Origin of the sequence: Bacillus cereus group sp. N12, assembly GCF_016483575.1 — a bacterium.
In the GTDB taxonomy this organism is placed as follows: domain Bacteria; phylum Bacillota; class Bacilli; order Bacillales; family Bacillaceae_G; genus Bacillus_A; species Bacillus_A toyonensis.
Map to the genome: position 1 here is coordinate 115,343 of NZ_JAEHBO010000003.1, position 82,329 is coordinate 197,671.

Here is an 82,329-nt window from a genome sequence, read left to right on the forward strand (position 1 = left end):
GCAAAGGAAAAAGACAAATATTTTTCTTAACGACCACGGATATGAAGCTATTGTCTGCATATGAGTCTCCTTTTCTATTATAGTACTTGCTTTAGCATCGGCCTTGCTATTCTATATTCGTCACCATAAGGTTCCTTTATGATTAAAGGCGATTGATCATCTTTTTTTTCTTCAATCATTGTGAATACTTCTGTTTCTTCTTGTAATGTATTAGATTCACTATTTTTAGTAGGTGCTTTACTTGCTTCAATTTTCTTTGTCACTTCTCCGAGCCTTTGCCCGACTTCTTCTACTTGAGCAGGTTCATCCGTAACGTAGTATTCTTGGTCCTCCCATACTAATATAGGTGGTACTTGTTCTCGTTTGTTACATATTATATAAGTAATACTAGCTATAAGTAGTAGACTTGTTAATAAAAAGAAGATAGCTTTTTTATTCATATACTATTCTCCTTTTCTATTATTTTATTGGATTATACAATATAGCTTCCATGTAGTAAATGGTTTTTGTGGTAATTTTTAGGTTTTTATACAAAAAGAAAAACCTTACAAAAAGTAAGGTTTCATTTTTAAAATTTATAATGATTGAGTAATTAATACAATCATTACGATGATCGCTATAAACATAACAACTAAACAGCCAATCATTTTATAAAATCCTCGTTTCGTTAACGTCCCGCCTTGAACGTCTTTACGAATGAATAGGAACACCGCTAAAAATAAAACGATCCCCATACCAAAAGCATACATCATTTGCATATGTTAATCTTCCTTTCTCTCTTCCATCTTAATATCTTTTTGCCAAAACAACAAATGAGATAAAGACGGTACTCATTGTAAGTGCCATAAGTATATTTAATAGTTCAACCGCAGATAGTGTCATTACTTTTAAATTTAAGCCGATAGAGAAAAGGAGATAATACGCTGTTAATGCAAAAAAACTGAAGAACATCCCTTTATAACGAATGAGTTTCATTCGCTCATCTTTTTCTTTAAATTGCGGGTGTAAGTAACTTAAGCAGAAACACATAATCATCATTGCTAGTAACGTATAAGTAGGACTTGGTGGTGCTGAATGTGTCATTATACCTGCTAGTATCATAAATCCACTCATAATTAAAAAGATAATTCCCATAATAACAAAGTACTTTTGTGAATCATTCATCCTTTCTCCCCCTCTTCTTTTCCTTCATAAATAAATACATGTTCTATCGTTGTTTGAAATGTTTTCGCTATTTCAAATGCTAATGGAAGTGATGGATCATATTTCCCTTTTTCAATTGAAATGATGGTTTGTCTGGAAACTCCAAGTTTCTCAGCCAATTTTTCTTGAGATAGTCCAAATTTTTTTCGATATTCGACCATTTTATTTTCCAAGGAAATTTCTCCCTCCTCCCTTATATCGAGTATATATGTAAAGGAAACTTTACGTCAAGTTTCCTTTACATATATTTCAGTTTGTTTCACGCTATTTATCCCGTATTAGCAGGCAGTAAGACTCCCACCTCAAAATTCAGTGAATGCGAGGAATTTAGGTGGGAAATAACTGCCCGATTGGTGAAGACTAATAATCAGTGGTGGATGGACAAACCCCACACTGATTAAAGTTTCACTTTATTATAGAAGAAACTTTTTCAATTTCAGCACGTCTATTTTGTAATGCAACATGGAACAATGTATATATCCGTTACTATATCCCTTCTCCATTTTTATAAAAATTTAATATCTCCATATTTGTTTTATCCTTTTAAAATATTTCATTTGCCGCTTTATTGGATGAAATGCGTTATTTGTTTTACGGTATTTTTCGGCATATTAATAGAAACTAACGGTTTATGAAGCATTTTTTATGTTTAGCCACTTTTTTTGTAGAAATCCTTCGTTTTCCTTTCAATATTTAACACTACCGAAATAAAGTTTACTCTAAATTCATAATTTTTTATTTTTTATACTATATTCCGTTATATTGTTGTATAATATCAATGAAAGCGCTTATTATTTCAATATACATAATTCGAACTTTATTTTATCGAAACATTCTAACTATTATACCTATATGTAAATGCAACAATTATAGTTGTTAGTGTAGGTATACCAAATATATCCACTCCATTTTTCTGTAAAATTACTTTATAACATGAAAGATTAACTTGGGTGATAAGTTATTGTGAATGTTTTTTTACAAAACAGATAAGTAATAGTGTTTGGTATTATGTAAATTATTGTAATAACATAAGAGTAAAGACAACATTTACATTAATTATTAGTTCATCAATTATTGAAAAAGAGCAAAATGCACCTTTTGTATAGGAAAAGGATTATATGCATTGGGAGGTTTAAACAAATGACGAGGAAGAATACAACGACAAACCCTTGGGCCAAGTTCCATGGTCCGAACCTTGGTTATGTTATTGAACAGTATGATCTTTACGTAACTGGAGCAGGTTCTGTTGATCCGGAATTACAAGAGCTTTTTGAAATTTTTGGAGCTCCTTCGTTTCAAGATGATGTCGTAACAGGGGACAACACAGCAACACATTTTTCTCCTCAAAACACAGGTAACATTGAAAAAATTCTTAAAGTCGTTCAACTTGTTGAACAGATTCGTTCTTTCGGGCATACGTTGGCTCACATCAACCCGATGGAAGATGCTGCAAACGGACAATCTCTTCTTGAGAAAGCAATGAACGAATTGAGCGATGCTGACTTGAAAGCGATTCCAGCTAAAACAGTATGGCAAGATGCACCAGAGGGTATTCACACTGCACTTGATGTAATTCATAGATTAAAAGACGTTTATACAAAATCTTTAGCTTATGAATTCTCACATATACAAGATAGTGAAGAACGCGCGTGGTTGCATCAAATGGTGGAATCAAATTCATTGCGTCAACCATTATCAAATAAAAAACGAACTGCTCTTTTAAAACGTTTAACAGCTGTTGAAGGTTTCGAGCAATTCTTGCATAAAACATTCGTTGGGCAAAAGCGTTTCTCTATCGAGGGCGTTGATATGCTTGTACCAGTTCTAGATGAAATTGTGCTAGAAGGTGCTAAGGGCGGCGTTGAAGATGTCATGATTGGTATGGCTCACCGCGGTCGTCTAAGCGTACTTGCTCACGTATTAGAAAAACCATATACTCACATGTTTGCTGAATTCAAACATGCAAAAATAGAAGGCGCAGTGGCAAATGCTGGCTGGACTGGCGACGTGAAATACCATTTAGGTAGAGAACAAGTCGTTGGGAATGAAGAAGTTAGCACTCGCGTTACATTAGCAAATAACCCGAGTCACCTTGAGTTCGTTAATCCTGTTGTGGAAGGTTTCGCACGTGCGGCTCAAGAAAATCGTAAAAAGTCTGGTCTTCCAGAACAAGATACTTCTAAATCATTCGTAGTTTTAGTTCATGGTGACGCTGCATTCCCTGGTCAAGGTATTGTATCTGAGACACTAAACTTAAGCAGATTGAACGCGTATCAAACGGGCGGAACAATTCATGTTATCGCAAACAATGCAGTTGGTTTTACGACTGATAGCTATGATTCTCGTTCTACGAAATATTCAAGCGACCTTGCAAAAGGTTTTGATATTCCGATTGTTCACGTGAACGCTGATGATCCAGAAGCTTGTCTTGCTGCTGCTAACCTGGCGATTCAATATCGTACGTTGTTCAAAAAAGACTTCTTAATCGATTTAATTGGTTACCGTCGCTACGGTCATAACGAAATGGATGACCCAGCAGTTACGCAACCACAAGTGTACAAAAAAATTAAAAATCACCCAACTGTAAGAGCAATTTATGCAGATCAATTACAAGCTGCTGGTGTTCTAAATGCAGATGAGGTTGAAACAATTACTCAATTTATACAAGAACAATTAAAATCTGATTATGCACAAGTACCACCAGCTGATACGAGCGATGCAACAATTCACGTTAAAGTACCAGATGTTGTTGCAAAAGGCATTCAGCCAATTGATACTGGTGTTGAACTTGACTCACTTCGTGCAATGAATGAAGGTCTATTATCTTGGCCAGAAGGCTTTAACGTATATCCGAAGGTGAAGAAAATTCTTGAACGCCGTAAAGATGCTCTTGAAGAGAACGGTAAAATTGAATGGGCACTTGCTGAGTCATTAGCATTCGCTTCTATTTTACAAGAAGGTACGCCAATTCGTTTAACTGGTCAAGATTCACAGCGTGGTACATTCGCGCATCGTCACATCGTATTACACGATACTGATACAAATGAAACATATTCACCATTACATCGCTTACCAAACATTAACGCTTCATTCTCTGTTCATAACAGTCCGTTATCAGAAGCTGCTGTTGTTGGTTACGAGTATGGTTATAACGTATTTGCTCCAGAAACTCTTGTTATGTGGGAAGCGCAATATGGTGACTTCTCAAATACTGCGCAAGCATTATTTGATCAATACGTTTCAGCTGGAAGAGCAAAATGGGGTCAAAAATCTGGTTTAGTTCTTCTATTACCACACGGTTATGAAGGTCAAGGACCAGAGCATTCTAGTGCACGTCCAGAGCGTTTCTTACAGTTAGCTGCTGAAAACAACTGGACAGTTGCAAACTTAACGAGCGCAGCACAGTACTTCCATATCTTGCGTCGTCAAGCATCTATTTTAGGAACAGAAGCTGTTCGACCTTTAGTACTTATGACGCCGAAGAGTTTATTACGTCACCCACTTACGCTTTCAACTGCTAGTCAGTTAAGCGAAGGACGTTTCCAACCTGCTTTAGAACAAGAAAACCTTGGCATGAAACCAAATAAAGTTAAACGTCTTGTTTTAAGTACAGGTAAAATGGCGATTGACTTAGCAGCGGAAATCGAGTCTGGTAAACATGAATACAACTTAGATGAAGTTCATGTCGTTCGCATTGAACAGTTGTATCCATTCCCTGCTGAAAAAGTTCAATCTATTATGAAACGCTTTAAAAACTTAGAAGAAATTATTTGGGTTCAAGAAGAACCTCGTAATATGGGTGCATGGCATTACATGGCTCCAATTCTGTTCGAACTAGCTGGAGATACAGTGAAAACAGGTTACATTGGACGCCCAGATCGTTCTAGCCCATCTGGTGGCGATCCGTTCGCTCACAAAGCTGAGCAAGAACTAATTGTGGCGCACGCTTTAGATGTGAAGTATAACTTCCGTCAAGATAAACAAGAAATTGAAGTTTATAGCAACTAAAAGTAACAATGAATTTTTCCCGGCTCGACTTGGGCAGATATTCTGCCCAAGTCGAGCTAACAAATGGAGAGTACCGAAGATTAAAGAAGACAAAACACACCGTTAGGCAAATAAGGGGAGGACATTTAAAATGATCGAAATTAAAGTACCTGAGCTTGCAGAATCTATTACAGAAGGAACTATTTCACAATGGCTTATCAACGTAGGTGACAAAGTTGAGAAAGGTGGCAGCGTTGTTGAGCTTGAAACTGATAAAGTCAATGTAGAAATCATTGCAGAAGATTCAGGTATTGTATCAAAGTTACTAGGCGAGCCTGGGGATACAGTTGAAGTTGGCGCAACTATCGCAATTTTAGATGCAAATGGCGCACAAGTGGCAGTAAGTACACCTGCACCAGTGGCTGAGCAACCAAAACAAGAAACAGCTGAAGCACCGAAAGCTGCTACTCCAACTGCTGAACAAGCTACGGCTCTACAAGGTTTACCAAATACGAACCGTCCTATCGCATCACCAGCTGCTAGAAAAATGGCTCGTGAATTAGGAATCGACTTAAACGACGTACGTAGCACAGATCCACTTGGACGTGTGAGACCACATGATGTACAAGCTCATGCTGCAGCACCAAAAGAAGCACCAGCTGCTCCAAAAAGTCCAGCTCCTGCTCCAGTTGCAAAAACGGAATTTGAAAAACCAGTTGAGCGCGTGAAAATGTCCCGCCGCCGTCAAACAATTGCAAAACGTCTTGTAGAAGTACAACAAACATCTGCAATGTTAACAACATTTAACGAAGTTGATATGAGTGCAATCATGGAATTACGTAAAGAGCGTAAAGATGCTTTCGAGAAAAAACATGATGTACGTCTTGGCTTTATGTCATTCTTCACAAAAGCAGTTGTTGCAGCATTAAAACAATTCCCATTATTAAATGCTGAAATTCAAGGCGACGAGCTTATCATTAAAAAATTCTATGATATCGGTATTGCAGTAGCAGCTCCAGATGGATTAGTTGTTCCAGTTGTACGCGATGCTAACCAATTAAACTTCGCTGAAATCGAAAGCGAAATTCGTAATTTAGGTATGAAAGCACGTGATAATAAACTTTCATTAAAAGAGCTACAAGGTGGTACATTTACAATTACAAACGGTGGTGTATTCGGTTCTCTAATGTCAACACCAATCCTAAACAGCCCACAAGTAGGTATTTTAGGAATGCACAAAATCCAAGTAAGACCAGTTGCAATTGATGCAGAACGTATGGAAAACCGTCCAATGATGTACCTTGCACTATCTTACGATCACCGTATTGTTGATGGTAAAGAAGCAGTTAGCTTCCTTGTTGCTGTTAAAGATATGCTTGAAGATCCAAAATCATTATTATTAGAAGGTTGATAGACTAATAGTCTATTAGAGGCTGTAGAATAAATCATTCTACAGCCTTTTTTTATTGCGTTCATACGGGACAAATTTCATGACATAAGCTAATAATGTATGCCTAAAACGTAAGGAGGATTAAAATGAATAACCTTCCAGCTCATGCAAAGCTTAAAGCAAATAAGGATACTTTCTTCCTCCCCGACTCAAACGGGGGTGTCTATTTTCGAAATAACGCCAGTTCATTCCGCATGGACGGTGATGGAATTTATAACTGGATTGAAAAATTAATGCCTATGTTTAATGGTGATCATTCTTTAGCAGAAATAACCGATGGTCTCCCTCTCCCCTATCAACATCGTGTATTTGAAATTGGAGAGATTTTATATGAAAATGGTTTTGTTCGTGATGTAAGTCAAGATGCACCTCATGAATTAAACAGTGCATTACTCGATAGGTATGCTTCGCAAATTGAATTTCTAGAAGCTGATTCTCATTCAGGTGCTTTAAAATTCCAGACGTACCGCGCAGCAAATGTCCTTATACTTGGTTCTGGGGATATGCTTACTTCCTTAGTTTCTTCTTTACTAGAATCCGGATTACCTACATTTCATTACCTTGTCACAGATTATATGGAAACAAATTACGACCGAATTCATGAACTAGTAGAACGTGCATATGAAGTTGATGACAATGTACTTGTTCAAGAAATAGATACTACAATTGACCGCCCCCTGCATGAAGTGTTCGAACCCTTTGACTGGATTTTATACGTTTCTCAAAATGGAGACATTGAAGGCTTAAGAACAGTTCACACGATTTGCAAGGAAGTAGGAAAGAACTTCATACCCGCCATTTGTTTATCAACATTCGGTTTGGCTGGTCCTGTCGTAACAGCTGATCGTGAAGAATGCTGGGAATCAGCTTGGCATCGGCTACATGAAACTACTTTGCAAAATGAAAATGCATCAGCTCCTTTTTCACCAATTACTGGCGCAATGTTAGCAAATATAATTGTTTTTGAATTATTTAAACACGTCGCTGATGATTCATATCGAGAAAAAGAGCCACAATTCTTTTTATTAAACTGTGAAACACTCGAAGGGACATGGCATCCTTTTATAAAACATCCTCTCGCAACTGATGAAAGTTTTACAATTGATACAATAGAAAATCTTACCGAAAAACTTGCGCAGCGGTCCAACCAACGTACTTCAACTGAATTGTTCCGTTTTTTCGACTCATTAACTTCTAAAGAAGCTGGTATATTCCATGTGTGGGATGAACAAAATTCATATCAACTACCGTTATCACAATGCAATATTCAAGTAGCTACACCACTATCCGATGGTCCCGCTTCCCTCCTGCCTCTTATGACTTGCGCTAGTTTGACTCATAATGAAGCTCGCCGTGAAGCTGGTTTAACAGGAATTGAAACATATGTAGCTGAAATCATTCATCGCCTTATTCCTGAACATAACGATATCGGTATTGGTGCTGGGGAAACGATGACAGAAGGTGTATACCGGGCACTACAACAACATTTAAACAATAAACTATATGAGCGGCAATCACATATGCTAGAAGAAATTACAACGATCGACCTAGCTGAAATTCATGATACACATTGTAAGTTTTATTACGATGCTCTCTCTACAATTCATGAAGCACCTAAAATAGCAATGAGTGAAGAGATTCTTAGTTTTCCAGTCGTTTGGGTCGGTGTAAATGATAGATGGTATGGCGCATCCAGTATTAATATGACGTTAGCGTTACGTAACGCACTACAACTATCTCTTCTTCACATTCAAAATGAAGAAACTCCATACAGAGCTACTGTTTTGCCTGAATCATCTATTATTTTATATGACACTGATTCTTTTCGAATAGAAATACAAGCGGACGAAGAGATTCCAGATGTGCAATCTTTACAGCTTGCCTTGCAGCATTTAGGAGAACATAATTTTTATCCATTCGTGTTTGATTTAGCGATTGAATCATTTTTGAAAGAAAATTTAGATGGTGTGTACGGGGTATTAATTGCAAAGGAGGACGGTCTATGACTCAACATATATTGCTTATAGGAGATGGCCTACTTGCAGACTATGTACATGATCAATTACGCAAACAATATTCCATCATTCGCCAACATACAATTACAGACGAACTCCCTGAAAATATCAACCTCGCTCTCGTATTACATGACGGCTCTCCTTCTACTATTCATCATGATGCTGAGCTTGTTTTTCGTTCCAATCATATTCCGTGGCTACGTGCGTTTACTTCATTTGGTGAAGGTGTTATTGGACCTTATATTCATCCTCTTGCAACGGGATGCACCCATTGTGCCGATGGACGACGCTTTATCGCCGGATTTGATCAACAAGAAATGTGGGAATTACAGCGGAAATATGCGTTGAAATCAGAGCACGTAACGAGGCGTGATGTACGCGCCACCCAAAATGGCATTCTGCAAATGTGCCAGCTCATTCATGCTGAAACGGAGAAAATATTAGCTCACGGACATTCTTCTTTAGAAAATGAACTCATTTTACTAAACTTACAAACACTGCAATGTACGCGGCATTCTTTTCTTCCAGATCCTCTCTGTCCTATATGTAGTAATTTACCTGCTGATACTGCGGATGCGGCACAGATTTCTTTACAACCGAGCTTAAAAACAAGTGCTGAAACGTATCGCTGTCGTTCTATTCATGAACTAAATACATTTTTAACGAGAGACTATTTAGATTACCGGGTTGGTATGTTGAATGGAAAAATGCAGCATTCTTTATTACCATTCGCTGACGTCATTATAAACATGCCGTTAATGTTTGGGAATGAAGGTGTTGCAGGTCGAACCCATTCATTTGCACTGAGTGAAGCAACTGCTATTTTAGAAGGTTTAGAACGATATTGTGGTATGTCACCTCGAGGAAAAAAGACAAATGTGCATGGTAGTTTTCATGATTTAGAGGATCATGCACTGAATCCCCTCACACTCGGTGTACATGCAAATGAACATTATAATCGTGATAGTTTTCCGTTTAAGTCGTTTGATCCTGACTATGAACAAAACTGGGTATGGGGCTATTCTTTATCACAAAACAAGCCACTTTTAGTTCCAGAATCAATCGCTTATTATAGCCTCGGTCATCGGGATGCTTTCGTATATGAAACATCCAATGGTTGTGCAATTGGTGGTAGTTTAGAAGAAGCAATTTTTCACGGCATTTTAGAAATTGTAGAGCGTGATGCCTTCTTGCTCACTTGGTATGCTGAATTACCTCTGCCCCGCCTTGATCTTAGCTCAGCAAACGATACGGAATTACAATTAATGATTCAGCGGTTACGCACGATTACCGGGTATGAATTACACGTTTTTAACGCGACGATGGAACACGGCATCCCGAGTTTATGGGTAATTGCGAAAAATACGCGTGCAAATGGAATGAACGTTGTTTGTGCAGGGGGCTCTCATTTAGATCCTATTCGAGCTATAAAAAGTGCAATTCACGAAATAGCAGGCATGTTACTAATAGCAGATGATGAGCTCGAGCAAAAAAGAGAGTACTACGAAAAATGCTTACAAGATCCTTATCTCGTTAATAAAATGGAAGACCATAGTATGCTGTACGGATTAAAAGAAACGGAAGAACGTCTTCATTTCCTTTTACGTGACGATGCTCCGGTGCAATCGTTCCAAGAAATGAATGCATTACAATCGTTTGATATGGATTTGACATCTGATCTTCATCAACTTTTAAATCGTTTGCATCAATCTGGGCTCGAAGTAATCGTTGTAGATCAAACCGTCCCCCTTATAGAGCAGAACGGATTACATTGTGTAAAAGTCATGATCCCAGGCATGCTACCGATGACGTTCGGTCACCATCTCACTCGTGTTACCGGACTGGATAGAGTGTACACTGTACCGATGACACTTGGATATAGGGCTGAGCCTTTAACAAACGAACAATTAAATCCACATCCTCATCCATTTCCATAGTAAAGGGGGGATTTCATGCAGCTAGATACTTTTTTACATCATCTCCATTTCACTATTGATGAAATTATGCCGAATCATGAGGTGAACTGGGAAGACGCACCGCTTCCTTATAAGTTATATCGAAATGTACCTGTCATCCCTCTCTCTTCAGAAATCCCAATATCTTTGCCGAACTCTTCTACTACACCTACTTTGGATGAGATTGGTGCTTACCTTTTGTATTCATTTGGTATAACCCAATTATGTCAGCTCAATAGCGAAAGAAATTTATTCCGGAGGTCTATCCCTTCAGGTGGTGCTTTATACCCAAATGAATTGTATATATATTTAAAATTGGATCATTATCCAGACGGCATTTACCATTATGACGCTGCGCATCACCGACTTATCTTACTTCGCGAAGGAAATTTCGATTCTTATCTTACAGACACACTCGGCAATCGCTGTAACATACATTCTTGCTTTGGTGCTGCATTTGTATCCACTATGTTTTGGAAAAACTTTTTTAAATACAATAACTTTTCGTATCGTCTGCAAGGATTAGATAGCGGCGTTCTCATCGGTCAATTACTCGAATGTGCGAAACAGTTCGGTTACAAAAATGGCATATACTTTCAATTTCTAGACCGTGCAATCAATCATTTACTCGGACTGACCGAAGGAGAAGAAAGTGTGTATGCTGTTATTCCTTTAAGTACAGAACCGAATATAGATTGGTTCCACGATGATTATCGTAAAAATAAAACCGTTACTTCTCATGACTTATTGCAGCAAATTCCACCTTTAGCACATGAGCATTTCATTCGTTCCAAACATGTGGAAGGATATCCAATGATAACAAAAATAAATGAAGCATCTATGATTGAATCGACAGAACACTTCCAAACACTAGCTCATGAAGAGTACTATCAACATCATGCGCACACTGTACAGCTACCGAAAGTAGAGCGTTTATCGTATAATTTCTTACAACTTTGTAAAGAACGGTACTCCCCTAACGATGACTTTACTTTAACGAAATGGGATGCAGCTGAGCTCGCTACTTTACTACAAGAAGCGAGTCTCTCCTTCCCCTATTACAACGACCTTGATGGCAAGTATATAAATGAAAATGCACGCGTCTCCTTATATGGATGTTTTTATAACGTAAAAACTATTGAAAACGGGGCTTATGCTTATAACAGTAAAACACATTCCATACACCCAATTCGGTATGGAGACCTTCGTTACCCCCTTCAGTCTAGTATGACGATGGATAACGTAAACCTTTTTCAAGTACCACTTTGCTTACATGTAGTTGGAAAGAAGGATTACTACACACGTGCATTAGGCTATAGAGGATATCGCATTCACCAAATGGAAGCTGGTATACTCGTTCATAAACTCGTTTTCGCTGCGACCGCTATGGGGATGGGTGGTCATCCGTTACTAAGTTTTGATACAAATTCTTGTGATCAATTGTACGGGATTGATGGTGGAAATGAAACATCACTTATTCAAATTCCTGTTGGGGCGTATCGAGCGCGGAATTGGTTAAAAGGGTCTTTGCATAATTAAAAGCACGCCGTCCACCGGCGTGCTTTTTACTAGATTACTTTAAAGATACTCTTAATTTGTCTTGCAAATAACCAATTTTTCGTACCATAGTTATCATTTAAACTATCTAAATTGATAGTTTGTCCGTTAGCAAACTTTAATTCTAACGTTGTATTTTTGTCATTTGTTTTTAAATTACTATTTGTAATGGCATCATACTTTAATTTTTCAATCTCAACATATTCGTCTTTTTCTTGTCCGATAACGACATGGTCTTGGAAGAAAAACAATACTTCTACTTTCTTACCGAAGCAAAATACATTTTTCGTATAAATTAATGTCGCATTATCAAGTCCGACACATACTTCTTTCATCTCTTCAACAACGTGTCCAAAATCTTCTTCCTGTCTTGCGTTTGATTCCGCAATCCATTCCTCGATTGTTTTCATGTTAATTGCCATACTGCGCCCCCTGGTTCGTTCATTGCTTTGTTAAAAAACAAATACTATATGACAATATAAGCGATACGTACTTTGTTTTCAAGGGTGAACCTTATATTCAAAATAAAGTGAAACTTTAATCGGTAGGAGGGCTGTTCATCCCCCACTGATTATCAGCCCTCACCAATCGGGCGTTTACGAGCAACCCGACTCCCACAAATAGCGGGATAAAGCTAAATTTCAAAGTAATATACTAGGAACACTTATTTCATTATATTTTAAACGTTTGAACGAGGCATTCATCATCAACAATCATTTGTTTTCGTTCATCAAATTCAATGTTTAACTCTCTATATACTTTCTTCCAAAACGAAACTGCCGGTACATTTTTTAGAAGTTCGATAACGAAATACTGTCCTCGTTTCTCTTCTAGTAAATTTTCAATAACTTGTTTACCGATTCCTTTTCCCCTATATTGATTCAATATGAAAATGTCATTCATACAAAAATCGTTTTCTTTCTTCAAAAATGGACGTTCTAATAGTAATAAAAATCCTACAATACTATGATCAACCTTTATAAAATACGGAGTGATTCCGTCATTTTTCCAAAACATGTGCAAATCTTCGTATTCAAAAAAACCATCCGCTCCGATAGTTATATTCATAGTGAACTTAGAAAGGTCATGAAGGTATAATACGTACAAATTACGTAATATTTCTTTTTCTGATTCTTGAATTCTTTGAAGTGCTACAACCATTTTTAAAAATCCCCTTTTCTATATGTAACTATTTCCCCCTCTTTATTATTCAATAAAAAAAATTACTTCCCTTTACAAAAAAAGTAGCACTTTAAAAGTGCTACTCCGCTCTCCTTGCTGCTTGCTGAATTGGATCCCAAACGCTGTTATATGGTGGTGCATAACTTAAGTCGACGTCTTCTAAATCGTGAATGCTCATTTTATTGAAAAGCGCCATTGCAATCACATCAATACGCTTATCTACACCTTCTTCCCCAATTACTTGTCCACCCAACAATTGCTTCGTATCGGAGCGATATAGCAATTTTAAGTGAAGTGGTTTCGCACTTGGATAATAGCCCGCCATATTTGTTGAATCTACTTTAACTGTTTTATACGGGATATTGAGCCCTTTCGCTTCTTTTTCATTTAAGCCTGTTCTCGCGAGTGTCAAATCCATAAATTTAATAATGCCTGTACCTAACGTACCTTTAAATGATCTTCGTTTATCAACCATATTGAGTCCAGCAAGTCGTCCTTGTTTATTGGCAGTCGTTCCAATTGGAATATGATCATGAATTTCTTTTATAACGTGATAATGTGTCGCGCAATCACCAGCAGCATATACGTCTTGCACATTCGTTTGCATATATGCATTTACTTCAATTGCCCCTTTATAATTTGTACGTATATTGGTTCCTTCAAGAAAATCAGTATTTGGCTTTACTCCGACAGATACTAAAACAAGATCTGCTTTATACGTACCTTTATCCGTTTCAATCTCCTCTACTCGCTCTTTTCCTCTAAACGCTTTTACATTTTCATTCGTTACAATTTCAATATGATGTTTATCCGCTTCTTTATGTATATATTCCGCCATATCTGCATCATAAATCGTACCGATATGATCATTTCGCTCAATCATCCTCACTTTTTTACCGAGTTCAACGAATGTTTCTGCCATCTCCAGTCCAATCGCACCACCGCCAATAATTGTTACGTCTTCAACTTTGTTCGTTTCTAACGTTTTTAATATACGCTCAGCATCTGGAATTGTTTTTAAAAGATGAATGCCTTGTAACTCTCGTCCTTCCCATTCTGGCATAACAGGACGCACTCCCGTCGCAATTAATAAACGGTCATACGTAAATTCAAAAACATCTTTCGTCTCCGTATGCTTTGCGTACACAATTTTCTTTTCCGTATCTACTTTCGTTACTTCATGTCGCACTTTCGCATCAATTCCGTACTTATCACGAAACGTCTTCACGTTACGTGCAATTAATTTTTCCGTCGAAGCAATAGCACCACTAATAACATACGGTAATCCGCACTGAGCGTATGAATAGATTTCACCTTTTTCTAACGTCACAACGTTTGCAGTTTCATCGTTTCTTACAATTTGCATGGCTGCACTCATCCCAGCTGCATCTCCGCCAATAATGACATAGTTCACTTTACCACTCCTTCTTTTTTACCTACTCTTTACATTTTCCATATTTTACAGAAATAACACCTATTCCCATTGTAAAGAAATAATATTTCATCTACAAATTTAGTGCACAAACCTATGCCTGAATAGGTAACCGTCGTGTCTTATAAACAACATGTTTAATATGCTATAACAGTTACTATTGAAAGTAGGTGAAACATACATGTGCGCAGGCCTTCTCGCCCAGCTTCCAGAGGAACCGCAAGAACCGAAAGCCGCCTTGTCGCTTGACCAAGAATTTTCTATTAACGCAACACTTTATAGTGCTCGCGCTTGGTTATCTAATGATGAGACTTTCGCTCAAACTATTTGGAAAGGCTCTCGCTTCGCTTCAGCATCACACGCTGGCAAGTCCATCTTACCAATCGGTACTGTTAAAATTTTGAACTTATCTGATGATACAATAACAGTTACTGCATCATCAGAATCAGATGATGCCCTCAAAATAGTCGTACCGCCTCGTTCTGAAGGTGTTTTAACATCTAGTGCATTATCTGATGTGCAAGCTAGTACATCAGGAGGAGCAAGTAAAGTCACATTCCTCTTTCACATCTTTTTCTCAAGAGATCCTGGTCCAGCTAAACAACCATAGAGAAGGTACAGTAATATACACTGTACCTTTTTTATGCACTCTATTCTCTTGATTTGATCAATTCAACATTATAAGCTTCAATATCCGTTAAATTCCCTGTAAAATACGGATTTTCTCTGTACCAAGACTGTTTTGAAAAATACGCTTGCATATCTTTCGTTTGAAATATGTTTCCATGTCTTGCATATATTTCGTTTCTAGCAATTTTCAACTGTTCTTTCGTTACATACGTTAAATCTGCATTCGTTAATTTTCGAATATCACTATCAGGGAAGATAAAACCATTATATACATACCCAGTCGTAGGTGGCGGAGTAACATTGTAAACGACTGTTTTTTCTACGCTTTTCTTTTCGAATGGAAGGTTATAAGCCGAAAGTGCTGTTACCGTTTCTACTTTTGTCGTTTCCCTTCCGCTGTCTCCATTGCGTTCTAAATAAATCGTCGCACTTCCATCAGTTGCTACGGGACCCCACGTAATTTCTTCTCCGGTCAATGCGGTAACTGGCTTTTGATTCACATATAATGTCGCACCAGGCGCGTTCGTTTGAACTGTAATATATTGCCCTTGCAACGTTAAATCTATCGTTACATTATTTTGACTTTGTTTCATAAGTACAACTTTTTCCTCGCGTGATAGTTTTACATAGTCATTTTTATATTCCACTTGAAACACTTGAGCTCCTGGAAGAAACGGTCCATATTGCTTCTGAAAATTTTTGTCTTCTGTCTTATCGATTTCTTTTCCGTTCATTTTTAAAGATGCACCTTTTTCATTTGAAAGCAAAGTCGTATAATACGTCCTTGCCTTCAATTTATACCGATCAAATATAAAGTAATGTTTCCCGTCTTTCGTTAAAGAAAAATCCGCTCTTTCAATTCCGTCCCCTTGCTTTTCACCTTGCTTTAAATATTGTTTCAATTCATTCACGTAAGACGGATTTTCTTTTATATATGAAAATAGAGGCTTGAAACTCTCTCTCGTTACAATAACCGATGGGTCATCTGTCGTAACAATCTCAGCTAATTTTTCTCCGTCTCTCTCTTGTAAAATCGTAATCATCCGGTCTACTTGTGCCACCTGCGCATAATACGATGATCCATACAAATACAATCCAACAATCGCTATAACAAGTAGTGCTAAAAGTGTAATGCCAATTTTTGTACCGCTCCCCATTTTCTTCTTCACTACTGGAATTTCTCTCTTTGTACCGCAGTTTTGACAAAATTGCACACCATCTACAAACTGCGTTCCACACTTTGTACATACATTCATCCATTCAACCACCTTTGCATTAGAAGCCAGTTAATCCCTGTGTAAAGGCTTGAATTACAGTGCTAATGTAAGACCAAAGTACAATAAATGTTACGATTCCAATGAAAACATTTGCGATAAGAAGTGTGTAAACAAGATCTAATCCGCCATTATCTAATTTTAATATGGCTACAATTATACTAATCCCTATATAAGTTGTAGCTAACGATAATAATATCGGTAAGAAAAAGATTAATAAGAAACTAAAAAGAAAAGTAAGAACTAATATAGCAATAACCGGCGTTGCTATCGTTCCCCATATGCCGAATACTTCAAGAAACGAAAAAGAGGATTTCATCATCTTACCACTTATAAAAATAATGAATCCAACAAACAAAGTTAAAATTAATAAAAAGAAAAATACCGTTACAGATTCTCCAAAAAATGTAGGAGTATATACTTCTGGCACTAGCGTTCTCGTAACAGCTGCACCAGCACTCATCATTCTATAAAAAATACATGCTCCTAAAAAACAAATAAGAACAAGACTGACAATTCCATTTCGCACTTCGACATTGCCACTTTGCATAATCGCTGTCGGTGCTTGAAATGCCTGTTTAAAAAACCGAAAATAGCCACTCGTAAACCGCTTTGCTTGCTCTACCGTTTCATTTGGACGAGTTTCCTTCGCTTGCTCTGCATGCGATGATTGCTGATTTTCTTCTTGGACACCACTTGCTACTACTTCTTCGGTTAACGAATGTCCACAATTCCCGCAAAACTTTGCTTCTACTGCATTTTCTGTATGACATGCTGGACATTTCACGCTCTCATCCCTCCTTAAGCATATATCTTATAGGATGTTACAAGTTCAATATATGACTTTGGACATAAAACATGACTACAAGAAACAGATTATGAAATCCTGCTTTTGAAAGAAAATATATAGACTAGTAATCTAGAAAAATAATGCTATTATGAAACAGAGCAACTAAAGTGAAACTTTAAACAGATTGGATGAAAGGCAATGGAATTTGTAAACTCAATTTTTCAAATACTCCTTACAAGCGTGATCCAGTTATTTTCTTTAATTGGAGTCATCATTGTAATCGGATTTCTATTAGGTTATTTAGAATCTCTCACACGAATGTATTGGTCGAGGGCTTTCGGAAGAAAAGGATTTCTTTTGACTGCGTGGATTGGTGTTCCTATTCATGAACTTGGACATGCCATTATGTGCGTACTATTTCGTCATAAAATTGTAGCAACGCAGTTCTTCCCAACAGATACGAGCCAAGGTGCGTTAGGTTACGTACAACATCAATACAATCAAAAAAGTGTATATCAACGAATTGGGAATTTCTTCATTGGAATTGGCCCTATTATTTCTGGTATTACTGCATTAATCCTTTTCATGCGCTATTTCGTACCAGATTCATATTTTTTATTTAATACAACTCTCGAAAAGACGATTGCATCTACTTCTATTACTTTAGAAATGGTTCAAAACATGCTCTTGTCGACGTTCGTATTATTGAAAAGCTTATTTACAATAAACAATTTATTGAACCCTTCCTTTTGGTTATTTTTATTTATCGCTATTTGTATTTCTGCACATATCGCTTTAAGTAAACCAGACATTAAAGGATCCATTGACGGTGTCATCGTCATGTTTATCGTATTGTTTTTATTTAATATAATAGCAGAACTTTTTCAGTACGACAGTAACCAACTCATTGGGAAAGTAATGAAATATAATATGTATCTCATTGCATTTTCTAGTGTGGCACTGCTGTTCTCTTGTATTTCTACACTTGTTAGTTTTGGGTTTTATAAAATAAGAGGAGGGCGTTCATTGTGAAATGCCCCCGTATTAAAAAAGCGCAACTAAGCAACCTGAGTTCTATATTTATATGGACTCAGGCTGCTTAATTTTTTTGAAATCTTTGATAGTTATACAAGTGCATATATTTGCGCACAGCAACTTTAACCTCATCAAACCTATTAATAATTTAAAACATATAAAATACCCCTTTTAGCTTTTTCTAAAAGGGGTGTTTTATTTACATATTTAATCCAGCTTTTAATACCCAATATTTATTTCCATTCATTGTGAGTGAGAATTCAATCCATCCGTTTGGATCTTCACGATAAATAAATACAGGTGTACCCGTTGCTAGTGTGCCTTGATCATTTTTCGTAACTGACTGACTTTTAATTGTACCATCAAATGGATATGGTACAACGTAATAGGAAGTAGCTAGTTTAACAGTTTTTGTCGTTCCTTGTGAGTATGTTTTATATGGAATATCACTTGATAGGGCGTCGACATTTAAAGAGTTTGGATTTTTAGGTAATTTTTTCGCATATACATAATCTTTTTTCTGGAAAGGTTTAATACGTTCCATTATTTTTACGATTTTAGCAGACCACTCTTGATCTGTTGAATACATGACATTCATGCCTTTTAATGTTGGTCCGTTAAAGTATGATCCGTTTTTTTCTAAGTACTTTTCTCTTACGTAGTTTGCGTTATAAGAAATACTATCACCGAAAGTTGGTAAATATTTCGCATACTTAAATGGATCAGCATCGTAAGCACGTAACCCGAATAGGTTATGTTTACGATATGCAATTTCAGATTTACCATATCCCGATTCTAAAATAGCGTGTGCAGCTAAATAAAGAGCATTGACACCATGTTTAGCTTGAGCTTCAACAAAGTCATTCCCATGTCCAATTAATGGGCTGTCTGGATGATATTTTTTAATATTAGCATCAATTTCTGCACCAGTCACATTTGAAGCGTACGTTAAATCAAGATCTAAATATGTGGTAGCAGTGATGTTATTTTCAGGAATCCAAGCACCGCTCTTGTCGAAATGGTACGTCGTTCCATTGATTGAAGCAGTTCCAGTTTGCATCATACCGTTGGATTGCAAATAATACCATGTATCGCCATCTTGTAGCCAGTCCGTCTTCATTGCACCATTATTTTGTAAATAGTACCAACTTCCATCTATAAATGACCAACCAGTTTTCATCGTACCGTTAGAATTCAAATAGTACCAAGCGCCGCCATTTGAAAGCCAACCCGTTTGCATTGCTCCACTAGCGTTTAAATAATACCACGTATTATTCACTTGCAGCCATCCGATTTTCATTGATCCATCATTTTGAAGGTAATAACGGTTGTTTCCATCTTGTAGCCAACCAATTTTCATTCCGCCACTTGAATTTAAGTAATACCACTTATTATTATCAAGAAGCCAGCCAGTTTTCATAGAACCATTAGAATTTAAATAATACCAAACTCCTTGATTTAATAGCCAACCCGTTTGCATTGTTCCGCTAGCGTTTAAATAATACCAAACTCCTTGATCTAATAACCAACCCGTTTTCATAGAACCATTAGAATTTAAATAATACCAAACTCCTTGATCTAATAGCCAGCCAGTTTGCATTGCTCCACTAGCGTTTAAATAATACCAAACCCCTTGATCAAACAGCCAGCCAGTTTGCATAATGCCGCTTGAATTTAAGTAATACCATTTATTATTATCAAGAAGCCAGCCTTTTTTTATAGTGCCATCTGGATTGAAGTAATACCATTTCCCATTTTGTTGGACCCATCCAGATTGTTTTACAGCATTTACATTTACAGTTGCTGTATTAGAAGTTGTTACAGTTTCAGCTAAACCTGTTATAGGAATAGAAATTATACTAGATGTTAAGACAATTGCTGCAGCTTTTTTAAACATTTCTTCCTAGTACTCCTTTTATTAATTTTTTAGTTTAATAGTTATCTAACTACTATTGTAACAAGGAAGCGGAAAAAAACAACTATAACATTGTAGATATTTAATAGTATAATATTCAAATGATTAATATTGAGTTTTTAGGGGGAATTTATAAAGGAACATGTTCATAGAAGGATTGGAAAAAGTTGATTTGTGAAGTCAGCTCGTTAGTTTTTATTGTACATCTTCTTCTTTTTTAATAAGAGGGTGCTGCAAAACCCTCTTATATTAATACATTTGATGCTTACTCTCCATTATAAATTTATATACTACACTCTAATTGCTCAAAGAAAATGTTAAATCACATTGTTTTTAATTCTAGTTTTGTTCCCGCTTTTTGCATTCCCTGTTTTAAGTGCTTTTTATTGGACGAAGGTGTGTTGGCAAGCTTGTAATTTTTTGCCCCTAAACGATACCCAGCTCCGAACGAAATAACTATACTAAAAAACAACTACATTTTAAGATTAATCACTTTACCATTAAGAGAAAATTGTTTTGCTTCAACTAACAAAATAGAATCCCAAATCTCTATTATAATATTTACTCCTGTGGAATATTTGCTACTCCATTCTTTCTCATTTTGTAAACTCAATTTAACTTCACTCAGATTTGGATCTTCATAATAAATCGTTGTTAATTCTAAATAATCTACTTTTTCTCTATCATAAAATGCAAATCTACGCTTTTCATCATCTTTAACATAATAAAACGATGACACTTCTATCAATACTAATTTATAATCTTTTATCACTCCATTATCAATTACCTGCAATGTAAATTTAATACTATCATTTAACAAATCTATATGTGTCTCTAAAATGGTAGCGCCCCATAAATTATCTAATATAGACTGTATATTAATACTATTCATGTAGCTTTTCATCCTTTTCTAACGTTTTTTATTTAATGTATGACGTATTTGCTTATAAGACTTCCTTAATTAATTAACACGTGATTTGCCTTTGTATCCTTTATAAGCACTATAGCCACTTATCGCTACAGGAATAAGCCAAGGTGCCTGTCCATCTGGATTTGTCAGCATCACTGGATTATTATCACCATACGTATACCCATTCTGCGTTACAGAGGCATCCTCTTCACCCAGATCATGCCCCATACAAAATCCCTTCTTTACTTTATTATATATTTTTCCCATTCCTGTTAGTTCTCATAAAAAATACAAACCTTTTTAATGAGGTTTGTATTTTTTATCTACTATTCAGTTATCTTGTCTTTGTCCATACACCGTTTGCATCTACCCAGTATTTGCTATCAACCCACGTATTTTTGCTCATTTTTCCAGTAGGTGGGAAGAAAGAATACCACTTACCATCTATCTCTTTCCAACCTGCTGCCCTTACTCCATTTTCATCAAAATAATACTTTTCACCCTCAAGAGAAATCCACCCTATTGCCATCGAAGCATCATTTTGCAAATAATAGCCCTTACCATTATTGAACATCGAACCTATTACCGCTTCACCTTTTGTATTAAAGTAGTACCATTTTCCACTATCTTGTAGCCACCCAGTTACTTTTACACCGTTCTGGTTTAAATAATACAGTTTACCGTTTTCTATTCTCCATCCTGTTTTTCCATTCTTCCAGTCAGACATCATTGCACCGTTTTCTTTAAAACCATACCATTTACCATCAATGAAATGTTTTCCTACTGCCATTGCACCATTAGAGTGTAAGTAATACCAATTTCGATCTTTTTGTAACCAACCGGTCACCATAGAACCACTAGCGTTTAGATAGTACCATGTATTATTTACTAATATCCAATCTGTCGCCATGGAGCCTTCTGCATTTAAGTAATACCAATGACCGTTTACTAACGCCCATCCTTTCATCATGGAGCCACTTTCTTTCAGGTAATACCACTTGCCATCTACTAGCGTCCAACCTGTTTTCATTGCTCCATCTGCACTTAAGTAATACCACTCACCATTTACTAACGTCCAGCCTGTCACCATAGATCCATTTTCTTTCAAGTAATACCACTTGCCATCTACTAGTACCCAACCTGTTACCATCATTCCGTTGTCATTCAAGTAGTATTGTTTTCCATTTTCCTTAAACCAACCTGTCACAAATTCCAATTTTTTCTCATCAAAATAATACCAGTGTCCTTGTGTTTCTCCATATCCCTTGAAATAATTCCAACCAACTACTGGCTCCAATAACGTAATGTTACCGCTGCTCAGTTCTTCCATGCTTTCTCTCTCTGAGCTATCTAGTGGCTCATGAACGTTAGAGTTATATGCTATTAAGCCCAAAACTCCTGAATGGATCATATCAATCTCCCAAGTTCCAACCTGCTCAAAATCAAAATAAGTATTTAATACACCTTCATACAAATCTGTTTCCGAATTATATTTTAAATTTACATACTCATAAACTTCTTCTTCCTCTTCATCTAAATAAGGAAGGATATACTTGATGCTTATATCAGAACCTATGCCATTTGGATTATTAACCTTGACGGTAACTTTCACTTTCATTTCATTACCAAAAGAAACCTCACTTGGCGTTACATGAACACTATCGATCCAATCACTCTTGTTTTCTGATTCTGCACCAACTTCTTTACTAAACACCACACTCATCATAACCATGACTACAAGCATCATCGCTTGCATCAAAATTTTCTGCCTCGTACCCATATATATGTAGCCTCCTGCATCCATAAAATTGTGACTTTCAGGGTGGAAAACAGACAAGTCTAGAATAATATAGTAAACTCCAAAACTATCTTACCATTCTTTTTTATTATCCATTAAAAACAGAACATCCGTTCAATCCCCTTACATAAATTAAAGGATAAGAATAAAAAAAACAAGATAGATTTTACATGTAGAAACACTTTCATTTGTAATTACGAAAGTATTCCTACAATTTCTCGTAAATCATTTACAGACTACCTTTATATCCCTTATATTAAAAGTAACTATATACAAATACTACACAATGTGTAAAAATCACTTAATAAATCATACATGTGACAAAGGATTAGAAAGGACTTATAAAGAGTAAAAAGTAGTGACCATGAATTCTGATCCTCTCAAAAACCTTTTATAAGTTATCATTTTCAATCATTATGAAAAATACCACTATTAATAATTCATGAACAGTTTCTATGCCTTCAATAGCGATCACCATACATAACAATTTCTTTATCATACATGTATCCCACGTATCCAAATGGATTCTCTGCTGCGATACCTTTTGCGTCACTCTTTAATACGTTCCACCATGCATCATATTCATAGTTTACGACAACTTGTCCATTTGGGTCTGTCATCGCTACTACGTCACCACTTGGGTTGTAGTGATAGAATAACGTTTGTCCTTGTGCTTTCATTGCTAGACGAACGCCGGCCATTGAGTATACATATTAACGAAGTACGTTTCCACTACCATCTGTCTCGTATAACGGATTAATACTGTCACCATCGTAGAAGTAACGTGTGATTTTTCCATCTACTTCTTTTTCGAAACGAAAAGAGCTCGTTCATGTCGAACGAGCTCTTTTCATCAATTATTTTTCTTATAATTACAATTCTCAACCGGAACACGAGCATGCCCTTCTTCATCCGTACACCATGACTGCGACTGGAATGCAAGAAAGATACCGATCCATTCTTCTTCCTTTTCAAAATGAATGAGTATTCCTCCGTCTTGCCATATACCATCATCACCTTGCCATTTTTCCACATTTCCTTGATTCATATGAATATCATGTATACCGTTTCCTGGTTCAAAATGAAAGTAAGAATCGGGTGTATTTTCTTCTGGCCCCCATCTTTCACCGAACGCGTAAATAATCGTACTTTCTTCTATCGCTCGCTTTATATACCGCTCAATTTTTTCATTTAAATCATTATCAGCTCCTGCTTTTTCAGGTGGTAAAGGGATCATTTGATTTGAGTCAAATAGATTTCCTCTTACATAATCTAAAGCTACTTTCGGTTCATTGTTTTTTATTTCTGTAAAACCGAATGGTAATGTCGGTAAAATATGAATCGCCTCTGACCTAATATTGTTACTCGCAAAATATAAAACTTCCGACGGATAACTTTGCGATTTCACGTTAATTGCAATACGATAATCTACTCCTGCTTCGCCTTGTAAATGAACTTGATAATGAGGTGTTTTCCCTTTTCCAATCTTTGATTGTATAACTGTACCTTTTAACACACCGTAGTTTTTTAGGGGCATACATTTCATCTCCTATTCATTTAGTAGAAGCTTTTCATACTTAAGGCATTATCCATATAAAAAGAAAATCCTCCTTTTTCAGGAGGATTTTCTTATTTTCTCAACATATACCAAAAAATAACCTCCACCACTACAAGTAACACCGCACCAAAGATCATTAACGTCGTCTTCTTTAATAGTTCATTTTCACGATACGGGATATTACATAAATAAGCACCTAGTGTAATGCGTGATGGACAAGCGATTGTCGCCACTGACGATGCGGTGTTTTGAAGTGTTGTGACGTATTGCCACGGGAGTGCTACGTTTTGTGCTGTTTGCATTTGTAGTTTTATAAACATCGCATTTGATCCTGCGTTACTACCTGTTAAAAAACCACCGATACTACCGATGAACGGAGCAACGAAAACGAAAAAGGTACCAAATGTTTCACCAGCTGTTTTTGCGAGTAATGAATGCATGCCAGATGCACCCATTAGTTCTGAAATGGCGATAAACATCGTCGTCGTAATCGCAAAAGGAATCCATTGTTTTATCGTTTGCAAGAGTGATTGTTTCATAATATGAGATGGAATGCGGAAGAAAATAATTGTAAATAAACAAGTCATGCCGAGCCAAAAACCTGGTGAATATAGCATTTCTAATTTGTAAGAATATGATTTTAAATCAAGGACTGCATATGATCTGAACAAATCATGTAATGGTGGAACGAGGCGAGAAAGTAAAATACAAACTGTTAAGAAGATATAAGGGCTAATAATTTTTATAATGGATACTTCTCTCTCCGTTGCCGCAGCATGTTCTGTTATAAAGGTTTGCTCATTTTTCCCTTTTAGTTTAATGATAAGAAAGCCAAATGTAATTGTAACGATAGAACTTAATATACCTGCTAGTTCAACACTTACGTATGCGTTAGAAAGATAGATTCCGAGAGAAAATAATAGAAAGAATCCTATCCCTTCCTTCCACTTTTCTATAACTGCCTGAAAGCCACCGACAACGTATAAAGAAAGGATGATAAAGTATGCGAAAATCGGGATGCTTAATAATGCTGTATTTGTACCAAGAGTTGTGAGCGGCATATTTATAAGCTGCGAACCGATAATCGTACCAGTTGCCATTGCGCCCCATGAACTAGCTAGTAAACCAATAAATGAAAGTAGTACAGCTTGAAACGGTTTATAGCCTAATGAAAGAAAGATAGGTGCTGCAACCATAAAACCAATACCGAATCCACTTACTGATTCAATTAGTGGACAAATACCAAAGCACATAAGAAGCATTTGTAATAAGCGATCATGAGTAACTTCTTCTAGAAAACGAGCTACTTGATCGATGTACCCCATTTTGTTCATGAGGTGAAATAAAAAAATACCAAAAAATAAAACGTACCCGACAATAAAACAAATTAACCAACCTTTAATCGTTGCATGCACAGTTTCACTTATCCTTAATTGAAACGTTGGAGAGAATAAAACGATTCCAACAGACACCGCATAAGAAATTAATGAGGACCTTAATGACGTTTGTTTAAATAAAAATAAACAAATGAAAATCATCATAATTGGGATAAGTGCCAACAATATGGCCATGTTATCATCTCATTTCGTTAAAAATACAATTTTTAACTATTATATAACAGATGTAATATTTTTCAATTGTTTTTACAACAGAATCAAAAAGAAGCCGTTTGGCTCCTTTTTGATTCACTCCCATTTTCTATTATCCTCAAAAACCGTCTGCTGTCCGATTATTTTTCCTAACACAACAAACACAATGTAAGCACATATCGCTTGCAGTACAATATTCCCAAGTTTCATTAATGAAAATGAATAAATCCATTGAAATAATTCATTTAATAATACAATCGAAACGATACTAAATAGTTCTATACTAATTGAAAATGTACATACTTCTAAAATAGATTGCTCTTGAATCCGATTTAAGTTGGAAAAGATGAATACATACCCTACAAATAGAGCCATCAACTCTATTTTCGTCATGCTAATAAGCCAAGCGTACAGTGGTACAGTTAAAAGAAGATATAGTAGTTTACGTCTTAGCATGCTTTCTCACCCTCTAAATTATATGTATTTTCTGTATATTTTAACATTTATTACGCAAAACAAAAAGAAGAGACTTACGCCTCTTCTTTTTGTTTTGTTGCCTGTATTAATTCACATATTTCTTCTCGTTTTTCATTTTCTAACAGCTCAATAACTTTACTTCCAACGACAACTCCGTCACATATTGTAATCATTTCTTCTACATGTTCCTTTGTTGAAATACCGAACCCTGCCACTACCGGTAAATGCGTATGTGATTTTACTTTTTCTAAGTAACTATGAATTTCCTCTTTAAAGTTTTGACGCACTCCCGTTACGCCCGCTACTGTAACTGCGTAAACGAATCCTTCTGATTCACTCGTAATTTTTTCAATTCTTTCAATAGGACTCGTTACGGTAACGAGTGGAATTAGCGCAATGTTTGCCTCTCGAAGTAACGGGGCAATAATATTTTGTTCTTCATACGGTAAGTCTGGAACGATAATACCGTCCACACCTGCCTCTAAGCATCTCTCAATGAATTGTTCTTTTCCGAATGCGAGTACTGGATTTACATATGTCATGAGTACAAATGGAATTTGCACTTCTTTCCTTACTTCTGCTAACGCTTGAAAAATGCCTTTTACTGTTACACCGCTATCTAGCGCTCGTTTCCCTGCTCTTTGGATCGTTGGACCATCTGCGACTGGATCTGAAAACGGAATACCAATTTCAACGATGCTTGCTCCTGCTTCGTCTAAAAAACGAATTCTTTCTTTTAATTTTTCAAGGCCACCATCTCCGCCCATTACGTACGGAATAAATGCTTTCTTACCATTTTCAAATACTGCTTTAATTTTTTCTACTCCCATTTTTTACACCTCTTCCATATAACGTTTTATACTCTCTACATCTTTATCGCCGCGGCCAGATAAACAAATGACAAGCCCTTCGTCCTTCTTCATTTGCGGCGCTAATTTTAATGCATATGCGACAGCATGCGAGCTTTCTAAAGCCGGAATAATCCCTTCTTTTTTCGTTAATAATTGAAATGCTTCTAACGCTTCATCATCAGTAATGGAATGATAAGAAACGCGGCCAATATCTTTTAGCAAGCTATGTTCTGGCCCAACACCTGGGTAATCAAGTCCTGCTGAAATAGAGTGTGCTTCTTGAATTTGTCCTTCTTCATTTTGCAGAAGGTACATCATCGATCCGTGTAAAACACCAACGCTTCCTTTCGTTAAAGTCGCTGCGTGCTGTTCTGTATGAACGCCTTTCCCTGCTGCTTCTACGCCGTAAAGAGCGACTTCTTCATCGTGTACGAACGGATAAAACATGCCCATCGCATTACTACCACCGCCAATACAAGCAACGACTGCTTCTGGTAACTTTCCTTCTAACGCCTCATATTGTTTTTTCGTTTCTTTCCCAATTACACTTTGGAAATCACGGACAATTTGTGGGAATGGATGTGGCCCGAGAACAGATCCCATAATGTAGTGCGTATCATGCACATGTGAAACCCAGTAACGAAGCGCCTCGTTTACCGCATCTTTTAATGTTCCGCTACCTGCCGCTACACTTTCTACTTTCGCTCCGAGTAACTCCATTCGAAACACATTTAATTTTTGACGTCTCACATCTTCTTCCCCCATAAAGATGACGCATTCTAATCCAAGTAGGGCACATACAGTAGCGGTTGCCACTCCGTGTTGTCCAGCCCCTGTTTCAGCGACAACTTTTTTCTTGCCCATTCGTACTGCAAGAAGTGCCTGACCAATTGTATTGTTAATTTTATGAGCTCCTGTATGATTCAAATCTTCACGTTTTAAATAAATCTTTGCACCGCCGCAATACTTCGTCATATTTTCAGCGAAATAAAGCGGTGTTTCTCTTCCGACGTACGTTGTTAAATAATGATTTAATTCCTTTTGAAACGCTTCATCTTGCATCGCTTCTTTATATGCTTCTTCTAGTTCTAATACAGATTGCATTAACGTTTCTGGAACGTATCGTCCTCCGTATATACCGTAGTGGCCTTTTTCATCTGGATATGCGTAGTTCATTTGGAACACTCCTTCGCTTTTTTAATAAATTGTTTTATTTTCTTTAAATCTTTCTTTCCTTCTGTCTCCACTCCGCTACTTACATCGACCATATACGGCTGAATAGTTCGAATCGCTTCTTCTATATTAAGAGCGTTTAATCCACCAGCTAATATCGTTTTCTCTCGCAACTCTTTTGGCATATGCTCAAGTAGTGCCCATGAAAATTTCTTTCCATTTCCTCCGTGAAACTTTTCTTTCGGGCTATCAAACAATATATAATCCGTTTCATATGTTTGAGCGTTTTTCATATCAGCCTCTGAAGTTACTCCTAGCGCTTTTGTAGACGGAATATTCAATCTTCTAATTTGATGATTATCTTCATCCCCATGTAGTTGCACATGCGTTAACCCGCATTCATCTGCAATTTTCTGGATCTCTTCTACTGATTCATTTACGAAAACACCGACTTTTAATACGTTTGCTGGAATCTCCTGAATGATTTCTTTCGCTAGCCTTGGAGTGATTTTCCGCTTACTTTCTGCAAAAACAAATCCGAGTGCATCAGCTCCGTATTCACAAGCACGTTTTGCCGTTTCAACATCAGTGATGCCGCAAATTTTCACTTTCATATGTTCACCTTACAATCTTCAAAAAAGGTACGAATAGAAGATGATGTCATGAGTGCTTCTCCAACTAATACACCTTTCGCTCCAGCTCGTTTGACACGAATAATATCTTCTTTTGAATGAATCCCGCTTTCACTAATCCAAAGTAATTTCTCCTCGTTTAATCGTTTTCCAAGTTTTTCTGTTTGGCTTAAATCGACTTCGAATGTTTTTAAATTACGGTTGTTAATACCGATAACGTGCGGATTTAATTGGATTGCAATTTCTAATTCCTGTTCATCATGAACTTCAACGATCGCTTCTAATCCTTTTTCTAGTACGTAGCTATAAAGCTCTTTTAACTTTTCTTTCGTTAACGCCGCTACGATTAATAAAATAAGATCTGCACCAGCTTCATACGCCCTATCAATTTGGATTTTATCGATTATAAAATCTTTGCATAAAAGCGGAATGTTACTTTCTGCTCTTGCAGTTTGTAAATCGTGAAACGATCCTTTAAAAAATTGACCGTCTGTTAAAACGGAAACTGCTCCTGCACCGCATTCTTCATATGTTTTCACTTGTTTTCGTACATCAACGTGTACATTAATATCTCCTTTTGATGGTGATGCTCGCTTTACTTCTGCAATGACAGTAAATTGCTCTAAAGCTTTTACGAGTGAGTATGTTTTTCTTTTTGCATTGCCTGGTATATATGTTTCATATAGCTCCGCAACTTCTTTTTTCTTCTGCTCTACAATTTTGTCTAAAATCGTCCCCACCTTAATTCACCCTTTCTAATTTTTCGTTGCTTGCTGTAATTAATAAGTTTAGTTTGGCTAATGCTTTTCCAGAGTCAATGCTATGTGTCGCTAGTTTAATTCCCTCTTCAATCGTTTCCGCTTTTCCGTTTGCGAAAAGTGCAAGCCCCGCATTTAATAAAACGGTATCGCGGTAAACACTCTTTTCTCCATTTAATACGCCGAGCGTAATCTTTGCATTTTCTTTTGAATTCCCGCCTCTAATTTCTTCGTTTTTCACTTTTGAGAAACCATACTTTTCCGGATCGATACTCATTTCTACTATTTCATTATCTTTTAAAAGGGCTACGTGATTTTCTCCCTGTAATGATGCTTCATCTAAAAAACCACTTCCATTTACGACAAGCGCTTGTGTCCGCCCTAACTTCTGTAATACTTGCGCAACTGGTAATAACATATCTCGTTTATAAATACCGACAAATTGTGTTTCTAAGTTAACAGGATTCGTTAAAGGGCCAATTAAGTTAAAGATTGTCGGCACATTTAATTCTTTTCTTATTTTCATAATGCGCCTTAATGCTGGGTGCATCGCTGGTGCGAATAAGAAAGCGATACCGACATGCTCTAGTAAATAATCAATTTCGCTTGGCGTACTGCTAATATTTACACCGAGTTCTTCTAATAAATCCGCACTTCCTGTTTTACTAGAAACAGCACGATTACCATGCTTTGCCACCTTTACACCTGTTCCTGCTAGTACGAATGCCGATGTTGTACTTACATTGAACGTTTGGGCACCGTCACCACCTGTTCCGCAATTGTCCATCGCGCCTTCTATATGGTTTGAAAACGGCAATGCTTTTTCACGAAGAGCACGAACGAGGCCATATATTTCTTCTGCTGTTTCACCTTTCGCTTTCAATAATACTAAGAAAGCTGCTACTTCACTTTCCAATATGTTGTCACTTAATAAAAGAAGTCCCGCTTCATACATTTCTTCTTCTGTTAAATGTTGTCCCTCCACTAATTTACGAAGATAGGTATTCATACTCTCTCCTCCTCTTTTACTTCTCCTAAAAAAGCACGTATTAACTTTCCGCCTTCTTCTGTTGCGATTGATTCTGGATGAAACTGTAACCCGAAAAGCGGATAATAATTATGACGAACCGCCATTATTTCTCCATCATCCATAGCAGTTGCTAACACATCAAAACATTGTGGTAAACTCGCTTGCTCTGCAACAAGCGAATGGTAGCGCATCGCTGTTAGTGGCTGCGTCGCGTACGAAAAGATTGACGTTCCGTTATGTTTCACACGCGATGTTTTTCCGTGTTTAATGTGCTCCGCTCTTACAATTTCCCCTCCAAATGCCGATATAATTGCCTGATGGCCGAGACAAATCCCTAATATGGGAACGTTCTTATAGAAATGACGAATAACTTCGATACAAATACCAGCATCTTCTGGTTTTCCTGGTCCTGGTGAAAGCACAATTCCTTTTGGATTCATCTCTTCTAACTGTTCTATCGTTATTTGATCATTTCTTACGACTACAATTTCTTCTTCGTATTCGCCTAACAGTTGGTACAAGTTATATGTGAACGAATCGTAATTATCGATGAGTACAATCATTTCATTACCTCCAAAAGTGCCCTCGCTTTATTTAACGTTTCTTCATATTCAGCTACCGGATCTGAATCGTAGACGATACCTGCTCCTGCCTGAACATATGCTTTTTCATCTTTTACAACCATCGTTCGAATGGCGAGCGCCATATCAAGATTTCCTGAGAATGAAATATATCCAACAGCTCCGGCATATACATTTCTTTTTTCATGCTCTAACGTATTGATAATTTCCATCGCTCTAATTTTCGGAGCTCCCGAAACCGTCCCCGCTGGTAAACAATACGCTAATGCGTCAAATCCGCTCATCAGTTTTCGCAATGTTCCGTAAACTTCAGATACAATGTGCATGACGTGAGAATATTTTTCAACTTTCATATATTTATCTATCGTCACAGATCCAATTTCACTCACTCTGCCAATATCGTTTCGTCCAAGATCCACAAGCATCATATGCTCTGCTCGTTCTTTCTCGTTTTCTAACAGTTCTTTTTCAATTTCCGCATCTTCCTGCTTTGTTTTCCCTCTCGGTCTCGTACCCGCAATTGGATTTGTCATCACTTTATCGTCTCTAACTGATAACAAGCTTTCTGGTGAAGAACCGAGTACAACATAATCTTGAAAATCGATATAAAACATATATGGTGATGGATTCGCAATGCGAAGCTTGCGGTATAAAGCGAAAGGATCACCTTTACACTCGCTTTGCAAACGCTGAGATAGTACGACTTGGAATATGTCCCCTGCTCGTATATGCTCTTTCGCCGTTTCTACCATCATGCAAAACTCTTTTTCCGTTATAGAAGAAGTGAATGATAATGTTGATTGTATGTCCTTTACTTCCGCTTCTTCTCCTTTTAGCACTTCTTCTTTGTATACTTGCAACCTTTCGTATACTTCTTCATAATCTGCTGAATCATCTTGCCCGCATACATATACAAACGACAACTTTTGGCGTAAATGATCGTAAACGATAAACTCACGATATAGTAAAAGGTGTACTTCTGGAATATTTAATGGATCGTGTAAATCTGCTCCAATGTTTTCATACTGCCGAATGACGTCATACCCTATATAACCAACTGCTCCTCCGCAAAATGGGAATGGGCTCTCTACTTGCGATGATGCAATTACCCCTTCTAACACTTGCAGTACGTTACCTTGCAACCTTTCTGTTTGCCCATATGTCGTTCGTTCGACTTCCATACCAATGCTTTTCACTTCTCCATACGGATTACAACCTAAGTAAGAATAGCGCCCTTTATCTTGATGAAGCTGTGAGCTCTCTAATAAAAACTTCTTCTTCCCTGTCATACGTCTATATAAAGAAATTGGCGTAATGCTATCTCCTTCTTCTTCAGCGATTACTAAAAATGTTTTTCCTTGTTCTTTTTGCTTCATAAATTCCTCTTTTGTCATCATGCCTTTCACCTCACTCTGAAAAATAAAAAAGTCCCCTACATATCGAAATATGTAGAGGACGATAAATTTACCGTGGTACCACCTCATGTTGGACGCAAAAGCATCCCGCTTTATTCAGGTACAAAATATATACCTTATCCTTGTAACGGCGGAACCCGGGTTGCCTACTGAATAAAATTGTTCAGCATACCTCTCGTAAGCCCATTCCGTATATGGCACCGTACCGGGCTCCCACCTGTCCCCAGCTCTCTGTAACGTCTCCAAATATACGTACTCTTCTTACTTAAACGATTTAACATATTTAATTTTTTGTACACAAAAAGGGAGTACTCATCCTATAGAAAGGACGGGTACTCCCGTGGTGCCACCTTAATTCGTTACGAATGTAACGCACTTTACCGTATCAAAAACAATACGTGTCTCTTGTATCGATGAGATCATGTCGCCAAAGCCTACTTCTTTCGTTTCGGTTTGGAAGCTCCGAAGCCCATTCCACATCAATCCCATACTGATTCGCACCAACCATCAGCTCTCTGACATGTTCATCATGTGTACTCTTCTTCATCAACGCTTGCATTTTTTTAAGTTGCACTCATTATAGACTTAACTTTTTTCACAAGTCAATACTTTTTTCGGAAAAATATTTTTCCCTTCTTTCAATATTATATTGACAAAACAACGTGTTTTTATGTAAATATAATAAATACTCTATTAAAATTAAGGTTTTTTCGGCTAAAATTTATATATTAAAAAAGTAAAACGATGTCAAAAAACGCTTACATTTCTGAAAATTCATATTTGTATATGGATTTTTCAGAATAATCATGATAGATTATAAATATGCAAAATGCATCAAAAGACATGACAAAAGAAAGGGGAACTACATGAGTACGCAGATGTTAACTTTAACTTCTATCTCTATTTACATGCTCGGGATGTTAGTAATCGGCTATTTCGCCTACAAACGAACATCCAACTTAACAGATTATATGCTTGGCGGTCGTACACTAGGCCCCGCAGTAACAGCATTAAGTGCTGGAGCATCCGATATGAGTGGCTGGCTTTTAATGGGATTACCCGGTGCAATGTTTAGCGTTGGATTAAGTAGTAGTTGGATTGCAATTGGCCTAACACTAGGCGCATACGCAAACTGGCTATATGTCGCTCCTCGCTTACGTACCTACTCTGAAATTGCAAACAACTCTATTACTATCCCAGAATTTTTGGAACACCGTTTCCACGACAAATCTCACATGCTACGCTTAGTATCCGGACTTGTTATTATGATTTTCTTTACTTTCTATGTAGCTTCAGGGTTAGTTTCAGGCGCTGTATTATTTGAAAATTCATTTGGTATGAACTATCATATTGGATTATTCATTGTAGCAAGCGTCGTTGTAGCTTACACATTATTTGGTGGTTTCTTAGCAGTAAGTTGGACAGACTTCGTGCAAGGAATCATTATGGTAGTTGCTCTTATTCTTGTTCCTATCGTAACAATTATGAATGCAAACGGACTTGGACCTGCATTTGATACAATTCGCTCTGTAGATCCAACACGTTTAGATATTTTTAAAGGTGCCTCCACTTTAGGAATGATTTCTTTATTCGCATGGGGCCTTGGTTATGTTGGACAACCTCATATTATCGTACGCTTTATGGCAATTTCTTCTGTAAAAGAACTGAAAAGCGCACGAAGAATTGGTATGAGCTGGATGATTTTCTCTGTTGTCGGAGCTATGTTTACTGGTCTTATCGGTATTGCCTACTATTCACAACAAGAGTTGACATTATCTAACCCAGAGACAATTTTCCTTGAGCTTGGAAAAATTTTATTCCATCCACTTATTACTGGATTTTTATTAGCTGCGATTTTAGCTGCAATTATGAGTACAATTTCATCTCAACTTCTCGTTACTTCAAGTGCTGTAACAGAAGACTTATATCGCACCTTCTTTAAACGCTCTGCTTCTGATAAAGAGCTTGTATTTGTCGGTCGTATGGCTGTTCTTGGTATCGCATTAGTTGGGTGCGCATTAGCGTTTAAACAAAATGATACGATTTTAGCTCTTGTTGGATACGCTTGGGCTGGATTTGGTTCTTCATTTGGACCAGCTATTTTATTAAGTCTATATTGGAAACGCATGACGAAATGGGGCGCACTTGCTGGTATGATTTCTGGTGCCGCTACTGTTATAATATGGACTCAATTTAAATTCTTAACAAACTTCTTATATGAAATGATTCCTGGTTTCACAATTAGTTTACTAGCAATCGTAATCGTTAGTTTACTAACACAACCTTCAAAAGAAGTTGAAGAGCAATTTGAGAATTTCGAAAAACAACATAGTGATAGTCTATAAAAAAGAAATCTCTGCTGTTATCGTAACAGCAGAGATTTTTTTACAGTTCGACAATCTTCTTCTCAAATTTAACAAATTCTTTATGTTTCGTTAAATTTAACATAACACTACTCCTTTATAGTATTAGTATTAGCACTTATACAGAAAGGGGACTCCAACATGTTAGCAGCTTTCCAGCAACAACATATAAGAAAATATTCACCTATTACAAATACTTCTGCTTCTCGTTTAAACATTCAACCTAATCCACCCAAAATTTCAATTGCTCCTTCTGTTATTTCCGTTATCGGTATTCATATGCAAAAAAATAAGTTGAAAATAAAAACTGGACAAAGTGCGGATTTATCAGCTTCCGTTTTGCCAATGCAAGCAGCAAATAAAGAACTTATTTGGACAAATATGAATTCTGACATCATTACCATATATCCAAAAGGAGATACGGTAACGATTACTGGAAAAAGTGCAGGAAGAGCAGTCGTAATTGTTACAACTGCTGAAGGAAAATTTCGTGACCTATGCGTCATTCATGTACAACCTTATATGACAAACCCAAAGTAAAAGAGTGGCTACGAGGCCACTCTTTTACTTTATTTCAATGTGGGGATTTTTACTTTTTACGAGATTGATGAATTGTTCTTTATCTTTAGGAGAAATAATCTCTGTTTTATGTACGCCGTAAACAATTTCAAGTCGATCGAATGATAATGCGTGAGCTGCTATTGGGTTTTTCGTATTTGAAATTTGTTTTATATCTCGTATAAATATACATTTTTTTACGAGACCTGATCTAATAGTAATTGTTTCTTCCCCGACAATATATTTTGTTGAAAACCAACTCCAAATAAATACTATTGCCAATGGAATTGTAAAAAACAAAAGAAAATATTCTCTCCCTGCAAATATTGGAGCAAAACAGGCGCCTAAAATAATAAAAAAGATTGAATATAACCATGCGTCTTTTTTGATGGAAATTCCACTACACTCCCCCCTTCTTCACCTAAATTTCTACAAAACAAAAAGAGAAGTATCTTAACTTCTCTTTTCTCCGCTAACATTATAATTCCTGTGTATACACTGGCTCGTTCACCACATTTTTTGCTGTTCTTTTTTGTTGCTGTAATAAGAAAACAGATACACCAAACAATACGAGCGTGCTGCCGATAATTTGCATTGCGTTTAATTTTTCTCCCAGTAAGAAAAATGCTAGTATAGACGCCCCAACTGGTTCTCCTAAAATACTCATCGAAATTGTTGTTGCATTTACGTAGTTTAATAACCAATTATTAATGACATGTGACACTGTCGGTACAATCGCAAGTAAAAGAAAAACGGTCCAGTCCCACTTCGTATAACCTGTAAAAGGCACTTGCAGCACGATATTATAAATCCCCATAAAAATACCTGCGAATGCAAAAACTGTAAAGCTATAAATCCAGTGTGAGACTTTCTTTACTGTCGTTTGCCCGATAAATAAATAACCGACAACCGCTATTACACTTAAAAAGGATAATATATCTCCATAAATTGCTTGTTTACTTAAACCTAAATCTCCCCAACCAATACACATTACACCTAATATAGCGATACCCATCGTTGCAATGGCTGAGTAGGTTGTTCTTTCTTTAAATAGAAAAAAACCTCCAACTAAAGACACGATCGGTTGAAGTGCTAAAATAATTGTCGAGCTAGCAACTGTTGTATGCTTTAAAGACTCAAACCATAAAAGAAAATGTAGCGCTAAAAAGAATCCAGATCCAATTAAAAATCCCCAATCTTTTATTTGAATCTTCTGGAACTCTTCCCGCTTCTTCCAAACGATAGGCAGCATAATAAGTACAATAATCCATAAACGATACATACTTAAGATGGAAGATGGTGCTGAGGACATCTTTACAAAAACTGCTGCGAATGAAATAGCTATAATGGAAATGGCTAACGGTAGTGCAATTGATCTTTCCTGTTTCAAATTCTGTCTCCCCTCTCACCTGTCAAAAATCCCACTTCATTATATCCGTTTTCTTTCCTAACTTAAATACTAATTTTTTAGATTCTTCGTACCATTATGGTAAAATAGAAATTAAGGCACCTATTAGTGAATCGTTCTTTCATTTTCACTATAAGCGTCGCCCTTACAATCATTACAGTAAATTTTTATTTAGGGGGATCTACATGAATCAAACAATAGGGAGAATTGAGGAAATTTCATTTTATAGCGCATCACTTCAAGAAGATGTTACGCTTTTAGTTTACTTACCAGTAAATTACACGCCACTGCACAAACATACAGTTGTAATTGCACAAGATGGTAGAGATTATTTTCAGCTCGGTAAAGCACACCGTGTAATTGAAAGCCTTCGTGAAACTGAAGAAATTGACCGCACAATTATTGTCGGTATTCCATATAAAAACGTACACGATCGTAAGGAAAAATATTTCCCAAGCGATGTAAAGAATGCTGCTTATATTCGTTTCCTTGCTCACGAGCTTGCTCCATATATCGATGAAAATTATCCAACGTATCAAATGGGTAAAGGTCGCGTTTTAATTGGAGATTCTCTTGGCGGTACAGTTTCCTTTATGACTGCACTTATGTATCCGCATACATTCGGTAAAGTTGTTATGCAATCACCATTTGTTGACGAAACAGTAATGAACTTAGCAAACGAATTCAAAGATCCACAGGCTTTAGAACTTTATCACGTCATTGGTACAGAAGAAACAGCTGTAAAGCGCACTGATGGACAAGTATCTGATTTCGTAGAACCGAACCGTGAGCTTAATACTCTTCTTACAGATAGAAATTTCATCACGCATTACGAAGAGTTTGAAGGTAATCATACTTGGAAGTATTGGCAGGCTGACTTACCGAAAGCCTTCTCTCATATTCTATCAATGAAATAATAGAGAGCAGTGTTCAGAATAATTTGATATAATAGATAAAGAGATTTATTTTTCTCAAAATCTAACTAGACTTACAAAGGGAGGAATTGGAACATGAAATTAGGCATTGTAATTTTTCCATCTAAAATGATTCAAGATAAAGCGAACGGATTGCGTAAGCGTTATGATCCGCACTACGCATTAGTTCCGCCACATATTACATTGAAAACACCCTTTGAGACGCAAGATGAACAATTAGAATCGATTGTAAACGAGCTACATACAATCGCAAATAAAACGAACCCTTTCACCCTTCATGTCGGAAAAGTTGGTTCATTCGCACCTGTTAATAATGTTCTTTATTTTAAAGTAGAAAAAACACCTGAACTTACTTTCTTAAATGAAGAAATGCATAGCGGATTATTCACGCAAGAACGCGAATACGCTTTCGTACCTCATTTAACAATCGGACAAGGTTTATCAGATGCAGAGCATGCTGATGTATTAGGTCGATTACGTATGAAAGATTTCTATTATGAACAACCAATTGATCGCTTCCATCTTCTATATCAATTAGAAAACGGAACATGGACTGTACACGAAACATTCCACCTTGGAAAGGGGAACAACTAATTTGCACGCACAGATCGTACAAACAGACGAACAACTAAGAGATGCATTCTCTGTACGTAAGCAAGTATTCGTGAATGAACAACGCGTTTCTGCTGAAGAAGAGTATGATGAGTTTGAAGAAACATCAACACACGTTGTTATATATGATAATGATGTTCCAGTTGGTGCTGGTCGTTTTCGCACCATTGATGGAATAGGAAAAATGGAACGCATTTGCGTACTAGCTTCCCATCGTAAAAAAGGCATTGGAAAAATTGTAATGGATGCACTTGAAGCATATGCAAAAAAAAACTCGCTACCAAAATTGAAACTTCATGCCCAAACACATGCTGAAGATTTCTATAAAAAACTTGGATACGTAACGAGTTCTGATGTATTTATGGAAGCAAATATTCCTCACATCGTTATGATAAAAGAATTGTAATTTGAAAACAGGAGGTAGCCCCTCCTGTTTTTTACATTGCTATTTTCTTTTTCTTCCGCTAAAGTTAAATGTTGATGCTATAGTTTTGAAGGTGAATATATGACACAAGAAAAATTTTCACAAAAATCGTTAACACACGCTGATATTCCGCGTGCCACATATCATATTCCGAAAACATCTACCCATTTAATTATGGAAGAAGATGCAGATGCGGCGTATTTCCGCGCTCTCGAACAGCAAAATGTTTTTCTAAACGAAAAGCAATTAGAAGCTGTGCGAACGACAGAAGGTCCTGTTCTTACATTGGCTGGTGCCGGAAGCGGAAAAACATCTGTTTTAACAACCCGCGTTGGTTATTTAGTAAATGTAAAACAAGTTCATCCACGGAATATTTTATTGCTTACATTTACACAAAAAGCGGCTGAAGAAATCCGAAGTCGTGTAGCAAATTTACCAGGTATGAATCGTGCCACAAGTAGCTATGTTGTTGCTGGTACATTCCACTCTGTCTTTTTAAAATTGCTTCGTAGCCAAGGATATAATCAGCAAATTTTAGCAAATGAAAAACATAAACAAATTATGATAAAGAAAATTTTAAAAGAATTACGTTTAAAAGACGGTTATGATGCGGAAACGATGCTCGCTATGATTTCTCTTGAAAAAAACAACTTAAATCGTCCGAAAGATGTAAAAGCGAAAACACCAGTTGAACAAGAATTTAAAGAAGTATACGAACGTTTTGAAGAGGTAAAACAACGATATAATTATATCGATTTCGACGACATCTTATTAGAAACATATTATATGTTAGAAAATAACGCTCCCTTACTTACTCAATTACAACAACGTTTTCACTATATTGAAGTAGATGAGTTCCAAGATACATCGTATGCACAATATGAAATTGTAAAATTGTTAGCCACGCCAAGAAATAATTTATTTATCGCAGGTGATGATGATCAAGCGATCTATGGCTGGCGAGGAGCAAGTCATCAAATTATTTTATCTTTCCCAAAGGAATTTGATAATACAACGATTATCGCGCTTAATACGAATTATCGATCCAATCCATTTATCGTTGGACTTGGAAATGAAGTTATCAAACTAAATCAAGAGCGTTTTGATAAAGAGCTATATTCTGTTCGTGAAGAAGGTGTACAACCATTTTACGCACGACCAGCTACAACTCTTGATGAAGCAAATCAAATTTTACAGCTCATTCAAGAGAAAGTAGATAGTGGCGAACGAAACTATAAAGATTTTTGTTTACTGTATCGCACACATTCTGTAAGCCGTTCGTTACTTGATCAGCTTACAATTCATAAAATCCCGTTTATTAAACACGGTGCGAGTCAATCCTTTTACGAGCACTCTTTAATTAGACCTGTATTAGATCATTTACGACTCGTGATTGAACCGTTTCGCCTAGAATCTCTTTCTAACATATTGCCAACTATGTATATCGGCCGAGATGAGTGCATTTCCTTTATTGAACGTGAGCAATGGAAATATGGTGAAGGTCGTTTCCCTTCTCTTCTTCATTTCTTATTATTAAATCCGAGCTTGAAACCTTTTCAAGTAAAAAAGGTAAATGAGCGCATTGATTTTATTAAATTTATAAAAGAACTAGAACCGAAAAAAGCATTAAAAGAAATTATTCATGGTAAAGGAAAATATTTAGAGTACTTACAAAATAACGATCGTTCTTCCTTTACGATGCATAAAGACATCCAAGAAGAAATGTTAGAAGAATTAATGGAGTCTGCAACTCGTTTCACCGATATTCCAGCTTACTTACAATTTATTGACGAGGCGATTCAAGGTCAAAAAGAAATGGAAGCATTAAAAACTATGCCGCAAAAAGATGCCGTTTCGCTTATGTCCATTCATAACGCAAAAGGCCTTGAGTTTCCATGCGTCTTTTTACTTGGAGCGAGCGATGGTATTTTGCCGCATACTTCTTCTTTAAAAGACGCAAATGACCGTGTAACGGAAACTTCTGAAGCATTAGAGGAAGAACGACGATTACTCTATGTCGCAATTACACGTGCGAAAGAAGAACTTTACATTTCTTCTCCGCAATTTTTCAGAGGAAAGAAATTAGACATATCTCGTTTTTTATATACTACAAGAAAAGACTTACCTGAAAAGACATCCACTAAATAAGGATGTCTTTTCTCGTACTCCCCCCTCCTATTCAAATTACCTGCTTTTATCATAAGAATTAACGTAATATCAACCATATCCCGTTCATATTGTAATAGTGTATGTCAGAACTCACGATAAGGAGTGAACATAATGAGCTGCAATTGCAACGAAGATAATCATCACCATGATTTTGATTTCAACTGTGTATCTAATGTCGTTCGTTTTATACATGAATTACAAGAATGCGCAACCACTACATGTGGATCTGGTTGCGAAGTTCCATTTTTAGGAGCACATAACACTGCATCAGTAGCGAATACACGTCCTTTTATTTTATACACAAAGGCTGGAGAACCTTTTGAAGCATTTGCACCATCAGGAAGCCTTGTTAGCTGTAGAACTCCAATTTTCCGCGTTGAAAGCATCGATGATGATGATTGTGCTGTGTTACGTGCATTAGCTGTAGTATTAGGTGATGGCTCCTCTGTACCACCTGGTGACGATCCAATTTGTACGTTTTTAAATGTACCAAATGCAAGGTTAATATCAACCCCTGCTTGTCTTACGGTTGATTTAAGTTGCTTCTGTGCTATTCAATGCTTACGTGATGTTACGATTTAAAACTAAATAACGATTTAAGCATGGATTGGGTGGCAGAAAATTCTGCCACCCAATCCATGCTTAAAAGGTATTATTATGTATTTTTTATAAAATTGGGAACTTGTCTAGAACATAGAACCTGTCCTTTTCATTAACTGAAAGTAGAAACAGATAAAGGAGTGAAAAACATGTTCTCTTCTGATTGCGAATTTACTAAGATTGATTGCGAAGCGAAACCAGCTAGTACACTACCTGCCTTCGGTTTTGCTTTCAACGCTTCTGCACCTCAGTTCGCTTCATTATTTACACCATTACTATTACCTAGCGTAAGTCCAAACCCAAATATTACTGTTCCTGTAATAAATGATACAGTAAGTGTCGGAGATGGTATTCGAATTCTACGAGCTGGTATTTATCAAATTAGTTATACATTAACAATTAGTCTTGATAACGTTCCTACGGCACCAGAAGCTGGTCGTTTCTTCTTATCATTAGGTACGCCGGCTAACATTATTCCTGGATCAGGTACAGCGGTTCGTTCTAACGTTATTGGTACTGGTGAAGTAGACGTATCCAGTGGTGTTATTCTTATTAACTTAAACCCTGGTGACTTAATTCAAATCGTACCAGTTGAATTGATTGGAACTGTAGACGTCCGTGCGGCAGCATTAACAGTTGCACAAATTAGCTAGTAAAAAGCGGTATTTCTAAAACAGGAATACCGCTTTTTTATATTTATAATAAAAAACACTCACAGTAACATGAGTGTTTCATTCTTCATATTGTTTTATTTTGTTCTTCTTTTTCCCGCAATTACATCCCTTTTTCTTCACAAATCCTTGTTGTTGCAATTGTTCTTGATATGCCTGTTGTTGTGCTTGGTGTTGTTGCTGTATGTGATACCACTGCTGCAGGTCATATAAATTTTGCCTTGGATTATTGCTCACAGCAAACATCTCCTCTACTGTCAATTCTGTCTATTCACTATATGAACAACTCCTTATTTCCGTTCCCTCATTCTTTTAAACTCCGCTTTTTCTTGATGTTATTAAAATATATTATTCTCCCATAAAATATCCTGTAATTGTTTCAATAATTGCTGCTGCACCTGCGATAGCTAATAATGCAAGTAATGGCTCCGCAACGATCGGGATCCAATTATATAAAACTAATAAAAAAGCACTAACCCATACACCTGTACACCAATAACAACTTAATAATTCTCCAATCCATTTTCTTAATCCTTTACCTTTTACTTTTGTAAAAGTCGATACGCTTCCATCCGGCTCCGTAATCTCTAATTCATCAATAAACTGTCTTCGCAAAAAGGCTGTAATTTTATCATAAACAATTAAACGAGTGAGCCTAAAAGCAGCTAACGCGAATATAAAAAATAAAAGCCAGCTTGTAAATAGCATGAATCCACCTTCCCTTATCTTCTTTCGCCTATTTAAAAAAAAAGGTCTTGAGATTGTGACCAAATCTCTCCGACTCCAATATCTTATTAATGTAAATACAAACAAGAAGATAAGGAGTGACATTAATGAGTTGTAACGAAAATAAACACCATAGCTCTTCTCATTGTGTAGTTGACGTTGTAAAATTCATCAATGAATTACAAGATTGCTCTACTACTACGTGTGGATCTGGTTGTGAAATCCCATTTTTAGGAGCACACAATACTGCATCAGTAGCAAATACACGCCCTTTTATTTTATACACAAAAACTGGTGAACCTTTTGAAGCATTTGCACCATCTTCAAGCCTTACTAGCTGCCGATCTCCAATTTTCCGTGTGGAAAGCGTAGATGATGATAGCTGTGCTGTCTTACGTGTGTTAACTGTAGTATTAGGTGACGGTTCTCCTGTACCGCCTGGTGACGATCCAATTTGTACGTTTTTAGCTGTACCAAATGCAAGATTAATCTCGACATCTACTTGTATTACTGTTGATTTAAGCTGCTTCTGTGCGATTCAATGCCTACGCGACGTTACTATCTAATAAGTTAAGTAAACTAAAAAACTATTGGGGTGGTAGAAGCTTTCTACCACCTTTACATATTTAAAAGCCGGCCATATCAATCGATTTGATGTCTTCTATAGATAACCGAACATCTCTCATACTATTTGGTGGCATAATGGATACAATGCCATTACGATACGATATAATCGATCCTATATATGAGACGGTAGTCGTTCTTATCCTACATCTTACTTTCGGAATGTAATGAGGACGATTTAATAAAAAATGAATTTTTTCTTCATTATCCATATCCTTAAATGATTTATTATATGGGACGGCTCTCACTTGCTGTTGTTCTTCTTGCTCTTCTTGTTTCTCTTCTTCTATTTTTTCTTCTATTTGCTGCTCTTCTTGTTCTATCACCTCTTCCACAGCACTACTTACAACATTTTCGTTTCTATTACTTTTCTCTTTTCGGTCCTCATCTTCAAAATTCGTTAATATAATTCGTTTTATTTTCGGTGCAGCAAGTTCTAAATTTACTTGCGCAATATATAACAACGGTTTTCCAACTGTTGAACTTTTATTTTTATTCTTCACACTCGTCCCTCCCACTTCCATACGTCGCTGAATAAATCGTGTACTATTATAGTTATATTCATAACGTGGCAAGAACTTTCGTTAAAAATCGTTCTTTCTGAGAACAATAAAAAAGGACAGCCTCAACGTTTAGAGACTGTCCTTTAAAAACTATAATTAATATTTATCCTAAAATATGATATCCTGAATCAACGTGAATATTTTCTCCTGTTACACCGCGTGCTAAATCACTGAATAGGAATACTGCTGTATCTCCAACCTCTTCTGGCGTTGTAGTACGACGAAGTGGTGCACGCTCCTCGATTTCTCTTAAGATTGAGTTGAAATCGCCTACACCTTTCGCAGATAACGTACGAATTGGTCCTGCAGAAATAGCGTTCACACGAATGCCATGTTGGCCTAAATCGTTCGCTAAATATTTTACGCTCGCTTCTAATGAAGCTTTCGCAACACCCATAACGTTATAATTTTTCACAACGCGCTCACCGCCAAGGTATGTTAACGTTAAAATATTTCCGCCTTCTGTCATTACTTTCTTCGCTTCTCTTGCTACAGCTGTTAAAGAGAATGCACTAATATTTTGTGCAAGTAAAAATCCATCGCGAGAAGTATCTACAAATTCACCTTTTAAATCATCACGATTTGCAAAAGCAATACAATGTGCTACACCGTGAATTGTACCAACTTCTTGCTTAATCGTTTCAAAGCAAGCTGTAAGTTCTTCATCATTCGTTACATCACAAGGTAATACAAGTGATTCTTGTCCTTCTAATGTGTCCGCTAATTCACGAACATTTCTTTCTAAACGTTCTCCTGCATATGTGAATATTAATTTTGCACCTGCATTATGCAAAGAGCGAGCAATTCCCCATGCAATACTTCTTTGGTTCGCAACGCCCATAACAACAAATGTTTTCCCTTGTAATAGTTCCATGATATATCCTCCCAGAAATACTTATACTTGTTATTAGTACCTGATACTATAATTATAGTACCATAAAACCGCTTAAAGGCAAACAAAAAAGTCATTAACATAAATTTGTTAATGACTTTTTGTTTCTATAAAAAAACGTTCTAATCCTTCTTCCCAAGAAGGCATTTGTAAAAAACCATTTAATCTTAGCATGTTATGTTGAAAGATAGAATATTTCGGCCTCGCAGCCTCCGATCCAAATTCTTCCGTTGAAACAGGTAATACATTCACATTCATATTTGCATAAGAAAATATTTTTTGTGCAAATTCAAACCAAGAACATGATCCTCTATTGGATACGTGATATGTACCGTATAAAGAAGTGTGAATGAGCTTATTAACCATCATATTTAAATCTGCCACGTACGTAGGAGAGCCAATTTGATCCGCTACAACGGTTATTTCATCTTTTTCTTTACCTAATCGCATCATCGTTTTTACAAAATTACTTCCGTATTTACCATACAGCCACGATGTACGAACGATAAAATATTTATTATGTAACTCTTTGACGAACTGTTCCCCCGCATACTTAGAGGCCCCGTATATATTTATCGGCGCTGGATTATGAAATTCACCGTACCCATCCGGTCTGGCGCCCTGAAATACATAATCGGTACTAATGTAAACTAACTTAGCCCCTACTAATTGTGAAGCAACCGCTACATTTCGAGCTCCTATTGCATTTATTAAATAAGCAAGATCTTGTTCTTTCTCAGCACGGTCCACCTTCGTATAAGCGGCACAATGAATGATTATATGTGGTCTTATCTCTTGTACCACTTGTTGAACTCGGGATATGTTTGTTACATCTAGTAACTTTTTATCAAAAGGATATATGTCATATTCTTCAGGACTTAACTCTTCTTGCAGTTGCTTTCCTAACTGACCATTTGCTCCTGTTATGATAACCCGCTCTTTCATTTTCATGCCCCTTACTTTTCTTTTAGTGGTTTCCACCATTCTATATGATTTTCATACCATTCCACTGTTTCTTTTAGCCCTTGTTCAAACGTATACTGCGGTTCCCAATCAAACTCATTCTTCATTTTGTGTGCATCAATTGCATAACGACGATCATGACCTAAACGATCTGTAACAAATTCAATATCTTTTTCTGTTTTACCTAAGAGAGTAATAATTTGTTCCACAACATCTACATTTGTTTTTTCATTATTTCCGCCTATATTATATACTTCTCCTAAACGCCCCTTATGCAAAACGATGTCAATTGCACTGCAATGATCCTTTACATGTAACCAATCTCTTACATTTAATCCATCACCATATAACGGTAGTTTTTTTCCTTCCAGCGCATTCGTAACCATTAATGGAATTAATTTTTCGGGATATTGATACGGCCCATAGTTATTGGAACAACGCGTCACTATAACTGGTAATTTATATGTTTTATAATAAGATAAAGCTATCATGTCCGCGCTCGCCTTACTTGAAGAATACGGACTATTTGGAGCTAATGGGGTTTCCTCAGTAAACTTTCCTGTTTTCCCTAAAGAACCATATACTTCATCTGTTGATACTTGTACGAGCTTAATATGCGGATACTTTTTCACTAATTCTAATAAAGTGACTGTCCCGATTACGTTTGTATCATAAAAAGGGATCGGATCTTCAATGCTACGATCTACATGTGATTCAGCTGCGAAATTTACAACTACTTGCACGTCACGTTCCTTAATAACATGTTCCAGCAGCTCTCCATTTTGAATTTCCCCTTTTACAAAAAAGTAATTCGGATGATCTTGAAGAGACTTTACGTTACTTAAATTTCCGCTATATGTTAATGCATCGAAATTTATTATTTTATATGTTTCATAGCTTTGTAACATGTAATGGACAAAGTTACTTCCAATAAATCCGGCCCCACCTGTTACTAATATGTTCATAAACAACTCTCCTACTCAAAAGCTATCTTCACATTCCTGAAGTAACGGTAATATTCGATCTTTATCAGACAAAATAGGACTTGTTACTGGCCATGGAATCGCTAATTCTTTATCGTTCCAAAGCACACCAGAGTCATGATTAGCACTATAATATTCATCTACTTTATACATAACAATAGTATGCGGGACAAGTGTACAAAAACCATGTGCAAATCCTTTTGGCACTAATAATTGCCTGTGGTTATCTGCGCTTAAAATATATCCTCTCCACTGTTTAAAGGTTGGTGAATCTCTTCGCAAATCAACGATAACATCATAGATTGCTCCTTGCATAACTTGAATAAGTTTCGTTTGTGCTTTCGGATTTTTTTGAAAGTGTAATCCGCGAATTGTTCCCGCTTCTGCTGAATAAGAAACATTATCCTGTACAAATGAATACGTAACCCCTAATGTTTCTAGCACCTTCTTATTATAACTTTCAGTAAAAAAGCCACGCTCATCTCCAAATAACCTCGGTTCTAACAATTTTGCATCGGTAAAGTTTGTTTCTATAACTTTCATATTCTCACCTATTCTCCGTTAAACTGTTTCCCAAAGTTCATATCCCGTGCTAACGTATTCGCCCTTTGAAGAGAAGCATGAGTTCCCGCATCCGTCCACCAACCGCTCATTTCATTATAAGTAAGTACCCCTCGTTTTAAATACCAATTATTGATATCTGTAATTTCAAGCTCTCCCCTTGCGGAAGGTTTTAATTCTTTTATATAAGAAAAGACTTTCGAATCATACAAATAAATTCCTGTAACTGCATAGGAACTTTTCGGCTCTTTCGGCTTTTCTTCAATTTCAATTATTTTGCGGTTTTGAATATGCGCTACACCAAACCTTTCAGGATCTTCTACAGATTGCAATAGCACTTTCGCACCTTCTTTTTGCTTTGTAAACTCTTCAACATACGGATGAATATCATCTGAAAAAATATTATCTCCTAATATAACTACCATACGATCATTTCCGACGAAATCTTCACAAAGACCTAAAGCTTGTGCAATCCCGCCCGCTTTATCTTGCACCCGATACGTAAAAGACACGCCAAATTCGTGGCCACTTCCTAAAAAGCTAACGACATCTCCCATATGCTCTTTACCTGTAATTATCATAATATCTGTAATCCCACATTGTTTTAGCTTATATACTGCATGATAAATCATTGGATACCGTCCAACAGGAAGCAAATGTTTATTCGTGACTTTCGTAATTGGATATAGTCTCGATCCAGTTCCGCCCGCTAAAATAATCCCTTTCATCCTACATCTCTCCCTTATGATGGAGATAGTATATCTTTATACTGTTCTACAAACACTTTCCGATACTTCTCGTATGTATCGGCATCAAACTCATCTCCGTTATAATGAATACACCATAAATTTGCTTGATTAGGGATACCAATTAGATAGCCAGCCTTTTGAAACTCTAAAGACTGTGAAACGTCATAAAAGTGGAATCCTTGAAATAAATCTTCTCGCCACGGAATATCATACTGTGTTGCCATGAGTAAACCATCGATTGCCTGCACTGACATAAAAGATTGATTTCCATAAAACCCTTGATCTAAATTTAATAATTGATAATTCCGTCTTCTATACTCAATCACTTTCCCCACTAAATTTTTCCCTTCCCACCATATCCCGTTACTCGGTAAAAACTGAGCACCAGCGACTCCAATTAAACCAAGTTTTTCATTTTCTTTAAAAAGAGAAATAAGATTATAAAACATATCACAATTAATAAGGTACGTGTCTTGATGTATATATACTTTATACTTTGCTGGAAATGAAAGAGCACGGTTATATGCACTTGCCATACTTTTTGCATCTCGTATCGGGAAAATTTGCACAGCATAGCCAGGGGGAACAAAAATGTTTCTTATTTGCCTCTCGCATTGCTCGAAAAGCTTTTCATTATTTACACAAACAACGACTAATATTGTGTGATCTTTCATTTTGTAGCCCCTCTATTCTTCCTTATTCACATCTGACATATAGTTTTCTACAAATACTTTTCTATATTTTTCATAGTTTGTCATATTCACATCGAAATGATAATGAATACACCAAGCATCGCGCTGTACAGGTACACCGACTGTATATCCTGCTTTTTTAAATTCAAATGATTGAGACACATCATAAAAGTCAAATCCGTCAAATAAGTCTTCTCGCCACGGGATATCATATTGTGTTGCCATTAACAAACCGTCAATACATTCAACAGGAATAAACGTCTTTGATTCATGAAATGGTTGCTCTAAACTTGCCATATAAAACAAATCGTTCATATAACCAATGACTTTCCCGACAATCCCACGCCCTTCGTTCCATATACCAGTTGGAGGAACATATTGCGATCCAACCATCCCAATCATTCCAAGATGTTCATGTTCCTCAAATAATTGAATTAATCCGTATAAAAAGGCTGCGTTTATAATAAATACATCTTGGTGTAAATACACTTTATACTTCGCTGGATGTGAAATGGCTTGATTGTATCCGCTCGTCATGCTTTTTGCATTTCGAATCGGCATGAATTGTATAGTATATCCAGGAGGTACTGCCAATTTCAATATATGTCGCGCACATTGTGCATACAATTTCCGATCATTTATACATGTAACAAATAATATTGTTTTGTCTGCCGCACTCATAATTGTGATTTTTCTGCTTCAATAATATATTGAAATACAACCGTCTCAGCCATGAAGCCACTTCCAAGACGATACTTTTTACAAATTCCATATAACTCTTCAATAAGTGGCTCATATATTTTATGATCAACATATACACGATCTACTTTACTAATTGAATATCCAGCTTTTAAAAACAGTCTTAACATTTCATTAAAAGTAAAGAAACGAATATGCGTTTTATCTAACAGACCATACTCTGTATACGTCCAGTTTCCAGCGAGTAAGGGGGCTAACACCGAGATGTGAGCAACGTTCGGTATACTAGCTAAAATCACACCATTTTGTTTGATATATGGTTTCACTTTTTCTACCACAGCCCATGGATCAAACAAATGCTCTAATACGTCACCAAATATGACGCAATCAAATTGGCCCTCCTCATACGGCATATCCATTGTCTCTATATCGCCTAAAACAACATGATCTAGCTTTTCTTTTGCTTTTTCCGCTGCTTCTGAAAATGCCTCAATTCCTGATACACGTGTACCATTTTCTTTTATAGCCGCTCCTAATGCACCGCTCGAGCAACCAATATCAAGAACTTCTTTCCATTCCTTTTTTATATGCTTCAATAAATTTGGATTCGCTGCATTATAATAAAAATCAGATTTTTCTTCATATAAAGAACTTTTTTCCCGATTCATTTCACACGCTCCTTATGTAAATTGAATTTGAAATATACATCTCATATGAACAAAATACACTTTATAACCAATACCATCCCTGCCGATACTCTAATATATAGCCAATCTATCATTATTAGAATCGTGACAAGTTATTTCCTAAAAATAGCATGCATTACACCTTATATTGTTTATCAAAAACACCTCGAAAATATTTACGGTTATACTCGATTGCAGCATTATTCGGAACATAAGAAGCTGCTAATTCATTGTAATAATAAGCTTTGTCTTGCTCCCCTAACTTGCTGTAGCAAATACACATTTGTAAATAAGGAAGCCATGTGTAGCTAGCTGGACTGTGAAACGGACTATCCTTTGCCAGCGGCACTTCCGTTGCTAATTTAAACCAAAATATCGCTTCATTATACTTTTGTTGATCCATATATATATATCCTATTCTTGTACAATTCTCTCCTCTAGGAACATCGTACCGAAACGATTTTGCACAAGCCTCAACTGCTTTCTCCCACAGTCCGAGCTTCGCATAACAATCCCCTAACTTACCACATGCATAGATTTTCTCTTCATACCATCCTTCATCTTGATTCAGAAATGTTTCATATAAAAGAACCGCATCATTGTATTTTTGATTATCCATAGATTCATTTGCATAATAAAACAAATCTCTCGGACTCAATTCTTCTCCAGCTGCTACAGCATTTTGAAAAATTTTCAAATTACGATCCGTTACTTCTTTTTCCTTTTTATGTGTAATAGCAATGTTGCTATTACAAATTTCACCGGAAACCGCTAAATACTCATGTACTTTACCAAACCATTGAAACTGTTTTTCGCGCTTTACAAGCCGATACCTTCTTGTGCAATATAAAGGCTTCCCGTTAGAGTCCATTACGAGGTGATAAGGCATCGAAACAGCATCCACATTAGAATCTAATTGGCCCTTTAATTGTTTCAATGCTTCTTGAGCATCTTCTAATAATACGTCATCTGCATCTAGCCATAATATATACTGTTGCGTCGCTTTTGAAAAAGCAAAATTTCTAGCCGCCGAAAAATCATCAATCCACTGAAAATCATATATATTAGGAGTATATTTCTCTACAATTTCTTTCGTTCGATCAACAGAACCTGTATCAACTACTACAATTTCATCAACAATTTCTTCAACCCCATCCAAACATCGAGCTATTGTCTTTTCCTCATCTCGGACTATCATACATAAACTAATTGTAATACCTTGCTTGTTCAATATAATCACCTTCTTCCAACTCAATCATATGTTATACAAACGCGAAACTTTCCACATTTTTATATTGTTCAAGTTATTTTAGATTTCTTTTCAATAATTCAAATGTCCGTGTCATTTTCTTGCGATTTTGCATCTACTATATAATGAAAGCTTTATGGAGGTGAATTTATGTCAAATAATAATTATTCAGATGGCTTAAATCCTGATGAATCATTATCAGCTAGTGCATTTGATCCTAATCTTGTAGGTCCAACTTTACCACCAATACCACCGTTTACACTTCCAACCGGGCCAACTGGACCGACTGGACCTACTGGGCCAACTGGACCGACTGGGCCGACTGGACCTACTGGGCCAACTGGACCTACTGGGCCGACTGGAGGCACTGGTACAACTGGCGCGACTGGACCTACTGGGCCGACTGGAGGTACTGGTGCAACTGGACCTACTGGGCCAACTGGATCCACTGGCGCAACTGGATCCACTGGCGCAACTGGATCCACCGGGCCGACTGGACCTACTGGGCCGACTGGACCTACTGGGCCGACTGGACCTACTGGGCCATCTGGATTAGGACTTCCAGCAGGATTGTATGCATTTAACTCTGCTACAGTTTCTTTAGCTCTTGGAATTAATGATCCTGTACCGTTTAACACGGTTGGATCTCAGTTTGGTACTGCAATTTCTCAATTGGACGCTGATACTTTCATCATAAGTGAAACTGGATTCTATAAAATTACTGTTATCGCATATACTGCAGCAGTAAGTTTATTAGGTAGCCTTGCAATTCAAGTTAATGGAGTTACTGTACCAGGTGCAGGCACAAGCTTAATCTCAGTTGGCGCACCTATCGTTATCCAAGCAATTACACAAATTACAATAACTCCATCAATGGTTGAAGCAGTTGTTACTGGAATTGGATTATCTCTAGCTCTTGGTACAAGTGCATCTATTATTATTGAGAAAATCGCTTAATCTTTTACTTAGCAGTAAAACTGATATTGGTTTTACTGCTTTTTCTATTTCGAATTCAATCATGAAATCTTTGCTATCTACATAATCATATTGTTGTATGACATTTTTCAGGAGGCATAAATATGGAAAATAAATCCGCTGTTCAGCTTTATCTCGAATTGCTAAAGAAGACAATTTTATTTGAAATATGGTTAGAATATGAGGAGTACTTACCTGCATCTCTACATATATCAAAAGAACTTCAATTCGAGCCAGTTACCGTACCACTCCCTTTATTCATTAAGCAATATGCCGAAAATCACAACTTAAAAATTGTAAAGCCAGATGTTTCAAAAAGTGAACGTCATGATGGACTGGATTGGCCAAGAGCAGCACATAGTATGATTGGCCGAGAACGTATGAATCAGTTACATGAGGCAATGGAAACCGTTGTTCGTGAAAATATAGAAGGAGATTTTATCGAAACAGGTGTATGGCGCGGAGGCTCTTGCATTTTTATGAATGGCTTTTTACAAGCCAATAACATTACGAATCGTAATATTTGGGTTGCAGATTCATTTGAAGGTTTGCCAGCACCAAATTTAGAACAATATCCGAAAGACTACGGTGATTATTTACACACATTCGATTATTTACGTGTTTCTTTAGAACAAGTACAAGAAAACTTTAGAAAATATGATTTATTAAATGATCAAGTAAAATTTTTAAAAGGCTGGTTTAAAGATACTTTACCAACAGCACCAATAGAAAAGATTGCAATTGCACGACTTGATGGGGATATGTATGAATCTACGATGGATGGTCTCGTGAACTTATACGATAAAGTTTCAACAGGTGGCTATATTATTATTGATGACTATGGACTACCAGCTTGTGCAGAAGCTGTGACGGACTTTAGAAATCAAAGAAACTTAAAAGCTCCTATTACTAAAATTGATATCTTTGGTGTATATTGGCGAAAAGAATAAGAGAAATTTTGATTATAAGGAGGTTCCATTCCTATTAATCTAATACTTGAATACATGAACCGTTTTAGGAATCTCCTTGTATGTAATAAGCGGTCACATCTTATCCTCTTTCGCTATCAAATAAAACTTTAATTTCCCCATACTCCTCGTTTTGAGGTGAGATTTGTCTGTAAATATCGAGATAATATGGATACTGTATTGGTTTGCCTTTTTACTACAAGGAAGGAGTGTATTTATGAGCGAACTTGAAAAAGAAATAAAATTACTCCCCCCTCCTGAACTCGTCCAATATGTAGGTGGCGATTTTGAAAAGGTCGGTAAAGAATTCCTAAAGCATTTCATTCAAATTGGGGCTTTAAAGTCAAACGAAAAAGTATTAGATGTAGGCTGTGGCGTCGGCCGAATGGCTGTTCCATTAATGAATTACTTAACTGATGATGGAGCGTATTATGGATTTGATTTATTTAAAGAAGGTATCACTTGGTGTAAAAATAATATTACAACTACCCGTAATAATTTTCATTTTGAACACGTTGACATATACAATCAATTTTACAATCCAGAAGGAAAAGAAGATGCCTCTCACTATAAGTTTCCATATGAAGACGCGACATTCGATTTCATCTTTTTAACTTCTGTATTTACGCACCTTCTCCCAACAGAATTAGAACATTACGTATCTGAGATTGCACGTGTATTAAAAAAAGACGGGAGATGTTTTATTACGTTCTTTTTAATAAACCCTGAGTCATCCTATTATTTAAATGCAGGACTAAGTACGTTAGGATTTTATCATCAAATTGAAAATTGTTATGTCGTAAATAAAGATATTCCTAATTTCGCAGTTGCTTATCCTGAAACAGATATTTGCGCTTTATTGAATAAATATGGCTTAGAGGTAATGAATAAACCACACTATGGTTTATGGTGCGGCCGACATGAATATACAAGTTATCAAGATATTGTTCTTACAAAAAAAAGCTTCTGAAAGGAAGTTACGTATGACAAATGAAAAAAATCTACCTCTTGTTTCCATCCTTATTCCCACCTATAATAGACCACATTATTTCAAAATCGCTTTAGAAAGTGCTTTGGCACAAACTTATCCAAACATTGAAGTTATTGTAGGAGACGATAGTACGAATGATGAAACTGAAAAATTAATGCATGAAAAATACTTACTAAACCATTCCCATATAACATATATCCGGAATAGTACTACTTTAGGACAATTCCATAATGACCTCATGCTCTTAGAACAGTCTAGTGGCGAATACATAAACTTCTTAATGGACGATGACTTATTCCATAGTAATAAAATTGAGAAAATGATGTTCTATTTCCAACAAGACTTAAATCAAAAACTCGCACTTATTACATCATATCGCACTTGGATTGATGAAAATGGAGATATAATTGAAAACCATCCCGCTGTAAATAGATTGTATAGCGAAGATACCCTGCTAAGTGGGATAGATTTTGGAAACCATATGCTTTTATCTGGACAGAATATTATTGGTGAACCTACGACTGTACTCTTTCGAAGGCGACTATTAACAGAACCTTTTGGTACTCTAAATGAAAGGAACTATTGTTGTAGTGTTGATATGGCCTCTTGGATGGGTTTACTTTCAAAAGGTGATGCATTTTATATCACTGAACCTTTAAGTTCCTTTCGCTTTCATGATGGACAGCAAGTACACCATAAATTACTTGAAGGATCTGAAGATTTTTCACATCTCGTTTTAACCTCAAAAAAGTATGGTTTCTTACAAGATTTCAATGATTATAGAACTAGTCTGCTCAAAGCCTATGAGTGGTGTATGGGTGCATTCGAGTTTTATAAACAATACCCCAATCTCATTCCAGATGCACATATACGTCTTTCTCGTTGTTTAAATATAATTATAAAAGAGCTAAATCCACGATAGCTTTGCATAAGGGAGGAGCTATTCCACTATTTATGTATGACTTTACATAAATAGTGGAATAAATGTATGGATAGTCTGCTTATATTACTTTTAGAATGACGTCATCAACATATTTACTAGGCGATAGAAAGGATTACATACAGTGAAAGATACGAATTCTCAATATCAAATAGACTACGTATTACTATTCATTTTATTTGCCATTGGGACTGTTAGTTGCTTTGCTATTGCAAGTGCGCAAACCTCTTTACCACCATTTTTACAAAATGTAAATTTTGCACTCAAGCAAATACAATGGTACTTCATTGGATTTGTCGCTATTAGTGTTATTATGATTATCGATTTCGATCGGTATCAAAAAATTGCTTGGTATTTATATAGCTTTGCAATGATATTACTTATCGGGCTAGAACTTCAGGTTCCAGGTGCCGTTACAATTAAAGGGGCTACCGCTTGGTACAGGCTCCCAGGCATCGGAAATTTTCAACCTTCAGAAATTATGAAATTATTTTTAATTATCGTCATTGGACGAATTATAGCTAATCATAACGAAAAATATTTTTTTCGAACACCTCGTGAAGATTTTATCTTACTCGGAAAAATATTCGCAACGAGTTTGCCACCGCTACTACTTATTGCAAAAGAACCTGATTTAGGAAACACAATGGTAATTTCAGCGATGCTGGCAGCAATGATACTAGTTTCCGGTATACGTTGGCGCTTTATTTTCGGATTAGTCTCCGTTATTTTCACAGCAGGTGTTACCTTAACGTATATTTATATTGCTCATACAGAATTCTTTAAGGAGTATATCTTAAAAGAATACCAATTAAACCGCTTCTATGGTTGGCTGGCCCCTTACGAATATGACGCGCAAGGCTATCAATTAAGACAAGCTTTTTTAGCTACTGGATCAGGAGAAATGCAAGGAAAAGGTTGGGAAAATGGACAAGTATACTTTCCAGAACCACATACAGATTTTATTTTCACTAATGTCGCTGAGCAATTCGGATTTTTAGGCGCAAGTGTCATTATTGCACTTTTTTTCCTACTTATTTTCCGCATGATTCATATCGCTTTAGAAAGTAATGACCCTTTCGGTAGTTACATCTGCGCTGGTACAATCGGAATGTTTACTTTTCAAGTATTTCAAAATATCGGGATGACAATCGGATTACTACCTATTACAGGAATCACATTACCCCTTATGAGCTACGGAGGAAGTTCGTTGCTTACATACATGATTGCAATTGGATTTATTTTAAACGTTCGCTCACGAACGAAAGTTTTTATGTTTAAATAAATCGTGCAAAAAACGATATTTTTATCTCTATCCTTTTTTAGTTATACTAATGAAAAATAGGCTGGAGGTTTACATATGAAATATGACATTATAGGTGACATTCATGGCTGCTTCCAAGAGTTTCAAAACTTAACGACGAAACTAGGATATAAATGGAATAGTGGCATGCCAGTTCATCCCGACGAGCGAAAGCTGGCATTCGTTGGTGATATTACAGACCGTGGCCCTCATTCATTACATATGATTGAACTTGTATGGGAACTTGTCATACATAAAAAAGAGGCTTATTACGCTCCTGGAAATCACTGTAATAAGCTGTACCGATTTTTCCTCGGACGTAATGTGACAATCGCTCACGGACTTGAAACAACTGCTGCTGAATACGAAGCACTATCTTTTCAAAAACAGCAAATCATAAAAGAAAAGTTCATCACCCTTTATGAAAATTCCCCTTTATATCACGTGCTCGATGAGAAAAGGTTAATTGTATGTCACGCTGGCATTCGGAAAGATTACATCGGAAGGCAAGATAAAAAAGTACAAACGTTTGTATTATATGGCGATATTACAGGTGAAAAACATGATGATGGCTCTCCTGTCCGTCGCGACTGGGCGAAAGAATATAAGGGCGACGCTTGGATTATATATGGACATACACCAGTAAAAGAACCTCGTTTTGTAAATCATACAGTCAATATCGATACTGGCGCTGTATTTGGAGGTAAACTAACTGGATTACGTTATCCTGAAATGGAGACCGTTTCTGTCCCTTCTTCCCTTCCTTTTGTCCCTGAGAAATTCCGCCCAATTTCATAATCCTCTCTACTTCGTACAATTCACGAATAACGAGAGATTATCATATTTTCTAGATGTATCCTATATAAATCTAGGTAAAGCAATTAAAAAAAGATGCAATAAAGTGCATCTTTTTTTAATTGCACGACATATAATGTCGCAGGAGGTGACAGAATGAAGAAAAAATCTTCTCAACAAAAAAGAAAATTCCACCCTTTATATCAGCCCATGTATGGAATTAACAACTGGTGCGGCATTCGAGCTGCAGCTATAGAAGAACTAGAAGAACAAGAGTCATCAAAAAAGAGCAAAGCTAAAACAAAATATGTCTCTTTAGAAAATGCTGTAATGAGTCGCATAATCAATCGTAGAAAAGTAAAGATGCAACAAAAAAATAAACATCTCTCTCATCACGATGAACAAATACTGCATTCTGAAGAAAAACAGGAAAATACGGAAGAGAACATTCCTGTAGCAATAAATAAAAAAATACAACCAGAAATTCCAACCGATATTATAAACCAAGTAAAAAAAATAAAAGAAGCATTAACTCCATCAAATAATATACAAACAGAAAAAACGATCATAATTCAGACTCCTGCACCTGAAAATACGAAAGTAAAAAAAGAAGGCCGATATTCACATGCAGAGGGGCTTCACTCTCATGCAGAGGGTACAGTTTCACATGCAGAAGGACTTCTTACACACGCAAAAGCAACTTGCTCCCATGCAGAAGGATCGAAAACAAAAGCAACTGGACATAGTTCGCATAGTGAAGGAAGTGAAACGACAGCAGGCGGCTCTTATTCTCACGCGGAAGGTAAACATACGATTGCTTTAGGCGAAGCAGCACACGCAGAAGGAACCGCAACTATCGCTAATGGATTCTCTTCTCATGCGGAAGGTAATCATACATCAACAGCTCATTTTGCAGGAAGCCATATTATGGGACGATTCGGCACGGCCGAAGAAGCCTATTCTTGGTTTATTGCAAATGGAACAAACGATACCGATCATAATATCGGTGCTAAATGGCTTGCTCATAATGGAGAAATGTACATTGAGGGTGCTTCTTACAATGCAGGCGGAACGGATTTTGCACAAATGTTTGAAACAGCGGACCATAAAGCTATTGATGTCGGTTATTTCGTTACATTTAGTAGCGAAGAAAAAATTCGGATAGCTACTTCAAACGATTCTTTCATTTTAGGAATATCTAGTGCAACCCCCGCTATTATAGGAAATAGTGGTGCTTTAAGTTGGCAAAAGCGCTATAAAACAGATAACTTTGGAAAGCGTCAATATGTACGTACAGAAACACAAGAAATACAACCACTTTTAAATACAGAATGGGATCCAGCTTGCAAATATATAGCAAGAAAAGACCGTTCTGGTTGGCTTCCTGTCGGATTAATTGGACAAATGTTAGTACGTGATGATGGCACTTGCGAACCGCATGGATATTGTCGTCCAAATGATGACGGCATTGCTACAAAAGCTGAAAGTGGATTTTTCGTTATTAAGCGTACGGATGATAATCAAATTTTAATATTATTCCGCTAAGAAAAAAGGGACCAAAATTCTTCATTACATAAGAATTTTGGTCCCTTTTTAAGCGTGCATTAATAACTGCTGCATATCGCTTGGAATCGTCGTAGCAAAAGACATTTCCTTTTCTAAAATAGGATGATAAAACGCCAAAGATGTACTGTGAAGTGCTTGTCGTTTCATTTCATCCCTTCTTCCTCCATATAAGTCATCACCAAGTAACGGATGTCCTATATGAGCCATATGCACGCGGATTTGATGCGTTCTTCCTGTCTCAAGTTCAAGAGATACATGCGTCTTTTGCGAGGAACTATGAATCACTCTAAAATGAGTAACTGCCCTCTGTCCATCCTCACAAACTGTTCGTTCAATGATGCTATCTGATTTTCTACCAATCGGTGCATCAATCGTTCCTTCACGTTTTATCATCTCTCCATGAACAATTGCTTCATACGTTCGTTTCACAGCTTTTTGTTGATGTTGTTTCGATAAAAGATGATGTACGAAACGATTTTTTGCAATAAGCATGAGTCCTGACGTATCACGATCCAACCTTGTTACAATGTGCACCGTACTGGCAAGATGCTGCTTATCATAATAAGACAAAAGCGCGTTAGCAACACTTCCCTCTGGATGTTCTCTAGACGGAATCGTTGACATGTTCGCTTCTTTATTGATGACAAGAACTGCATCATCTTCATATACAATGCATAGTGGGATATCTTCCGCAATCATCCCTTCACTTCTTTCTTCCACTGGAAAAAAAACACGTAATTGTTCGCCCGCTTGTAGTTGATGACGAACGCTTGCATATTGACCATTTACTTCAATGGCTCCGCCATGAAATTTTATATCCGTTAAAGCAGCTTTAGAAATCCCTTTTGTTTTCAAAAATTCTCTAACTAAAGTTCCCTCTTCAGCTGACTCTATATCCCATTTCAATGTAAATCTGTTCAATATATAAACCCCTTCTATTTATCTGCAACAAACGAGTCACGGACACGTTTCCAGAATGGGAACGGGCGGAAACGAACAAATCGCACTTTCTCGTTTGCAACGCGATATTGGATTGATTTCACATCTTGATGAACCATCGTTAAATGGTCCACCGTAATTTGTAAGTTCATCCCTGGAGCCGGCTTCAACACACATGTATGATGCTTCGGCAATACAAGCGGCGAGCCTACAGTACGAAACACACGGTTGTTAATGGATGCCATTTCTGCAATTTGAATTGCTTCAATAGAAGGGTGAATAATTGCACCGCCAAGTGCTTTATTATAGGCAGTACTTCCTGAAGGAGTTGAGATACATAGACCATCCCCGCGGAATGTTTCAAAGTACTCTCCCCGTATTTCCACTTCTGTTACTAATGTGCCCTCTGCACTTTTTACAGTCGCTTCATTCATCGCTAAATACTGTGACTCTTTACTTCCATTCACATAGCGAATAATCACTTCTAAAAGCGGATATTCCACCACTTGGAATGGCGTTTTAGCAATCGCAATTACTAATTTCTCTACTTCTGTCGGTAACCAATCTGCATAGAAACCTAAATGCCCTGTATGTACACCAACAAATGCTGTTTCATCCAATCGATTATAATAACGATGAAACGCATATAAAAGCGTTCCATCTCCCCCAACAGAAATTACAATATCGGGTTCCTTTTCATCCATAATGAATCCAAAATCTAGCAAGTACTCTTTCATCGTGCTTGCTAGTGTATCTGATGATTGATCTCCCTTTGACATAATTGTAAATTTCATCGCCAACACCCTTTAGTTTATGATTCGGAATCTTTCGTTTCTTGCTTTCTTGAAAAAGCCTTTTGTGCTTCTTGAATTTCAAGACGAATAGAAGACATTTCTTCATCCAATAAAAACGCCGCTTCCGCTGCACGTTGCAAGCGTATTTTAATATCTTCAGGAAAACGCCCACTATATTTATAATTCAAAGAATGCTCAATCGTTGCCCAAAAGTTCATTGCTAGCGTGCGTATTTGGATTTCTACCAATACTTTTTGTTCCCCTTGAATCGTTTGAACAGGATAACTAATAACAACGTGATAAGAGCGATAACCGCTATCTTTCTTTTGCGTAACATAATCACGCTCTTCCACGATTTCAAAGTCATTTCGTTTTCGGAGATATTCTACAACAGGCTTAATCTCATCAACAAATTGACACATCATTCGAAGGCCCGCGATATCCTGCATATCTTCTCTGAGCCGGTCTAGCGGTACATTTCTCTTCTCCGCTTTATCAATGATACTTGCAACCGACTTTACCCTTCCTGTTACAAACTCAATTGGAGAATGCTCTGTTAACATTGCAAATTGAGTACGCATTCCTTTTAGTTTCACTTTCAGCTCTGCCACCGCTTGATGGTAAGGTGCTAAAAATTCTTCCCAATTTCGATTCATTTCAACCACCACCAAAATCAATCCATTTGCTTATAGAAATACTTTTTCTACAGCAGTTACTAGTTCTTCTCCGTAATTTGCATTACCTTCAATATTTTCAACTAAATATTCTACTTCTTCTTTTAAACCTTCTAATTCCATTTCAACATCATTCACTTGAATAAACATCGCTGTATCTTTATTCATTGCTTCACGCATTGCTTCCCAGCATGTATGCGGAATACTTACATATATGAAAGATGATTCGTTTTCTAAGATATATAAAAATGATAAATTGTCTGAGTCTACAAGTACATGATTACGCGCACTTAACTCCTTTACCTCTATTTCAGTATTTTCCGCACAAAAAATAAGCGCATTCTCTCTCATTTCTACGCTCTTTACTTGAATTTTATTTTGCATGCTCGAACTCCTCCATCTCAACTTCCTGTCTTACTTAACAGTATTATTGTATCATAACATGGACGCAAACAAATAAAACATTGAACCAAATTTGTGAAAAAGCGATAATGTGTAAAGAATTATTTTTAAAAAGGAGCGCATACAATGACACAAGAAATTGAAATTGAATTTAAAAATATCGTTACAGAAGAAGAATTCCAATCATTATGCAAATCTTTTTCTATTGAAGCTTTCACGAAACAAGTGAATCACTACTTTGAAACGCCCGACTTTTCATTAAAAGAAGCTGGTTCTGCACTTCGTATTCGTCATAAAGGGGAAACTTATACATTAACGTTAAAACAATCTGCAGAAATCGGCTTGTTAGAAACGCATCAAGTTGTAACCGAGGCCGAAGCAAAAATGATGATGGAAACAAACACAATCATTCAAGGTGCTGTAGTAGACCAACTACACAAATTACAAATTCCTGTTTCCGCTTTAACTTATATGGGCAGTTTAACAACTGAAAGAGCTGAAACATTATTTGAAGGCGGAGCGCTTGTCTTTGATCATAGTTTCTATTACAATCACGATGATTATGAAATTGAATATGAAGTGCAAGACGAAGAAACAGGAAAAGCTGCATTTATTCATTTGTTAACACAGCATAACGTACCAGTTCGCCATACAAATAACAAAGTAAAACGCTTTTTCCTTGCCAAACAAAACAAAGCACGCTAAAGTGAAAATTCCACTAGTGAATCCGTTCTACTAGTGGATACATCTCACTTCTTAAAAAGTAAAAGGTTCATTTACACCTGTAGAAGAAGCAAAGAATGTTAGGAAGGCTGTTTATTTGCCCTCTCGAACATTCCATTGCTACAATAGATATACATTTCATGGAAAAAGGAGTTTATAAAGGATGAGCAAGCAACCGATGACACCATTTGAAGCAATTGGCGGTGAACAATGCATTGCAATATTAGTAGACACATTTTATTCCTATGTCAGTAAACACCCTGACTTATCTCCCATCTTCCCGGATGATTTAACAGAAACAGCTAGGAAGCAAAAACAATTTTTAACACAATATTTAGGTGGTCCTAATTTGTACACTGAAGAACATGGTCATCCTATGTTAAGAGCACGCCATCTTCCGTTTGAGATTACGCCAAAACGAGCAGAGGCTTGGCTATCATGTATGGAGCAAGCAATGGATGACACAGGAGTACATGGTCATATAAGAGAGTTCGTTTTTGAACGTTTAGCATTAACTGCTCAGCATATGGTTAATACTCCAAACGAAACAGGTGAAATATAATGGATAAACAGGAAGCAAAGCATATCAATATGCCATCTCCTTCCGCATGTGAGCATAAGTCTGTAGAAGCATATTTATTTATTGATCCACTTTGTAAAGATTGCTGGGAAATTGAACCCTTTATTATTAAACTATGGCTTGAATACGGGAAATACTTCTCTATTCGTCATATTGTAACTGGAAAAGTGGACGGAACGAACGCTTCCTCACACAAATGGAATAAACCTGCTAATATTCGATTTGTGTGGGAAAAGACGACAAGTTTACAAGGTTTTTCATGTGATGGAAAAGTACATATGCAAGAGGCATCATCAACACCATATTTAGTTTCGATGGCAATTAAAGCAGCGGAGTTACAAGGCCGAAAAGCAGGTTCGAAGTTTTTGCGAAAACTCCAAGAATACATTTTCCTTGAAAATGTATCAAACCCTGACTGCGAATTATTGCTTGCATGTGCAAAAGATAGCAATATTGATGTAGAAGAATTTAAAAAAGATCTACATTCCGCCAGCGCAAAAAAAGCTTTCCAATGTGACTTAAAATTCACAAATGAAATGCATATTACAGAAATACCTTCCCTCGTCTTTTTTCATGCGAACTCAGATGAAGAAGGCATTAAAATCGCTGGAACTTATTCCTATGATGTATACGTACAATTATTAAAAGAGCTCGTAAAATGTGAAATCGAGCCAGAACCATTACCGCCTTTAGAAATGTTACTAGAAGCAACGCAATTTATATCTTTAAAAGAAGTAGCATTTATATATGACTGCTCGCAACAAGAGATTGAGCGCGAACTAAAAAAATTACAACTGAAACGCAAAGTACAAATGATTGACGTAAAATGTGAGCGTTATTGGAAATGGATAGCAAAAGAAAAAGACCTGGTGTAAACACCAGGTCTTTTTCTTTACGGCTTATAAAAATATTAAAGGGGATGGGAGAAATTTTCACGTTCAAACAAAGGGGTATATGTTTGTATGTGAATTCGTTCACGCTTATTATATTACAAGATTCGACGTCAGATGACAACCCCTTTTGTCGAATTTCACACTTTTGTCACATTCTAAACGTTTTCATTTTTGAATAAGCTATATAAAAGCCCTTTAGGAGGTGTTTTTCATAAAGAAATCCTATATTTTACTAATTTTTTCATGTGTCCTTGTTTCTTTTTTCTTGTACATTCTCTCTCTATTACAAGCTTTTCCTAAAATTATCGCCTTTCCTCTTTTATTCGGAGTCATCGTCATCGCTCTCTCTTATTTCAACCATAGAAAACGATTTAAAGGATTTTGAATTCAAAAATTAACTATAAAACTGTCTTCAAATTTAGAAATAGTAAGGAAAACCGATTTTCATTTCGACAAATATCGACAAATTGTATTTTTAAACAAAAAAGACGAGGATAAAATCCCTCGTCTTTTCTCATTACTTTTCTTCAAATAATAACGCTTCTAATTCATTTAATTTCTCTTCAAATACTTGTAGTGCCTCTTTCACTGGTTCAGGAGATGCCATATCAACTCCTGCTTTTTTCAGCACTTCAATTGGATAATCAGAGCTTCCTGCTTTTAAGAATTCATTAATGTAACGTTCTACCGCTGGTTGCCCTTCTTCTAAAATCTGTTTAGATAGAGCCGTTGCTGCACTAAATCCTGTTGCGTATTGGTATACGTAATAGTTGTAGTAGAAGTGCGGAATGCGAGACCATTCTAACCCAATTTCTTCGTCGATTACTAAAGCGTCACCGAAATATTTCTTATTTAAATCGTAGTAGATCTCCGTTAACATATCTGGCGTAACAGCATGTCCTTCTTGTACTTTCTTATGAATAATATGCTCAAACTCTGCGAACATCGTTTGACGGAATACAGTACCACGGAATCCTTCTAAATAATGATTTAATAAATATAGGCGCTCTTTTTTATCTTCTGTCGTTTTTAATAAATAATCATTTAGAAGCGCTTCATTACAAGTTGACGCTACCTCTGCAACGAAGATTGAATAATCACCGTATACGTGCGGCTGTGTCTTTCTTGTGTAATAACTATGCACAGAATGACCAAACTCATGAGCAAGTGTAAATAAATTATTTACATTATCATGCCAGTTCATTAAAATGTAAGGATTTGTTCCGTATGCACCAGATGAATATGCTCCGCTTCGTTTTCCTTTATTCTCATACACATCTACCCAGCGATTTTCATATGCTTCTTTCAAAATTTCAACATACTCATCACCAAGTACGTTTAAAGATTTTAATAACATGTCTTGTGCTTCTTCATATTTCACATTCATTTTCACTTCTTGTACAAGTGGTGTATATAAATCGTACATATGAAGTTCATCAAGTCCTAGCGCACGCTTGCGAATATCGATGTAACGGTGCAATAAATGTAAGTGATCATTTACCGTTTCAACAAGTTGATCGTAAACTGCTTCAGGAATATTATTATTGCTCAATGCAGCTTGGCGAGCAGAGTCATATTTACGAATACGTGCATTGAAATTATTACGTTTCACTGCTCCGCTTAACGTACTTGCAAATGTGTTCTTAAATTTCCCATACGTTTCAAATACAGCTTTGAATGCATCTTCGCGAACACGACGATCATCACTTTCTAAAAACTGAATGTAACGACCATGCGTAATTTCTATTTCTTCTCCGTCCTCGCCTTTAATAGACGGGAATTTCAAATCTGCATTATTCAACATACCAAATGTATTACTTGATGAACTCATTACTTCAGATGCTTCCGCTAATAAAGCTTCCTCAGCCTCAGATAATACGTGTGGACGTTGACGTGTAATTTCTTCTAATGCATGTTCATATACACTTAAGTCTCTATTTTCTTTTAAAAATGCTTGCAGTGTATCTTCTGAAATAGATAAAATTTCAGGTACGATATACGCTGTGCTACTAGATACTTGTGAATATAAATTCGTCGCACGATCATTTAAAGCTTGATACACAGAGTTTGTTGTATCTTGATCGTAACGCATATGAGCATATGTATATAGCTTACCTAGTCGCATTGAAATTTCATCTTCATATTGCAGTGCCTCAAGTAAGTTGTTCGCAGAGTCACCAAGCTTCCCTTTAAATTCAGTTAACCGCGGTAGTAACTCTTTAATCGCTTGAAATTCTTTTTCCCATTCTGCATCTGTTTGGAAAATATCTTCTAATCGCCACGTACTTGCTTCTTCAATCTCATTGCGATCTGGTAATGTTTTTGCTTTATTTTGTTCAGACATTCTGTAAGCCCTCCTTTAAATATCTCTACTTAAGTACAATTCTGTTTTTCTTATGTAATTCCTTCACGTTCATTCTTTATTATATCCCCTTTTTCTTCTCCCATGTTGAACTTTGTCTCAAATAGAGATAGCGCATAAGTTAGGCAAATCTCATCATATTTCCTAACTTCCTCCTCCGTCTGTAACATAACTATATTCCTCATTTTTCGGTACGTATAAGTTCCTACTTTACGCAACACGCCTACAAAACATAAAAAAGTCATATATTCAGTAACCGCTACTTTCCATATATGTTGTGAAAAGTACGGAAGTAAGCGCCTTTTCGTATATTTTTTTACATAACTACACACATATTGAAGGGAAATACAATTCCCTACCGCAAGCTTTTCTATACACTTCATGTATAGAAAAGCTTGCCATGTAAATGGATTTGTTTGAAAAGCAAATGAAGACGGGAGTGGAACACCAATTTCAGAAGGAAAGCTCGCTGGAGTACATTTAAATTGATATAAGAGGCGTAATAGTGACTTATGATTATAATTCCAAATAGACAGGGCATTTTGCCGAAAGTAGTCCTTTCGCTTCTTCCATTCCTGTCCTAATATTTCTTTCCGGAAAGGAACAGGGGAAAAGAGTAACTCAAAAGTAGTTGTATCGTTTGGTAAATACATAATATGTGAGAAAGAGACGTTTGTAGAAAACGGAGTGATAAAGGCACATTTCATAAATGATTTTTGTTTCGGACAAAAGAAAATAAGAAATGGCTGAGGATAAGATTGTAAGGAGAAAGCCAGAAGCGAGGAAAATTTCATCCAATATGCAGCTTGCTTTTTTAATTGATTTCCACCAATGATCCAGATGACCTGAATGCCCGCTTGCCAATACGAGTATGTTCGTTTAGAAAGTTGTTCTATGGAGAGATTGGCGCATTGATATTCAATCGCAATTTCCCTACCTGCTCTCTCTACGAAAATATCTGGTCTTTGCTGGATTTTTGGAAGGTAACGCTCTATATCCACATGGAAATTTTGACGTTTCAACCATCTATATAGCAATTCTTTACCGTGCATATGATATATAGATTCTGCTTCATAAAAAGCAAGGCATGACTCCACTTTCTTATGAGCAAAATGCCAACTTTTTTGTTTCCCTAATTTCATTTGCACTTCCTTTCCACAAGCTATACAAAAGAAACGCTCCCTTTTACGCATACGTTGTAAAAGCTCTTCATTTCGATTATAGAGTAGATGAATTTTCTCTCCGTTTTCTCTTTTAGCGATAAACATTATAATCACACCCTTTCAGCTCCTTATATTCTACAATTTATTACAAATCCCTTTTAAAAAAGAGATGTCCCAATTTCGGACATCTCTTTTTATAATAAAGGTGATAATAATCGATATGTCGATTCAACAATTCGTCTATGAAGACGTCTTTTATGAAAACGATCGACATGAATTTCACTTGATTCTTCTAAATCATCTTTAAAGTCTTGAACGAGTTTTCGAATGCTATCTGTATCATATAAAAAGGCATTCACTTCAAAGTTCAAATGAAAACTTCTCATATCCATATTTGCTGTCCCAATTGAAGCTAAATCAGAATCAACGATGACAACTTTACTATGAAGAAAACCTTTTTCGTACTCATATATCTTTACTCCTGCATCTAAAAGCTCAGGGAAATATGATCTTGATGCATAAAAGACAGTGCGCTTATCAGGCTTACTCGGCATTAATAAACGAACATCAATACCAGCAAGTGCCGCTACCTTTAATGCAGATAAAATATCATCATCCGGAATGAAATACGGTGTTGCAATCCAAATAGATTTCCGAGCAGAAGAGATCATTGCAAAATATAAATGTTTAATCGTTTCCCATTTATTATCTGGTCCACCTGCAATTAGCTGAACTCCGCCCCAATGATCACCTTCAACTGCTTTTGCCTGTAAATATTCTGGAGCCAGCACTGCCTCACCAGTCATATAAAACCAATCTTGAAGGAAAATAAGCTGTAAACTTTGAACAGCCTCACCACGCAAATATAAATGTGTGTCTCGCCAAAAACCGAAATATTTATCCTTCCCTAAATATTCATCTCCAATATTTAACCCACCTACAAACCCTTCATTTCCATCAATAACAACGATTTTCCGGTGGTTTCGATAATTAATCTTATCGTTTAAAATTGGAAAGCGCACAGGAAAGAACGGAATCATTTCGACACCTGCGTCATTTAATTCTTCAATATACGAATTCGATAACCTAAAACTTCCAACCGCATCATATAAAAACCGAACGACTACGCCTTCTTTTGATTTTTGTATTAAAATATCTTTAATTTCTGTTCCAAGCTTATCATCACGCACAATGTAATATTCCATATGAATGTGGTGTTTCGCTCGTTTTAATCCATCTAAAATGGCCTGAAACGTTTCATCCCCATTTGTTAATGTTCTCGTTTCCGTTTGAAATGAAATATTTAAAGCACCTAAGCGGTCCGCTAAACGAAATAACAGCTCTTGATGCTTATGATTACGTAACATCCGTTCTTCATAATCTTCATGCCCCTTATATTGTAAAAACGCCTGTTCATCCAGTAACGCCTTCTTTTGGAACATTCTCTTTCTCCGAAAGTTTTGTCCAAATAATAAATAAGCGAAGAATCCAAATACCGGAAAAATACCTAACACAATGAGCCATGTAAGTGTTTTAGACGGGTGACGGTTTTCTAAGAAAATAACACAGCCAATTAAAAATGCAGATACCGTAAATAAAATACTAATAATACCTAAAATCGAAACATCTTTTATCCCAATTACATCCGAATAAAATGCTACATCAATAAACATACGTAGCGAAACAAATAATGCGAACAATAGTAGAACAAAGAAAATCAACTTTAACGTATTTTTCATCTCTTACCTCCTTACTAAGAAAGCTTTCCTATTCTTCATATAAAAAGCCGATTTCATACTACAGAAATCGGCCTACGTTTTAGCAGGAAAATTATTGCGAATTGTTTCAAGCGCACGCTCTTTCACAATTTGTTTCCCATACTCACTCACACGATGAATTGTTAAAGTTGATTCTTCTCCATATTCTAAAATAATACTTAAAATACGATCAATTTCTTCTTCATCATGTAGCACTTCATCGAATTCCACATATACATAATAGCGGTCATCAAATGAATACAGCTCATCTTTTATATCTTCAAAGATAAGACGATGACTTAATGAAATAACATCTTCAAAATCATTAAACTTAATTAAAAAGCCAAACGTACCATCTTCATTAAAGTTTGTTCCCGTTTGTTCTTCTACCTCTTCCACTAATTCTTGCTGGAATAATGACTCGATACCCTCATCTAAAGGAATGTCTATAATTTTGTCTACACCTATCGGTAGCTCTAGCTTTTGTCCATCCTTTGAGAGCTCGGCTTTCGTGACAAGTACTTCAATCCCTTTATCGACTGCTTGCACTTGAATCCATAACGGTCCATCAATAAAGAAGTCATCATGATCACGAGCTTCGTCCATCATCTCCCAAAAGAGCTCTTCACTACGTTCGCGGTCATACCAAATTTCTTCACGATTAAACCCTCTGTCCTCTATATCAATGTACGTAATAAAAAACTTCATCGTATGATCGTTAATTCTTTCAATTTCCAAAATACAACTCTCCCTTCCTGTTTAGAATTGTTATGAAGGGATCCCCCACTCATATGACAAATCAATAGATTCTTGTACTCTCATTTTATGATAAGATTCTCCAGAAGGGAAATAAAATCGATTTATTTTACAAAAATAGTTATATGCCTATCTTTATTCGATTGTCTACATAAATATATCATTATGACAATTCTTTACACACGAAAAATTTGGACATACATTTCTATATTCCCCCGTACACTGTAATAAAGTGAAACTTCTATTAGAGGAGATTATTTAGTTCCCACTTTCTTCATCACATACATATATTTCGCTTATTAAAACATCATAAATGGAGGCAGACGAATGGACTTAGAGTTTTTAACATCTGTACTAATGATTGTCGGTATTGATGTTGTATTAGGTGGTGACAATGCAATTGTCATTGCATTAGCTAGCCGGAATTTACCTGAAGCAAAACGAAATAAAGCCATTTTGATCGGTACTCTTTTAGCAATTGTGCTACGAATTCTTCTTACAATAATAGCTGTCTACTTACTCGACATTCCATTTTTACAGCTTATCGGCGGCATTTTACTTACATTCATTGCAGTAAATTTATTAACTGATAATAGCAACGATCTTTCTTCTATTCAAGGGAAAACAACTTTATTCCAAGCTGTGCGTACAATTGTATTCGCGGATCTCGTTATGGGGTTTGACAATGTCATCGCTATTGCAGGTGCGGCTCACGGAAGATTATTACTCGTCATAATCGGGTTACTCATTTCTATTCCGATTATTATTTGGGGCAGCAAACTTATTTTAATCCTTATGGAACGCTTTCCACTTCTCATTTATTGCGGAGCAGCGATACTCGCCTATACAGCTGGAAAGATGATTACACACGAAGACAGACTTGCAACCTTTTTTCATAACAACCCAAGTTTCACTACAAGCATTCCTTTCTTGTTCATTTTCACTGTTCTATGCATCGGTATTATCGTTCAACAAGTTCGCATACGAAATGTGAAACAATAAAAAAAACCTTCTACTATATAATAGGTAGAAGGTTTTCATATTATTATAATTAATTTACAAGACGTTGTGCTTCACGTAATTGGAACGTTCTTACTGTACGTGGTAAGAAACGACGGATTTCATCTTCATTGTAACCTACTTGAAGACGCTTCTCGTCAATCATAATTGGACGACGTAAAATCCCTGGATAGTCACGAATCATCTTATATAAATCTTGAAGTGGTAAAGACTCTAAGTTTACATTTAATTCTTGGAAAACTTTCGAACGAGTAGAAATAATCTCATCTGTTCCGCTTTCTGTCATACGTAAAATCTCTTTAATTTCCTCAATCGTTAATGGATCTGAGAAAATATTACGTTCTGTATAAGGAATATGATTTTCCTCTAGCCATAATTTCGCCTTTCTACAAGACGTACAGCTTGGAGAACTATATAATGTTACCATACAAAGCTCACTCTCCTTAAAGAGTACAAATTCTGTACTAATTACAGTTTAAAATTCTAACTTCAGCAATTTTTCGCGATAACTTGTCTTATAACAAAGTACAAAAATCGCATTTCATGTAAGCAACAACTTATAATAAACAACAATTACTTTTAATAAGTAACTTCTATAATCATTATACAATAGATTTTGCAAGAAATATACAGTAAATTTCCTACTAGTTGAGAAAACTCTTCCGCGTATTCCACTGCTATGTAACATGATTACGCTCACTTTAGCTGTACTTTAACAATGACCTTCAAACCTTTTAATACTCACTTCCCATTGATTTTTCATATAATATATAGTTATTTATCTATAATTTCACCTAAAAAAAGAGAACGTTTTCTTACTTTTTCTTGATAAATCAATTAAGAAATGTAAGACTATATAAATGAGAATCAAAAGGAACATTTGTTCTTATTTTAACAAACATTCTCCCTCCTGTCTACACGATTTCTAAAGTAAACCAAATATTTTTCTGACATTTCTTTCTTTTTTATCTTTTATCTCATACAATAAAAATACAGACAGGCAAAGGGGGAATTTGCAAATGATTGCTTTTTTTATTGATTTTGTTACTGTTGCTGCCCTCATCATCGGAATCACAGCATTGATTGGTGTCATTTCAAATAGCATCGGTGAAAAACTCTTTGGCGGAAAAGAAAAAATGAAGTTTGTTAACAAAAGTTTGGATGTACAATCCGGATGGAACCAAGTTGGTGGGAAAGGTATTTATAAGAAACGTACGTATTAAAAAAAAGCAGGTAATCACCTGCTTTTTTCTTATTTCTCTACTGACGCCCATTTAAAGCTTAAATCGCCACCATATTTATGGTTGTACATATTTTTAATTGAATCTCTTTGTAAGTATGCTCTACCACGTTGATATACTGGAACAATCGCAGCATCATCAAGTAACATTTTCTCTGCTTCTAGTAAGTTTTTCCAACGAGCATTTACATCGCTTCCATCTTTCTTCGCTTTCATGATAATCTCATCATATTTCGGATTAGAATATTTCATTTTATTTTGTGATCCGTCCGTTACAAACATATCAAGGTATGTAACTGGATCTGGGAAGTCTGCACTCCATCCAGAGAATGACATGACGTAATCGCCCGCATCTTCTAATTTTAGTTTTTGTGCAAATGGTTGTTGTTTAATTTTCACTGTTAAACCTGGTAAATTCTTTTCTAACTCACCTTTTAAATATTCACCAGTTTTCTTCGATAATTCAACGTCTTCATTTAATAACTCTAATTCAATTTCATTTTTACCAAGCTCTTTTTTACCAGCTTCCCAATACTTCTTCGCTTCTTTCACGTTTGGTTTTACAATATCTCCATTTACAGCACGGAAGTCCTTTTTATCCGGTCCTTTAATGAAGTTATCAGGAATTAATCCTGTCGCTGGCTTAGAACCGTTATTTAATAGCGTGTCAACAAACGGCTTACGTTCAAAAGCAAGAGAAATTGCTTTACGAATATTTTTATTTGCTAACGCTGGATCTTTTTGATTTAAACGAAGGAAGAATACAGATGTATCTTCTACTGTTTGGAAATCTGGTTTTCCTTTATATTTATCGATGAACTCTGCTAATAACGTCGCTCGATCGACTGCGTTTGTCTCATATAAATTGATTGGCGTAGACGTATCTTTTACAATATTAAAGTTTACTTCCTCAATCTTCACTTCTTTATTTTCCCAATAAGATGGGCTCTTTGTCATTTTAAAGCTACGTTCATGTTGCCAATCACTTAGTGTAAACGGTCCATTATATAGTGTTGTATTTGCTTCTAAACCAAACTTCGTCCCCTGCTCTTTTACAAACTTTTCATTCACAGGATAGAAGATTGGATATACCATTAAATCTACAAGATATGGAATTGAATTGTCTAATTCCACTTCTAATGTATAGTCATCAATTGCTTTTACGCCTAATTGGTCTGGACTCATCTCTTTTTTATTAATTTTCTCTGCATTTTTTATATCATACATAATGTACGCTGATTTCGCAGCTGTGTCTGGGTTAATCGCTCTTTGCCATGCGTACACGAAATCTTTCGCCGTCACAGGCTCACCATTTGACCATTTTGCGTCTTCACGTAATTTAAATGTATATTTTTTACCGTCTTCTGACTTTTTGAATTCCTTCGCTACACCTGGAACTAGCTTATCATCTTTTCCTAAACTGTATAAGCCTTCCATCGTATTAGTCATTACTCTTGAAGAAACTGCATCAGCTGATAATGCTGGATCCATCGTTGGAATTTCTTGCGTTTCAATTAAGTTAATAACTTGCTTCGCACCGCTCTTCCCGCTATCCCCTTTTGCGTTCGCTTGCGATTGTTCATCTTTTTGATAACTACATGCCCCTAAAATCATGCTCATTGCTACCGTTGATAATACAAAAACCGGCATCTTTTTTTTCATATTTCCACCCTCCATAAAAATGTTAGCCCTTTCATTTTCAAACAAAAAGAAATATATATATGTTCTAATAATTCATATTATACACACAAATATATTTTTTGTATATTTATATTTCTATCTTATTAAAATTTCCTGTGAAAAAATAAATCTTTAAAAACGTTTCATATTACCAGTTTACCCGACTGAAGTGTCGGAAATAACAAATTTTAAACTTTTCTAAATTATCAGAGAAAAACAAATTTTATATTTTATAATATTTTTTGTATAATTATCCTTCTCTTTTTAGCATAAAATGAAGGTCTCTTCATATTAAAAATATGTAGGTTAAAATGAGTGCAAAGGATAAGAAAGTATGTTACGATACACTTTGCTAAAAATAGATATCGGTAAAGAGGGGACGGACATGACAGCAATTCACTCAAAAAACGGGCCGACAGAAAAATTAAGTTTATTCTTATTAACATGGCCTATTTTTCTAGAAGTTTTTCTTTTTATGTTGATGGGGATCGCTGATACTTTCATGTTAAGTGCATTATCAGACGATGCTGTATCTGGGGTTGGTGCAGCGAATCAATATCTTCATATCGCTATTTTGGTACTAGAAGTAATCGGGAATGGCGCTGCGATCGTCGTATCTCAATACCTCGGTTCTAAACGTTTTATGGAAGCATCTAAAATATCAGCATTAGCCGTCACATTAAATTTAGTGGTCGGACTCGTTATAAGTGCTGGTTTTCTTTTATTTTCAAAACATATGATGATGGCAATGAATTTACAAGGCGATGTACTAACGTATGCACAAAGCTATTTATCCATCGTCGGAGGAGCCATTTTCCTTCAAGCTATTATTAACTCGTTAGCCGCAATTATTCGCGTTCACGGCTTTACAAAGCAAGCAATGTTTGTTTCGCTTGGAATGAATATTATTCATATCGCCGGAAACTACGTACTTATTTTCGGGAAGTTCGGTTTCCCTGAACTTGGTGTACAAGGGGCCGCGATTTCTTCCGCTGTCAGTCGACTACTGGCACTGATTGTGTTCTTCTGGTTACTATACCGCGTTATGGAATACCGTGTAAAATTACAATATTACTTCACCTTATCAAAAGAATACGTGGGGAAAATTTTAAAAATTGGCATTCCATCTGCTTTTGAACAAGTCATGTATCAAGCTTGCCAAATTGTCTTCCTGTACTACGCAACTTACTTAGGAACAGAATCGTTAGCTGCTAGACAATATGCTACTAACATTTCCATGTTTACTTATTTATTCGCAATTGCAATCGGTATGGGAACAGCTATTATCGTGGGACGCCTAGTTGGCGGAAATGAAAAAGATGAAGCATACACACGTGTATGGAAAAGTGTACAATGGGCAATTGGTGTGACTTTATTTATGGTCGCTCTCGTTATTACATTCCGCACACAATTAATGGGGGTATTTACTGATAATCCTCATATTATCGCTCTAGGGGCAAGCGTTCTTTTACTAAGTGTACTACTCGAAACAGGACGTACGATGAACATCGTCATCATTAATTCCCTTCGTGCAGCCGGTGATGCAAAATATCCAGTTTTAATTGGTGCGTTCTCTATGGTGTTAATGAGTTTGCCACTCGGTTACTTTTTTGCCTTCCATTTAGATATGGGACTCGTTGGTATTTGGCTAGCGATTGCTATCGATGAATGGACGCGGGCAATTATTATGTTCTTCCGCTGGAGAAGTAGAGCATGGGAAAGTTACGCACTTGTTAAGCCGAATGAGCAAGAAGAGAATGTTTCTGTTCAGGCGCAGTAACACTTCTTTGATTAAGGTGCATTTATTGATAAATGCACCTTATATCGATGATTCTTTAAATATATCGACTTATCGACAAATATAGTAAAAAAGGTCATTCTTCCGTAACGGAAGAATGACCTTTTTTTTATTGATAAATCTCTTTATATTTCTTATACTCTGCTTCAGAACATAATACGAAATGTCCTGGGCGAATTTCACGCATTGTTGGTGCTTCATTACCATAATCATGCTGCGATGGATCGTATACGATACGTTTACGATTGCGCTCATAATCTGGATCTGGAAGCGGAATCGCTGATAATAGTGATTTTGTATATGGATGAATTGGATTCGCATATAACTCATCACTTGTTGTTAGCTCAACGATTTGACCACGATACATTACGCCGATGCGGTCACTAATGTATTTTACCATTGATAAATCATGGGCAATGAATAAGTATGTTAAACCTTTTTCTTTTTGTAACTGTTTCAGTAAGTTTACAACTTGCGCCTGGATCGATACGTCAAGTGCTGAGATTGGCTCATCGGCAATGATAAATTCAGGTTCTACAGCAAGCGCACGAGCGATACCGATACGTTGACGTTGTCCACCCGAGAATTCGTGCGGGAAACGGTTTGCGTGTTCTTTATTTAAACCAACTGTGTTTAACAGTTCATGAACACGGTCCATACGTTCTTTTTTACTTTTTGCTAATCCGTGAATATCAATACCTTCTGCAATAATATCCCCTACTGTCATACGAGGGTTTAATGATGCATATGGATCTTGGAAAATCATTTGCATTTTACGGTTGAACTTCTTCAGTTCTGCGCGTGATTTCTTACCATGTACGTTTTCACCATCGAACAACACTTCACCAGCAGTTGCATCATATAAACGAATAATCGTTCTTCCAGTTGTTGATTTACCACAACCAGATTCTCCTACAAGCCCGAATGTTTCTCCGCGGAAAATATCAAATGAAATATCATTAACCGCTTTGACAACACCACCACTCACGTCGAAGTGTTGTTTTACATTTTTTACTTCAATTAATTTCTCACGTTGTTTAGTCATGTTGTTCACCTGCTTTCATTTGAAGAATACGTTTTTCAACAACTGCCGGCGGTTTTACTTCTGGTGCTTGCTCGTGAAGTAACCAAGTTGCCGCATAGTGTGTATCACTTACTTTAAATAAAGGCGGTTCCATTTCAAAATCAATTTTCAGCGCCTGTGGGTTACGTGGTGCAAAAGCATCACCCTTTGGCGGTTTTAATAAGTCAGGAGGCGTTCCTGGAATCGCATATAGCTCTTCCTCTGATCCATCTAAACTTGGCATAGATGCGATTAAGCCCCATGTGTACGGATGTTTTGGGTTGTAGAAAATTTCATCTACAGTTCCAATTTCAACAACTTTACCAGCATACATAACCGCAACTCGGTCAGCAACGTTTGCTACTACACCTAAGTCATGCGTAATGAAAATGATTGCTGCTTCTGTCTTTTGCTGAATGTCTTTCATAAGCTCTAAAATTTGCGCCTGAATCGTAACGTCTAGCGCTGTTGTCGGCTCATCGGCAATTAATAATTTCGGGTTACAAGCTAACGCCATCGCAATAACTACACGCTGTCTCATACCACCTGAGAATTGGTGAGGATATTGTTTTAAACGTGCTTCTGGATTTGGAATACCTACAAGGTCGATTAATTCTAACGCAACTTTACGTGCGTCTCCTCTACTCATCCCTTGGTGTTTAATAAGACCTTCCATAATTTGATTCCCAATTGTCATCGTTGGATTTAATGATGTCATTGGATCTTGGAAAATCATTGCGATATCTTTACCACGAACTTGCTGCATTTCTTTTTCCGTTAATTTCGTTAAATCACGACCGTCAAATATAATCTCTCCATTTTTAATACGGCCTGGAGGATTTGGGATTAACCCCATTAGCGCTTTAGAAGTAACTGATTTCCCAGAACCAGACTCTCCTACAATCGCTAATGTTTCCCCTTTTTTCAAATCAAAAGTAACTCCGCGCACTGCTTGTACTTCACCTGCATGTGTATCAAAGGAGACTTGTAAATCTTTTACCTCTAACAATGTTTTCATTTTTACTTCTCCCTCCTCGTTTACTTACGCATTTTTGGATCTAACGCATCGCGTAATCCATCTGCCATTAAGTTGAATGCTAGAATTAACATACTGATGACAACCGCAGGGATGAACATCATGTGTGGATACGTTTGAATAGATTTATAACCATCATTTACAAGAGAACCAAGTGACGCGAATGGTGGCTGAATTCCTAAACCAATGAAACTTAAGAACGCTTCACCAAACACCGCTGATGGAATTGTAAACATTGTCATTACGATAATAGGTCCCATTACGTTTGGAATTAAGTGTTTTACAATTAATTGCGTGTTCGTTGCACCTAATGTACGAGATGCTAATACATATTCTTGGTTTTTTAACTTTAAGATTTGTCCACGAACAATCCGCGACATCCCTATCCAACCTGTAATCGCCATCGCGAGTGTAATCGACCAAATACCAGATCCCATAATGATTACCATTAAAATAACGATGATTAAGTATGGAATACCGTTAATAATCTCCATAATACGTTGCATAATATTATCTACTCTACCGCCGTAGAATGCTGAAATACCTCCGTATGCAACCCCAATTACTAAGTCAATTGCTGCTGCTAAAAGAGCGATATATAATGATACGCGTGTACCTTCCCATGTTCTTGTCCATAAGTCACGGCCAAGATCATCTGTACCAAACCAGAAGTACTCTTTAATATCACGTTTTTCATATTGGTCAACACCATATTGATCTGTACCGTCAAATGGTAACCAATGAACATTTTCAATAACTGGAATTTTTGGTGGTAATTTCGCACGACCTAAATCTTGCTCTTTATACGAGTGTTTACTTACCATCGGTCCAAAAATCGCTAATAGCGCAATGATTACTAATAATACAAGGCCAAGCATCGCACCTTTATGTTGGAACAAACGTCTTCTTACATCTTGCCAAAACGTTAAGCTTGGACGGGCAATGACTTCATTATCAACATTATTTTGATTGGCTTGTTGAAATAAATCTGGAGATAATTTTTGTACATCTTTCATCATTTTTTCCCTCCCGCTAAACGAATACGAGGATCAATAATTCCGTATAAAATATCGACAATGAAAATAACTAAAATGAAGATTGCACTATAGAAAATCGTAGTTCCCATAATAACTGTATAGTCATTTAAAGTAATCGATTTAACGAATTGTTCCCCAAGTCCTGGTACAGCATAAATTTGCTCGATAACAAGTGTTCCTGTAATTAATGCCGCAACCATTGGTCCTAAAATTGTTACAACTGGAATTAACGCGTTACGAAGTGCGTGTTTTACAATGATAACGCCTTGACTAATTCCTTTTGCTTTCGCTGTTAAAATATAGTCTGACTGCATAACTTCAATTAATTCTGCACGAGAGAAACGTGCGATTGTTGCGATAACTCCCATCGATAATGCAATTGTAGGCATTACAGTAAACTCTGGTCCTTTCCAGAATGCTACCGGGAACCAACCAAGTTTTACCCCTACGAAATATTGTAGTAATGCGGCGAATACGAATGATGGTACCGACATTCCGAGTACCGAAATAACTGTTGCACTATAATCCACCCACGTATTATTACGAAGTGCGGCAACAATACCTAAAATTAAACCGATAAATGTCCCTAATATAATCGCTTGTAAACCTAATTGGGCTGATGGTCCAATACGATCCACAATCATGTCTGTTACTGGGCGGTTATCATATTGGAATGATACCCCTAAATCACCTTTTGCTAAGTTACCTAAGTAACGTGCGTATTGAACTGGTACCGGATCATTTAATCCGTATTTTTCAAGAATGATTTCTTTTTGTGCCGGTGATAGCTTCTCCTGGTTTTTAAGCGGAGAACCCGGAAGTAATTTCATCAAAAAGAAAGTCAGTGTAGTAATTAAAAATAATGTCAAAGCCATGTACACGAAACGTTTTAATACATAACGTCCCATAGTCAAGCACCTCCCCGTTTTTCTCAAAAGCAATAAGATAGTTTAAAATATTCTTACTTTTATTTTTTTAAAATAAGAGCATATGCCCATCATAGGCATATACCCTTGTAAACGATGGAAAAAAAAGATTATTTTTGTTCAACAGATGCCCATTTGTAAGTTAATTTACCACCATAGTTAATTGGGATAATATTTTTTACGGCACCTTTTACTACATACGCTGAACCTTTTTGGAAGATTGGAGTGATAACTGCATCCTCTTTAATTAACATCTTCTCTACTTCTAGAAGGTTGTTCCAGCGAGCTTGTAAATCTTTTGTATCTGTTTTAGCTTTTAGGATTAACTCATCATACTTCTGATTAGAATACCCTGTTTTATTTTGAGAACCATTCGTAACAAACATATCTAAATATGAGATTGGATCTGGGAAATCTGGTCCCCAAATACCAAACGCAATATCATATTGCTGAGAATCTTCTAATTTATTTTTTTGTGCGAATGGTTGCTGTTTAATTTTAATTGATAAACCTGGTAAGTTCTTTTCTATCTCACCTTTTAAGAATTCACCAACTTTTTTAGCATCTTCATTATCAAAGTTTAAGAATTCTAGTTCGATTTTATCAGTTCCAAGCTCTTTCTTCGCTGTTTCCCAAAGCTTTTTCGCTTCTTTTGGATTTGTTTCAACTAGCTTTCCATTTTCAGCTCGGAAATCTTTTTTATTCGGACCTTCAGCGAAATCTTTTCCAACAAATCCGTAAGCTCCAATTGCACCGTTATTTAAAATAACTTTCGCAATGTTATCACGGTCAAAGGACATTGAAATTGCTTTTCTTAAGTTTTTATTACTTAAGTACTGATTACTTTGATTAAATCTTAAGTAAGCAACCCCTGCTTCTTTTCTTGTTTGGAACTCTGGGCTTTGTCTAAACTTATCAACAAATTCAGACGTTAAAGCCGCACGATCAATCGCGTTTGTCTCATATAAATTTACATCAGTTGCTGTATTTTTTACAATATTAAAGTTGATTTCTTCGATTTTAACCGTTTTATTATCCCAATATGAAGGATTCTTCTTGAATTGGAAACTTTGTTCATGTTTCCAATCACTCATAACGAATGGACCGTTATATAATGTTGTATTTGCCTCTAAACCAAACTTATCACCTTGTGCTTTTACAAAGTTTTCATTTAGCGGGTAAAATACTGGATAAACTGTTAAATCGATAAAGTAAGGAACGGGATTGTCTAATTCCACTTCTAATGTATAATCATCAATCGCTTTTACACCTAATTGGTCAGCAGGTAATTCTTTTTTATGAATTTTCTCTGCATTTTTAATATCGAACATAATGTACGAATACGTTGCTTTTGTATCTGGATTTACGGCTCTTTTCCATGAATACACAAAGTCTTTAGCTGTTACAGGTTCCCCATTTGACCATTTCGCATCTTTTCTTAATTTAAATATGTATTTCTTCCCATCATCTAGCTTTTCGACATCTTCTGCAACGCCAGGCATTCTCTTTTGATCTTTGCCAATACGATATAAACCTTCCATCGTATTATTTAATGCTGTAGAAGATGAAGAGTCAGATGCTAATGATGCATCCATTGACGGAATTTCAGATAACTCTGTTAAAT

General features: G+C 36.4%; 81 protein-coding genes, 2 pseudogenes and 2 other annotated features (1 of these 85 running past the window's edge). Of the genes and pseudogenes, 29 read left to right on the forward strand and 54 right to left on the reverse strand.

The window, feature by feature from the left end:
* The 5 genes from JDS92_RS02765 to JDS92_RS02785 all read right to left on the reverse strand — a co-directional run.
* Positions 1–60, reverse strand: the 5' portion of a protein-coding gene (locus tag JDS92_RS02765; RefSeq protein WP_001193096.1) for a hypothetical protein. The gene continues 210 nt to the left of window position 1, outside the view; 60 of the gene's 270 nt are visible here — the first part of the coding sequence; its start codon is at positions 58–60; the stop codon falls past the left edge of the window.
* A 17-nt stretch (positions 61–77) separates the two neighbouring features.
* Positions 78–440 (reverse strand): hypothetical protein, encoded by a 363-nt coding sequence (locus JDS92_RS02770; protein WP_098711121.1) that lies wholly within the window; start codon positions 438–440, stop codon positions 78–80.
* Positions 441–575: 135 nt separating this feature from the next.
* Complete coding sequence (locus JDS92_RS02775) at positions 576–758, reverse strand: DUF3976 domain-containing protein (protein WP_001178305.1); 183 nt, start codon at positions 756–758, stop codon at positions 576–578.
* Positions 759–786: 28 nt separating this feature from the next.
* Positions 787–1,164, reverse strand: a complete 378-nt coding sequence (locus JDS92_RS02780) for a hypothetical protein (protein ID WP_001000065.1) — start codon at positions 1,162–1,164, stop codon at positions 787–789.
* On the reverse strand, positions 1,161–1,376 hold the full coding sequence (locus JDS92_RS02785) for a helix-turn-helix transcriptional regulator (protein WP_000428507.1): 216 nt from the start codon (positions 1,374–1,376) through the stop codon (positions 1,161–1,163). The genes JDS92_RS02780 and JDS92_RS02785 overlap by 4 nt, the downstream gene beginning before the upstream one ends.
* A 967-nt stretch (positions 1,377–2,343) precedes the next feature.
* Here JDS92_RS02785 and odhA point away from each other — a divergent pair.
* The 5 genes from odhA to JDS92_RS02810 all read left to right on the forward strand — a co-directional run bounded on the left by odhA (position 2,344) and on the right by JDS92_RS02810 (position 12,149).
* A complete protein-coding gene (gene odhA / locus JDS92_RS02790; RefSeq protein WP_000197133.1) occupies positions 2,344–5,211 on the forward strand; it encodes a 2-oxoglutarate dehydrogenase E1 component in 2,868 nt (955 codons plus the stop codon).
* A gap of 130 nt (positions 5,212–5,341) precedes the next feature.
* Complete coding sequence (gene odhB, locus JDS92_RS02795; RefSeq protein ID WP_052943557.1) at positions 5,342–6,601, forward strand: 2-oxoglutarate dehydrogenase complex dihydrolipoyllysine-residue succinyltransferase; 1,260 nt, start codon at positions 5,342–5,344, stop codon at positions 6,599–6,601.
* 125 nt (positions 6,602–6,726) lie between these two features.
* Entirely contained in the window at positions 6,727–8,646 is a 1,920-nt protein-coding gene (locus tag JDS92_RS02800) for a putative thiazole-containing bacteriocin maturation protein (protein WP_087970705.1), read from the forward strand.
* A complete protein-coding gene (locus tag JDS92_RS02805; RefSeq protein WP_052943559.1) occupies positions 8,643–10,592 on the forward strand; it encodes a TOMM precursor leader peptide-binding protein in 1,950 nt (649 codons plus the stop codon). The genes JDS92_RS02800 and JDS92_RS02805 overlap by 4 nt, the downstream gene beginning before the upstream one ends.
* A 15-nt stretch (positions 10,593–10,607) precedes the next feature.
* On the forward strand, positions 10,608–12,149 hold the full coding sequence (locus tag JDS92_RS02810; protein ID WP_097957208.1) for a SagB family peptide dehydrogenase: 1,542 nt from the start codon (positions 10,608–10,610) through the stop codon (positions 12,147–12,149).
* A gap of 29 nt (positions 12,150–12,178) precedes the next feature.
* On the opposite strand, the gene JDS92_RS02815 is transcribed toward JDS92_RS02810, so the two are convergent.
* The 3 genes from JDS92_RS02815 to JDS92_RS02825 all read right to left on the reverse strand — a co-directional run bounded on the left by JDS92_RS02815 (position 12,179) and on the right by JDS92_RS02825 (position 14,763).
* The gene (locus tag JDS92_RS02815) at positions 12,179–12,589 is read right to left on the reverse strand and encodes a DUF3908 family protein (protein ID WP_000996796.1); all 411 of its coding nucleotides are present in this window, start codon (positions 12,587–12,589) and stop codon (positions 12,179–12,181) included.
* Positions 12,590–12,839: 250 nt separating this feature from the next.
* Positions 12,840–13,328 (reverse strand): GNAT family N-acetyltransferase, encoded by a 489-nt coding sequence (locus tag JDS92_RS02820; protein WP_199631471.1) that lies wholly within the window; start codon positions 13,326–13,328, stop codon positions 12,840–12,842.
* Positions 13,329–13,428: 100 nt separating this feature from the next.
* The gene (locus tag JDS92_RS02825) at positions 13,429–14,763 is read right to left on the reverse strand and encodes an FAD-dependent oxidoreductase (protein WP_199631472.1); all 1,335 of its coding nucleotides are present in this window, start codon (positions 14,761–14,763) and stop codon (positions 13,429–13,431) included.
* A 199-nt stretch (positions 14,764–14,962) separates the two neighbouring features.
* Between JDS92_RS02825 and JDS92_RS02830 the strand changes: the two genes are divergently transcribed.
* On the forward strand, positions 14,963–15,391 hold the full coding sequence (locus JDS92_RS02830) for a hypothetical protein (RefSeq protein ID WP_002158834.1): 429 nt from the start codon (positions 14,963–14,965) through the stop codon (positions 15,389–15,391).
* Positions 15,392–15,431: 40 nt separating this feature from the next.
* Here JDS92_RS02830 and JDS92_RS02835 read toward each other — a convergent pair whose 3' ends face one another.
* Both JDS92_RS02835 and JDS92_RS02840 read right to left on the reverse strand, forming a co-directional pair.
* On the reverse strand, positions 15,432–16,667 hold the full coding sequence (locus tag JDS92_RS02835; RefSeq protein ID WP_173781474.1) for a TcaA 3rd/4th domain-containing protein: 1,236 nt from the start codon (positions 16,665–16,667) through the stop codon (positions 15,432–15,434).
* A gap of 19 nt (positions 16,668–16,686) precedes the next feature.
* The gene (locus JDS92_RS02840; protein ID WP_000650065.1) at positions 16,687–17,472 is read right to left on the reverse strand and encodes a zinc ribbon domain-containing protein; all 786 of its coding nucleotides are present in this window, start codon (positions 17,470–17,472) and stop codon (positions 16,687–16,689) included.
* Positions 17,473–17,673: 201 nt separating this feature from the next.
* On the opposite strand from JDS92_RS02840, the gene JDS92_RS02845 reads away from it, so the two are divergent.
* The gene (locus JDS92_RS02845) at positions 17,674–18,507 is read left to right on the forward strand and encodes a hypothetical protein (protein WP_000397497.1); all 834 of its coding nucleotides are present in this window, start codon (positions 17,674–17,676) and stop codon (positions 18,505–18,507) included.
* A 202-nt stretch (positions 18,508–18,709) separates the two neighbouring features.
* Here the strand turns inward: JDS92_RS02845 and JDS92_RS02850 are convergent, their stop codons facing one another.
* The 15 genes and pseudogenes from JDS92_RS02850 to trpE form a co-directional block, all read right to left on the reverse strand.
* Entirely contained in the window at positions 18,710–20,407 is a 1,698-nt protein-coding gene (locus JDS92_RS02850; protein ID WP_199631473.1) for a glucosaminidase domain-containing protein, read from the reverse strand.
* Between the two features lie 490 nt (positions 20,408–20,897).
* Positions 20,898–21,317 carry a YxiG family protein gene (locus tag JDS92_RS02855; protein WP_001084724.1) on the reverse strand — a complete coding sequence of 140 codons (420 nt, stop codon included), beginning with the start codon at positions 21,315–21,317 and terminating at the stop codon, positions 20,898–20,900.
* 69 nt (positions 21,318–21,386) lie between these two features.
* On the reverse strand, positions 21,387–21,563 hold the full coding sequence (locus tag JDS92_RS02860; protein ID WP_000509719.1) for a hypothetical protein: 177 nt from the start codon (positions 21,561–21,563) through the stop codon (positions 21,387–21,389).
* Between the two features lie 106 nt (positions 21,564–21,669).
* A complete protein-coding gene (locus JDS92_RS02865) occupies positions 21,670–23,115 on the reverse strand; it encodes a hypothetical protein (protein WP_199631474.1) in 1,446 nt (481 codons plus the stop codon).
* Positions 23,116–23,609: 494 nt separating this feature from the next.
* Positions 23,610–23,951, reverse strand: a pseudogene (locus JDS92_RS02870) (RHS repeat-associated core domain-containing protein); the annotation flags it as partial.
* Positions 23,952–23,986: 35 nt separating this feature from the next.
* Positions 23,987–24,670 carry a DUF2278 family protein gene (locus JDS92_RS02875; RefSeq protein ID WP_001128599.1) on the reverse strand — a complete coding sequence of 228 codons (684 nt, stop codon included), beginning with the start codon at positions 24,668–24,670 and terminating at the stop codon, positions 23,987–23,989.
* A gap of 92 nt (positions 24,671–24,762) precedes the next feature.
* The gene (locus JDS92_RS02880; RefSeq protein WP_199631475.1) at positions 24,763–26,262 is read right to left on the reverse strand and encodes an L-lactate permease; all 1,500 of its coding nucleotides are present in this window, start codon (positions 26,260–26,262) and stop codon (positions 24,763–24,765) included.
* A 114-nt stretch (positions 26,263–26,376) separates the two neighbouring features.
* Positions 26,377–26,736, reverse strand: a complete 360-nt coding sequence (locus JDS92_RS02885) for a DUF4029 domain-containing protein (RefSeq protein ID WP_097953234.1) — start codon at positions 26,734–26,736, stop codon at positions 26,377–26,379.
* 74 nt (positions 26,737–26,810) lie between these two features.
* Positions 26,811–27,587, reverse strand: coding sequence for a tryptophan synthase subunit alpha (gene trpA / locus JDS92_RS02890; RefSeq protein WP_000537847.1), 777 nt, complete (start codon positions 27,585–27,587; stop codon positions 26,811–26,813).
* Between the two features lie 3 nt (positions 27,588–27,590).
* Entirely contained in the window at positions 27,591–28,784 is a 1,194-nt protein-coding gene (trpB, locus tag JDS92_RS02895; RefSeq protein ID WP_001105043.1) for a tryptophan synthase subunit beta, read from the reverse strand.
* Complete coding sequence (locus tag JDS92_RS02900; protein ID WP_097957193.1) at positions 28,781–29,395, reverse strand: phosphoribosylanthranilate isomerase; 615 nt, start codon at positions 29,393–29,395, stop codon at positions 28,781–28,783. Before JDS92_RS02900 ends, trpB begins: the two co-directional genes overlap by 4 nt.
* Positions 29,392–30,153: an indole-3-glycerol phosphate synthase TrpC gene (gene trpC, locus JDS92_RS02905; protein ID WP_087970710.1), complete on the reverse strand. Its 762-nt coding sequence runs from the start codon at positions 30,151–30,153 to the stop codon at positions 29,392–29,394. Before trpC ends, JDS92_RS02900 begins: the two co-directional genes overlap by 4 nt.
* Position 30,154: 1 nt before the next feature.
* Positions 30,155–31,180 (reverse strand): anthranilate phosphoribosyltransferase, encoded by a 1,026-nt coding sequence (trpD, locus tag JDS92_RS02910; RefSeq protein ID WP_199631476.1) that lies wholly within the window; start codon positions 31,178–31,180, stop codon positions 30,155–30,157.
* Positions 31,177–31,764 carry an aminodeoxychorismate/anthranilate synthase component II gene (locus JDS92_RS02915; RefSeq protein ID WP_199631477.1) on the reverse strand — a complete coding sequence of 196 codons (588 nt, stop codon included), beginning with the start codon at positions 31,762–31,764 and terminating at the stop codon, positions 31,177–31,179. The genes trpD and JDS92_RS02915 overlap by 4 nt, the downstream gene beginning before the upstream one ends.
* A complete protein-coding gene (gene trpE / locus JDS92_RS02920; protein WP_199631478.1) occupies positions 31,761–33,179 on the reverse strand; it encodes an anthranilate synthase component I in 1,419 nt (472 codons plus the stop codon). Before trpE ends, JDS92_RS02915 begins: the two co-directional genes overlap by 4 nt.
* 51 nt (positions 33,180–33,230) lie before the next feature.
* Positions 33,231–33,476: a binding site (T-box leader), on the reverse strand.
* Between the two features lie 42 nt (positions 33,477–33,518).
* Positions 33,519–33,756 (reverse strand) — a binding site (T-box leader).
* 307 nt (positions 33,757–34,063) lie between these two features.
* Between trpE and putP the strand changes: the two genes are divergently transcribed.
* Together putP and JDS92_RS02930 are read left to right on the forward strand one after the other, a co-directional pair.
* Complete coding sequence (gene putP / locus JDS92_RS02925; protein ID WP_000107200.1) at positions 34,064–35,542, forward strand: sodium/proline symporter PutP; 1,479 nt, start codon at positions 34,064–34,066, stop codon at positions 35,540–35,542.
* 159 nt (positions 35,543–35,701) lie between these two features.
* Entirely contained in the window at positions 35,702–36,100 is a 399-nt protein-coding gene (locus JDS92_RS02930; protein ID WP_097957189.1) for an Ig-like domain-containing protein, read from the forward strand.
* A 24-nt stretch (positions 36,101–36,124) separates the two neighbouring features.
* On the opposite strand, the pseudogene JDS92_RS02935 reads toward JDS92_RS02930, so the two are convergent.
* Positions 36,125–36,519: pseudogene (locus JDS92_RS02935) on the reverse strand (PH domain-containing protein).
* A gap of 77 nt (positions 36,520–36,596) precedes the next feature.
* A complete protein-coding gene (locus JDS92_RS02940; RefSeq protein ID WP_000808240.1) occupies positions 36,597–37,508 on the reverse strand; it encodes a DMT family transporter in 912 nt (303 codons plus the stop codon).
* A 203-nt stretch (positions 37,509–37,711) separates the two neighbouring features.
* On the opposite strand from JDS92_RS02940, the gene JDS92_RS02945 reads away from it, so the two are divergent.
* From JDS92_RS02945 to exsF, 6 genes are all read left to right on the forward strand, one after another.
* Positions 37,712–38,443 (forward strand): alpha/beta hydrolase, encoded by a 732-nt coding sequence (locus JDS92_RS02945; RefSeq protein ID WP_199631479.1) that lies wholly within the window; start codon positions 37,712–37,714, stop codon positions 38,441–38,443.
* A 93-nt stretch (positions 38,444–38,536) separates the two neighbouring features.
* Positions 38,537–39,055 (forward strand): YjcG family protein, encoded by a 519-nt coding sequence (locus tag JDS92_RS02950; protein WP_000765873.1) that lies wholly within the window; start codon positions 38,537–38,539, stop codon positions 39,053–39,055.
* Between the two features lies 1 nt (position 39,056).
* The gene (locus JDS92_RS02955; protein WP_000543300.1) at positions 39,057–39,479 is read left to right on the forward strand and encodes a GNAT family N-acetyltransferase; all 423 of its coding nucleotides are present in this window, start codon (positions 39,057–39,059) and stop codon (positions 39,477–39,479) included.
* Positions 39,480–39,578: 99 nt separating this feature from the next.
* A complete protein-coding gene (locus tag JDS92_RS02960) occupies positions 39,579–41,645 on the forward strand; it encodes an ATP-dependent helicase (RefSeq protein WP_199631480.1) in 2,067 nt (688 codons plus the stop codon).
* 132 nt (positions 41,646–41,777) lie between these two features.
* Complete coding sequence (gene cotY, locus JDS92_RS02965) at positions 41,778–42,248, forward strand: spore coat protein CotY (protein ID WP_016108021.1); 471 nt, start codon at positions 41,778–41,780, stop codon at positions 42,246–42,248.
* A 167-nt stretch (positions 42,249–42,415) separates the two neighbouring features.
* A complete protein-coding gene (gene exsF / locus JDS92_RS02970; protein WP_000492940.1) occupies positions 42,416–42,919 on the forward strand; it encodes an exosporium protein ExsF in 504 nt (167 codons plus the stop codon).
* 78 nt (positions 42,920–42,997) lie between these two features.
* Here the strand turns inward: exsF and JDS92_RS02975 are convergent, their stop codons facing one another.
* Both JDS92_RS02975 and JDS92_RS02980 read right to left on the reverse strand, forming a co-directional pair.
* On the reverse strand, positions 42,998–43,183 hold the full coding sequence (locus JDS92_RS02975; protein WP_199631491.1) for a cytochrome C oxidase subunit III: 186 nt from the start codon (positions 43,181–43,183) through the stop codon (positions 42,998–43,000).
* Positions 43,184–43,285: 102 nt separating this feature from the next.
* Positions 43,286–43,645, reverse strand: coding sequence for a DUF1360 domain-containing protein (locus JDS92_RS02980; RefSeq protein ID WP_199631481.1), 360 nt, complete (start codon positions 43,643–43,645; stop codon positions 43,286–43,288).
* 125 nt (positions 43,646–43,770) lie between these two features.
* On the opposite strand from JDS92_RS02980, the gene exsY reads away from it, so the two are divergent.
* Positions 43,771–44,229: an exosporium assembly protein ExsY gene (exsY, locus tag JDS92_RS02985; protein WP_001277750.1), complete on the forward strand. Its 459-nt coding sequence runs from the start codon at positions 43,771–43,773 to the stop codon at positions 44,227–44,229.
* Positions 44,230–44,289: 60 nt separating this feature from the next.
* Here exsY and JDS92_RS02990 read toward each other — a convergent pair whose 3' ends face one another.
* From JDS92_RS02990 to JDS92_RS03035, 10 genes are all read right to left on the reverse strand, one after another.
* Positions 44,290–44,811: a CotO family spore coat protein gene (locus JDS92_RS02990; protein ID WP_080119760.1), complete on the reverse strand. Its 522-nt coding sequence runs from the start codon at positions 44,809–44,811 to the stop codon at positions 44,290–44,292.
* A gap of 142 nt (positions 44,812–44,953) precedes the next feature.
* Positions 44,954–45,724 (reverse strand): enoyl-ACP reductase FabI, encoded by a 771-nt coding sequence (fabI, locus tag JDS92_RS02995; protein ID WP_000421885.1) that lies wholly within the window; start codon positions 45,722–45,724, stop codon positions 44,954–44,956.
* 108 nt (positions 45,725–45,832) lie between these two features.
* Positions 45,833–46,687 carry a dTDP-4-dehydrorhamnose reductase gene (gene rfbD / locus JDS92_RS03000; RefSeq protein ID WP_000664678.1) on the reverse strand — a complete coding sequence of 285 codons (855 nt, stop codon included), beginning with the start codon at positions 46,685–46,687 and terminating at the stop codon, positions 45,833–45,835.
* 11 nt (positions 46,688–46,698) lie between these two features.
* On the reverse strand, positions 46,699–47,670 hold the full coding sequence (gene rfbB, locus JDS92_RS03005; RefSeq protein ID WP_199631482.1) for a dTDP-glucose 4,6-dehydratase: 972 nt from the start codon (positions 47,668–47,670) through the stop codon (positions 46,699–46,701).
* 15 nt (positions 47,671–47,685) lie between these two features.
* Positions 47,686–48,231 carry a dTDP-4-dehydrorhamnose 3,5-epimerase gene (gene rfbC, locus JDS92_RS03010; RefSeq protein WP_199631483.1) on the reverse strand — a complete coding sequence of 182 codons (546 nt, stop codon included), beginning with the start codon at positions 48,229–48,231 and terminating at the stop codon, positions 47,686–47,688.
* Between the two features lie 8 nt (positions 48,232–48,239).
* Positions 48,240–48,977, reverse strand: a complete 738-nt coding sequence (locus JDS92_RS03015; protein WP_000676183.1) for a sugar phosphate nucleotidyltransferase — start codon at positions 48,975–48,977, stop codon at positions 48,240–48,242.
* A 14-nt stretch (positions 48,978–48,991) separates the two neighbouring features.
* Entirely contained in the window at positions 48,992–49,672 is a 681-nt protein-coding gene (locus tag JDS92_RS03020) for a glycosyltransferase family protein (protein ID WP_199631484.1), read from the reverse strand.
* Positions 49,673–49,684: 12 nt separating this feature from the next.
* Positions 49,685–50,371, reverse strand: coding sequence for a glycosyltransferase family protein (locus tag JDS92_RS03025; RefSeq protein WP_001271193.1), 687 nt, complete (start codon positions 50,369–50,371; stop codon positions 49,685–49,687).
* A complete protein-coding gene (locus JDS92_RS03030) occupies positions 50,368–51,057 on the reverse strand; it encodes a class I SAM-dependent methyltransferase (RefSeq protein ID WP_001078421.1) in 690 nt (229 codons plus the stop codon). The genes JDS92_RS03025 and JDS92_RS03030 overlap by 4 nt, the downstream gene beginning before the upstream one ends.
* Before the next feature lie 154 nt (positions 51,058–51,211).
* Positions 51,212–52,309, reverse strand: coding sequence for a glycosyltransferase (locus tag JDS92_RS03035; protein ID WP_199631493.1), 1,098 nt, complete (start codon positions 52,307–52,309; stop codon positions 51,212–51,214).
* 165 nt (positions 52,310–52,474) lie between these two features.
* Here JDS92_RS03035 and JDS92_RS03040 point away from each other — a divergent pair, with 165 nt between their 5' ends.
* From JDS92_RS03040 to JDS92_RS03070, 7 genes are all read left to right on the forward strand, one after another.
* Positions 52,475–53,281 (forward strand): BclA C-terminal domain-containing protein, encoded by an 807-nt coding sequence (locus JDS92_RS03040; RefSeq protein WP_199631485.1) that lies wholly within the window; start codon positions 52,475–52,477, stop codon positions 53,279–53,281.
* Between the two features lie 122 nt (positions 53,282–53,403).
* Positions 53,404–54,249, forward strand: a complete 846-nt coding sequence (locus tag JDS92_RS03045) for a TylF/MycF family methyltransferase (protein ID WP_000428842.1) — start codon at positions 53,404–53,406, stop codon at positions 54,247–54,249.
* Between the two features lie 235 nt (positions 54,250–54,484).
* Positions 54,485–55,237, forward strand: a complete 753-nt coding sequence (locus JDS92_RS03050; RefSeq protein WP_001292084.1) for a class I SAM-dependent methyltransferase — start codon at positions 54,485–54,487, stop codon at positions 55,235–55,237.
* A 13-nt stretch (positions 55,238–55,250) separates the two neighbouring features.
* Positions 55,251–56,180, forward strand: a complete 930-nt coding sequence (locus JDS92_RS03055) for a glycosyltransferase family 2 protein (RefSeq protein ID WP_016108013.1) — start codon at positions 55,251–55,253, stop codon at positions 56,178–56,180.
* Positions 56,181–56,322: 142 nt separating this feature from the next.
* Positions 56,323–57,483 carry an FtsW/RodA/SpoVE family cell cycle protein gene (locus JDS92_RS03060; protein ID WP_000655682.1) on the forward strand — a complete coding sequence of 387 codons (1,161 nt, stop codon included), beginning with the start codon at positions 56,323–56,325 and terminating at the stop codon, positions 57,481–57,483.
* Between the two features lie 75 nt (positions 57,484–57,558).
* A complete protein-coding gene (gene prpE, locus JDS92_RS03065; RefSeq protein WP_000872707.1) occupies positions 57,559–58,299 on the forward strand; it encodes a bis(5'-nucleosyl)-tetraphosphatase PrpE in 741 nt (246 codons plus the stop codon).
* A gap of 153 nt (positions 58,300–58,452) precedes the next feature.
* Complete coding sequence (locus JDS92_RS03070) at positions 58,453–59,841, forward strand: peptidase G2 autoproteolytic cleavage domain-containing protein (protein ID WP_098824709.1); 1,389 nt, start codon at positions 58,453–58,455, stop codon at positions 59,839–59,841.
* 48 nt (positions 59,842–59,889) lie between these two features.
* On the opposite strand, the gene JDS92_RS03075 is transcribed toward JDS92_RS03070, so the two are convergent.
* The 4 genes from JDS92_RS03075 to JDS92_RS03090 are packed head-to-tail and all read right to left on the reverse strand — an operon-like array spanning position 59,890 to position 62,653.
* On the reverse strand, positions 59,890–60,783 hold the full coding sequence (locus JDS92_RS03075) for an RluA family pseudouridine synthase (protein ID WP_001079113.1): 894 nt from the start codon (positions 60,781–60,783) through the stop codon (positions 59,890–59,892).
* A gap of 14 nt (positions 60,784–60,797) precedes the next feature.
* Positions 60,798–61,595, reverse strand: coding sequence for an NAD kinase (locus JDS92_RS03080; RefSeq protein ID WP_000673191.1), 798 nt, complete (start codon positions 61,593–61,595; stop codon positions 60,798–60,800).
* Positions 61,596–61,612: 17 nt separating this feature from the next.
* Positions 61,613–62,251, reverse strand: coding sequence for a GTP diphosphokinase (gene yjbM, locus JDS92_RS03085; protein WP_001081482.1), 639 nt, complete (start codon positions 62,249–62,251; stop codon positions 61,613–61,615).
* Between the two features lie 30 nt (positions 62,252–62,281).
* Entirely contained in the window at positions 62,282–62,653 is a 372-nt protein-coding gene (locus JDS92_RS03090; protein ID WP_001180013.1) for a UPF0738 family protein, read from the reverse strand.
* A gap of 144 nt (positions 62,654–62,797) precedes the next feature.
* On the opposite strand from JDS92_RS03090, the gene JDS92_RS03095 reads away from it, so the two are divergent.
* The 3 genes from JDS92_RS03095 (at position 62,798) to JDS92_RS03105 (ending at position 64,849) form a co-directional block, all read left to right on the forward strand.
* Positions 62,798–63,376: a CYTH domain-containing protein gene (locus JDS92_RS03095; protein ID WP_199631486.1), complete on the forward strand. Its 579-nt coding sequence runs from the start codon at positions 62,798–62,800 to the stop codon at positions 63,374–63,376.
* A gap of 181 nt (positions 63,377–63,557) precedes the next feature.
* Positions 63,558–63,956: a globin domain-containing protein gene (locus JDS92_RS03100; protein ID WP_000043381.1), complete on the forward strand. Its 399-nt coding sequence runs from the start codon at positions 63,558–63,560 to the stop codon at positions 63,954–63,956.
* The gene (locus tag JDS92_RS03105) at positions 63,956–64,849 is read left to right on the forward strand and encodes a ClpXP adapter SpxH family protein (protein ID WP_199631487.1); all 894 of its coding nucleotides are present in this window, start codon (positions 63,956–63,958) and stop codon (positions 64,847–64,849) included. Before JDS92_RS03100 ends, JDS92_RS03105 begins: the two co-directional genes overlap by 1 nt.
* 535 nt (positions 64,850–65,384) lie before the next feature.
* On the opposite strand, the gene pepF is transcribed toward JDS92_RS03105, so the two are convergent.
* The 4 genes from pepF to mecA all read right to left on the reverse strand — a co-directional run bounded on the left by pepF (position 65,385) and on the right by mecA (position 70,887).
* Complete coding sequence (gene pepF, locus JDS92_RS03110) at positions 65,385–67,211, reverse strand: oligoendopeptidase F (RefSeq protein ID WP_097957176.1); 1,827 nt, start codon at positions 67,209–67,211, stop codon at positions 65,385–65,387.
* Positions 67,212–67,261: 50 nt separating this feature from the next.
* On the reverse strand, positions 67,262–68,506 hold the full coding sequence (locus tag JDS92_RS03115; protein ID WP_002093814.1) for a competence protein CoiA: 1,245 nt from the start codon (positions 68,504–68,506) through the stop codon (positions 67,262–67,264).
* A gap of 80 nt (positions 68,507–68,586) precedes the next feature.
* The gene (locus tag JDS92_RS03120) at positions 68,587–70,131 is read right to left on the reverse strand and encodes a cardiolipin synthase (protein WP_000799211.1); all 1,545 of its coding nucleotides are present in this window, start codon (positions 70,129–70,131) and stop codon (positions 68,587–68,589) included.
* A 72-nt stretch (positions 70,132–70,203) separates the two neighbouring features.
* Positions 70,204–70,887 (reverse strand): adaptor protein MecA, encoded by a 684-nt coding sequence (gene mecA, locus JDS92_RS03125; RefSeq protein ID WP_000402125.1) that lies wholly within the window; start codon positions 70,885–70,887, stop codon positions 70,204–70,206.
* 345 nt (positions 70,888–71,232) lie between these two features.
* On the opposite strand from mecA, the gene JDS92_RS03130 reads away from it, so the two are divergent.
* Positions 71,233–71,907: a TerC family protein gene (locus tag JDS92_RS03130; protein WP_199631488.1), complete on the forward strand. Its 675-nt coding sequence runs from the start codon at positions 71,233–71,235 to the stop codon at positions 71,905–71,907.
* A 49-nt stretch (positions 71,908–71,956) separates the two neighbouring features.
* Here JDS92_RS03130 and spx read toward each other — a convergent pair whose 3' ends face one another.
* On the reverse strand, positions 71,957–72,352 hold the full coding sequence (spx, locus tag JDS92_RS03135) for a transcriptional regulator Spx (protein WP_000258267.1): 396 nt from the start codon (positions 72,350–72,352) through the stop codon (positions 71,957–71,959).
* Between the two features lie 592 nt (positions 72,353–72,944).
* On the opposite strand from spx, the gene JDS92_RS03140 reads away from it, so the two are divergent.
* Positions 72,945–73,148: a hypothetical protein gene (locus JDS92_RS03140; RefSeq protein ID WP_000559975.1), complete on the forward strand. Its 204-nt coding sequence runs from the start codon at positions 72,945–72,947 to the stop codon at positions 73,146–73,148.
* Positions 73,149–73,177: 29 nt separating this feature from the next.
* Here the strand turns inward: JDS92_RS03140 and JDS92_RS03145 are convergent, their stop codons facing one another.
* Positions 73,178–74,827, reverse strand: a complete 1,650-nt coding sequence (locus JDS92_RS03145; protein ID WP_000728607.1) for a peptide ABC transporter substrate-binding protein — start codon at positions 74,825–74,827, stop codon at positions 73,178–73,180.
* 352 nt (positions 74,828–75,179) lie between these two features.
* Between JDS92_RS03145 and JDS92_RS03150 the strand changes: the two genes are divergently transcribed.
* Positions 75,180–76,625 carry an MATE family efflux transporter gene (locus JDS92_RS03150; RefSeq protein ID WP_002156289.1) on the forward strand — a complete coding sequence of 482 codons (1,446 nt, stop codon included), beginning with the start codon at positions 75,180–75,182 and terminating at the stop codon, positions 76,623–76,625.
* Between the two features lie 127 nt (positions 76,626–76,752).
* Here JDS92_RS03150 and JDS92_RS03155 read toward each other — a convergent pair whose 3' ends face one another.
* From JDS92_RS03155 to JDS92_RS03175, 5 genes are all read right to left on the reverse strand, one after another.
* Positions 76,753–77,688: an ABC transporter ATP-binding protein gene (locus JDS92_RS03155; RefSeq protein ID WP_000166337.1), complete on the reverse strand. Its 936-nt coding sequence runs from the start codon at positions 77,686–77,688 to the stop codon at positions 76,753–76,755.
* The gene (locus JDS92_RS03160) at positions 77,681–78,724 is read right to left on the reverse strand and encodes an ABC transporter ATP-binding protein (protein WP_000854338.1); all 1,044 of its coding nucleotides are present in this window, start codon (positions 78,722–78,724) and stop codon (positions 77,681–77,683) included. The genes JDS92_RS03155 and JDS92_RS03160 overlap by 8 nt, the downstream gene beginning before the upstream one ends.
* Before the next feature lie 20 nt (positions 78,725–78,744).
* The gene (opp3C, locus tag JDS92_RS03165) at positions 78,745–79,761 is read right to left on the reverse strand and encodes an oligopeptide ABC transporter permease (protein ID WP_000974107.1); all 1,017 of its coding nucleotides are present in this window, start codon (positions 79,759–79,761) and stop codon (positions 78,745–78,747) included.
* Positions 79,758–80,687, reverse strand: a complete 930-nt coding sequence (opp3b, locus tag JDS92_RS03170; RefSeq protein WP_000534168.1) for an oligopeptide ABC transporter permease — start codon at positions 80,685–80,687, stop codon at positions 79,758–79,760. Before opp3b ends, opp3C begins: the two co-directional genes overlap by 4 nt.
* Before the next feature lie 128 nt (positions 80,688–80,815).
* On the reverse strand, positions 80,816–82,329 hold a 1,514-nt coding region (locus JDS92_RS03175), incomplete at its 5' end, for a peptide ABC transporter substrate-binding protein (RefSeq protein ID WP_199631489.1).

Bases quoted from the DNA above. Each gene is read 5' to 3' on its own strand.
- JDS92_RS02770 (WP_098711121.1), bottom strand. From the start codon at position 440: ATGAATAAAAAAGCTATCTTCTTTTTATTAACAAGTCTACTACTTATA.
- JDS92_RS02775 (WP_001178305.1), bottom strand. From the start codon at position 758: ATGCAAATGATGTATGCTTTTGGTATGGGGATCGTTTTATTTTTAGCG.
- JDS92_RS02780 (WP_001000065.1), bottom strand. From the start codon at position 1,164: ATGAATGATTCACAAAAGTACTTTGTTATTATGGGAATTATCTTTTTA.
- odhA (WP_000197133.1), top strand. From the start codon at position 2,344: ATGACGAGGAAGAATACAACGACAAACCCTTGGGCCAAGTTCCATGGT.
- odhB (WP_052943557.1), top strand. From the start codon at position 5,342: ATGATCGAAATTAAAGTACCTGAGCTTGCAGAATCTATTACAGAAGGA.
- JDS92_RS02800 (WP_087970705.1), top strand. From the start codon at position 6,727: ATGAATAACCTTCCAGCTCATGCAAAGCTTAAAGCAAATAAGGATACT.
- JDS92_RS02805 (WP_052943559.1), top strand. From the start codon at position 8,643: ATGACTCAACATATATTGCTTATAGGAGATGGCCTACTTGCAGACTAT.
- JDS92_RS02810 (WP_097957208.1), top strand. From the start codon at position 10,608: ATGCAGCTAGATACTTTTTTACATCATCTCCATTTCACTATTGATGAA.
- JDS92_RS02815 (WP_000996796.1), bottom strand. From the start codon at position 12,589: ATGGCAATTAACATGAAAACAATCGAGGAATGGATTGCGGAATCAAAC.
- JDS92_RS02820 (WP_199631471.1), bottom strand. From the start codon at position 13,328: ATGGTTGTAGCACTTCAAAGAATTCAAGAATCAGAAAAAGAAATATTA.
- JDS92_RS02830 (WP_002158834.1), top strand. From the start codon at position 14,963: ATGTGCGCAGGCCTTCTCGCCCAGCTTCCAGAGGAACCGCAAGAACCG.
- JDS92_RS02835 (WP_173781474.1), bottom strand. From the start codon at position 16,667: ATGAATGTATGTACAAAGTGTGGAACGCAGTTTGTAGATGGTGTGCAA.
- JDS92_RS02845 (WP_000397497.1), top strand. From the start codon at position 17,674: ATGGAATTTGTAAACTCAATTTTTCAAATACTCCTTACAAGCGTGATC.
- JDS92_RS02850 (WP_199631473.1), bottom strand. From the start codon at position 20,407: ATGTTTAAAAAAGCTGCAGCAATTGTCTTAACATCTAGTATAATTTCT.
- JDS92_RS02855 (WP_001084724.1), bottom strand. From the start codon at position 21,317: ATGAATAGTATTAATATACAGTCTATATTAGATAATTTATGGGGCGCT.
- JDS92_RS02860 (WP_000509719.1), bottom strand. From the start codon at position 21,563: ATGGGGCATGATCTGGGTGAAGAGGATGCCTCTGTAACGCAGAATGGG.
- JDS92_RS02865 (WP_199631474.1), bottom strand. From the start codon at position 23,115: ATGGGTACGAGGCAGAAAATTTTGATGCAAGCGATGATGCTTGTAGTC.
- JDS92_RS02875 (WP_001128599.1), bottom strand. From the start codon at position 24,670: ATGCCCCTAAAAAACTACGGTGTGTTAAAAGGTACAGTTATACAATCA.
- JDS92_RS02880 (WP_199631475.1), bottom strand. From the start codon at position 26,262: ATGGCCATATTGTTGGCACTTATCCCAATTATGATGATTTTCATTTGT.
- JDS92_RS02885 (WP_097953234.1), bottom strand. From the start codon at position 26,736: ATGCTAAGACGTAAACTACTATATCTTCTTTTAACTGTACCACTGTAC.
- trpA (WP_000537847.1), bottom strand. From the start codon at position 27,587: ATGGGAGTAGAAAAAATTAAAGCAGTATTTGAAAATGGTAAGAAAGCA.
- trpB (WP_001105043.1), bottom strand. From the start codon at position 28,784: ATGAACTACGCATATCCAGATGAAAAAGGCCACTACGGTATATACGGA.
- JDS92_RS02900 (WP_097957193.1), bottom strand. From the start codon at position 29,395: ATGAAAGTGAAAATTTGCGGCATCACTGATGTTGAAACGGCAAAACGT.
- trpD (WP_199631476.1), bottom strand. From the start codon at position 31,180: ATGAATACCTATCTTCGTAAATTAGTGGAGGGACAACATTTAACAGAA.
- JDS92_RS02915 (WP_199631477.1), bottom strand. From the start codon at position 31,764: ATGATTGTACTCATCGATAATTACGATTCGTTCACATATAACTTGTAC.
- trpE (WP_199631478.1), bottom strand. From the start codon at position 33,179: ATGATGACAAAAGAGGAATTTATGAAGCAAAAAGAACAAGGAAAAACA.
- putP (WP_000107200.1), top strand. From the start codon at position 34,064: ATGAGTACGCAGATGTTAACTTTAACTTCTATCTCTATTTACATGCTC.
- JDS92_RS02930 (WP_097957189.1), top strand. From the start codon at position 35,702: ATGTTAGCAGCTTTCCAGCAACAACATATAAGAAAATATTCACCTATT.
- JDS92_RS02945 (WP_199631479.1), top strand. From the start codon at position 37,712: ATGAATCAAACAATAGGGAGAATTGAGGAAATTTCATTTTATAGCGCA.
- JDS92_RS02950 (WP_000765873.1), top strand. From the start codon at position 38,537: ATGAAATTAGGCATTGTAATTTTTCCATCTAAAATGATTCAAGATAAA.
- JDS92_RS02960 (WP_199631480.1), top strand. From the start codon at position 39,579: ATGACACAAGAAAAATTTTCACAAAAATCGTTAACACACGCTGATATT.
- cotY (WP_016108021.1), top strand. From the start codon at position 41,778: ATGAGCTGCAATTGCAACGAAGATAATCATCACCATGATTTTGATTTC.
- exsF (WP_000492940.1), top strand. From the start codon at position 42,416: ATGTTCTCTTCTGATTGCGAATTTACTAAGATTGATTGCGAAGCGAAA.
- JDS92_RS02975 (WP_199631491.1), bottom strand. From the start codon at position 43,183: ATGTTTGCTGTGAGCAATAATCCAAGGCAAAATTTATATGACCTGCAG.
- JDS92_RS02980 (WP_199631481.1), bottom strand. From the start codon at position 43,645: ATGCTATTTACAAGCTGGCTTTTATTTTTTATATTCGCGTTAGCTGCT.
- exsY (WP_001277750.1), top strand. From the start codon at position 43,771: ATGAGTTGTAACGAAAATAAACACCATAGCTCTTCTCATTGTGTAGTT.
- JDS92_RS02990 (WP_080119760.1), bottom strand. From the start codon at position 44,811: ATGGAAGTGGGAGGGACGAGTGTGAAGAATAAAAATAAAAGTTCAACA.
- fabI (WP_000421885.1), bottom strand. From the start codon at position 45,724: ATGGAACTATTACAAGGGAAAACATTTGTTGTTATGGGCGTTGCGAAC.
- rfbD (WP_000664678.1), bottom strand. From the start codon at position 46,687: ATGAAAGAGCGGGTTATCATAACAGGAGCAAATGGTCAGTTAGGAAAG.
- rfbB (WP_199631482.1), bottom strand. From the start codon at position 47,670: ATGAACATATTAGTAACAGGTGGGGCCGGATTTATTGGAAGTAACTTT.
- rfbC (WP_199631483.1), bottom strand. From the start codon at position 48,231: ATGAAAGTTATAGAAACAAACTTTACCGATGCAAAATTGTTAGAACCG.
- JDS92_RS03015 (WP_000676183.1), bottom strand. From the start codon at position 48,977: ATGAAAGGGATTATTTTAGCGGGCGGAACTGGATCGAGACTATATCCA.
- JDS92_RS03020 (WP_199631484.1), bottom strand. From the start codon at position 49,672: ATGAAAGATCACACAATATTAGTCGTTGTTTGTGTAAATAATGAAAAG.
- JDS92_RS03025 (WP_001271193.1), bottom strand. From the start codon at position 50,371: ATGAGTGCGGCAGACAAAACAATATTATTTGTTACATGTATAAATGAT.
- JDS92_RS03030 (WP_001078421.1), bottom strand. From the start codon at position 51,057: ATGAATCGGGAAAAAAGTTCTTTATATGAAGAAAAATCTGATTTTTAT.
- JDS92_RS03040 (WP_199631485.1), top strand. From the start codon at position 52,475: ATGTCAAATAATAATTATTCAGATGGCTTAAATCCTGATGAATCATTA.
- JDS92_RS03045 (WP_000428842.1), top strand. From the start codon at position 53,404: ATGGAAAATAAATCCGCTGTTCAGCTTTATCTCGAATTGCTAAAGAAG.
- JDS92_RS03050 (WP_001292084.1), top strand. From the start codon at position 54,485: ATGAGCGAACTTGAAAAAGAAATAAAATTACTCCCCCCTCCTGAACTC.
- JDS92_RS03055 (WP_016108013.1), top strand. From the start codon at position 55,251: ATGACAAATGAAAAAAATCTACCTCTTGTTTCCATCCTTATTCCCACC.
- prpE (WP_000872707.1), top strand. From the start codon at position 57,559: ATGAAATATGACATTATAGGTGACATTCATGGCTGCTTCCAAGAGTTT.
- JDS92_RS03070 (WP_098824709.1), top strand. From the start codon at position 58,453: ATGAAGAAAAAATCTTCTCAACAAAAAAGAAAATTCCACCCTTTATAT.
- JDS92_RS03080 (WP_000673191.1), bottom strand. From the start codon at position 61,595: ATGAAATTTACAATTATGTCAAAGGGAGATCAATCATCAGATACACTA.
- yjbM (WP_001081482.1), bottom strand. From the start codon at position 62,251: ATGAATCGAAATTGGGAAGAATTTTTAGCACCTTACCATCAAGCGGTG.
- JDS92_RS03090 (WP_001180013.1), bottom strand. From the start codon at position 62,653: ATGCAAAATAAAATTCAAGTAAAGAGCGTAGAAATGAGAGAGAATGCG.
- JDS92_RS03095 (WP_199631486.1), top strand. From the start codon at position 62,798: ATGACACAAGAAATTGAAATTGAATTTAAAAATATCGTTACAGAAGAA.
- JDS92_RS03100 (WP_000043381.1), top strand. From the start codon at position 63,558: ATGAGCAAGCAACCGATGACACCATTTGAAGCAATTGGCGGTGAACAA.
- JDS92_RS03105 (WP_199631487.1), top strand. From the start codon at position 63,956: ATGGATAAACAGGAAGCAAAGCATATCAATATGCCATCTCCTTCCGCA.
- pepF (WP_097957176.1), bottom strand. From the start codon at position 67,211: ATGTCTGAACAAAATAAAGCAAAAACATTACCAGATCGCAATGAGATT.
- JDS92_RS03120 (WP_000799211.1), bottom strand. From the start codon at position 70,131: ATGAAAAATACGTTAAAGTTGATTTTCTTTGTTCTACTATTGTTCGCA.
- JDS92_RS03130 (WP_199631488.1), top strand. From the start codon at position 71,233: ATGGACTTAGAGTTTTTAACATCTGTACTAATGATTGTCGGTATTGAT.
- spx (WP_000258267.1), bottom strand. From the start codon at position 72,352: ATGGTAACATTATATAGTTCTCCAAGCTGTACGTCTTGTAGAAAGGCG.
- JDS92_RS03140 (WP_000559975.1), top strand. From the start codon at position 72,945: ATGATTGCTTTTTTTATTGATTTTGTTACTGTTGCTGCCCTCATCATC.
- JDS92_RS03145 (WP_000728607.1), bottom strand. From the start codon at position 74,827: ATGAAAAAAAAGATGCCGGTTTTTGTATTATCAACGGTAGCAATGAGC.
- JDS92_RS03150 (WP_002156289.1), top strand. From the start codon at position 75,180: ATGTTACGATACACTTTGCTAAAAATAGATATCGGTAAAGAGGGGACG.
- JDS92_RS03155 (WP_000166337.1), bottom strand. From the start codon at position 77,688: ATGACTAAACAACGTGAGAAATTAATTGAAGTAAAAAATGTAAAACAA.
- JDS92_RS03160 (WP_000854338.1), bottom strand. From the start codon at position 78,724: ATGAAAACATTGTTAGAGGTAAAAGATTTACAAGTCTCCTTTGATACA.
- opp3C (WP_000974107.1), bottom strand. From the start codon at position 79,761: ATGATGAAAGATGTACAAAAATTATCTCCAGATTTATTTCAACAAGCC.
- opp3b (WP_000534168.1), bottom strand. From the start codon at position 80,687: ATGGGACGTTATGTATTAAAACGTTTCGTGTACATGGCTTTGACATTA.